Source organism: Pigmentiphaga litoralis (assembly GCF_014651835.1).
Lineage (GTDB): Bacteria > Pseudomonadota > Gammaproteobacteria > Burkholderiales > Burkholderiaceae_B > Pigmentiphaga > Pigmentiphaga litoralis.
In genome coordinates, this window is sequence record NZ_BMXQ01000002.1 from 855,761 (window position 1) to 968,807 (window position 113,047).

The following is a 113,047-nucleotide window of genomic DNA, read 5'->3' on the forward strand; positions in this document are numbered from 1 at the left end:
AACTCGACGAGGTCCGTGAAGCGCTTGCCCAGGTGGGCGTCAATGGCCTGACGGTGACCGAAGTCAAAGGCTTCGGTCGCCAGAAAGGGCACACCGAGCTGTATCGCGGCGCCGAATACGTCGTCGACTTCCTGCCCAAGATCCGCGTCGAACTCGTCATTGCCGACGAACTCGTCGACCAGGCCGTCGATGCCATCATCCGCATCGCGCGCACCGGCAAGATCGGCGACGGCAAGATCTTCGTCAGCCCGGTCGAGCAGGTCATCCGCATCCGCACCGGCGAAACGGGCGAAGCGGCAGTCTGATCGCCGTGACCTGTCGTTCCTTGCGGTGAGCAGCAAGCGGTAGGCGGCAGGCCGGCCATGCCGGCCATGCTGGCTTGCCTGCGGGCGCACGCCGCACGCCCTCTTTCGACATGGACACCGCATGAAGATCCTGGATAGCGCGGCCACGATTGGCCGCCTGCCATTCCCCGCACTCATTGCCGCGCTGGACGACATGTTCCGCGCGGACGTCACCGTTCCGCGCCGCCATTTCCACATCCTGTCCGACACGCCGCCCGATGCGGGCAGCCTGCTGATCATGCCCGCCTGGCAGCCGGGCAGGTACCTGGGCATCAAGCATGTCACGATCTTTCCGGGCAATGGCGAACGGGGGCTGCAGGGCCTGCATTCCACGTACACCCTGTTTGATGCGCGCACGGGCGTGCCGGTCGCGTTGATTGATGGTGACGCGATCACGGTGCGGCGCACGGCCGCGGCGTCGGCGCTGGCCGCGCGGTCGCTGGCGCGGGCGGATGCGCGCAGGCTGCTGATCGTGGGCGCCGGGAAGGTGGCCGCGGCGCTCGCGCCGGCCTATGCGGCGGTCCGGGACATTGCAGAGATTGACGTCTGGAATGTCCGGGCGGACAAGGCCGAGGCGCTGGCGGCGCGTTTGCGCGCTGACGGGTTCAGGGCGACGGCCATCGATGATCTGGAAGCTGGCGTGCGGCGCGCCGACATCGTCACCTGCGCGACCTTGTCGCAAGCGCCGCTGGTGCGTGGCGCCTGGCTGAATCCGGGCGTGCATGTCGACCTGATCGGCGGCTTCACGCCGCAGATGCGCGAGAGCGATGACGCGACCTTTGCCGATACGTCGGTGTTCGTGGACACGCGCGAAGCGCTGGACAAGGCAGGCGACGTGCTATCGCCGATCGCGGCGGGCGTGTTCGCGCCCGAAGGCGTGCGTGCAACGCTGGAGGACCTGTGCCGCGGGAAGCATCCTGGCCGCGAGCGCGATGATGAGATCACGGTGTACAAGGCGGTCGGCACGGCGCTGGAGGATCTGGCGGCGGCGATCCTGGTGTTTGAAGCGGGCACCGCTTTGTCGTAATCCGTGGTCGACCCATGCGGATGGCGAGCCGCCTTGCCGCTGTGGCCGGGCCTGGCTGCCGCGTCATCGAATCGGATGGCCTTTAACGCGAAGCCGCCAAGACGTCAGAGTTGCAGCCGCGCTGGCGCCAGATCCAGATGGGTGGAGTTCTTGACCTCTTCCATGACCGCGTAGCTGCGGGTTTCACGCACGCCGGGCAGTTGCCACAGGACGCGGCCCGCAAAGTCCCGATAGCCGTCCATGTCGGCATGCCGGGTCTTGAGCAGGTAGTCGAACCCGCCGGCCACCATGTGGCATTCCATGATTTCGGTGCGCACCTGCACGGCGGCCTTGAATTCGTCGAACACGTTGGGCGTCGTGCGATCCAGCAGCACTTCCACGAACACCAGCAGGCCGGCGCGCAACTTGCGGGGATTGAGCCGCGCTTCGTATCCCAGGATCAGGTTGTCCTTGGTCAGCCGCTGCACCCGCGCCAGCACGGCGGTAGGGGACAGGTGCACCGCTTCGGCCAGCCGGGTGTTGGCAATGCGGCCGTCCTGCTGCAGCAGGGCCAGGATCTGCAGGTCGGTTTTGTCGAGGTCTTGGCTGTCGGGCGGCATGATTTTTTCGCTAGTTTGACGTCAAAATATAGCAAATAACTCAGCAGCACAGCCGGCATCATTGTCGAAAGTCCACGACCCACCTTGATCGGAACATCCGATGTCCGCCACCCCGCTTGCCCCAGTCACCGCCACTACCCACCCAGGCATCGATGCCGCCGATGCTGCGCATGCCAGCGAGTCCAACGCCGCCCCTGACATGGCTGCACCTGCCATCGCCGCCCTCGCTGCGGACAGCGACCCGCTCGATACCGCCGACAGCAACGCGATCACGCCCTTGCCGCGCCGATCTGCGCTGCGCCAGGCCATCACCCGTGCGTGGCGCCTGAGCGAACCCGAGGCCGTGCCGCCGTTGCTGGCGGCTGCCCGCGTCAGCCCGGCGTCTGCCGAACGCATCTCGACCCTGGCGCGCCGCATTGCCCAAGGTCTGCGGGATCAGCCCGCCGCGCCGGGCAAATCGGGGCTGGTGCAGGGGCTGCTGCAGGAATTTTCCCTGTCATCGCAGGAAGGCGTGGCCCTGATGTGCCTGGCCGAGGCGCTGCTGCGCATTCCCGACAGCGCCACGCGCGATGCGTTGATCCGCGACAAGATTCGCGGCGGCAACTGGAAAGACCATGTCGGGCAGAGCCCGTCGGTGTTCGTGAACGCTGCCGCCTGGGGCCTGATGCTGACCGGCAAATTGGTGGCCACCCACAGCGAAGCCGGGATGGGATCCACGCTGACCAACGTCATGCGCAAGGGCGGCGAGCCCTTGATCCGCAAGGGCGTGGACGTGGCCATGCGCCTGATGGGCGAGCAGTTCGTCACTGGCGAGACCATTGCCGAGGCATTGCGCAACGCCCGCCACCGCGAAGCCGCCGGCTACCGGTATTCGTACGACATGCTGGGCGAGGCGGCCCTGACGGCGTCCGACGCGGCCCGGTACTTTGCGGACTATGCGCAGGCCATCCACGCCATCGGCAAGGCATCGGCCGGGCGCGGCATTCAGGACGGCCCGGGCATCTCGATCAAGCTGTCGGCCCTGCATCCGCGCTACAGCCGCGCGCAGATCGACCGCGTGCACCACGAACTCTATCCTTCGGTGCTGCAACTGGCCGAGCTGGCCTGCCAGTACGGCATCGGCCTGAATATCGATGCCGAAGAGTCCGACCGGCTGGAACTGTCGCTGGACCTGCTGGAACGGCTGTGCGCCGAGCCGTCCTTGCGCGGCTGGGACGGCATCGGCTTCGTGATCCAGGCCTACCAGAAGCGATGCCCGGCAGTGGTGGATTATCTGATTGACCTGGCACGGCGCAGCAGTCGACGGCTCATGGTCCGGCTGGTCAAGGGCGCGTATTGGGATAGCGAGATCAAGCGCGCGCAGATCGACGGGCTAGATGACTATCCCGTCTACACCCGCAAGCCCTACACGGACCTGTCGTACATCACCTGCGCGCGCAAGCTGCTGGCCGCGCCGGATCAGATCTATCCGCAATTCGCGACGCACAACGCACATACCCTCGCCTCCATTCATGAACTGGCAGATCCTGCAGCGTGGAAGCCCGGTCAATACGAGTTCCAGTGCCTGCACGGCATGGGCGAGTCCCTGTACGACCAGGTGGTCGGCACAGGACCGGATACCCTGGGCCGGCCTTGCCGCATCTACGCCCCGGTCGGCACGCACGAAACGCTGCTGGCCTATCTGGTGCGCCGCCTGCTCGAAAACGGCGCCAACTCCTCATTCGTGAACCAGGTGGCCGACCCGTCCATCCCGCTGGACGCGCTGGTGCAGGATCCGGTCGTGCAGGTGGACGCGATGACGGCAGCCGAGGGCTCGCCCGGCCTGCCGCATCCGGCCATTCCGCTGCCCGCGCACCTGTACGGGCATGCCCGCGCCAATTCGCGTGGCATCGATCTCGCCAGCGATGACACACTGGCGCACCTGGATGCCACGTTGCGTCGGCACGCTGCCGAGCCGCTCAGCGCCGCGCCCCTGTTGGCGTTTGAAGACAGGCAACACGGTGCAACGCCTTCGCGGCATGCCGCGAGTGAAAACCGCCCAGGTAACTTCAACGGCGCACGTGCCATACCGGTTGACGGCAAGCGCGGCGCCGAGACGGACTTGCGCGATACACCCATGGACGTCATCAACCCGGCCAACCACGCAGACATCGTCGGCCAGGTCCGCCACGCCACGCCCGCCGACGTCGAAGCCGCATTGGCTGCCGCTGCCGACTTCGCGCCGACCTGGGCCAAGGTGCCGCCCTTCGAACGCGCCTTCGCCCTGGACCGAGCCGCTGACGGCTTGCAGTCCGACACCGAGCGCCTGGTCGGCATGCTTGTCCGCGAAGCCGGAAAGACCTACGCTGCCGCCGTGGCGGAAGTGCGAGAAGCCGTCGACTTCTTGCGGTACTACGCCTGGCAGGTCAGCACCACGTTCGACAATGCCACGCATCGGCCCCTGGGGCCGGTGGTCTGCATCAGCCCCTGGAACTTCCCCCTGGCGATCTTTACAGGGCAGATCGCGGCGGCGCTGGCTGCCGGCAATACCGTGCTGGCCAAACCCGCCGAGCAGACCTCGCTGATCGCAGCCGAAGCCGTCCGCCTGCTGTGGAAAGCCGGCGTTCCCCGCGCCGCGCTGCAGATGCTGCCAGGGTCGGGCCAGGCGCTTGGCCCCTTGATGGTGGACGATTCCCGGGTGCAAGGTGTCATGTTTACCGGGTCGACCGCGGTGGCCCGGCAACTGCAGCGCAGTCTGGCGCAACGTGTCGGCGCGGGCGGCCGGCCCATCCCGCTGGTGGCGGAAACCGGTGGCCAGAATGCAATGATTGTCGATTCGTCCGCGCTGGCCGAACAGGCCGTGCAGGACATCGTGCAGTCGGCCTTCGACAGCGCCGGACAGCGCTGCTCGGCACTGCGCGTGCTGTATGTGCAGCACGACATTGCGGACCGCCTGATCGACATGCTCATGGGGGCGATGCAGGAACTGCGCCTTGGCCAACCCGCCAGCTTGCACACCGATGTCGGCCCCGTGATCGACGCCCGCGCCCGCGACACGATCCACCGGCACATCGAAGCCATGCGCGCCAAAGGATACGAGGTCGTGCAGGCGGCCTGGGGCGACCCCACCGCAAGAAAAGTCGCGATGGACCAGGGCACGTTCATTCCGCCCACGCTGATCGCGTTGCCGTCGCTGCGCGAGCTGAAGCAAGAGGTATTCGGACCTGTGCTGCACGTGATCCGCTATCGGCGCGCCGAGCTGGACGCAGTGCTGCAGGACATCGCCGCCACGGGCTACGGACTGACCATGGGCCTGCACACCCGCATCGATGAAACGATCGCGCAGGTCGCGCGGCAAGCGCATGTCGGCAACCTTTATGTCAACCGCAACATGGTCGGCGCTGTCGTGGGCGTCCAGCCGTTCGGCGGGGAAGGGCTGTCCGGCACGGGACCCAAGGCAGGCGGTCCGCTGTATCTGCTGCGCCTGCTGTCGGACCGGCCCGACAACGCGATCGACTTGGCATTGCAGGGGCTGATTCGCGAAGACTCGCCCAACGCCATACACCACGACGTCGGTGATGCCGGCCCGGCCGCCGTCCTTGCCCAATGGTGCGCCCAGCAAGGCCTTGGCACGCCCACACCAGCTGCTCTGCCCACTGGCGCGACCTTCGTGCTGGCCGGCCCGACCGGCGAACGCAATACCTATCGCCTTGTCCCGCGCGACGCCGTGCTGTGCACCGCAGCCGACCCCCGCGCGTTGCTTGCCCTGACCGCGTCCGTGCTGGCGGCCGGATCCCGGGCCGTCTGGGACGCAAGCAGCCCGAACGCAGCCAGCCTGCACCTGCGTCTGCCGCCAGCAGTACGTGCTCACATCGTTCTGGAAAGGGAGGGGGGCCACACACCGATCGCATCGGCCGTGCATCAAGGAAGCGACGCGTCGCTGCTGACCCTGATGGCCAGGGGCAGCACGCGACGGCGCCATCGTCCCGGTCTACGCGATCACGGACGACGCACCGTCGGTGCCGCTGGAATCCTTGGTCATGGAGCGCGCCGTCAGCACCAACACGGCGGCAGCGGGCGGCAATGCCAGCTTGATGACGATGACTTGAGAAACTGCGTGGGGCGAGGCCCTGCGCGCGTCATAGCTGGACGTTTGCCGAACGCTTCAGACCGGGAGTGTCACCTGAAGCCGGTCACATCCGGACCGTCGCTTTCGGATCAAAAGTGCTCAGGATGCCCTGGCAACACGCGCCAAAGGAAAAGCGCAGCCATCACACCCGCGCGCCCTTCAACAGCACCAGCACCACGCCCGCCCCACCGTCATTGGGCGGCGCTTCGACAAAGGCCAGCACCTCTTCCTTCTGCACCAGCCAGCGCCGCACTTTTTCTTTCAGCACCGGGGTCCGGTTGACGGACCCCAAACCCTTGCCGTGGATCACGCGCACGCAGCGAAATTCCATCTTCACGCAGCCGCGCAGGAATTCGGCCAGCGCTTCGCGCGCCTCGTCCACCCGGTACCCATGCAGGTCCAGTTGGGACTGGATCGTCCACTGCCCGCGGCGCAGCTTGCGCACCACGTCGTGGCCCAGCCCCTGCCGCCGATACGACAGCGTCTCGTCGGTCTCGATCAGCCAGTCCGCCCCGTACTCGTCGGAAATGGACTCTTTCAGCACCTGCTTGTCGTCTTCCCAGCGCTTGAACGGAAAGGGCGGGGGGGCCGCCACGGGCTTTTCCACCCGCGGCGCCAGCTTCAGCGGCTTGACCGCGCCAACCAGGCTGCGAAACTCGGCCGCGGCCTTGCGGGCTTCCTCGGCCGCGCGCGCCGCTTCGCGGGCGCGGGCTTCTTCCACGCGCCGCTGTTCCTCAAGTTCCTGTTTCAGGGACTTGAGGTCGGCCAGGCTTTTGCGCCCAGGTTTCGCGGTCATGGTCGACTCCGGGTTCAGGGCAGAAAAACGCGGCTTAGACGGCCTCGCCGTCCAGCCAGCGCTGTGCGTCCAGCGCGGCCATGCAGCCCGTGCCGGCACTGGTGATCGCCTGGCGGTAGATGTTGTCCTGCACATCGCCCGCGGCAAACACGCCGGGAACGGACGTCATCGTCGCCAATCCGTGCAGACCACTGCGCGTGATGATGTAACCGTCCTTCATTTCCAGCTGGCCTTCAAAGATGCTGGTGTTCGGGTGGTGGCCGATCGCGATGAAGACGCCGGTCAGCGCCAGGTCTTCGGTCGTGTCCGTCTGGTTGTTGCGGATGCGCGCGCCGGTCACGCCGCTGTCGTCGCCCAGCACTTCGTCCAGCTCGCTGTGCAGTTTGAAGATGATCTTGCCTTCGGCCGCCTTCTCGTTCAGACGGTCGATCAGGATGGGTTCAGCGCGGAACTTGTCGCGGCGATGCACCAGGGTCACGGTGCGGCAGATGTTGGCCAGATACAGCGCTTCTTCGACCGCGGTGTTGCCGCCGCCGATCACCGCCACGTCCTGCTGCTTGTAGAAGAATCCGTCGCAGGTGGCGCAACCCGACACGCCGCGCCCCTTGAAGGCCTCTTCCGAAGGCAGGCCCAGGTACTTGGCCGATGCGCCGGTCGCGATGATGAGCGCGTCGGTTGTGTAGGTGCCCGAGTCGCCCACCAGGGTGAAGGGACGGGCATCCAGCTTTACCGTATGGATGTGGTCGAACACCATTTCGGTCTTGAACCGCTCGGCATGCTCAAGGAAGCGCTGCATCAGTTCAGGACCCTGCACGCCGTTGACGTCGGCCGGCCAGTTGTCCACCTCGGTGGTGGTCATCAGTTGGCCGCCTTGCTCCATCCCGGTGACCAGCACCGGCGACAGATTGGCGCGCGCCGCGTAGACGGCCGCGGTGTAACCGGCGGGGCCCGACCCGAGGATAAGGACTTTAGCGTGTTTGGTTTCGTTCATAGTTGACGTCTTTTTCCTGTCTGTTCCGTTCAAATTGGACCACGAACCGAACATTCAAGGCATTGCAATCGAAAGATCGATTATAAGTAGCGGTTTGTTGCACTGTGCTTGAGTTTATCTATCACGACGATAGCGCCCGCGCCGCTGGGCATGCGGCGTCGCACATATAATCACCGCCATGGCTCGTACCGCAACTGCCGGGAATTCCCGCAAGACTCCTCCCCCCAGCACCAGTACCGGCGCGCTGCCGGGTCGCCTGTCTCGATTGTTTCGCGAGGCACGGTGGATCCTGTTCGCCGCGCTCGCGGTGTACCTGACGCTGGTCCTCGCTACCTATCACACAGCCGATCCTGGCTGGTCGCACGCGGTCAACACCGACCGCGTTTTCAACAGCGGCGGGCGTTTTGGCGCCTGGCTGGCTGATTTGTCTCTCTTCCTGTTAGGCGTGTCCGCCTGGTGGATGGTGGTGTTGCTGCTGCAACGCGTCTACGCCAGCTACCTGCGGCTGGCCAACCATCTGCTCAAAACGCCCAATGAAAGCGATCCCCCGGTCCGCGTGAAGTGGGAACAGGGCTTCGGCTTTGGCGCCATGCTGCTCGGCTCGGTCGGGCTGGAAGCGCTGCGCCTCAAGTCCTTTGGCGCGTCCTTGCCGCACGGCAGCGGCGGCATGATCGGCGAAGCGATTGCCCGCTACGCCGCCAACGCCTTCGGCTACACCGGCGCCACCTTGCTGCTGCTCGTGTGCTTTGCCATCGGCGCCAGCCTGTTCTTCGGCTTTTCGTGGCTGGCCCTGGCTGAACGGGTCGGTTTCCTGCTCGAATCCAGTATTCGCCGCACCAAAGTGGCCGTGCAGGCGCGCGAAGACCGCCGCGCCGGCGAAGTCGCCTTGCAGGCCCGCACCGAAGTGGTCGTGGCCAAGCAGGAAAAGCTGGTCCACGAGCAGCCTGTCCGTATCGAACCCGCCGTGACCGTGGTGCCGAAATCGCCGCGCATGGAAAAGGAAAAGCAGCAGACGCTGTTTGTCGACCATCGCAACGAGAGCGCCAGTGGCGACCTGCCGGCCCTGAGCCTGCTGGATCCGCCGCCGCCGGTGCAAGAAACGGTATCGAGCGAGACGCTGGAATTCACGTCCCGCCTGATCGAAAAGAAGCTGGCCGACTTTGGCGTGCAGGTGTCGGTGGTGGCGGCGCAGGCCGGTCCGGTCGTGACCCGCTACGAACTCGAACCGGCCGTGGGCGTCAAGGGCAGCCAGATCTTGAACCTGGCCAAAGACCTGGCGCGCTCGCTCAGCCTGGTCAGCGTCCGGGTGGTCGAGACGATCCCGGGCAAGAACCTGATGGGCCTGGAACTGCCGAACATGCGGCGCCAGACGGTCAAGCTGTCCGAAATCCTGGGTTCGCAGGCTTTTCACGACAACGCGTCCTACCTGACCATGGCGCTGGGCAAGGACATTGCCGGCAAGCCGGTGGTGGCCGACCTGGCCAAGATGCCGCACTTGCTGGTGGCTGGCACGACCGGTTCGGGCAAGTCCGTCGGTATCAACGCGATGATCCTGTCGCTGCTGTACAAGGCCGATCCGACCCAGGTCCGGATGATCCTGATCGACCCGAAGATGCTGGAAATGAGCGTCTACGAAGGCATTCCCCACCTGCTGGCCCCTGTCGTGACCGACATGCGCCAAGCGGCCAACGCGCTGAACTGGTGTGTGGGCGAGATGGACAAGCGTTATCGGCTCATGAGCAAGCTGGGCGTGCGGAACATGGCGGGCTACAACGCCAAGATCGCCGAAGGCATCCGCAAGGAAGCGCCGATTCCGAACCCGTTCTCGCTTACGCCCGACGCGCCCGAGCCGCTCAAGCCGCTGCCCATGGTGGTCGTGGTGATCGACGAGCTGGCCGACCTGATGATGGTGGTCGGCAAAAAGATCGAAGAACTGATTGCCCGCCTGGCGCAGAAGGCGCGGGCGTCGGGCATCCACCTGATCCTGGCCACCCAGCGCCCCAGCGTGGACGTGATCACGGGCCTGATCAAGGCGAACATTCCAACCCGGATCTCCTTCCAGGTGTCGTCCAAGATCGACTCGCGGACCATCCTGGACCAGATGGGCGCCGAAGCGCTGCTGGGCCAGGGTGACATGCTCTATATGCCGCCCGGTTCCGGCCTGCCGACGCGCGTTCACGGCGCCTTCGTGACCGACGAGGAAGTGCACCGGGTGGTCGAGCAGCTCAAGGCACAGGGCGAACCGAATTACGAAGACGGCATCCTGGATGGCACGGGCGAAGGCGACACCGGCGACGGCGTCAGCAGCGTGACCGGGATGGCGGATGCCGAATCCGACCCCATGTATGACCAGGCCTGCGAGGTGGTGCTCAAGCATCGCCGCGCGTCGATCTCGCTGGTGCAGCGCCATTTGCGTATCGGTTACAACCGTGCCGCCCGCCTGCTGGAACAGATGGAACAGTCGGGTATCGTGTCTTCCATGCAGTCCAACGGCAACCGCGAGATCCTCGTGCCCGCCACGCAGGGCGAATAAGCCCGGCATCGTGTCCGGCCTGTCGAGCGCCTGGTGCGCTTCGCAGGCCGCGCACGAATCCTTCGGATGTTGGACGCGGTGCTAAGGCGCCGTTTTTTTATGGAGATGTCTATGACCGCTACCGCTTCCTTCCCCTTGTCGCGGTTTCCGGCGCTGCGCAAGGCCGCGCTGCCCTTGCTGGTCAGCGTCTTGCTGCTGCCCGCCAGCGCATGGGCGGCCAGCGCCGCCGAGCAATTGCGCGCATTCGTCAGCGGCACGCAATCGGCCACCGGCAGCTTTACGCAGACCACCAAGGCCACGACGGGGCAGGGCGCGCCCAACCAGTCCGGCACGTTCTCGTTTCAGCGTCCGGGCAAGTTCAAGTGGCAGGTCGTGAAACCCTATGAGCAGTTGATCGTCTCGGATGGCAAGCAGTTGTATCAGTACGACCCTGACTTGATGCAGGTCACGGTGCGTGCGGTGGGCGAAGCCATCGGATCGTCACCGGCATCCATCCTGTTCGGATCGGGTTCGCTGGAGCAGTCCTTTAATGTGGCCACCTTGCCGGCCAAGGAGGGCGTCGAATGGCTGCGCGCCACGCCCAAATCGCCCGACGCCGGTTTCTCGCGCGTCGACATCGGTTTTCGTGACGGCCTGCCGGCCCAGCTTGAATTGCTCGACGCCTTTGGCCAGACCACGCAGGTGACCTTCGCCAACATGGTCCGCAACCCGGCCGTGTCCGCCGACAGCTTCCGCTTCGTCGCGCCCAAGGGGGTGGACGTGGTGCAGATGAATCAGCAGCCCGGGCAACCCGCGCCGCGTTGATCGTCTGACCTTTAACACTGACTCCCATGGCTGACCTGTTCGACGCCGCGCCCACCGCGCCCCTGGCCGAAGCGCTTCGGCCCGCCACCCTGGACGAGGTGATCGGGCAGTCGCACCTGATCGGCCCTGGCAAGCCCCTGCGGCTGGCCTTCGAGTCGGGCAAGCCGCATTCCATGATCCTGTGGGGCCCGCCCGGCGTCGGCAAGACCACGCTGGCGCGGCTGACCGCGACCGCCTTCGGCTACGAATTCATCGCCCTGTCGGCGGTGTTTTCTGGCGTGAAAGAAATCCGCGCGTCCATGGAACGGGCTGAGCACAACCTGGCGCTCGGCAAAAAGACCATCTTGTTCGTTGACGAAATCCACCGCTTCAACAAAAGCCAGCAGGATGGTCTGCTGCCTTTTGTCGAATCCGGCCTCGTCACCTTCATTGGCGCAACGACCGAAAATCCGTCCTTTGAAGTCAACTCCGCCTTGCTGTCGCGCGCGCAGGTGTACGTGCTGCAAGTGCTGACGGACGACGAATTGCGGCTGCTGGTCCAGCGCGCACAAGACAAGGTGCTGACGCACCTGAAGCTGGAAGAAGCCGCCATCGACACGCTGGTCGGCTATGCCGACGGCGACGCGCGGCGCCTGCTGAATCTGGTCGAACAGACCGACACCGCGGCACGCGCCGCAGGCGTGGATGTCGTCACGCCCGACTTCCTGCAGAATGCGCTGACCTTGAATGCCCGGCGCTTCGATAAGGGCGGCGACAACTTCTATGACCAGATTTCGGCCTTGCACAAGTCGGTCCGCGGCTCGCACCCCGATGCCGCGCTGTATTGGCTGACCCGCATGCTGGACGGCGGCGCCGACGCCAAATATCTGTCCCGACGCATCGTGCGGATGGCGTGGGAAGACATCGGCCTGGCCGATCCCCGCGCCATGCAGATTGCCAATGACGCGGCCTCGACCTTCGAACGCCTGGGCTCGCCGGAAGGTGAGCTTGCCCTGGCCCAGGCCGTGATTTACTTGTCGATCGCGCCCAAGAGCAACGCCGGCTACATGGCCTACAACCAGGCCCGCGCCTTTATCAAGAAAGACAAATCGCGCGACGTGCCCGTGCACTTGCGCAATGCGCCGACCAAGCTGATGAAAGAACTTGGTTATGGGCACGAGTACCGCTATGCGCATGACGAACCCGAAGCGTACGCCGCGGGGGAAACCTATCTGCCCGAGGGCATGCCCGAGCCCGGCTGGTACCAGCCGGTGCCGCGGGGGTTGGAGTTGAAGATCGCGGACAAGCTGGCGCACTTGCGGCGGCTGGATGAGGACGCTGGCGACGATTGATCATCGCCAGCAATGCTTCCCTCATCCCCCGTCAATCGGCCCTGAAGCCTGTCGCCGCCACCGCCTTGCCCCAGGTCTGCGTGTCATCGGCAATGATCCTGGCGAACGCTTCGCGGCTCGTGCCCGTCACACGAAACCCCGCATCTTCCAGTCGTGCCTTGCCGTCTGCAGACTGCACGGCCTTGACCACGTCGATATTCAGCCTGGCCAGGATATCGGCGGGCGTCCTGGCCGGCGCAACGATGCCGAACCACGAGGTGAACTCCAGGCCGGGATAGCCTTGCTCCTTCATCGTCGGCACGTCGAGCAGACCCGTGCGGCTTGCGCCGGTCGTACCCAGCGCCACCAGCTTGCCAGCCTTTACGTTGGGCGCCGCGAGGCCCACGCTGGCGAACACTGCGTGCACGTCGCCGCTGAAGATGCCGGCCAGCGCATCGCCGGTGCTCTTGTAATGCACGGGTTCGGGCTTTAGCCTGACGGCATCTCCGAACATGTACGCGCCGAAATGCCCCGGCGTGCCGGCGCCGAACGTCCCCATGAACAGGCCCTTCCGTTGCGTGGTCCACGCGACGAATTCCTGCACGTTGCGCGCGGGCGTTTTCTGCGGATTCACCAGCAGCACGAAGTCCGAACTGACCACCTGGCTCACGGGCACGAAGTCCTTGGCAGGGTCGTATGGCAAGCGGTGATAGCTGCTCGGGGCGATGCTGAGCTGGCCGGTTTCACCCAGCATCAGCGTGTAGCCATCGGGCGCGGCACGGGCGGCTTCGCTGGCGGCAATCAGCCCGCCGGCGCCCGGCTTGTTGTCCACGATCACCGCGATGCCGCCCCAGCTTTCAGAAAGCTTTTGTGCGAGCAATCGGGCCACGATATCGGGGCCGGTGCCCGCCGCAAAGCCGACCAGAATGCGCACGGTCTTGTTGGGATAACCGGCCTGGGCCGACGCGGCGGTCCACGGGGCAAACGCGGTGGCACACGCCACTACCAGGGCAGCGATACCGAAGGCGCGCTTGCCAGGGCGCGCCGGCATGTTGATGCGGGGGGTAGGCGAATCGGGCATGTGCAAGGTCTCCAGTGTTGTTGTCGTGGTGGCAGGCAAGGCACGCATCACCGGCGCGCGTCAAAGCAACTCGAAAAAGCGCATGACCACCTTGTCTGGATGCCGCGCGCCATGCCCGAAGAACATGCGCTCGCTGGTCCAGGCAAGCGCGGGCGACGCCGTCTCGAAACGCGGGCAGCACCTGAAATAGAGGTCGGCGGGGTCCACGGCTTCGCCGCGCATCAGCCGGGCGATCAATTCGGCTGGGCCGGACCGTATAGCGCGGTTGTGCACGTAGATCAGATCGCCGCCGTCCAGCTCGAGCACGTAGCGCGCGTCCAGCTCCGCCAGCCGGTCGTTCACGACCCGCTGGACGTCCGCGCCGCCGGGCAGCACCCGCGCTCGCCACCCGTCGCCCACGGCCGTGCCCCCGATGATCGGGACCAGGCGGCGCACGCCACATGTGGTCTGGCCGACGTCCTGTGGCGCGGCCACCTGGACCTGCAGGTCCGCAAAAAAACAGAATCGAGGCTCGAAAAGCCCGGTCGGATCGCTCATGCAACACGCCTCGTCAGGATGCAATGCCAGTGGGCTTAGCGTAAGTCCCGTTGCGTGCCGCCGCTGTCATCCCAGAAGATGACGGGACTCAACGGATGCGGAGGACTTGCCATGAGGTCATGGGTGCCGATGCCCGCGCATCATGCGGACGTGATCCTGCCCGCTGACGGCACAAGCCCCAGGCGCCTGGCGCCGGACGAGGCCGTGCCGGGCGTTGTGCTGGGCAACCTGATCAGCCGGCTGGGCGAGCGTGGTTTCGAGGTCGACGTGTTGCGCGAGCTCCACCCCTTGGTGCCGGCCGCGTCGTGGTCGGTCTATCGCACGGGGCAGCGTTGCCAGCCCACCCTGTTCCTGTCGGCCAGCCTTGGCATTCCGGACACCACGCGGGATTGCTGGTGGGCCTATCTGTCGGGCCCGTATCTGCGTGACGGCACCTGGGGCACGCACAACGATGCGGCGCGGGTTGGCGCGGGCACGCGCTTGTGCCACATCACTGCGCAGGAAGTTGGCGGGGAGCACCAGGCGCGGGTGTATGACGCCTACGGCGTCGTCGAGCGCATGTCGATCGTCGACCATGAAGACAATGCCACCCTGTTTGCCGTTAATGTCTACCGCCACCAGCACCAGCGGCCCTTCAGTGATGCACAGATAGGCGCCTTCGAAGCGCTTGCGCCGGCCCTGCTGGCGCTGGCGCGCAAACATATCGCGCTGACCACGCGCCAGGCGGCGCCCGCGGCAGCGATAGACAAGCAGAACGGCCGCAATGTCCGCAACGCCCCGGACGACTGCCCGCCCGGGCCGTTGCCGTATCCACCTGCCGCCTTGCGTGGACGGCTTTTGCAGATGCATGCCGGGCTTACGGCGCGCGAGCTCGATGTCTGTGTGCGGCTGTTGCAAGGGCTCACGCACGAGGGCATCGCCTGTGATCTGGACCTGAGCGTGCCCACGGTCAAGACCTATCGCAATCGCGCCTTCAGCCGCCTCGGCATCCACTTCCGCAATGAGCTCTTTGCGCTGGTATTGAAGGCGCGGTCACCGCATTGATACGTGGCGGCATACGGCCGCATCCAGCATCATCCTGACCGACCAAGAAGGTTCGCCAGTTCCTCCGGCATATGCCGGCTCGCCCGCCGCACCAGATCGCAAAAGTACTCCGCCGCCGGCGTCAGCGGCAGCGACGCGCGCCGCACCATCACGATCGCCGGTGCACCTATCGTTTCCTGGATCGGCACTTCCTGTATCCAGCCCTGCAGCGGCGCAAACGCCAGCCACTGGCGCGGCACGATGGCCAGGATATCGGCGTGCAGCACGAACACGATCTGCCCCAGAATGCTGCCGCCAAACGTCCGCGACGCGGGCACCGGCAGGCCATGACCTTGGAAGAGGGCGGCAAACTCTTCGTCGTCAAAGGCCGGGCTGCTCATGGACCAGCGGGCGTCCATCAGGTCTTTCAATGACGTGGCCTCGGCGTGGGGATGGCCCTTGCGGCACACCACGCAGCGCTCGTTGTCGAACAGCTTTTCCAGCACGAACTCGCCAGGCAGCGAATGGCCGGGACCCAGTCCAATGTAGAAGTCGATCTCGCCGTCGCGCAGGGCGTTTTCCGCGGCACTGAAGCCCAGGCCTTCCACGACCGACAGTTGCACGCGCGGATAGCGTTCCAGGAATTGCGGCAGCACCTCGGGCAGCAGGGCCATGTGCGGCACGGTCGACAGGCAGGCCACGACGCGCCCGTCGCCGCCGCCAAGGTGCTGCTGGATCTCTTCGCGGGCGCGGCTCAGTTCGCCGGTGGCGACACGGGCGCGTTGCACGAACAGGGCGCCCAGCGGGGTCAACACGGTGCCCCGCTGCTGCCGCTCGAAGATCGGCGCGCCGATCTCCTTTTCCAGATATTGAATGCTCTTGGTCATCGTCGATTGCGACAAGCCCGACTTGCGCGACGCGGCGCGCAGGCTGCCGGCTTCGGCCACGGCAATGACGTCCCGCAGGTGATGCAGTTTCAAGGTGATTCCTGGCAGCGATCGCTGAGCAAATATTGGCATCTTCTGGCGTTCGGGGCCTGCTGACAAGATAGGCATCCCCTAGTCCCCCAGCGGGCGGCCTGGAATCGGACACTTTCGATCCGACCTGCCGCTCGCCGCCATGAGATCGAGACACCATGGACCACCCCGTCATCTTCCGCGCCCGCGCTGGCGCCCTTGCCTTGTCGTGCCTGTTCGGGGCGCAAGCCCTTGCTGCGGATCCGGCTGCGGCACCCCCTGCAAGCACCTCCAGGAACCCGCCTGCCATGACGCCGACGCAGGCGCCGGCCGACCGCATTCTGGTCAACGCCGAAGTCCTGACCATGGACCCGTCCCGGCCCACCGCAGCAGCTCTGGCCATTCGCGGCACCGACATCGCCGCCGTCGGCAGCCGCGCCGACATCATGAAGCTGAAGGGACCGCGCACCGAAGTGATCGACGTGGGCGGCCGCACGGTGGTGCCGGGGCTGATTGACAGCCACATCCACGCGATCCGCGGCGGTCAGAGCTTTACCTTCGAAAGCTACTGGTATGACAAAACCACCCTGGCAGATGCGCTGGCCTCCCTGAAGCAGGAAGCCAACAAGCGGGGCGCTGGCAAGTGGGTGGCCGTGACCGGCGCCTGGCATCCTGACCAGTTCGCCGAACACCGCGCGCCTACGGTGGCGGACCTGACCGCGCAACTGCCCGACAACCCCGCCTACGTGCAATACCTGTATGACTACGCGCTGCTGAACGCCAAAGGCATCGAAGTCCTGGGCCTGGATAGCGGTGGCCAGGTCCCGCCGGGTGTGACGGTGGAACGCGATGCCCAAGGCAAGGCCACCGGCAAGCTGCTGGGCGGCATCGGCCCGTTCTCGGGACTGTTCGCACGCATCGGCGCCCGGTCGGCCACGGACTACCGCGACAGCCTGCGCGCGTTCTTCTCGGAAATGAATCACCTGGGCGTCACCGGCCTGATCGATCCGGCCGCGGGGGACCGCAACGCGTTCAACCCCTTGTACGCCTTATGGCAAGACAAGGCGCTGACGGTGCGGGTCGGCTGGCGCGCATCGTCTTTCCAGCGTGACAACGAACTGGAGTGGTTCAAGTCCACCCTGGCCTACATCCCACCGCGGTCGGGTGACGACATGCTGCGCTTCGTTGGGCTGGGCGAATCGGTCGTGGCCGGCATGAACGACGGCGTGCGCCAGGCGCCGGGCTTCTCGCCCCCGCAAGCCGCGCGCGACGAACTGTTCAAAGTCGCCACGTGGGCCGCCGAAAACCGCTATCCGCTCGAAATCCATGCCTACACCGACGACTCGGCCAACCGCATCCTGGATGAATTCGAAAAGGTCGCGCAAAAAACGCCGCTGAACGACCTGCGCTGGACCATCACCCACATCAACACCGGTACCGCCGCCACGCTGGACCGCATGCGCCGCCTGGGTATTTCATATTCCGTCCAGATGGGGCCGTACTTCGAGGCCCAGGCCATCAAGGACACCAACGGCCAGGCGGTTGCCGAGGCATCGCCCCCGACCCGCCTTGCCCTGGACAAAGGCATGATGGTCGCGGGCGGTACGGACTCGACGCGCATCGGCATGATCAACGTCTGGCGCGCGATCGAGTATCACGTCACCGGGCGATCGGTTGGCGGCATGGTGCAACGCCGGGCCGATCTGCAGCTGTCGCGCGAAGAGGCCCTGAAGCTGTACACCGCCAACGCCGCCTGGATCTCGTTCGACGAACAACGCCGCGGGTCCATCAAACCCGGCATGCTGGCCGACGTGGCCGTGCTCGATGCACCGTATCTGCGGGTGCCGGCCAGTCAGATCCATGCGATCCGGTCGGTCATGACGCTGGTGGGTGGCAAGGTGGTGTCCGGGTCGGCACCGCGGCGGGGTGTGTTGTCGTCCGGGCAGGCGGCCGGGGGGGCGGCCACAACTGCGGCCACGACTGCGGCCAGGGCGGCGTCAGGCAACAAGGAAGTGGTCTTGAAGGCGATGGCCGCGGCAGACCACGCGCACTAGGATCGGAAGGTAGAGGAGGGTGGCCCGGCCTGTCGGGGCAGGCGATTGCCCGCAGACGCCGCGGCAGGATTCTGTCTTGATGGGCAGGCAGGGGGCGCGAACGCCCATTGAACGGTAAAATCGCAGGATTGCCCGCCGGCACAGAATGACGCCAGCGGGCCACCCGCCCACCTTTCACTGCGAACCTTCTACTTCCCATGCTTGATATCGCCCTGCTGCGCAAAGACATCCAGGCGGTCGCCGCCCGTCTCAACGATCGGGGCTACACGCTCGACATCGACAGCTTCAATGCGCTGGAGTCGCGTCGCAAGGCAGTCCAGACCGAAACCGAAACCGTGCAGGCCAGCCGCAACGCGCTCGCCAAGCAGATCGGCATGGCCAAATCCAAGGGGGAAGACGCCTCGGCGCTGATGGCCGAATCGCAGGCGTTGCCAGCCCGCCTCAAGACCCTGGAAGACGAACTCGCCATCATCCAGCGCGACCTGCAAGACCTGCTGCTGGCCGTGCCCAACGTGCCGCACGCCAGCGTGCCCACCGGTGATTCCGAAGAAGGCAACGTCGAAGTGCGCCGCTGGAGCCCCACTGGCGCCGAACCCGCGCCGCTCGGCTTCGACGCCAAAGACCACGTCGCCCTGGGTGAACCCCTGGGCCTGGACTTCGAAACCGCCGTCAAACTGTCCGGCTCGCGCTTCACGCTCATGCGCGGCCCGATCGCCAAGCTGCACCGCGCGCTTGCCCAGTTCATGCTGGACCTGCAAACCGAGCAGCACGGCTACACCGAGTGCTACACCCCCTACATCGTCAACACCGCGACCCTGATCGGCACCGGCCAGCTGCCCAAATTCAAGGACGACATGTTCTGGGTGACCAAGGGCGGCGAATCGCTGGACGAACACGGCAACGCCATCCCGCGTGAAGACCTGTACTTGATCTCCACCTCGGAAATCACCCTGACCAACACCGTGCGCGGCGAAATCGTCCCGGTCGAAGACCTGCCGATCAAGCTCACCGCCCACACCCCGTGCTTCCGTTCCGAAGCCGGCAGCAGCGGCCGCGACACCAAGGGCCTGATCCGCCAGCACCAGTTCGACAAGGTCGAAATGGTCCAGATCGTCCACCCCGACACGTCGTACGACGCCCTCGAAGCCATGGCCGGCCACGCCGAAAAGGTGCTGCAACTGCTTGGACTGCCTTACCGCGTCATGCTTTTGTGCACCGGCGACATGGGTTTTGGCTCAAGCAAGACCTACGACCTGGAAGTGTGGCTTCCTGCCCAAAATACGTATCGCGAGATTTCGTCCGTCTCCAATTGTGAAGCCTTCCAGGCTCGCCGCCTGCAGGCGCGCTTCCGCGTTGGCAAGGGCAAGCCGGAACTGCTGCACACCCTGAACGGCTCAGGCCTTGCTGTAGGGCGCGCATTGGTAGCTGTGCTGGAAAACTATCAACAGGCCGACGGCTCGATCGTGATTCCGGAGGCACTTCGCCCGTACATGGGCGGCCTGGAACGCCTTCAGGCAGCAGCTGGCGCGTAACGTAGAAGTTACACACGGTTTTGGGGGGCGTGTAAGCTTTGCTGGCACCTACACACCCCGTCCATCACCCGAAGGAGCACGCCATGTTGAAGTGGGCCATCATCTTCCTAGTCATCTCGATCATCGCCGGTATCTTCGGCTTCACGGGCATCGCAGCGGGCACCGCCGCCATCGCCAAGTTCCTGTTCTTCGCCGCGCTGATCCTGTTCGTGATCTTCCTGGTGCTGGGCGTCACGATCTTCAAAAAAATAACGTAGTCGGCACCCGCGGAGAGGTACATCCGACACTTGCCACGAAATTCCTGATATACTTTTTGACTGTCGCGATTGCCCAACCACTCGGGCTGTTGCGAGCGTCGAAAGATGCACGGAGAGGTGGCAGAGTGGTCGAATGTACCTGACTCGAAATCAGGCGTACGTGCAAACGTACCGTGGGTTCGAATCCCACCCTCTCCGCCAGTTTTACTAAGTAGATCAAGCATTTAGCGCCGCTGCCCCCAGCGGCGTTTTTGTTTCCGCAGCCCCGATAACTGGCTGCTGTGACCAAAACGTGACCACGTCGGCGTGTGCGGCCAGATGGCTCCGACCCAGGTGCGCGTACTTCTGCACCATCTCGATCGTCTCCCATCCGCCCAATTCCTTGAGCACGAGCAACGGCGTACCGGCTTGAACGTGCCAGCTTACCCACGTGTGTCGCAGGTCATGGAACTTGAAGTTCTTGATGCCTGCCACGTCGCAGGCTTGGTAGAACATGCGGCGGTCCACATCCGCGACAGGCTTGCCCTTACGGGTGAAGACATGCGCCTGGTGCTGGCCGATGCGCCGGCGAATCACCGCCATTGCATCCTCCGATAGCGGCACTGACCTCGCCCGTGCCGACTTTGTTTCGTCAGCTTCGAGCCACGCCGTGCGCTGCGGCGCATTCACCTGGGACCACTGCAGGCCCAGGACCTCACTCATGCGAGCGCCTGTGGCCAGCGCGAACGCGACGACATCGCGCAGCCAGTCCTGCGTGATTGCATCGAGCAGCGTGTTTGCCTCGGCCTGCGTAATCCACCGGATCCGAACTTTCGGCTCGGGCAGATCCTTCAGCTTCGGCGCGCGGTCCAGCCACTTCCACTCCTCTGCCATGTTCAGCATCGTCCGAAGCGTCGCCATGTAGCGATTCTTCGTTGCTGCAGTCAGCGGCTTTGGAGCGCCGCGCAGCAGCTCCTGGTGTGTGGGTAACGCCGCGTCCACAGCCTCGGCCGTGATCGCGGGCAGCAGCCAACCGCCGAACTTCGTGCGCCAATAAGCGATATATCGCTGCTTGGAGTCGAAGTCGGACTGGCCGGTGTAATGCTTGAGGAACCGCACTGCAGCTTGCTCGAACGTCTTGGCCGGCACTTCGCCGAACTTGCGTTCGCGCCACAGTTGCGCCTTCAAGCGGTCCTCGTATTCCCTTGCCGACCTTTCGTCGGACGTTCCAGTAGAGTGTCTAATTCGCTCGCCGCTCGGCGCGCGGAAGTCGACCCACCACGTTTCACCGCGTAGTCTGATTGACATATCTTCTCCGTTTCAGACGGCGGTGCCAGCCGAGTGACGTTGTACTGCTGGGGCTTCAGGGCTGCAAGTGTTGAGGGCCACACCCGCCACCGGTTCGAATCGGGTATCTGCCAGGCGATCTTGAAACGCCTTGCGTAAGCGGTCCCGTAAGACACGTTCATGCGTTGGGCGGCCTGTTGGAGAGTTAGGGCGATTTCGCCGTTCTGATCAGTCATTGAATGTCTCATCGTCAACTTTCATTTCGGGAACGCTTATCTGCCTATGCCGATGACCACAAAAGTGACCTCAGGCGAATAGCTTTGTGCCAATAACCTAGACGTGTGCAGCATCTCCGCAACGCCGATCACAAGACATATGCAGCCATAGGGTTTTTTCTTTTGAGCCATTGGTTCTGCGGTGTACGCTTCGACTTGCGATGAATTTGGGTGCTGTACTGGCCCGCACCGAGCAGTCTGGTTTCCCCGCCCTCAGTGACTGCCAGATGTACGACTGAAATCGGGGAAGGCCTGTCGCTTGGACCAGACTCTTTGGGCACCAAGCACTTTTCGGAGATGCTATGCACACGAAAAACACAGGCAGCTTGGCAAGCGCGGATTTTCTCAACTACTGCAAAGGGTTTTCTGCCGTAACGACAGCTCTTTGCACTGCGGGAATTTCTGTAGTTGCCGCCGTACCCGCAGGAATATTGGTTGTGGTGTTCTTGCACATTTTGATGCGGCTTTAAGCTGAAAGACGGCGAAGACAACCCTTCGCCGCTTGCCTTATTCGCTTTCCCTCGTCCGCATCTTGCCCAGCTCAAGTAAACGACGAGGCCAACCCCGACGGTGTCAGCGTCAGGGAGATTGCGCTTTGTCATGCTTGAGCGCCGTTTGAGTAGACGGCGGCAATTTCCTGATGACCTTCGAGCCGCGCGCAAGCCGCCAGTTGACCGTCGCCAACCTTAGCAGCACGGCACAGCGGCACTGCCAAGCCAAGCGTGGTAGTGATGCAAACCAGTGCGGCAATCACAATGATGGCCATGATTACGCTCCCGCCAGCACGTGCTCGCGCGGAACTTTGAACCCGCTGGCGTGCTTGTGCCCGCCGCCGCCGTATTCACGCGCGATGACCGACACATCCAGGCCTTCGGCAGCGCTCCGCAAGCTGAAAATTCGGTGGGTTGAAGTGTCCCAGTAGCATGCGGCGAAGGGAACGCCAACGGCCATAAGGGCTCCTGCATCGCTCGACATCGTATAGGGCAGGCTTGCCACGGGGACCTCGTGCCCGCCGATGTGCATCGTGCGCTGACACACGCGCACGAGCTCGGCAATGTCTTTGTGGTGCTTGCGTTCAATCGCGGCGCCTGCCACCGTGAGTTTCATCAGTTCGACCTGGTCGGCGGCCATCAAGCGGTCCCAGTTTTGGAAGGTGTATTCGTAGCTGAAAACCGTTGCTTGGATGTCTCGCGTTTGCGGCAGCCGAAACCGCCACAGGTCCCGATCTTCAATGTGTCCAAGCAGCAGCGGGCGAGGGGTCTCCGGAAAAAGGAAGTCCCAGGTGATGCCAGCGCCGGAGCGTTCCATGTCGAAGCAAACACCGATGTCCGGCATGTTCTGCGAATAGCATTGGACGGACACCGCGTGGCGAGACATCGAGGGAAGGTGTGCCGCAGCCCAGTCTGTTCGAAACGCTGGAAGGCCTGCGAGGTCTTCGGCCGCGCTTTTGTGATGGTCGAGAATCGTGATGCTGCGTGCTTTGAAGGACATTTGCACCAGTACGTCATATGGGTAGGAAAAGTCCGCGATATAAACATCGCGGCCGGTGACATCCGGCGGGGGCGCGTTGTAGCCGGCCGGGCAGAACTCGAATCCGGCCGGATCGGCATGATGAAAGCACCAGGCAGCGCTGAACCCGTCGGCGCAGTTGCCGTGGTAGATGACCAGCGGCTTGATTGCAGCAGGTGCAGTTTGTGATTGATTCATGTCCGCAGTGCCTTTCATGGTGTCAAAGGTTTGGTCAGTGGTCGCCACCGGCTTGGTGTCGGCATATGCAAGGAGGTCGAGGCGCGCGTTCATCATTCACCCCACCACTTCGTATCGATGCAGCGATAAAGCCAGACACCGAATCCGGTACCAAGCCAGAAGGCGATGAATGCTGCAGCGCCGACAAGCAGAGCGGTGCTGGTCATCACGCCACCTGCTTATGGCGAACCGCGTCGTGATAGCGCGCAAGGGCGATATCGGCCGCGAGAATTTTCTTGTCGGTTGCGCACAGGTCCGAGACGATGCGTTCGACGGCCGGTGCCACCGCGATCAAGTCGGCCAGATGACGCGCCTCGAGCGGGATGTGGTGCATCAGGTTGATGCGAAACAGCTCCAGCGGCAGCGTTTCGAAGTGAATCTCGCGCTCGGTCATGGTCGCGTAGAGGAACAGGTACAGCCCGCGAATGGTGGGCGCCAGGCGTTCCATGCGGCAGGTGCCCGGATCGAAGTAGAGGTGCATGCCGGCGTCGTCGTATGCAAGCTCCTCGCCGTGTGCGAGTTTGTCGAAGATTGAGCACAGCGGTATCGCGGCGCTGGGGAGGGAAGTGATGGTCATGCATGCCTCTGCATCGGGGTTCGGGTAGTGATGCGGTCAGTCAGAACGGAATGTCGTCGTCCATGTCCGCGAAGTTTGGAGACGGGGCAGACCCCGCTCCTGCGGCAGCCGGTCCAGGGGTAGAAGTGCCTCCGGACGCCGGTGCGCCTTCACGGTTTCCAAGCAACTGCATCTGGTCGACAACGATCTCGGTCGTGAATTTGTCGGCACCGGTGTCCTTGTCTTGCCACTTGCGAGTCTTGAGCCGGCCCTCGATGTAAACGGGCCGGCCTTTCTGCAAGTACTCGCCGGCGATCTCGGCCAAGCGGTTGTAGAAAACGACGCGGTGCCACTCGGTCTCTTCGCGTTTTTCGCCGCATGCTTTGTCCTTCCAGCTGCTCGTGGTGGCAATCGAGACGTTGCAGATGGCCGCGCCCGACGGGCTGTAGCGGACCTCCGGGTCGCGCCCGAGGTTGCCGACCAGAATGACTTTGTTGACCGATGCCATTACGCAGCCCTCCCGCACTGGCGATCGGCCAGGAACGCGGCGTAGGTCTCGGCGACAACCTCGTGGTAGTCGACCAGTCGGGCGTCGTTGACAACGACGTAGTCGCACTGGATGTGGTCGAGCTCGGCCTCGCTGACATGGGTGATAGGCAGCGCGTCGGCGCTGCTGCGCTTTACACGCCAAAGGCTTGCACCGATGCGCTTGAGCAGCGCGGCTTCCGACAGGAAGCGGACATCGGTGATGACCAGGCGATGATGGCCGGCAGACAGCTCGCGCCCGATGGCATCTTTCATCTGGTCGGCCCAATAGTCCTCGCCATCCATCTGGCGGCGGTATTCGGTGCCGTACAGCTGCATCGTTTGCCGGGGCGATCGTGGCGAGCCACCGTTCAGCCCGAGTTCGTTCATGCGACCGATGTAGCGCCCATCCGCGCACCGGCCAATGGCCAACTCAATCGCAGGAACCTCCTTGCGCTTCCGGTCGAGCAGCAGCTGCGGATCCGTGCCGAAGGCCTCCGAGATCTCTGCGCGAACTGGATCCGCGAACGCCATCGGTTCAAAGCCAGCGATGGACAGCAGGCCATCAGCGCAGGTGTTTTTGCCGCTGCCGGCGCGGCCCACCAGGCCGATAATTTCGTAAGGGGAGTGCATAGGGAAACTCATTGAAGATCGCTGGCGGACTGTCGTTTTCTGTCCGCGGCGGCGTGGGTGGACGCATGCCGGGCGATAACCTCGGCATGCAGATTCAAAACGGCTGCGAGCAGCGGGTTCGCCATGGCGGCGGCAAGCGTGCCGGGCACTCGGCCCAAGTCCATCGCCAACGCCAGGTGATTGGGCGTCAGGAGTGGGTAGGGCATTGCGGAACCTCAGGCGCCTGCTCGGACGCAACGTCGTCGGCGGCGCGCGCCTGCTTCTTCATTTGCCGCTCGAGGCGTTTGAAGGTCTTGCGGATGTCGGTCTCGCTCGAGTGCGTGTACTTGAAGCTGGGATCGAGGCAGGCGGCGCGGGGGAGGGGGCGGGTCATGGGGTGGCGCTCAGAACGGGCCGGAGCCAACGAACAGGAATGCGAGCGGTAAGGCCAGGACGCAGCAGGAACCGACCGCGTCCCAAGTCGTGGGGGTCGTACCCGGCCGCTTTGAAACTGACTTGGCTGGGACGTTGCTCTACCGTAGTCTCCGAAACCGGATCGCTTGGCGCTTGCGTTGCGAATGGCATGACCATCTCCTTCTGCACTTGGTGTGCGTTGTCGATGGCCGAATTATCACGAACGTTTTTCAAAATGTCAAAACGTTCGTGTTATTTAGGACGAAAAAAAAGCGCCCTCAGGGGCGCTGATCCGTACAGTTATCGCCTATTTGAAGTTGCTGAGGACCTTGTAGGTCACAGAACTGTTGGTAGCGTCCATGATTTCGAGAAGAGCACCTTTATAGCCAATTGTCTTCGAGCTGCTCAGGTCGTACTCCACGTCGTTGTTGAACGCCGGTCGTGCTGCCGAACTGCTGAATTCGCGATAGCCCACATTGATTTTGTTGCCAATCCGGCCGCTGTAAATCAGCGTTTGCTGAAAACTATTGCCGCGTTCGGAAATCTGAGTTTGGCGTTCGTAATCAGCATCGTAACAAAGCCTGCTTCCCAGCGTGGTTACCACGCAGAGCTGCGCACTTGGCTGTTTGCCTACGCTGAGTGCCTGTATCGGATCGTGAAGAGCAGACTTCGTAACTCCCACTGCGCTGTAAAAATCGTCCTGTTCGTCGAACCCCAACTGCCGATACTTTCCTTCGGGAATCTGATACGCGAAGCCAACAGTACTCTTTTGGACTACGAGCACACCCTCTTCAGCGATAAAGCCCTTTTTGAGCAAGTGATCACCGACGGAGGCTGTTGTCACTGTACCTACTTCAGGATAACTCACGTCGGCGACAGCCTTCATACCGCCGTTGTACCGAACCGTCGTGCAGCCGGTGGCCGATAGGCCGACTAGCAGTGTGGCAAATATTCGAAATAACAAATTGGCCTCCCCAGGCGTCGTGTCTGTGCACAATTCTCGAACGACTTCATGTCAACGGCGTCTCTTGTAAAGCGTGCCGGCGAAATGCGCAGTAAATGACAAGCGAGTAAGTATGCCCGTTCATCCGCGCCTTACGCCAGAAAATATCACCACTCCACAAAATACGGTGTCTTCTGGCACACGAATGATGCGCTTACCGTTTAACCCAAGTAAATAGAGGCCTTCTTCATCCCGCTTAAGTCGCTTAAATGTTGCGCGCCCATCGCTGGTGCGAACTATCACGTCGTCGTTTGGAATGGGGTCTCGGCTTGGGTCGACAAATAGAATGTCTCCATCGCCATAGCTATTACGCGTGCCGTCGTCCATGCTATCCCCGGCCACACGAAGACAATAGCTGTGCGGACCATGCGGAACAGGGCAGTAGAACCAATCCTCCGCTTCTCCCGAGACAAAGTTGTCCGGTGACTCGCAAAGTTCGCCTGCTCGAACCCACGAGATCAGCGGCAGGCGTCCCCTAATTTCCGGTCCAACCGTTACGTTGCTCTTCTCACTCATCGGCCCCTTGCCATTATCTAGCCACTCTGCACGTACCCCGAGCGCACTTGCTAACGAGACAACCTGCCGGCTGCTGTTACGCGAGCCAGATTCGTAATTGCCGATGGCGCCCTGACTAACCCCGCTCGCTCTTGCAAGTTGTTCCTGGGTCATGCCGCGGGCTTCGCGGGCTTGGATGAGACGTTCGCGGAATGTTTTCACAAACGTGATTAAAAACGGTTCTTGTATCACGTTGGTTTTATAGTTAATATCACGATCGTTATTAGCGGAGAACGTCATGAGCACACTTCAAGGCGCGCCTACGTCGGCGCCAAACGCAGCGGTTGCTGCGCTCGTACGCGCCGTCGATCGCGTTGGTGGAGTTGGGGCGCTAGCGGCGCGAATTGGCGTAACGCAAGGCGCGGTGAGCAACTGGAAAACGCGCGGGCGCGTGCCTGCCGAACACTGTCCAGCGATCGAGCGCGCAACAAACCGACAGGTCACGTGCGAACAGCTTTGTCCTACGACTGACTGGGCGTTCATTCGAGCCCAAGGCGAACCCCAAACCGAATTCGAGGCTTGAATGCCAGTCGCACAGTACGCGTATCGGACTGTACGCAACGCTATTGCCTGGGCCGTGCTGCGTGCTCTGTTCGGGCGTCGTATTCGGCCAGAGCACGGCGCAGTGCTTCTACTGCTTGAGGCGACACCAGAAATGACGGTGACACCAGCCAAGGGCTATCCGGCGACTCTGCCGCCGAGCGAATGCGTACGCGCATCACTGCGGATTCGTCCTGCGGCACCGCGCCGAGATATTCAACGTCTTCGACGTGGGCTGTGAAGGTAACTGTCTTGAGGTCCATGTCCGTATTGTCGAGCAGCAGTGCATCCGAGTCATTGGCAACCACGCATGCGTTTTGCCACCCCACCAGTTCGCAAAGGAATATTCATGCCAATCGTCGTCATCAAAGGTCCGCAGGGCTGCGGCAAGACGCGCCATGCGGCGCTGCTGTCCGCGCATTTTGGTTGCACGCAGCTGATCGAAGAGGCGGTGCCAGCGGGAGCACACAGCTGGTCCGACGGCTCCCTGGTGATGATCTCAGGCGCGATGCCGCCGGACTGGCACAACCCCGGCGGAATCCATGTTCTGACGTTTGCCGAGGCTTTGCCAATGGCCGTCAGCCAACAGCAACATCCATCAGCAGCGAAAGACGCTCAAGGTATGCGCCGCGATTAGAGGCAAGGTCGCCGTCCCGGTACAGCATGATGAAGCCCTCCTCAGTCATCCCGTTTCCGCTCCAGGAAAGCTTGCGGGCGATTGCAGGCGTGATCTTCATCTCAGTGACTGTGCTGTGCGTCTCGTATACGACGTGGTCGCGGCTCTGTTCACCGATCGGTTTGTACAGCCGATTCAAGACGATGAAGCGGCCGTCGTCCAGCCTCTTGAGGCAATACGGAAAGAAAACTCGGCGGGCGAAATCAGACATGAGCGCTCCTATGCATTTTGCGGAAACGGGTCGTTAAAATGAATATCACTGACGCGTTGTATCACGCCGTCCACAGCTACCCCGGCGGTGCCGAGGCGATGGCTGTGCGCATGGGCATCAGCTCCAGTTCGCTGCAGCACAAAGTCAATCCCGCATACCCCAAAGCGCATTGCTCCCCCGAGGAGCAAGCGATGATCTGCGAGCTAGCGAACGACAGGGGCCCTTTGATCGCGTTCGCGGCGCGCCTCGACTGCATTGTGCTTCCACTTCCCGCGGTTGACGGCGCTCACGACGAAGATCTCATGCGGCGCACTTCTGCGGCCTGTGTCGAGTTCGGCGAGCTCATCACCGAGGTGGGATTCACGACCGCTGACGGGCGCGTCACAGATAACGAACTGCGCCGCGTTGAGGCGGGTATCACCGACCTCACGCGCGCTTTGCATACGCTGCTTGCTGGCCTCCAGGCCATGAACCAGCGCGACAAGTCAGTTTCGATCACGCGAGCAGCCTGACGTGCAGATCCATGATTTCAAGGCCGTGGCTGCGGCCGCGCTCGATCGTGCGGAGACGCTGGTTCCCCAATGGCTCCCGGGCGGTCGACGTCAGGGCGTTGAATGGCGTTGCGGCAGCGTGCGCGGCGATGAGGGGCAATCGCTTGCCGTCAACCTGACGACAGGCGTCTGGATGGACTTTTCGTCCGACAGCGACAAGGGGTCCGATCTCGTTTCGCTGTTTGCGGCGATCTTCCACAACAACGACCAGGGCGCCGCTGTGCGCGAGTTGTCGCGCACTTTCGGCATCGCGCAGCTGGCCGGCGCCTCACCGGCCGCGCCTAAGCCCGAGAAAAAGTCACGCACGCCATGGCAGCCCGTCTTGCCCGTGCCGGCTGGCAGCCCACCTGCACCACGCGCACATCCAGTGCGCGGCCTGCCCGAAATGTCTTGGGAGTACCGCAACGCCGCCGGTCAGCTGCTCGGCGTCGTTTACCGGTTCATCACGAGCGACGGCGGCAAGGAAGTACTCCCTGCCGTGTGGGGCCACAACACCGAGACCGGTGCATCGCAATGGCGATGGCTGTCCTTCCCCGATCCGCGGCCGCTCTACGCGCCGGACGCGCCAGGCCGTGTAAAGACAGGCCTTGTCGTCGAAGGTGAGAAATGCGTCGACGTGGCACGCCGTGAGCTTTCCCAGTGGTTCGACGTTGTGTCCTGGCCCGGTGGTGGCAAGGCTGCAAGTAAGGCTGACTGGGACTCGGTGATCGGGCGCGGATGGACCAAAGCGGTGCTTTGGCCTGATGCCGATTCCAAGCGGGTGAAGGGGACCGAGCCAGAGGATCAACGGCCGTACGTCGAAGCGGCTCTGCAGCCTGGCCTCAAGACGATGGATTGGATTGCGACGCGCCTGGCCGGACTGGGCCTAGACGTCCGTATGGTCGACATTCCGCCACCGGGCGCGTTGCCCGACGGATGGGACGTGGCCGACATGGTTGCCGCAGGTACAACCGGCGAAGCGCTTCGAGACTGGATCGTCGCTCACCTGCGGCAGCCCGCGGTAGAAGAGACCGCGACAATCGCCGCCGTGCCGGCCGTAGCCGCACCCGCTTCTACCCCTGAGCCGGCTGCCGCGAGGGGAGTGGATTGGACGGCGCGGCTGATTAAGAAAAACAACGGGCGGTACGAAGACTGCAAAGAGAACATCGCCATGTTGCTGGAGGATCACCCCGAGCTGCTGGGCTTGGTCGCGTACAACGAATTTTCCGGCATCACCGAAAAGTGTCGAGAGACCCCACGGGAAAGCCGCGACCTGGAGTGGTCAGAGGATGACGATCGCGAGTTAGGCATGATGTTGGCCCAGCGCTGCGACGTGTTGATCCGGTCCACAGGCACGATCGGGGAGGGCGTCTCCATCGTAGCGAACCGGAATCGACACCACCCGGTTCGAGACTGGCTCACCCCTCTCAAGTGGGACCACGTCGACCGGAATGGCACCTGGCTGACCAAGGCGCTCGGCGTAGCCGCTTCCCCTTACTCGCAGCTCGTCGGTTCGCTGTGGCTCAAGCAGGCCGTCAATCGAATCCTGCACCCAGGCTGCAAGGGTGACTACGCGCTGATCCTGGAAGGCAAGCAAGGCAAGGGCAAGTCCACCGCGCTCAAGACGCTGGGTGGTGAATGGTTTTCCGATGCCGCACTGGACCTCAGCAACAAGGACGCCTCCATCGCGCTGTCCGGCGTCTGGATCTATGAGATCGCCGAGCTCGATGCGTTCAACCGGGCCGAAGCCACTCGGATCAAGGCGTTCGTCAGCATGGCGGATGACCGGTATCGACCGCCGTATGGCAAACGGTACATCACGCGCCCTCGCCAGACCGTGTTCGCGGGCACGACCAACAACGACGAGTACTTCAAAGATCCGACGGGCAACCGGCGGTTCTGGCCGATCTATTGCCACAACGTCGATATCGAATGGTTGGCCGCGAACCGCGAGCAGATCTTCGCCCAGGCGCTTCACGAGGTCAGGGCGGGAGAGCGTGCATACCCGACCCGCGACGAGGAAATGCGGCTCATCGTGCCCGAGCAGGAGCAACGAGAGATCGGCGATCCATGGATCGAGCTTATCAACGCGTGGCTCAACGACACGGTGCAGTCGGCGCGCAACCAGTACAGCACGGCGGACATTCTCATCGGCGCAATCAAGATGACCCCGGATCGCATGGACGGTCAGCGCAGTGCGGCTACGCGTGTCGGCAACTGCATGAAAAAGCTTGGCTGGGGCAAACGACGCGGGTCGGACGGAGACCTGCGGCCATGGCTTTACACGCGGCCGGAAAGGCTCGCTTCCAGCGACAGCCAGGCCAAGGGGGCAGAGCATGATCCGCTGCCTATCTGAAAGCGTCCGTAGCGCTGGCACGGTCACCAGCGGCCTGATGTCTTCGTGCGTCTCGGCTATCTCTGTCCAACCGCCAAAGGTTGGGCGGAAGGTTGGACGCCTGGAAACCCGCATAAACATTGGCTCCGTCCAACCTCCTAACCTGTCCACGCGGTTTTTCCGCACATACGTATGCATACCCGCGACGAGCACATACGCACACCCTCATGCCATTTCCCAACATCAAATATGGATAGACAGGTTAGGAGGTTGGACAGAGGTAGTGTTTATGCGGGTCTTGGCCCGTCCAACCCAGTGCCTAACCGTCGCGGGGGTAGACGAGTGAGCCTTCGCAACGCAATGCCTCAGACAGCAGCCTTCATTGACGCCATGCGCGATGCCTTCGGCCGCGAGCACATCGACGGTCAGATCCGCCGTGGCATCGCTGGTGACGCCACATTCCACGCGGCAGAGGCAGGGCACGAGCTGGGCACTGACCGCCGTCCTGGCGATCGCGTCGCCACAACCGACATGGTCCTGGGCGAGCCAGGGTCCAAGGGAAAGTAAGCCATGCAATTCGACGTACGCAGCAACATCGACGCCGAGGCGCGACGCCTCAGCGACATCGAGCGCCGGCATGTGCCGTTCGCAACAGCGCGCGGCCTGACCATGACCGCGCAGGACGTCAAGGCAGCAGAGCGCCAGGAGATGGAACGCAAGCTGGACCGGCCGACGCCTTACACGTTGAATTCGCTGTACGTCCGCCCAGCAACAAAGACGGCCCTTGCCGCACGGGTCTGGATCAAGGACGAGGCAGGCAAGGGCACGCCTGCCAATCGCTTTGTCGGCCCGAACATCGAGGGTGGCGGCCGCAATGCCAAGCGCTTCGAGCGTGCCCTGCAGACCACTGGCCTGATGCCGCGTGAGTGGCGTGCTGTGCCGGCTGCAGCAGCGCAGATCGACCGCTTCGGCAACATGGCGGCATCACAGATCCGGATGCTGCTGTCGTACTTCCAGTCGGCGGAACTGCGTGCGGGATACAGCGGCAACATGACCGCTCGTCGCAAGGCCGCGATCGGCGCGGGCAGCGTGAAGAAGGGGACGCGCGGGGTCGTGTACTTCGTTTCGTACGGCAAGGGCCAGCGCCGCGGTGCCGGTAGCTGGATGAACGGCCGCGAGCAGAACCTGCCAGCTGGGATCTGGCAGCGCACGTCCTTTGGCACGCTGGGGACGTCGGTGAAGCCGGTCGTACTGTTCGTGCGCCGCGCCCAGTACCAGCAGCGCCTGGACTTCTACGGCGTTGCGCAGCGCGTGTCGGCCGAGCGGTTCGAATCCAACTTCAAGACGGCGCTGGACGCCGCCGTGGGGCGCGCATGAACCTGACTCGTTCGCGCCTTGCACCGGCCCCCCTCGTCGCTGTCCCACCCTTGAAACGTCGAGCGCCTATGCACCAAAACGGTGCGTCGATGGACCGGCAAAATTTACCTGCCTCAAAAACCATGGGTCCTTCCGGCACTTTGGGCCGCAAGGGTAATTCGCACCCCGTAAATTCTCTAGTCACGAGACTATCCTAAGGGGGTTATGTGATTGATTTAAAAGGGAAAGTTTCGCAAGCCGACTTCGGCGCCCTGGTTGGAATCAGCCAGCCGGCCGTGAGCGGTCTCATCACGAGCGGCGTGCTGGGGCGCGATGACTCGGGCGGCGAATGGTTGCTTTCCTACTGCGCCAACCTCCGCGAAAAAGCCGCCGGCCGGGCTGCCGCCGGCGATCTGGATCTGGCGGGCGAACGGGCCCGGCTCGCGAAAGAGCAGGCCGACCGGGTCGCGATGCAAAACGCTGTGACGCGAAAAGAGCTTGCGCCGGTCCACCTGATCGAGGAAGTGCTGACGCGCTGCGGCGCCCGGTGCGCGGCCATATTCGATGCCATTCCAGGCGCTGTGCGGCGCCGCGTGCCGTCGCTGTCGGCCGATGCCATCCGCCTCATCCAGACCGAGATCGCGCGCGCGCGAAACATGGCTGCCGCGGTGAGCCTGGAAGACCTGCGCGATGAAGATCCCGACGACGGCGCCGATGTCGACGAGCCGGCCAACGAGCTCGAGGTGGGCGACTGATGGACCTGTCCGAAACCTCACACTTCAGCGAGGAGGCGCTGGTCCATCACCTGGGCCGCGGCGTGAAGTCGTTCGGGGTGCCCGAGCCCCTGCGCCTGGACGAATGGGCGGAAACGCACTTCTACCTGAGCGCCGAGTCCAGCTACGTTGAGCAGCGCTGGCGGGCGTGGCCGTTACAGCGCGCGATCCTGGCGTGCATTGGCAACGACGACATCCGCTCGGTGGATGTGAAGAAATCCGCGCGGGTGGGCTACACCAAGATCCTGCTCGCAGCGATCGGCTACTTCGCCGAGCACAAGCGCCGCAATCAGGGGCTGTGGCAGCCGACCGACGATGACCGTGACGAGTTCGTGAAGACCGAGCTCGACACGATGCTGCGCGGTGTACCGGTGATGCGTGAGGTGTTCCCGCAGTACTTGGCGCGGCACAAAGACAACACGCTGCAGCAGAAGAAATTTCTCGGCTCCATCCTGCATCTGCGCGGCGGCAAGGCAGCGAAAAACTACCGGCGGTTGTCGATCGACTTTGCGGCGCTGGACGAGCTGTCGGGTTTCGACGGCAACGTCGAAAAGGAAGGCGCGCCGGACATGCTGGCCGCGAAGCGCGTTGAGGGTGCGACGTTTCCGAAGATGGTGTGCGGATCCACGCCAAAGCTCAAGGGCTTCTGCCTGATCGATGCCCGGGTTCAGCAGGCCGACGTGCGATACGTCTATCAGGTCCGGTGCCAGGGGTGCGGAGATGCACACCCACTGACATGGGGCGGCAAGGACCTGACGCACGGCATGAAGTGGTGGGACAACGATCCGGACACCGTCCGCCACCTGTGCAAGTGCGGTTACCTGTCGACCCAGGCGGAATACCTCGCCAGTTGGGAGGATGGTTTCTACCTCGGCGACGATGGCAGCACGCTCGATCATCAGGGCAATTTCCGGGACGCCAATGGCGACCCGATGGAACCGCCAAAGCACATTGCCTTCCACCGGCTGTGGACAGCGTACAGCCCGTCAGTGTCGTGGAGTGACATCGTCCGCGAGTTCCTCGAGGCATGGCAGAAACACCAGGAGGGCGACTCGGCCAAGCTGCAGACCTTTACCAACACGACGTTGGGTGAGACGTGGGAAGGGGAGATCGAGCGGACTGAGGCTGACGAGCTCAAGCAGCGTGCGGTCCCCCTGCGCCTGGGCACCGTGCCGCGCGGCTGCTTGTTGCTGCTCGCGTCAGGGGATACCCAGGACAACCGGGTGGAGGTCGATGTGTGGGGCTTTGGCCGTGGCAGTCAAATGTGGACCATCGACCACCAGGTGTTTTACGGCAGCCCGTCCGACGACGAGGTGCGCGACAAGGTGAAGGCGTATCTGACCGAGACGACGTTTCCGCACGAGTGCGGCACGCTGCTCAAGATCGAAGGCTCGGCAATCGACTCGGGCGGTCACCACACCCAGGCCGTGTACGACCTGGCGCGCACAAACAAGCATCACCGTATCTTCGCCATTCGTGGCCGGCCCAGCGGCGAAAAGCACATCAAGGACGGCGCGGCGCCCGTCGATATCAACTGGCGGGGCAAGAAAGTGAAGGGCGGCACCATCCTGTGGCACGTCGGTACCAACCTCGCCAAAGACCTGCTGTTTACTCGCCTGGGCGTTCAGAAGCCGGGCCCGGGCTACATCAATTTTTCGAACGAGCTGTCAGACGAATGGTTCAAGCAGTTCACGGGCGAGGTTCGCGCAACGCGTCGCACGCTCTCTGGCACGCAGACCCGCTGGACGGCCACGCGCAAGCGGGTCGAAGCGTTGGACATGGCGGCGTACGCAGTCTGGCTGGAGCATCACTTCGAGCTGAATCGCAAGTCGTCTGCCTGGTGGGACGCGCTCGAGGAAAAGGTACAGCCGCGGATCAACGACCTGTGGGCGCCGCCGGCACCGATAGCTGCCGCCGGCACCTCCGATCAAGCCACTATCGCCACGCCGTCTGAGGCTGTCGATCGTGGTGCCGCCCATGTCCCGACAGAGCGGGAGGCGGCCGTGGCCGAGGCTGCGGCACCGCCTGCAGTCGTTGCGAAAGCGCTCGGGCCCGGCCGGCTCAGCCTGGGTGGCTGGAAGCGGGGCGGCCGTTGATGGAAAAAGACCTGATCCGGGACATCCTGGAGCGCGTGATGGCCGAGCACGGCCTGACGGAGGCAGCGGCCTACAAGATCGAGACGGAGATCCGTGTTGCCTGGGGTGGTGAGCGAGTGTTCGTCGCAAAGGACGCCAAGCGTCAGCCGCACGTGCGCGAAAAGATCGTCGCTGACTTCGCTGCTGGCCTGGACATCGCGCAGATTGAACGTGCCCATGGCATATCGCGACGGACCATCTACCGCATGCTCAAACGCAAGTGACAGTTTTGCCTGATGTTGGCACGGGAAAACAGCTAGTTTGCGGGTCAACGACGGAGGAAGTATGGCGGGCATCACCCTGGAAATTGCAAATCAACGATTGCTGGAATACCTGGAAGCGGAAGCACGGGTGCTGTCCGGCCAGAGCTACACGATCGAGACTGCCGGGGGGAAACGCCAACTGACGCGCGCGAACCTCGCCGAGATCGCTCAGGGCATCGCGGTGTGGGATGCCCGAGTGAAGAACCTCGAGGCGAACGCCAACGGACGCACCCGCCGCGTGACCATGATCGCCAAGGGGCTGTGATGAAAACGTTGCCGCTCATGAACATGCTCGACAAAGCCATCGCTTATGTGTCGCCGGAAAAGGCTGTCCGGCGCCTCCAGTCGCGGGGAATGCTCGCGCTTGCCGGTGGGTATTCCGGTGCTCGTATGGATCGGGCAGCACTGGCCGGGTGGCGTCCTGGCACCGGCTCGCCGTCCACTGACATCGACCTAGACCTGCCGACGCTTCGAGCCAGGTCGCGTGACCTGGCGCGTAATGCGCCGGTGGCAACCGGTGCGATCAACACGTCGGTTACGCACGTCGTCGGTACAGGTTTGTCGCTCAAGCCGCGGATCGATGCTGAGTATCTCGGCCTGACGGAACCCGAGGCCGAGCAGTGGATCAAGCACACGATGCGCGAGTTCAAGAATTGGGCGGAAAGCGTCGACTGCGATGTGGCGAGGCGCCTCAATTTTTACGGAATCCAGAGCCTTGCCTTCAGGTCGGCACTCGAGTCAGGCGACGCCCATGTGCTAACCCCCATGATCAAGCGTCCCGGCCGGGCCTATGACCTCGCACTGCAGATCATTGAAGCGGACCGCATCTGCAACGAGGGCAATATGCCGGACAGCGAGACGCTTGTGGGCGGCGTAGAGATCAACCCACAAACGGGCGAGGCGATCCGGTACCACGTCGCCAAAAGCCATCCTGGTGACCTACGCCGCGTTGTTGGATGGGACAAGGTCGACGCTTACGGCGCGCAGACGGGCCGGCGGAACGTCCTGGCAGTGATGGAACAGCTGCGGCCTGGGCAGGTGCGTGGCGTGCCGATGCTTGCGCCCGTGATCGAGCCGCTGAAGCAGATCGGCACATACACCAACGCCGAGCTACAGGCTGCCGTGACGTCTGGTCTGTACTCGGTTTTCATCAAGATGGATCCGGCTGCGTTTGCCGAGATGTTCGATGACGAGGGGCAGGGCGCCTTCCTCAATCGTGCGAAGGGCTGGAGCGGTGAGCTCGAAGCCGGCCAGGCCATAAACCTGCTTCCAGGCGAATCGATCGAGTCCGCTAACCCGGGTCGGCCGAACGCGCAGTTTGATCCGTTTGTGCAAGCCATCATCGCCCAGATCGGGACAGCGCTCGAGATCCCGTACGAAGTGCTCATCATGCGTTTCCAATCCAGCTACAGCGCCGCGCGCGCCGCGATGCTGATGGCGTGGCGTCTGTGGCGCCGCCGCCGTGATTTGCTAATCACAACCCTGTGCCAGCCGGTCTATGCATTGTTCCTCGACGAGGCGGTCGGCGCTGGGCGAATTCACTGCCCAGGGTATTTCAGCGACCCGTCGGTGCGTTTGGCTTGGCAGGGAAGCGAGTGGATCGGCGATGGGCCTGGGTCGATGGATCCGCAGAAGGAAATCAAGGCCGCGAGTGACCGGGTTGCTCTCGGCATTTCAACGCTTGAGGCAGAGTCGATCTTGTACGACGGCGTCGACTGGGAAACGAAATACCGAACGCGCGTGCGCGAGCAACGGATGATGGTTGAAGGTGGTCTTGTGGAGGCTGTGAATGCGGGTGCCCCTGTCGAACCAGACGATGAGACGTCGCGAGATGAGGAAGAAGCACCCAAGCAGTAGCGAAAAGACTAGTGTCGTGGGAGTTCAGGTCGTGAACGAGCCAGTCTTGCTTTGGTCGATTACGTAGGAAAATGTCACCTCACTGCAGGGGTCCCCGTGGCTTCTCAATTTGATGGCTTCAACCTTTGTTGCAAGGTAATAGCCCTTGGGGTTTTGCCAGATGACGATCTCGCCCAGATCGATGGCGCGAGTGTTCGACGATGTGTCGAACGCTTCTGCGTCCCCGATGTCAGTGATCTCGGACATGCCTACGGCTCGCGCCAAACATCGCAGGCCTGTTGACATCAGCGCGTAGATGCTCCTCTGACTCATGCCCGACCATCTTGTCGGAAACGCATAGTCGCCAGCGCCGACGACAAAGCGCCCGTTGTTGTTTTCAAAATCGAAAGTCACGGTTCCCCTGATGCCCGGCATCACGTAGCGTTCCGGGCCAAATGAAAGAACAGGCGACAGCGGCGGTGGTGACACCCTGAATGGATTCTTGCCCAGTGGCGGACGGGGCTTGATCTTTTCCCCGTGCAACTCGTGAATCAGCTCAGCGTACCGAGCCTCATATTTGGTCTCGTCGCTGAAGTCGATGTAGAGCCGGGTCGAAAGGAAAGTTGGCAACGGCATCGGATGCGTGTTGTTTATGACAACCGGGATTATTCGATCCGCGCTGACATCTCTCATGAGCTGACCGGACAAGATCATTTTTTCGTAAGCAACTCCGCCCCGCCCGCCATTGGCCTTGGCAACATATGGGTCAGTGCAAATTGCCAGTACGCGATCAGCGCCTGTTAAACCCAATTCCATGAAGCGCGGGAGGTCGCTTCCAAGAGTCAGATCCCACTGGTCAAGAATCACGTCGACGCCATTGGCCACAAGCCTTGAGGCAAGGGTTAGAACCCAATGTTTATGTGCGTCCGTGTCGTGCGAATAGGAAACGAAAACTCGGGGTGGCTGATCGCTCATTGCGGGCTTCCTTAGCATGTGACGCACCTCTTTCGGTTGCGCCGGGGATGCGGGATTAGGTGTCGAACGCGCTGGTTCACGGCGCAACTTGATGTGCTATTTGCAACGGCGCGCATTAGACGAAGTAGTGACAGTTTTGCCTTATTTTGGCACAGCGTAGTGCGTAGTCTGGCGGCTATCCGATCACGGTGCCGCCAATGAACCTCCTCGATTTTCTCTCTTCACCTTGGGCCATCCAGCCCGACAAGCTCCTCGAGATTCAGGGCATCTACGCCGCGCATTCGCGCGGTGATCGCATCGACATCGCCGGTCTCGAAGCGCGCCTTGGCCGGCCCGTCGTCAACGAACCCTCCGCCTATTACGTCGTCAACGGCGTCGCTGTGTTGCCGCTCACCGGCGTGCTCAGCAAGCGCATGAACATGTTTTCGCAGATCTCGGGTGGCGTCTCCACGCAGCTGGCCGAACGCGACCTCAACGCAGCGTTGAGTGACCCGTCGGTCCATTCCATCATTTTGCACGTTGACTCGCCCGGCGGGCAGGTCGACGGCGTCCAAACTCTTGCGCGCGCCGTGACAGCTGGCAAGGAAATCAAGCCAATCGTCACCCTCGCTGGCGGCGTCATGGCTTCCGGTGGTTACTGGTTCGGATCTGCGGCCAATGCGGTTTACATCGAAGACGAAACGACCATGGTCGGCTCGATCGGTGTCCTGGCGAACCATGTCGACGTGTCGAAAGAAGAAGAGACCAAAGGGCGCAAAACCACCGAAGTGACTGCGGGCAAGTACAAGCGCATCGACAGCCAGTATGGCCCGCTCACAGACGAGGGGCGGCAGTCCCTGCAGGACCGGGTGGACGCGCTGTATTCCGTTTTCGTCGGAGACGTTGCGAACCACCGCGGCGTTGCCATCGAAAAAGTGCTCGCGGACATGGCCGATGGCCGTGTGTTCGTGGGCCGACAGGCTATCGACGCCGGCCTGGTCGATGGCATCACAACCCTTTCGGCGCTGATCACCCAACTCAATAGCGAGCGGACGCCCAGCGCCTCTAAGCCCGCCGCATCCAAGCCCAACCCAATCCAAGGAAATTCTATGGACCCCAAGCAAATCGCGGCGGAGTTCCCCGAAGCCGTAGCAGCCTTTCGCACCGAAGGCGCAACCGCCGAACGTGAGCGTATCCAAGCGGTGCAAGCCCAGGCGATGCCCGGTCACGACGCCCTGATCGCAAGCCTGATGTTCGACGGCAAGACGAGCGGCGCCGAAGCCGCCGTGCAGGTGCTGAACGCCGAGCGTGGCGCTCGCACGGCAGCTGCCGCGAACCTGCGCAGTGATGCGCCCAAGCCCGTGACGTTCGTGGCGCCGTCGGACGACAAGCCTGCCGCAGCCGGCCCGACTGCCGACGCTCCGATCGAAGAGCGTGCGAAGCACAACTGGGACGCCGACGCCTCGCTGCGCAACGAGTTCTCCAGCCTTGGCGCCTACCAGGCGTACATGGAAGCCACCGAAACGGGCCGCGCCCGCACCTTCAAGCGCGGCTAAGCGCTTCCCGAAACAGTCAGGAGTCACCACATGCCTACCCTCGCAGCGAACGCTGTTCGCCCTTACGAGCTCGGCTCGATCCAGGAATACCCGGTCGTCGCCAACGACATCATTTTTGAAGGCGCCGCAGTAGGCGAGAACGGCGCGGGCTTTGCCCGGCCACTCGTCGCTGGCGACGTGTTCCTCGGATTTGCCGAGTCGATGGTGGACAACTCTACCGGCACCGCCGGCGAAATCACCGTTCGCACGCGCCGTTACGGTCAGGTGCAACTGCCCGTTGCAGGTGCCGCCGCAATCACTGCCAACGACCAGCCGGTGGTCTACGCGTCCGACGACGACACGTTCACGCTGACGGCCGTAGGCAATTCGCCCATCGGCCGCCTGTCGCGCTGGGTCGCCCCGGGCGTGGCGGTTGTTGCATTCGACGTCAGCCTCGCTGCCGAAACCGCGGCGCGCGCCGCCGGCGACGTCTAAGCGACGTTCACCCTTCACACCATCAAGGACAAGCAACCATGGGTGCCAAGTCACTTTCCAGCCGAGCGATCATCGGCGAGTACTACAACACGCTGCAGCAGGACCTCGGCAGCTCCTGGATCGACTCGTTGTCGAACTACTTCGAGTCGAATCAGGAATCCGAAACCTACGCATGGCTTGGCATGTCGCCCGTCATGCGCGAGTGGGTCGGCGGTCGCCAGGCCAAGGGCCTGCGCGAGGGTGGCTTGACCATCCGCAACAAGAAGTTCGAAGCCACTCTCGAAGTGCTGGTCGACGAGATCCGCCGCGACAAGACCGGGCAAGTGATGCTACGTGTTCGTGAATTGGCGCAGCGGACCAACTCGCACTGGGCCAAGCTGCTCAGCGAGCTGATCCTGAAGGGTGAAAGCAGCGTCTGCTATGACGGCCAGTACTTCTTCGACACCGACCACCAGGAAGGCGACAGCGGTCAGCAATCGAACATCGTCTCCGTGGATGTCACAACCCCGGCCGCGCCCAGTGCGGGCGAGATGGAAACCGCGATCCTTCGCGCGATCGAGCAGATCGTCGGCCTGAAGGACGACACCGGCGAGCCGGCCAACGAGAACGCCCGCCAGTTCCAGGTCATGGTGCCGGTCAAGTTCATGTCCGTCGCAGCTGCGGCCCTGGGCTCGCAGATCATCGTCGACTCGTCGACGTCGCGTAGCAACGGGATCATCACCCTGGGCCAAATTGGCGGTTTTGCGACCAGCCTCACGGTCAACGCCCGTCTGAATTGGGCCGACAAGTTCGCTGTATTCCGCACCGACGGCGAGACGCGGGCACTCATCCGTCAGGAAGAGGAAAAAGTGACCATGGCCGCGATTGCTGAGGGCTCGGAACTCGAGTTCAAGGAAGACAAGCACGAGTACGGCGTCAAGGCGATCCGCAACGTCGGATACGGCTACTGGCAGCGCGCCGTCCTGGCGAAGCTGGTCTAAGCGCACGCATCGGCTCAGGGGAGACCACTATGAAAAAGTATCTCGTGCTGCAGGCGATGTCGTTTCACCCGGGCGTCGTGCTTGGGCTGGAGCCATCGCAAGCAGCGATCCGCGCGCACGCGCTGGAAAAGAAGGGGAAGAACACGTATGTGGTCAAAAGCCGCGTTGAGTTCAAGGCAGGCGAGATTGTCTATTCGCCGAGCGCTCTCCCCAAAGACCATGCGGAAAGCCTGGAGCCGGTCGACAGCAAGCGTGCGGTTCCTAGCGCCGAGGCGCAGGAGCAGGCGCGTATCGCTGCGGCCGCCGAAGCGCAGGAGCAGGCGCGCATTGCAGCGGCTGCCAAAGCCGCAGCCGGCAACGGCGACAGCACCGGCGGCAGCGATGACGTCGGCAACAGCACTTCGCAAGGCAACGGCGGAGCGGCTGACTGATGGCATTCGTGGAAGACATGGCGGCTTTCTTCAATGACGCCGAATTCGGTCTGGAAATGCTGGTGGACGGTGTGCCGGTGATCGGCATTTTCGACCGCCCGTACTTCGATCCAGTGTCCATGGCTTCTACGCAGCCGACGGCGACCGTCCCGACGGACCTCGCGCCGGTAACCCCAGATCTGTCAACGGTTGTGGTGATGGGCGTCCTGTACGTCGTTCGCAACGTGCAACCCGACGGTACCGGGATGACAACCCTGGTCCTCGAAAAGGTCACGGTATGACGACAACAGCGCAGTACGCCGTCCTGCTCGCTTTCCGCGATGCCCTTATCGGTATGCCGGGAGTAGGTCCGAATGTGCATATCGAGCGTGTGATCGACCTGTCGGCGAGCGTGCAGGCCGCCATCCTCATCGAGGACGACGGCAGCGAGTCGCGCGAGATCGGTTCGTTCACCAGCGAGAGCATGTCAGTCCTGGTGGTCATCAAGGCTCGGTCGGCGGATCCGCGGCTTGCCGTTGACGAGCTGCTGGCCGCTGCCCATCCGCGCATTTTCGGACTGCTGCAGGAGGCCGACGGCCAAGTGCAAACGATCGTCCGGCGGACCCAGTCCTTCGAGAAGGTGCATGCAGATGTGCCGGTCGGAGAGCTGACCGTTCGCTACCAGGTCACTTTCGAGTGCGATGCACTCACCCTCCAGTAACAGGCAAAGACACCATGGCCAGCAAAGACCACATTCAATTCCACGTCGGCGAGTTCTTCACTACTGCCACCGACGGCGTGCCTCGCCAAGTGGCGACGCTGCAAGACATCTCGTTCAACTTCAAGGCGGACGTCAAAGAGCTGTACGGCGCCGGGCAATTCTCGGTAGACGCAGCGACAGGCACGAAGTCGATCACCGGAAAATTCACATCCGGCGAGTTCGACATGCTCGCAATTAACGCGCTGCTCTTCAACGAAACCCCCACGGTGGGCGCCCTCTTGCTGGTGCGTGACGAACCTGGCCTTACCGCCGGCGACAGTTTCACCGTTGTCGGTGCAGCGGACTTCGACAAGGACCTTGGCGTGAAGACGTCTACCGGTGCCGATCTGGTGCGTGTGGCGGCGGCACCGGCCGAAGGTCAATACGCCGTCAGCAGCACGGGCGAATACACCTTCAATGCCGCCGTAGCGGACGGCACGCGGTTTTTCTTCAGCTACATCAAGCGCACGGCCACCGGCACGACCGTGTCGCTGAACAACCGCGAAGCCGGCGACACCGTCGCCTTTGAAGGCCGCTTCTGGAAGAAGTCACGCACCGGTAAGCAGTTCGGCATGATCGCGCCAGCCTGCATCATGAGCTCGCTCGACCTGTCGTTCAAGCAAAACGACTACATGATGCCCGCGTCCGAGTTCACCGTGACCACGCCCAACGTCGGCCACATCCTCCAGTTCGTGCGAGGCGCTTGATATGCCTACCCCGTTTCCCGGTAAGCCGCTGGTGATGGGGCCGCGCACGTTCAGCGTCCCCATGTCCAGCATCCGTATCAACAAGCTGTATCGCGGTCCCGCAGCCAAGCTGATGCAGGACCTGGCGGCCGGTACATCCGGTGACTTGAGCGAAGCCGGCACCAAGCTGGACGACCTGTTCACCGATGCGGCTTTCGAGGTCCTGCGGCGCAACTACCCGGATCTGGCGCGCGACGAGTTTGACGAGTTGTTCGACATGGACGGCGTCAATCGGGTCCTGGCCCTGTCCGCGACTCCGCCCTCGGCCGACGAGGGAAACGCCGCGGCGTCCCAATCCACCGGTTCGATTGGGACGCCCTCATTGCACGAATCGTCAACTTCACCGGTTGGGGATGGGCCGACGTAGAGGCGTTGGGCATGGACCAAGTCAACGCGCTGTTGCGCGAGTGGTCCATGTACCCGCCGATGCCGGTGTATGTGCGGCAGCAGCTGCAAATTACTGCAGCAGACACGGACTTCGAGCTGGCGGCACCGGGCTCTGAGGTTCAAGACGACGAAGACATAGACGACGAGTTCGACGAGCTCGAGCGACTGATTACTTAAGGGCACTGGCGCCATGGCCGACAAGGTCATCAACTACTTCCTGACGGCAAACCCCACTGCGTTTGTCTCGGCGTTCCGCAAGGCCGGTGCATCGATCACCGACGTGCGGGACCGCGGCTTGGCGCTTAAGGCAACGCTGGGTTCCCTGGCGGGCGTGATGGGCGTCGGCGCTTTCGTTGGCGCAATCAAGTCGCAGATCGAGTTCGCTGATTCGTTGGACGACACCGCGCAGAAAGCCGGTAGCACGGCCAAAGAGCTCTCGACGCTGGCGTACGCCATGAAGATTGAGGGCATGAGCGTCGAAGATATGAACGGCGCGCTGGTCAAGCTGAACAAGACGATGGTCGATGCGGCCACCGGCGGGAAAGAGTCGGCGTCGACGTTCAAGGCGCTGGGCGTCAGCATCAAGAACGAGGATGGCACATTGCGTCGGTCAGACGAGGTGCTGCTGGACGTGGCTGATCGCCTGTCCGAGATCGACGACGGTGCCGTCAAATCGGCCGTAGCGATGCGGCTATTCGGCAAGTCGGGCGCGGACATGATCCCGTTTCTGAATCGCGGCCGTGAAGGCATTGCGTCGCTCCGGCAAGAGGCGCGCGATCTCGGTCTGGAGATCGAGAACAACACCGCCGCCGCCGCCGGTGACTTCAATGACAATCTGACCAGGATGGGCGAGGCCGCGCGCGGCGTCGCACGTCAGATCGCAGCGGATCTGCTGCCCACGCTGCGCGACGTGACGGAAGAGCTCCTGGCTGGCCGGAAGCTTGCCGGATCATGGTGGGGGGCCATCACGACGTTCGGCACGATGAACCCGTTCGATTCGCCGCTGGAGTCGGTGCTGCGGTACCGCAAGCAGATCGACGGCCTTAATGCCAGCTTGAAGTTGCACCAAGATCGCGGCTTTGCTACGGGTCGCATCGAGTCGCAAATCGAAGAGGCCACGAAAAAGCTGCGCATGGCCGAAATTCGGCTGGGCAAGCAGGAAGCGCCGCAAAACCAGGAAGAGGACGACAAGGCGTCGGCCGCCTGGGGCGCCGTGGGCGCTACGCCGCGCAAGCCGACAATCAAGATCACCGACCTGGAAAACGACAAGAAAGGGCCGGAGCTCAATCGCACCTCACAGTGGGAGAACGATCTCGCGGCCATGAAGGTCTCGCAGACGGTCAGCCTGCAGCAGGAAAAGGCGTTCTGGGCGTCCAAGCTGAAACTGGCGGCCGCTGGGTCCAATGAGCGGCTTTCCGTGGAAAAGCGTGCTCTGGATATCGAGCGGGCCATCAAGGAAGACGCGTACGCCAAGGAAGTGCAGCAACTGCAGTTCGTCGCCGAGCAGAACAAGTTCAACTTCAATGAACGGGTTCGCCTAGCGACCGAAGAGCAGGCGCTGATCGTCAAGCGCTACGGCGCCGAGTCCAAGGAAGCGGCAGCCGCGGCCAACCGAATTGCCGACTTGCAGAAGCAGGGCGCCGAGCAGCAGGAGCGCATCGACGAGATCCGCGAAGCTACCCGCGACGAGCGTGCTTTGGCGGCGCTGGAAGAGCAGGAGCGCCTGGCTCAGCTGGAAGTCGACCTGGGCAACAGCACCCAGGTGCGGCTGCTCGAGCAGACAAAGAGCTTCGAGGATCGCAAGTATGAGATCCAACGGTCGGCGCTCGAGCGCCGGCTGCAGCTGCTGCAGGGCGATCCAACCTCCGATCCGGTCGCCATCGCTCAGGCACAGGCGCAAATCGAGACACTGACCATTCAGCACGAGTCTCGCAAGTCGGAAATCAATAGCCAGACCGTCATTGCGCAGCGTGGCAGCTGGACTGGGCTCTGGACCGACATGCGAACCGGCGGTGAGAACATGCTGCAGTCGCTGCTTGCCGGCCAGATGCGTTGGCAGCAGCTGGCAACGCAAGGCCTTTCGGTGGTCAGCCAGGCATTCTCTGGCTTTGTGGCGAAGCGGATCTCGGCGTGGATGGCCGGCGAGACGGCCGAGACGGCGGCCACGGCCACCGGCGCGGCAACGCGGACCGGCATCGAGGCCACTGCCGCAGTGACGTCCACGTCGATCAAGGGCACAACCGCCCTGACCAACATCGCGACCAGCGCGTATGAGGCGGCTGCCGGCGCCTACGCGGCGATTGCGGCCATCCCTTACGTCGGCCCCTTCCTGGCACCCGCTGTAGCGGCTGGCGCGCTGGCTGCGGTTATTGGCTTCGGTGCAAGCATCTTTTCGGCCGAGGGCGGCTTCGACATCCCGTCGGGCGTGAACCCAATCGTGCAGTTGCACGAGGAAGAGATGGTGCTGCCCAAGGCGCAAGCCAATGCCGTGCGGGACATGGCGGCCGGCGGTCGTACCGGTGGCGGCGCCGAGCCGGCCCAGGCGGTGGAACAGAACACGTACAACATCCATGCAGTGGACGCGGCCAGCTTCGAGCGCATGCTGCGCCGCAATCCTGCGGCCGTCGCCGGTGCATTGAAGCTGTACACGCGCGGTAACGGGAAGGTGAGCTGATGGTCGCGCCCTATCTTCCTATCCGCCGGCACATCACCGGTCCCGACGGCACAGGCAATCCTGACGTGCTGCAGGTGTTCCTCGGCCAGAGCTTCCTGGACAGCAAGCAGGCCGTCTGGAGCACCGATACCTTTCGCAGCCGCAGCGGTCGCCGCTGGACGTCGTCCAACTGGACGTTCCCTGTCTGGAAATGGTCGTTGCCCTATGAGTTCCTGCGTCGGAACGCGGGCCGGGACGAGCTCGGCCAACTGTGGGCGTTCTTCAATTCCCGCCGCGGCGCCGCCGGCCAGTTCCTGTTTTTGGATCGTGACGACAACGCTGTCGAGAACGAGGTGTTTGGCGTCGGGGATGGGCTGACAACGGTATTCCAGCTGACCCGCTCGCTGTTCGATTGGGTGGAGCCTGTGCTCGCGTTGAACGGCGCTCCGGCGATCGCGGTCGGCGGCGTGCCGACGACTGCCTTGACCGTCGACGCTTTTGCTGTCGTGACCTTCGCAGCGGCGCCGCCACCAGGCGCGCTGCTGTCCTGGACGGGCAGTTACCTCTTTCGGTGCGCGTTCACCACCGACACCCTCGCCGCAGCTCAGATGTTCCGACGTCACTGGAGCGCGCAGATTGAATTCGAGAGTCTGAAATGATCGAGATGACGCCGGAGCTACGTGCTTTCTTGGGTGCCAACCGAGCCATCACCATGGCCGATCTGTATACGTTCGTGCTGACCGACGGCACCGTCGTGCGCTGGACGGACGCGGACCGCAACATGAATACGCCGGACGGCCGACTGTTCCGTGCCGACGGGCCGTCCATCTCGCGCGGTGGGATCAAGCTGACGCGTGGCATTCAGACCGACACGCTGAGCGTCACGCTAACCCAGGACGAAACCGTGCAGATCGCCGGCCGCGCGCTCGTTCCATTCATTGTGCGCGGAGGCCTGGACGGCGCCGAGGTCATGCTCGAGCGCGCTTTCATGCCGATGGGCGGCGGTCCCATCGTAGGCACGATCGTGCGCTTCGTTGGCAATGTTGGTCAGATCGATGACGCCGATGCCAACGAGATCCCACTGAGCATCGTCGGTCGCACGCACCTGCTCAACACAGCGATGCCGGCGGACCTTTTCCAACGCACCTGCCTGAACACGGTCTACGACCACGCCTGCGGACTGAACCGGGCGGACTGGGCCGTCGCGGGGATCGTCATGGGCACGCCGACAGCGCGTGCTTTCTCGACCAATCTGGTGGCGCCTGCCGGCTACTTTGCCCTCGGCCCGATCCGGATCGGCGGCGTCACGCGCACGATCAAGACATTCGACGAGGGCGGCAATATCACGCTCGCATTGCCTCTGCCTGCTGTGCCTTCGGCGGGTACGGAGTTCGTTGCGTGGCCCGGCTGTGATCGCCTGCCAACGACGTGCGAAAACAAGTTCGACAACAACGTGGGCAGCGGCCGCAACCGGTTTCGCGGTCAGCCTTACATCCCGATCGCGGAGACGGCGGTATGAGCGCGCCTCTGTTCGACCTGGCCGCCTACGCCTCTGAAGCGGAGATCCGTGCTGCGATCGTCCTGGAGGCGCGTTCGTGGCTGCGCACCCCATACCATCACCTGGGCCGCATTCGCGGCGTAGGCGTCGATTGCGCCATGCTGCTGGCCGAGGTGTACGAGTCAGTTGGCCTTATCCCGCATCTCGATCCCGAATATGTGCCGGACTGGCATCTGCATCGGAATGCCGAGCGCTATCTGCAGCAGGTTGAGCAGTACTGCGGCCGGGTCGACGTGCCGCAGGCTGGCGATATCGCGGTATGGAAGTTTGGCCGCACCTTCTCGCATGGGGCGATCGTGGTGGCGCCGGGTCAGGTGATCCACGCTTATCGCAACAGGCCGGTCGAGTTGGCCAGCATGACCGAGCAGCATCTTGCCGCCCGGCCTTGCGTTTACTACAGCTGGTGGGCACGCAATGGGCGGTAGCTCCTCCACCTCCACCGTCCAGCCGCGCATCGGCGGCTTTGCCATCCAGAAATCGCTGCTTGGCGTTGCAATCGCGCGCTGCTGGGGTACTGCGCGGTTCGGCGGCAACCTGCTCGAGTATCGCGACTTCAAAGCCATCGAGCACACCAGCTCGGAAAGCGCCGGCGGCAAGGGCGGCGAGATGACGCAGACCAACACCACCTGGACGTATGAGGCTGCGGTGATGATCGCGCTGTGCGCTGGGCCCGTAGCGGGCGTCATCGCTGTCTATCGCGACAAGTCGGTGTTCAGCGACTCGGAAACCGATGGGACTGCGCTCGAGCAGGCCGGCCTGAGCTTCGCACCTGGCCCTTTGGGCCAGGCGCCCTGGGGCTATTTGCTGACCAACCACGAGGCCGAAGCGCTTGGCTATTCAGGCCTCGCCTACGTCTACGCCGCCGGCTACCAGCTGAACGACAGCGCCGGCTTGCAGAACCACACGTTCGAAGTGCAAAGCCTCGTCCGCGTGCCTGGCCTGCCCGACGCCAATCCGGCGGACATCGTCGACGACTTCCTGAACCATCCCGTCGCGGGCGTGCCGGGCTGGCAATCCGACTGGCTCGGCGACATGACCGACTACCGGGCGTACTGCCTCGCGCAGAATCTGCTGCTCTCGCCTGTGCTCACAGAGCAGCGGCCCGGCGCCGAGTTTCTGACTGAAATTGCGACGGCCTCCAACTCGGAGGTCGTGGTCAGCGCCGGCCGCCTGCGGTTCGTCCCCTATGCCGACCAGGATGTGATGGGCAACGGTGTGACGCACGTGCCGGATCTGACGCCGCTGTACGACCTCGGTCCGGATGAGTTTGAAGAGCGCCTGCGTCTGAGCCGCAAGGACCCGAAAGACGTCTACAACGTCGCCCAGGTCGAGTTCAACAATCGTCAGAACCAGTACAACCCGGAGACGATGCCGGCGCCTGACCAGGCTCACATCGAACAGTTCGGCAAGCGCAAGGAAGATCCGGTCAAGCTGTCCTGCATCTGTGAGCCTTCGATCGCCCGCACCTTGGCGCAGCTGCGTCTGCAGCGCGGCCTCGGCAATATCAACACCTACACCGGTCGCTTGCCTTGGTCGTTCGTCGGGCTCGAGCCCATGGATCTGGTCACGCTGACGGAGGAAGAGCTCGGCCTCGAGCGCCAGCTGGCGCGCGTCACCGATATTGACGAAGACGACGGCGGATTGTTGACCGTGACCTTTGAAGAGGTCCATGTCGGTGCGGCGGGCGCGGCCCAGTATCCCGTCCAACCGGGGCAGGGAGTCGGCGTCAACTTCAACGTGTCGCCGGGCAGCGTGTCGCCGCCGGTGATGTTCAATCCGCCCGACTCGCTGCTGGATGGCCGCCTGCAGATCTGGCTGGCAGTGGCAGGGTCGAGCCCGCATTGGGGCGGCTGCGAGGTGTGGGCAAGCCAGGATGGGGACACGTATCAGCGAATCGGCACCGTGACTGGCCGTGCCCGCTACGGCGTCACAACCACGGCCCTGCCGGCAGCAGCAGATCCCGACTTGGTAAATAGCCTGGGCGTCAATCTGACCGTCTCGGCGGGCGTGCTCCAGGGCGCAACGCCATCCGACGTCGATGCGGCAATCACGCTGTGCTGGGTCGGCGGCGAGTTGATCGCCTATCGCGACGCTACGCTGACCGGGCCAAGCCGCTACACGCTCGGTGGCGTTTTGCGTCGCGGCCTCTATGGCAGTCCGATCGCCGCGCACGCACCAGGTGCGCCCTTCGTGCGGCTCGACGCCTCCCTGTTCAAGTACGACTTCGCGCCAGGGCAGCTGGGTAGCACGATCTTCGTCAAGTTCGCGAGCTTCAACGTGTTTCGCAAGGCGATGCAGAGCCTGGATGCGTTGCCGGCCTATGAGGTCATCCTGTCGCCCGCGCGCGCCGCGCCCGAGGCGGCCGGTGCCCTCCAGCTGGTCGGACCGTTCGAAGGGACCTATTTCACCGTGAGCTGGGCCGCTGGTGCGCGAGGCGAGCGGAGCAAGGTGCGGGTGAAGGCAGGGGGCACAGTGGTTCGTTCGGTCGAAACCACGTCGACGGCCTTCAGCTACCAGCTCGAGGATGCTGAAGCCGACGGCGTCGTGCGGCGCGACTATTCGGTTGAAGTCGTGACAACCAACGTGGCCGGTGATGCCGCTCCCATAACGCTGGCCGTCCACAACACGGCACCCGCGCCGGTGGTTGGCATTTTGGTGACGCCCGCTGCAGGCGGCGCCGTCGTGGCCTGGCCGCAAAGTCCCGAGGTCGACCGCGCCGGGTACCTGCTCGTCTATTCGAACACTTCGGGCTTTGACCCGTCGGCAGGCGCCGGCGTGACCGCGTACGACGGTCCGGCCTTGACCGCAACGATTACCGGCCTTGCCGCCGGAGCGACCTATTACGGCCGTGTGGCCGCATACGACACATGGGCGAAGAATCCCAGCGAGCTGCATTTCAGCTCGCAGTTTTCCTTCGTCCCGACCTGATTGAGGAACAGGAATGCAATATCAAGAATTTTTTATCACTGATACCGGCGGTCGGGCACTCTCGGGTGCACAAGTTACGGTGTATTGGGCCGGGACAACCAACAAGGCCACCTTGTTCCAGCGAGATAAGGTCACGCCACTCAGCAATCCGTTTGTCGCGTCCACACTTGGACTTGCCGGTATGGCCTGCGCAGACGGGGAGTACGACATTGAGCTTCAGGCTGGCTCGCTGAACCTACCTCCCATCAAGCGGCTGATGTTCTTTGATGGGCTCGGGCTCCAGGACACCCTGCAAGCCAAGGTCGACGCAGCAGAGAACGTGCTCGAAGCCTTCGATGAACGCAATCGGGGCGCCTTGCCGGCAGATCCGATGACCCGTCCGTCGGGAGCGCCTAACCAGTCCGGCGACCTCTACTTCAACACCACCGAGCAAGTCCAGAAGACGTTCAACGGTGCCTCCTGGTTCGTGCCGAGCGTCGACACCGCCTTCCTGGCAAGTTCGCAAGGTGCGAGTAACGTCGGCGTTGGAAGCGAGGTTGGCGGTGTCAGGCGTACCGCGGCCGACAAATTTAGGGAGCTGCCGTCCATCCTGGATAAGGGCGGCAAGGGAGACTTTGTCTACGTTCCCGGTCAAGACCCTTCACTTTGGGTCGGCACCAACAGTGTCAACGCCATCGCCCAGTGGGCGCTCGCGCCCGAGGGGGATATGCCGGTCACCGTCAAGGTCCCGTTCATACCGGGCCAGACCAACGATTACCTGTTCAGCTTTCCCAGCGGCTTCACGATCCCGGCCGGTACCGTCATTCTGGACGTCGACGCCGGAGTGCGGCTGTTCGTCCACGGCGTGAGCCTCTCGTGCGCGTTCATTCGCCCGGTCGAGGTCATCAATCTGGGCCTGAAGATGGCGCACGACTTCACATCGCCGCAGGGGTACGACCTGACCGCCCGTGAAGTCGACAAGGAAGTATTTTTGACGGCCGCTGATTCCCTGGCCCCGAAAACTCGCATGCTCGTTCCGTCGGTCGATCTGATCGCAGAGACGTTGCCTTGGCCTAATGGCGGTTTCGACAATGGCGGCGCGGCGGGTGACGCCGGTTACGTCAACCTGGAGGCGGACAGTGTAGTCGTCAAAACCGGTAGCGGCTTACCGGGTGACGGAGCGATCCACTACGCGGGAATGCGTCTTCGGGCCGGCGAAGAATTGTGGACATCGCCGCAGGTCGCATCGGGTGAAGCCGCCGGAATTCTGATTGCACTCGTCCGTACCGCGCGTGGCATGCATGGCGTTATGTTTGGTCCGGGTACCGCGAACGAGTTCAACAACAACGATGGGTCCACGGTCACCCAGGAAGATGTCAGCCCGATTTTTGGACCGTCGCACGCCACGTATTACGCCGACCAGGGCCGCATCGCCGTTCGTCTGAAAAGCGCTTACCACTATCAGATTCTGATGGGCGGTTATGTTGTCGTCGATCGGGTGCTGGACGACCCGATCGTGCGCGCCGGCTTCGGCTGCTATATCGGTGGCGCGATGCCGATCGGAACCACGTTCGCAAATTGGGAGCTCACCCAGAACAAGACGCCGGACGCCGCCCTTTTGATGGGCGTCATTACCAACGGCGATTCGATTTCTCAATCCCTGTGGCCGCAATACGCCCGTGCCATGCTGGAAGGTACGGCCGGTGTCCGTGTTGTGAAGTGGATCAACTTGGCGGTTGCCGGCGAAGCCTCGGGCCAACAATTGGCGCGCCTGCAAGCGTTGTCCGAGGACGATTGGAAGTTGATCACTCACGCTACGGTACAACTTGGCGTCAACAACATTCAAAACAGCGGGCCAGGTTCGACGGTCGAAATGTACCTGAATGACATGACGGCAATTTTTGACATCTATAAGGCCCGAAAGGTCAAAGTGGTGGCCCTGTTGCCTACCCTGTTCTATAGCCAAGTACTGGCGGGCGGAATGGGTCAACTTACGCGCAACTATGGCGGCGGTACCCCGTATCGCGATGTCCTGACGCGTCTGTGCGCAAGCCGCAAGATCCCCCTCATGAACAGCTTGCCGGCGTATGGTCCGATCATCGCCAACTTCCTGGGCGATCCGCTGCTGAACAAACGAAACTCGATCGTCGTGGACAACATCCATAACGGGTTGTACGGAAATATTTTGATGGGCATGGCCGCCGCTCGCATGCTATTGGCGACCCACGCACACGTCAGCACGTCGGAAACGCCGTGGACGCCGTTCTATCCGAACGCCCTCTGGCCTGTTCTGAATGGCTGGACACTCGACGGCGCAGCAGCCAACGAATTCAAGATGGCGCAGGATGGATCGTTCGCGATGCGAGCAACCTACAACATTGGCACCCGTACAAACGGAACGTCAATTCAACAGTTCGGCGTGCTTGCGTGGCCGCGTCAACCCGTGACCATTCCGGTACATACGGATCTGTTCGAACCAGGAATTGGTGTTCTGACGGGTAGCGGGGTGTTGAACGTCTACGGGCTTGCTGCGTCGACCGGGACCAAGCTGATTGTTGACACCCGGACGTACTCGCTGAGCAGCTAGTCGGCTCGTATGCCGAAAAGAACGAATTGCGCCAGGCTCTCGCCGCGCCATGACATCACGCTTTATTCGATCACCAGCCCTCCGCACGCGGGCTTTTCTTGTCAGCAGGGATCAATGACGGAATTCAACATCGACGGCTTGGCGGTCAAGCTGGCGGGCGTGGCTGGCGCTCTGGTCAGCATGCGCTATCTCCAGGGCTCGCCCTTGGCCCGCATCAGCATGGCCGCCAGCGGATCACTGGTGAGCTACTACGCAGCGCCCCACGTGGCGCACCTCACTGGGATGCCGGAAGGCCTGACCGGGTTCCTGCTTGGCGTCTTCGGCATGGCCATCGTCAGCCGTGCCTGGGAAGCGCTGCAGATGGTGCCGCTGGCGGCCATCTGGCAGGCCGTCATCGACCGCATTCGCGGCCGCACGGGAGGTGCCTGAGATGGACGCGACGTTCTACATCACCGGGAAGGCGGTAATCGCCTTCCTTTGCTGGCTCACAGTGGCCGCCGGCGCAACGCTGGCCGTCTTCGCCCCGACGATCAACGACACGTTGCTGGAGCGCATCGCATTGAGCGCGATCGCCATCACCGCAGTCGGCGCGGCCGTGCGCATCCTGGCATCCGGATGGGTGACCAGCGGCGGCACGGCATTGGCCCTATCTCTCGCGATGTACGTGGTCGTCGTCGTCATCAAACACACGCGGAGGTACGAATCATGATCTTGGCCGTACAGCAGCTGGCGCGAGCCACCGATGCACCGATCGCTCGCGCGGCGCCATGGCTGACGCCACTGATGGCAGCGATGCAGGCGTTCCAGATCAACACGCCGCGCCGCGGCGCCGCTTTCTTGGCGCAGCTGGCGCACGAGTCTGGAAGGCTGGTGTATGTCCGTGAATTGTGGGGACCAACGGTAGCCCAGCGCGGCTATGAGGGACGCAGAGACTTGGGCAACACCCAACCGGGTGACGGCAGCCGATACCGTGGCCGTGGCCTGATCCAGACGACCGGCCGCGCAAATTACGCAGCGACGCGGGACGGCCTGCGGGCGGCCGGTCATTCCGCGCCCGACTTCGAAGCCGAGCCGATGCGGCTCGAAGAGCGCGAGTGGGCCGCGCTGTCGGCGGCGTGGTTCTGGACGGCATACAAGCGCCTGAACGCACTGGCGGACACCGGTACCGAACCAGACTTCATCACCATCACGCGCCGGATCAACGGCGGCATCAACGGCCTTGCTGATCGCCAGAACCTTTGGAAGGGGGCCAAAGCCGCGCTGCAGGTGTCGCCATGAGCCCGCTCAGCGCCCTGGGCATCGGTGCCGCAGTCGGCTTGCTGGCGTGCGCGTTGGCCGCCTGGACCGCACAGGGCTGGCGCGGCACGGCCGGAATTATGCGCCGGCTGAACGCTGGCGATTATGTCGGCGCGTGCAACGCCATCTTGGACTGGAAGTTCGCCGCTGGCTTTGACTGCTCGACGCCAAGCAACAAACGTTGCGCCGGCGTGTGGACGGACCGCCAGCGCGTGCATAAGCAATGCATGGAGGCGCAGCAATGAGCTTCGGATGGAAAGGCTCGGTGGCCGTCGGCCTAGTGCTGGCCGGCACCGCATGGGGCGCGTTCACGCTTGGCGCCGCCATCACGCAAGGCAAGTGGGATGCGGAAAAGCTGACCGCTGCCCAGCACACCATGGGTGTCGTCGTCGAGCAAAAAGCGGTGGAAGCTCGCGTCGTCACTCAATACGTTGACCGCGTCCGCACCATCTACAAGCAGGGCGCCACGATCACAAAGGAGGTCCCGGTCTATGTCACCAAGGAAGACGATGCTCGCTGCAGCATCAACAATGGTTTTGTCAGCGTGTGGAACGCCGCCAACGCTGGAGTGCCGCTTTCCCGAGCCGCCGCCGGCACTGCTGGTGAGGCCAGCGGGGTTGCGCTCTCTGACGTTGCAACCCAGCACGCCGCCGAGTCCCAATACACCCTTGAGCTCGAAGAGCGGTTCATAGCGCTGCAGGACTGGGCGTCCGGCGTCAGCGCCGTGAAATAGACAACGACGGGCGACGATTCTCGATGCGTCAACATCGAGCGTCGCCCCAACCTGCAGACTAGACCTGCAAGCCGGCGAGGCCCGCCACCCTGTACAGAGCGGGCGAAGCCTACCAGATTTTTCTCTAACCCGGAAAAGGCTTGCAAATTGAACGCACAACCTATCATCCCGTGGATCGGCGGCAAACGACGCTTGGCCGACCGCATCCTGCCGTTTTTCCCGCGCCACAAGTGCTATGTGGAGCCCTTCGCCGGCGGTGCCGCGCTGTTCTTCCTTCGGCCGCCGGCGGAAGTTGACGTCCTGAACGACGTCAACGGTGAGCTGGTGAACCTTTACCGGATCGTGCAGCATCACCTCGAGGAGTTCGTCCGCCAGTTCAAGTGGGCGCTCTCGTCCCGCCAGGTGTTCAAGTGGCTGCAGGCGACGCGGCCGGAAACGCTCACGGATATCCAGCGGGCGGCTCGGTTCTACTATCTCCAGCAAAACGCCTTCGGCGGCAAGGTCGATGGCCAGACGTTCGGGACCGCGACCACCGCGCCGCCAGGGCTGAACCTGCTCCGGCTGGAGGAGACGCTGTCCGCTGCGCACCTGCGCCTGTCGGGCGCTTACATAGAAAACCTGCCGTGGCAGGATTGCGTCGACCGGTACGACCGGCCACACACGCTCTTTTACATGGACCCACCTTACTGGCAGACGGTCGGCTATGGCGTGCCATTCCCATACAGCGAGTACGAAGCTATGGCCGAAAAAATGCGTTCGCTCAAGGGCAAGGCGATCGTCAGCCTCAACGATCATCCGGACATTCGCCGGGCGTTCGATGGGTTCGAAATGGAGTCGTTGGACGTGTCGTACTGCGTGGGCGGCGGGGACAATGCCGTTGCCCGGAAGGAAGTGCTGATCTTCAGTTGGGCCCGCAGTGAGGAGCCCGCAGGTCTTTTTTGAAGAATGTAGGGCAACGACAGCTGCGTTGCCCTACGTCCTCCGGTTACCTAACCGTGGGTTTGAAGGCCAAGATCAACGTGACGAGATCGTGAAAGACGGGTGCAAACGCGGTCAAGAAAAAGGCCCACAAGAGCAAGCGACTCCACTTGCTGAAGTCGAAAGCCATGAAAGCAGTCCCCAACAATTCTCCGCATTTGATTGGTACGGTCTTGACCGTACATTCGTATGCGAATATTGTTCCAACTGTGGGTGATGCATTTTTCGCAAACACTTGTGTTACCTCGCTCAGTAAAAGCAGCCTACTCGACATAGGCTGTAGATCGACCGCGGACTACTCGACATAGTCCGGGCAAGAGAGCCGGCGCGAGCCGGTTTTTTTGCGCTCCCCAGCATGGCTGCTGTGAACACATTCATATCTTAATGGCTTTTCGAGCACGGTCACCATGGCGCGAAGAACCGCAGATGCTCGTTAAACGAGGGTTGCGAGTGATTTTTCGCTGTTGCCTTTTGCTGCTGGCAGATGTTGGTGGAAAAGCACTGGTTTTGGCGTAACACCGCATGGGCATTGGGCTAGGACGGAATTGATGATCGGCCCGACACTCAAAGATGATATTTGCGCCGCGAACACAATGTACGTTTTTTCGCAACACCCCCGCGCATTATCCGAACGGCGCCCGGCTGCGTTGGTGTGCAAAATAACAACACATTTTTGCTAGTTTTTTTGTAACTGGCGCCGTCAGCTAGAAAATACGATCAGACGGAATGCTGATGGCACTGCGCCGCGATATAGATCGATGCAAAGCATCCGGAAAACCAGTGGAAATATCGGCGCGCTAGCGCGGCCCAGTGCTCTGAGTCTCATCCAAGTATTGGGGAGAACCGCTGCTGATGACCGGAACGGCGCTCTCGCCCGCACACGGCTGTTAACGAACACACCGCCTGGCTGCGCGATGACGGTCGGCTTTTCGGTGTGCGAGCTTTGATATGTTCCACGAGCAGCCTCAAGACGTGCGCAGGGTGTTGCTTGCACCTGTAGGTTCAACTCTGGCCGCTCTCGCCGGAGCCTCTCAACCGCGCCAGGAAATCTTGGCACCTGTTCAGCAGGTCACGCAGATGGTCCTGCTTGGCAGGCGCTGCCGGGCGGGGAGGCGCTTCTATAGGTTTGCCGTCGATGTACAGGGTGACGGCAGGATTATCTGGGTCCAGGAGATGAACGATACCGTCCGGCCCACTTATCGCCCATGGAAGCGCGACATTTGGCGCGGCGGGCAAGCCATCAATGGGAGGCTTCAGTCCAACCAGGACGCCCTCGAAAGTCCCCCACGGCGCGACAGCCCGAAGGTGGCGCCCCATGTACTGGGGCCAATGGTCGTAGAGCGCAGGGCGCATCGCGATTCTCCGTTCCCTGCATTCTCGATGGTCGAAGCTCGGCAATGCAATTTCTGGGTGTAACTACCGCGGCGTCATCATTTCCCGGTACCAGCCTGGAATCTCTGGGTACCAGCGGACCCACCAGCCTTGGTAGTGTCTACCACCATTGATCACCTCGAATCCGACAAGCATCACGCCGCGCTCGCTGTCGAAGGAGAGTAGCTGTGGGTCCAACAGTTCAGCCGGCCGCTCCTGGAACAGCACCTGCGTCGGATCATCGACCTGGGTGAACTCCATGTATGTCTGCTGCCGGCGAGCAATTGCGTCGTATCGTTCCTTACGCAGTAGAGTGCCGCCGAGCGGTTGCTCAAGCCGCGCCGGGTCGACCTGCTTGCCAGCTTTGTGGGTTCGTTGGATGACGGTGAACATTGCTTCGCACTGTATGGATGTACAGCATTATGGTAAGCGCAGTGTGACCGTTTTGTGCCCTAAAACTAAAGAAAACTGTATGAAAACACAGTATTATCGCCGGCGGGTGACGTTGGCTGGCACCGCAAGTCTTTGATTTTATTGAACTTTACTCAGCGGGTGTTTGTTGCAGGGCCGACTCGAAATCAGGCGTACGTGCAAACGTACCGTGGGTTCGAATCCCACCCTCTCCGCCAGTACCATCGCCAGTTTCTGGCGTTCAATGAAGCCCGCACATGCGGGCTTTTTTGTTTTGTGGGCTTCGTTGTTATGGATGCTGGCTGTCCTTCCAGCATTCACGGCGCTCGCCGTTTGAACTCGACGACCCATACCCATGGATTCGCAGACCAGCTGCCGGTGCCGTTGATCGATTCCCAGACGCTGCGGTAGGCCGAGATGGCCGGTGCTTCCTCACCATCTGCCGCTGCGCGCATCCCGATCCCCTCGGCATCCAGTCCGATCCCTTCAGCCATTGCATCCTGCTCGCTGCAGTCATTCAGCCGCTCAACGCGAACGCTGACCACGTCAAGAACGATCCGGCTCGCCGCGCGCGGCATGAAGAGCGCCGATCGCTTATGCCAGCCCGCTGCCCCGCCCTGTCGTGTAGATAGCGCCAGGTCGGCTCCATCCGCTGCATAGTGGTAAGCCCGGCCACACGCGATGGTCATGTCAACAAAGCGCCATTCGTCCCGGTGTTTCGTCTCGTTGTGACGGGTTTCCCAGCGGCCGTAGGCGAAGAACGTTTCGCGAACGCGCAGCCGATCTCCGGGTTCGCCGTAGGGGCAGGCGATTATTTGTCCGGGCGGGTCCGCGGTATCGGCGATCGGCATGCGGGGCGCGGGCAGTCCGTGCGCCGTCGTCACGTCGGGCCCGCTCACAAAGCCCGTCGGCTGCGGCTTCACCACGCGGCGTGTCTGTGTCTTGATGCCGGCCAGCAGGGCGCGGACCATGGGTCCACTGAAAAGAATCGAGCGTTCTTTCATTGTCCCTCCGTCGCTCGGCGAAACTCAGAAACGCCGCCGCACCGGCGCAGGCCGATACCACGCCGCCTTGCCCGCCGTCCGCGCAGCCCCCTGCCGCGCATGCCCCCGCAGATGCAAATCCACCGCCTCCACCCAAGGCTCCAGCAACTCCCGCGCGTCCTCCGCCATCGGAAAACTATCCGGCAACCGATACGACAGCCACAGATACGCCCACAACTGCTGCACCGCCATCTCCGCCTTGTCCAGCGCGGCGTTTTCCGGATAGCCCCTTAAAAACTCCAGCCCGACCGGCACGTCGCGATTGACCTTGCGTACCCAGTCCGTCCACGTTGCGCCCAAGACCTCATGCTGCGAACTCAAGGGCACCATCGCCAGCAGGTGCTTGGTCTGCAACGTCAGGTTCTGCATCGCATCGAGCATCGACGCGCGGTCCAGCATTTCCTGGGGGACGTGGGCGCGGAAGAAGCCGTCGCCTTGATCGGCATGCTGCTCATAGGCGGCAAGCAAAGCTTCCAGGCGTTCGGTGCTGGCCAGTTTGGACAGCCGTTCCAGATAGGCCTGGCTGGGCGCGATGAGGAAGCCGCGGGCGGGCAGGGGCGTTTGCTGGGCCTGCATCAGTTCCACGACGACGCGATGTTCGTCGGGGGTCAGGCCGACGACGATGCCATCCTTGGCCTGCTTGCCTTTCGATGATGGCTGGTGGCCGTAGCGGCCAGCCCGTCCGCCGATCTGCTGGAGCATGGGCACTTCGAGCCGCTGGACTTCTTCACCGTTGAACTTGGTGACGGCCGTGAAGACGACGCGCTGGATGGGCAGGTTCAGGCCCATGCCGATCGCGTCCGTCGCAACCAGGATATCGGCGTCGCCGTCGGCGAAGCGCTGGGCTTCCCGCTCGCGCACCTCGGGGCTCAGCATCCCGTAGACGCAGGCGACAGACATGCCGCGCGCCAGGAAGTCGTCGCGCAGCGTCAGCGCATTGCGCCGCGAGAAGACGACCCACGCATCCCCTTTGCGGGCTTGGCGCAAGGCTGCGATGGGGTCACCGGCCAACGCGTTTTGCGCGACGGTCAGCGGGTGTTTGCGTTCTTTGTAGTGGACTTCCAATTCCAGGCCGAGTCGGGCCGCCAGCGCCCGGACAGCAGTTTCCGCGGACAACGCGCCCAGCAGCCAGACCTCGCTGGCGTTGGCGCCCACGACGGCCTGGGTCCAGGCCCAACCTCGATCGGGATCAAGGAGCATCTGGATTTCGTCGATGACGGCCACGTCGACCTGTCGATCGGGGTTGAGCATCTCGATGGTCGATGCCGTCACCTTGGACCGCGCCACGTCGCGCCGGTCTTCGCCGGTCAGCAATGAGGTCGGGACCTTGAACTCATCGTTGAGGCGGTTGAACGCTTCCAGCGCCAGGAGCCGCAGCGGGCCCAGGTAGACGCCGCTTTCCGCCTTTGCCAGGCGTTTGAATGCGTCGTAAGTCTTGCCGGAATTGGTCGGGCCCAGCACGGCAATCAGCCGGCGCTTGCGCGTGTGGGCGCGAAAGGATTCGGGATAGTCCTCAAGCCGGACTGCCTGGCGGATGGCGTTACCCATGGCCTCGCGCGTTTTTTCGACGCGCAGAGACGACAGGGCGTTCTCAAGAATCCTTGGAAGGTCTACCAGGTTGACGCCGTCGGCAAGGTGCTCGGACAGATCTTCGGCAAGGTGCAGCAGACCCTCGGCGTCGGCCGCTGCCAGGAATGTCTGGATGCGCCCGGCGGCGATGTCTAGGGCACCTTGCAGGCCGGGCAGCAGTTTTTTGGCGGCGGCACGTTGATGCTGGCGGCGGTCCTTGAGCGTCATGGCCGCGAACTTGCGGCTCTCGCCCAGTTTGGACGCTTCGGTATAGCCGTAGACGACCCATGATTGGTGGTTGAACTCAACAGTCAGTCGGGCCGCCAACCAGGCTGAGCGGGTGCCGACGATGAGTTTGGTGGCTTCTAGGGCCTGAGATGGAAGCATCGAATCTTGGCAAAAAATGACCTGACGGAAGTCATTATTAGCACATAGCGTTCCACCAGGATCGGGGTGCGCGCTGTGGATGAGCGTGCACGGCGGAAAATTTCAGCGCGCAAGCTGCGTGGACCTGCTGCGCTTGACCACCCTCCGTCCTTGGGGCGCATGCCACGTGCATCCGCAGCCCGCCCACGCAGCCTAGACCGCCATCACGCCGCCATCCACGAAGAGTTCGTGCCCTGCCAGGTAACTCGCGGCGTCTGACGCCAGGAACAGCACGGCCTTGGCAACGTCTTCCGAATCCCCCATGCGGCCGAAGGGAATCATCTGTGTCATCGCGTCCTCGGCGCCTGCGTTGGCGGCAAGGTAAGTCTGCATCGCCGGCGTCTTGACCATGCCGGGCGAGACCACGTTCACGCGGATCCCGCGCGCCTTCAGGTCGGTTGTCCAGGTGCGTGCGAACGACCGGATCGCAGCCTTCGTTGCACTGTAGATGGACAGCGCGCCGAAGCCCATGCTGCCCGCGACCGACCCCGCAAGGATCACGCTGCCGCCAGAGGTCATCAGGGGCAGCGCCTTCTGCACCGTATGGACGGTGCCTTTGATGTTGGTGGTCATCACGCGGTCGAGGTGGGTATCGGCGATATCGCCCAGCGCGGCCGTTTCGGAAATGCCCGCGTTGGCAAAGACCACGTCGAGCCGTCCATGATTTTGCAGGATGCGCGCGTACAGCCGGTCGAGGTCGTCCGGGTTGCCAACGTCTCCCTGCACGCCAACCGCGCCGAATCCAATGTCCGCAACGGCCTCATCCAGCCGGTCCTGCCGCCGCCCGGTCACATACACCTGCGCGCCTTCCGCGGCAAACGCCTTGGCGGTCGCCAGGCCAATGCCATCGCTGCCGCCCGTGACCACGACAGTCTTTCCCTCGAATCGCTTCGTCATATCGTCCTTGATTTCCCTAAGTGGAGGTTTGCTCCGCTTAGTATATGGAGGTAATCTCCACTTATCAAGTATAGAGCCAGGATGATCCGTTGACTGCTGTTCCCCCCTTGCGCGCCGACGCGCAACGAAACCGAGAACGCCTGCTTGCCGCGGCCGAAGACGTCTTTCTGGAACGCGGCGCCGAGGCGTCAATGGAAAATGTCGCCAAGCGGGCTGGCGTGGGTATCGGCACGCTCTATCGGCGTTTCCCGACCCGCGATGCGCTGCTCGCGGCAGCGTACAGCGAGCGCTTTTTGTCACTCGCCGCGGCGAGCCAGGCGCGAGCAGAGAGGCTCGATCCGCTGACGGCACTGCGCATGTACCTTGAAGAGTTGGTGGCGCACACCAGCGTCTACCGCGGGCTGGCCGCGTCGCTGGGGGCCATGCTTCAGAGTGGGACGCCCGGGTGCGAAGCCACGAGCAAGGAAGGAAAGCGGCTGTTGAAGCAGGCGCAAAAAACAGGCGTTGTGCGCAAGCGGGTCACCTTCGACGATCTGGTTGCCGTCGCCATGGCCACATCGTTGGCGACGGAACAAGCAACCGAGCAGGCGGGCTCGTCAACGGCGCGGGTGGCGCATTTGATCGGCCTGTTTTTCGATGGCATCGCGTCTGGCGGCAGCAGTCGTTAGCCTCGCGCAAATATGCAAAAGCGCTACGGCGCCGGCATGCCCCGCGCCGCCACCTGCTTCCACTTTGGCAAGCTGATCCGGATCTCTTCCGCGAGCGCAGCCGGCGTGCTTCCCACCGGCTCGAACCCCATTTCGGTGATCAGCCGCACCTGCTGCGGGTCCTTCATCATCGCCGCCAGCGCCTCGGAAAGCGTGTCGATGATGTCCTGAGGCGTCCCGGCGGGCGCGAACAACCCATCTACGTGGCCGCCCAGCATGTCGGTGACGGCAGGGCCCGACCCGCTATACGGAACGGCGGTCCACTGCAGGGACGGGTTCTGCTGGAACAGCATGCCGGTGCACTGGCTGGCCGTGCCCGACCCAGTGGACGCCACATGCAGCGGCCGCGCGCGCCAGGTCAACGAACTGTTTGACCGATGTCACGCCCAGGCCAGGCCGCATGGGACTCGCCCTGGTTATCGCGCAGACCGATCTGGTGGTGACCTTGCCGCGGCGTGCGGGCAGCGCCATGAGTCAGTACGCGCCCGTGAACGCGTGGCCGGTGCCGTTCGACCTACCGGCGTACGCCGTCAAACAGCATTGGCATGAGCATCAAACGCGCGATCCGGGCAACCGATGGCTGCGGGCCTTGCATGTGGAGGTGTTCGGGAATCAGCCGCCGCCGGCGGCGTGAAGGCTGGCCTGCGCATCCTGCGCCCCCTTCGCTTCCCGCCACGCCTCGACCCGGACAAACGCCAGAAAATCCTCGATCGGCATCGCCTTCGCATACAGCCAGCCCTGCGCAAACTCCACGCCGTGTGCCTTCAGGTACTCGGCCTGCGCCTCGGTCTCGACGCCTTCCGCCACGACCTTTAGTCCGACCGTTTTCGCCATGTCGATGATGTGCGAGATGACCGAACTCGTCGCCACCGTGCGGCCGATGGCGGCGATGAAGCACTTGTCGATCTTGAGCGCGTCGGTGGGCAGGCGTTCCAGGTATTGCAGGCTGGAGTAGCCGGTGCCGAAGTCGTCGATGGCGATGCCGAATCCCAGTGCGCGCGCCTTGGCCAGGTTCGCGCTGGCGGCGTCGACATCAACGAAGCCGCGCTCGGTTGCCTCCAGCCAGATCTGCTCGTTCTGGATCCCGCTGCCTTCCAATGCTTGCTGCAAGACGCCAATGAACCTGCCGGTGGTGATGTCGTTCGCGCTGAGGTTGATGGCGACATGCATCGATCGGTCGGCAAGCAGCAGTTCGCGCAGGTCGCGGATGCAGGTTTCAACGACCTGGTCGGTGATCGGCAGGATCAGGCCGCTTTCTTCGGCCAGCGGGATAAAGAGGTCGGGCCGCACCATGGTGCCGTCTGGGCGGCGCCAGCGGACGAGGGCTTCGGCGGCGATACAGGCACCTGTTGTCAGGTGGATGATCGGCTGATAAAAAACGACGAACTCGCGTTGCTGGACGGCGATGTTCAGTTCGGCCAGCGGCGACAGGCGCTTGCGCAGCAGGCGGATGACCAGGGCCACGATCACGCAGCTGATGATGACGCCGATGGGCAGCAGCCACAGCAGTTCTTTGAGCAGGCTGGTGCGCAGGTTGCCCTGCGGCTCGAGCACGACAGCCGACCACGCGTCTTGCCTTGCGACGGCATGCAGGTAGCGGCTGTCGTTAATCGCGGTGGGTGATGATGCCACCCGCGCGACAAAGTCGGTGTCGGTGGCGCGCAGTGTACTGACGACCTTGCCGCCGTAGGCAACGCCCAGCTGCACTCGGTCATCGACGATGACGTCGGTCAGGCGGCTGGTGTTGATCAGTACGTAAATGTTGCCTCGCTGCAGGACCGTAACGGGGTCGCCACCCGTAATGGCGGGATACGTTCGCAGGGTCACGCGAAAGCCGTCAGGCAGGTCGGCATCGGGAGGCGCAACCCGGCGTGTGCCGGGGGGGCTGGTGAATACGCCCCAGGAAGAGCATCGCGGCTGCCCATTTTCCAGATAGCCGACCTGTTCGGTATAGCGGGAATTGATGGCAACGCGCCGCATCTGTTCGATGTGCTCCGCTGAGCAGGGCGTGCCGCGCCAGTTTTCCATCTCGGTCACGACCCGGCGGCCTTGATCCAGCGTCGTCGTCACATTGCGCAGCGCGCGGGTGGCGTAGCCATCGAGCAGGCTCTGTTCCTGGGACACGGCGCGGGCCCAGGATGCGTAGGCGGCGACGGCCAGCGGCAGCAGCGCGCCAAGGGCGGCCAGCAACAGCGCCGTTGCGATGATACGGGACCGGTTCACGAAAACTCCTGACGTCGCGAAGAGTGGGAATACCGCAATGCGCCCAGTACTAGTGAACATTTGCGAGACTCGGACGATACCGTAGTTGCCCTCGCTTGCGTGCATTGACAGCCACTTCATTAGCCGTCTAAGCTGAATTCATAATAAGGAACGGCGTTCCGTATATAGGAACGACGAATCAGACGGATCGGCGCACTGCGTGTCATGGCGGGTGTCAGGTCCAGGAGACGAGATGATGAAACGTAGGGCCCTTGCTTCGTTCGCGAAGCTGGCATTGGCCGTGGCCGCCTGTAGCGTGGCCGTCGTGGCAGCGGCGCAGTCGCCGTCGCCGCCGTCCCAGGCTCCCCAGTCACCGCAGGTCCAGCCGCCCTGGCCGACCAAGCCTGTTCGCATCATCGTCCCCTACGCCCCGGGCGGCGGATCGGATACGCTCGGCCGCCTCGTGTCACGGCGCCTGTCCGAGGTCTTCAAGCAGACTTTCGTGGTGGAGAACCGGTCAGGCGTTGCCGGGGTGATCGGCTCGCAGATGGTGGCCAAAGCCGACCCCGACGGCTACACGCTGGTGGTGTCGGGTATCGGATCGCACGTGGTCGCGCCGATGGTGAACGACAACACCTTCGACCCCATCAAGGACTTCACGCACATTGCGTTTCTGGGCGGGCCGCCCACGGTGCTGGTCGTGGGGCCGGACTCGCCGTACAAGGACCTGAAGGGTTTTGTCGAGTACGCCAAGGCCAATCCCGGCAAGATCAGCTGGGGATCGCCGGGGCAGGGCACGCATGGGTACATGATCGGCGACGCCTTTGCTTCAACAGCTGGCATCAAGATGGTCACCATCAACTACAAGGGCGGCAACCCCGCCATGACGGACTTGCTGGCGGGTCATGTCAACGCCGCCTTCATGTCCTTCGGCACCACCACACCCTACATCCAGTCCGGCAAGTTGCGTGCGCTGGCCATCACGTCCGACAAGCGCGCAGACGACTTTCCGCAGTTGCCCACCTTTACCGAGCAAGGCTATCCGGCGCTGACCGGCACCACCTGGTTCTCGTTGTCGGGCCCGGCCGGCATGCCGCCCGCGATCGTCGAACGGCTGAACACCGAAGTGCGGCGCGCCCTGCGCTCGCCCGAGATCGTGGCCGAAATGCGGCGGCAGAACATGGAAACGCTGGACATGGACGTGCCGACCTTCAACGCCTATGTGCGGTCCGAGATCCAGCACTGGAAGCCCTATGTGTCACCGGCGCAGGCGGACGCGAAGCCGTAACGGGCTGACGTGTCGCGGCGGGACACGCGCCGCGGCGCCACAGGACACGCACCGCCCTCCCTTTGCCCGGGCTGTCGGGCATCGCGATTCGGACCCCTTCTGGAGCATGCATGAACATTGAACGACCGGTTGGCGCGCTGGCGTCGGAAAGGCAGTGGGGCAGCGACTACCTGGCCGACCTGATCCGTCAGCTCGACCTCAAGTACCTTGCGATCAACCCGGGCGCGAGCCTGCGCGGCCTGCATGACAGCCTGGTCAACTACCTGGGCAATGACGACCCGCAGTTGCTGCTGTGCCTGCATGAAGAGCATGCCATCGCCATCGCGCACGGCTATGCCAAGGTGACGGGCACGCCCATGGCGGTGGCCGTGCATAGCAATGTCGGCCTGATGCATGCGTCGATGGCGATCTACAACGCGTGGTGCGACCGTGTACCCATGGTGATCGTCGGGGCGACCGGACCGGTGGATGCGGCGCAGCGCCGGCCATGGATCGACTGGCTGCACACGGCGCGCGACCAGGGCAAGCTGGTGCGCGACTTCATCAAGTGGGACGACCAGCCTGCGTCCTTGCAGGCGGCGGGCGAGTCCGCGCTGCGCGCGCAGCGGATCGCCACCACCGCGCCGCACGGGCCGGTCTATCTGTGCTTTGACGTGTCGCTGCAGGAGCAGGCCTGCGACCCGGCGTTGCCACTGCCCGATCCGTCCCGGTTCGCGCAACCGGTGGCGGCCTATCCCGACCCGGATGCGGTGCAACGGGTGGCCGACCTGCTGTCGCGTGCAACGCGGCCGGTGATCCTGGCAGGGCGCCTGTCCCGCAACGCCGATGCGTGGAACCGCCGCGTGGCGCTGGCCGAACGGCTGGGCGCCACCGTCATCACCGACTTGAAGCAGGCGGCCGCCTTCCCGACGCGTCACCCGCTTCATGTCCCGATGACGGTAGGCCAGGACGGCGCCCAGGCCCTGCGCGATGCCGACGTCATCCTGGCCCTGGATTGGCTTGACCCGGCGGGCACGATCAAGGTGGTGGGCGAGCGCGGGGCCGCGGTCACGGCGACGATCGTGCACTGCTCGCCCGAGCAGTACTCCCATCGCGGATGGAGCATGGACCATCAGGCCTTGCTGCGTGCCGACCTGCATTTTCTGTGCGAGCCGGAAGCGCTGGTCGATGCCTTGCTGGCCATGGATGACGCGTCGCCTCGGTTCGACAAGCGCGAGCGTCAGCCAGTCCAGCAGCGCGTCCGCAAGCTTGATCCCGCACCGGCAGACGACGCGGCGTTGAGCATCCGCGTGCTGGCCCAGGTGCTGCGCGCCAGCACTCGGGACATGCTTACCTCGCTCATCAAAGTGCCGCTGGGCTGGTCCAACGAAGTGTGGGACTACGACGCGCCCCTCGACTTCCTGGGCAAGGATGGCGGCGCCGGGATCGGGTCGGGCCCGGGCATGGCGATTGGCGCGGCGCTGGCCTTGCAGGGCACCGGCCGGCTGCCGCTGGCCGTGATCGGCGACGGCGATTTCATGTTCAGCGCCAGCGCCTTCTGGACCGCCGCGCGCTACCGCCTGCCGCTGCTGGTCGTTGTCGCCAACAACAGTACCTATTTCAACGATGAGATCCACCAGGAACGCATTGCGCGACGTCGCGGCCGCACTACCGACAACAAGGCCATCGCGCAGACGATGACCGATCCCGCCATCGACATCCCGGCGATCGCCCGCGCGCAAGGGGCGCATGCCGGCCCGACCGTGCGCACCGCGGCGCAGCTGAACGCGGCCATGCAGGACGCCATCGCTCGCGTGCGCAATGGCGCGCTGTGCGTGATCGATGCCCAGGTGTTGCCGGGCTACGAATCCTGACCCAACCACCCAAATGAGGTCTTCATGACGCGTTTTGTTTCCTGTGTTGCCGGCCTGGTGATGGCAGGCGTGCTGTCCGCGGCCGCGACGGCCACGGCCTTTGCGGCCGACGTTGTCTGGCCCCGCAAGCAGATCCGCCTCATCGTTCCGTATCCGCCCGGCGGCAGCGCCGATACCCTGGGCCGCGCCTTGGCGCAGTCCTTGACCGGGTCTCTGAACCAGACCGTGGTGGTCGAAAATCGCGCGGGCGCGGCAGGCTTCATCGGGTCGCAGGCGGTGGCGCGCGCCGAGCCCGATGGCTACACGCTGGTCGTGTCCGGCATCGGGTCGCACGTGATCGCGCCCCTGCAGAACCCGAACGCCTTCGACCCGATCAAGGACTTTACGCACATCGCGTTTCTGGGCGGCCCACCCGCGGCCCTGATCGTCAATGCCGACAGTCCGGTCAAGGACCTGGCCGGCTTCATCACCTATGCGCGCGGCCTGCCGAATGGCGTGAGCTGGGGATCGCCGGGGCAGGGCACGCATGGCTCGCTGATCGGCGACGCGTTCAAGGACACCACGAAACTGAAGATGGTGCACGTGGCCTACAAGGGCGCCAACGCGGCTGTGACCGATCTGATCGCCAACCAGATCCAGGCCGCGTTCATCACACTCAGCAGCGCCACCGCAGGCATCAAATCCGGCCGCATTCGTGCGATTGCCCTGACCGCCGACAAGCGGCTGGACGACTTTCCGGATGTCCCGACCTTTACCGAACAGGGTTACCCGAAGCTGACCGGCACGACCTGGTTCTCATTGTCCGGCCCTGCGGGGATGGATCCCGCCGTGACCACCAAGCTGAACGCCGCCGTGCGCCAAGCCATGCGCACGCCCGAGATCCAGCGCGAACTGCGCCAGCAGAACATGGTGACCGAGGACTGGGATGCCGCCACCTTTACCCGCTACGTCGGTACCGAGATCACGCACTGGTCGCCCTACCTGCAGGCGGCGGAAGTGGTGACCGGCAACAAACCCTGACGGCCGCCTGCATGGCGTCCCAACGAATCGAAGGAACAGCATGAGCGTGGAAAAACCGGTGATGGACGCGTCGGTCCGCCTGGAGTGGGGTAGCGATTACCTGGCCGACATCATCCGCCAACTGGATCTGAAGTACCTGAGCATCAACCCCGGCGCCAGCTTGCGCGGCCTGCACGACAGCCTGGTCAACTACCTGGGCAATGACGATCCGCAGATGCTGCTGTGCCTGCATGAAGACCACGCGGTCTCGATCGCGCACGGCTATGCCAAGGTGACCGGCAAGCCCATGGGCGTCGTGGTGCACAGCAACGTCGGGCTCATGCATGCGTCGATGGGCATCTTCAATGCCTGGTGCGACCGCGTGCCCATGGTCGTGATCGGCGCGACAGGCCCGGTCGATGCCGCGCAGCGCCGGCCGTGGATCGACTGGATCCACACATCGCGCGACCAGGGCGCGCTGGTACGCGACTTCATCAAATGGGACGACCAGCCCGCCTCCTTGCCGGCTGCCGCCGAATCGTTGATACGTGCAACCATGATCGCCAACACCGCGCCGCGCGGCCCGGTGTATGTGTGCTTCGATGTGTCCCTGCAAGAAGCCCGGCTCGACGAAGGCGTCAACCCGCCCGACATCTCGGGTTATGCCCAGCCGGTCACACCGTATCCCGATCCGGCCAGCGTGCGGCAGATCGCCGCGTGGCTGGCCGCGGCGCAGCATCCTGTGGTGATGGCAGGGCGGTCGTCACGGGACGACGCGGCGTGGGCAAAACGCATCGATCTGTGCGAACGCCTTGGCGCCAAGGTCATGTCCGATCTGAAGCTGCCGGCCGTCTTCCCCACCGACCATCCGCTGCACGTTGCGCCACCCGCCTTCTTCATGGGCGACGACGGCATTGCGCTGCTGCGCGGGGCCGACGTCGTGCTCAGCCTGGACTGGCTGGACCTGGGCGGTGCGTTGAAGGTGGCGTCGGCCAAGGGTTCCATTGCGGCGCGCGTGGTGCATTGTTCACCCGATCAATACTCCCACAAGGGCTGGAGCATGGATCATCAGTCCCTGCCGCCGGTGGAAACGCATTTGCTGTGCGAACCCGATGCGCTGGTCGATGCCTTGCTGCGGCTGGATGACCAGGAAGGGTGCTTCGCGTCGAAGACGCGTTCCGTCTACACGCCGGTGCCGGTGCCACGGTCAGCGGATCCGGGAGCCGTCCCCATCAGCCTGCAGATTCTTGCGTCGGTGTTGCGGGCATCGACCCTGGACCACGACGTCTCGCTGCTGCGTACGCCCCTGGGCTGGCCCGGCAATGCCTGGCACTTTCGGCATCCGCTGGACTTCCTGGGCAAGGACGGTGGCGCCGGCCTGGGCTCCGGGCCAGGCATGTCGGTGGGCTGCGCGTTGGCGCTGCAAGGCACCGGCCGCCTGCCGCTGGCCGTGATCGGGGATGGCGACTACATGATGGGCGTCAGCGCCATCTGGACCGCCGCCCGCTACAAGGTCCCCGTGCTGTTCGTTGTCGCCAACAACCTGGGATACTTCAACGACGAACTGCATCAGGAAAAGGTCGCGCGCACCCGCTCGCGCACGACCGAGAACAAGGCCGTCGCACAGCACATTGGCGAGCCGGACATCGATATTGCCGGCATCGCGCGGGCGCAGGGCGCGGTCGGCTACGGTCCCGTGCACGATGCTGCCGAACTGGCCCAGGTCATGACCCAGGCGATTGCCGACGTGCAGGCTGGCAAGGTCTGCGTGGTCGACGTGCGGGTGGTGCCGGGCTACGACTCGCTCATGACGAAGGGCCTGTTGCGCGAAGTGAAGGCGGGGTGATCAAAAAAGGCCGCAGCGTTTCCGCTGCGGCCTTCTCGTCTGCTCAACGACAACAGAGCTTTACCGGTACATCATCACGCCATTGCGGGCATCTTATCCAGCAACTTGTCCAGGGTGATCGGATATTCCCGCACCCGAATTCCCGTCGCGTTGTAGATCGCGTTGGCCACGGCCGCGCCCACGCCGCAGATGCCCAGCTCGCCGACCCCCTTGGCCTTCATGGGCGACGACTGCGGATCCGTCTCGTCCAGGAAGATCACGTCCTGATGCGGAATGTCGGCATGCACCGGCACTTCATACCCGGCAAGGTCGTGATTCACAAAGAAGCCACGGCGCGTGTCCACGGCCAGTTCTTCCATCAGCGCTGCGCCAGCGCCCATGGTCATGGCGCCGATCACCTGGCTGCGCGCCGACTTGGGGTTGATGATGCGGCCGGCCGCGCACACGGCGAGCATGCGGCGGATGCGGACCTCGGCGGTGGCCATGTCCACGCCCACTTCGACGTAGTGCGCGCCGAAGGTGGACTGCTGCATCTTCTTGCTCAGGTCGCCGAATTCGATCTTGTCTTCGGCAACGATGTCGGCGCTGCGTGCGGCCGCGGCCAGCGACTGGCTGCGGCCGCCGGCACGGACCTGCCCGTCGGTGAACTCTGCCGTGGCAGGGTCCAGGCCCAGCTTGCGGGCCACGGCTTCGCGCAGCTTGACGCACGCGGCGTAGACACCGGCGGTCGAGCTGTTGGCGCCCCATTGGCCGCCTGATCCGGCGGACACCGGGAAGCTGGAGTCGCCCAGGCGGACCATGACCTTGTCGAGCGGCAGGCCCATCATCTCGGCAGCGGTCTGCGCAATGATGGTGTAGGTGCCGGTGCCGATGTCGGTCATGTCGGTTTCGACGGTGACGATGCCGCGCTTGTCCAGCCGTACGCGCGCGCCCGACGTCATGGTCAGATTGTTGCGGAAGGCCGATGCCACGCCCATGCCGACCAGCCAGCGGCCGTCGCGCAGGGTGGCAGGCTTGGCGCCGCGCTTGCTCCAGCCGAATTGCTCGGCGCCGATGCGCAGGCACTCGTTCAACTGACGCTGCGAGAACGGCCGCTTCGGGTCTTCGGGGTCGACCTGCGTATCGTTCAGTACACGGAAGGCCACCGGGTCGATGCCGACCTTCTCGGCCATTTCGTCGATGGCGATTTCAAGCGCCATCAGTCCTGGCGCTTCACCCGGCGCGCGCATGGCATTGCCCTCGGGCAGGTCCAGCAGCGCAAGGCGCGTCTGGGTCATGCGGTCGGCGCCGGCGTACAGCAGGCGGGTCTGCTGCACGGCTTCTTCGGGCGATCCGCCTTCCAGGTTGCCCGACCAGGTTTCGTGACCGATGGCGGTAATCTTGCCGTCCGGTGTCGTGCCGATCCGGATGCGCTGGATGGTGGCCGGTCGGTGCGTGGTGTTGTTGCCCATCAAGGGGCGCGTCAACGCGACCTTGACCGGACGCTTGACCGCCCGTGCACCCAGCGCCGCCAGGATCGCGTCGGCGCGCACGAACAGCTTGCCGCCAAAGCCGCCGCCGATGTACGGCGAGATCAGGCGCACGTCTTCCTTTTTCAGGCCCAGGGTCTTGGCGACATCGCCGGCGCCCCACGCGATCATCTGGTTCGACGTGTACACGGTCAGCTTGCTGCCTTGCCACACGGCGATCGATGCATGCGGCTCCATCATCGCGTGCGAGTGATCAGGCGTGTGGTACGTGGCGTCGAGCTTCACAGGCGCCGCGTCGAATGCCGATGCAAAGTTGCCGACCGCGGTGTCGGGCTTTTCGCTCTGTTTGGGCGATGGCTTGGTGGCCGACGCACGCTCGGCTTCGAGGTCGAACTTGCCGGCAGACGCGGCGTAGTCGACCTTGATCAGGTACGCCGCCGCGCGCGCCTGCTCGAAGGTCTCGGCCACGACCAGCGCTATCGCCTGGTGGTAGTGATCGATTTCGGGACCGCCCAGCAGCTTGGCGACGTTGTAATCACCCTTTTCGAGCTTGCCGGCGGTGTCGGCCGTCACGATCGTCAGCACACCCGGCGCGGCCTTGGCGGCCGTCAGGTCCATGCGGGTGATGCGGCCCTTCGCGATGCCTGCGCCCACCACATAGCCGTAGGCCTGGTTGCGCATGGTGTCGTGCCATTCGTAGGCATAGGGCGCGCTGCCGGTGGTCTTGAAAGGACCGTCGATCCGGTCGGTCGGCTTGCCCACGACCTTCAATTGGTCGATGGGGTTGGTGGTGGCTGGAGTATCGAATTTCATGGTCAGACCCTCGCTTCCGTCAGCACGGATTGCAGCGTGCGTTCGACCAGCTTCAATTTGAAAGTGTTGTCGCCTGCTGGGCATCGGCCGGCTCGACGAGGTGCAGCGCGCATACATCGAGTCGGACGGTCAGGTCAGCGTGATCCGCATGTCGGAACGCACGGATGGGGAGACGTCAACGCTGGAAGAATGAGTGTCGGCGTCAACCCTGTGCTGGACGGCGTCAACGACCTGATGGACGGCAGCAAGGACACGGTCCTGCCTACAGGGTCACCACTTCGCCGAACACGTCGCGGGTCACTTTCAGAAAACCCTCAGCCGCGGGGGACAGCGTCCGGCCTCTCGTATTCACATACGAGATATCCATCGGCACGCGCGGCGATGACAGGCGGCATCGCCACAGGTTGTCGTGCTGCGTCTTGGCGACCAGCGACGACGCCCAGATCGTCACGCCCAGGCCGCCCGCCGTCATCCACAGCGCCGACGACAGGAAATTCACTTCGTGGCCGATGATCAGGCGCACGCCCGCACGATCGGCCGCGGCATCCAGCTTGCGGCGCATGCCGTAGCCCAGGCCCGTCCGTACCGCGATCAGGGGGTAGGGCGCCACATCGGCCCAGGTCACGTCTTCCAGCCCGGCCAAGGGGTGGTCGTCGGCGCAGACCAGACACAAGTGGTCGTGCAGCAAAGGCAGCAATTCAAGCTGAGGGTCATCGGACTCGGGCGTGCCGATGCCGAAGTCCACGTGGTCAGCCGCCACCCGTGACAGGAACTGATCGGGCGCGCAGTCATCCAGAATGATCTTGACGTCGGGATAGACCGCGCTGAAGCGGCGCACCACGGCCGGCATCAGCACCGCCGCCACCGTTGCCGTTACCACGATGTGGACCCGGCCGCGCCGCAGGTCGCTCAGCGCTTCGAAATGGGTGCCCAGCCGGGCGACGTCCTGCAGGATGCGTTCTGCCACCGCGATGGTGTCGTGCGCGGCCTGGGTGGGCGTCAGTGCGCGCGAGGTGCGGTCGAACAAGGCCAGGTTCAACGTGGCCTCGATCTGGCGCAGCATGGTGCTGACGGCCGATTCGGTCACCGACAGCCGGATGGCCGCCAGGCTCAGCTTGCCGGACCGGTACACGGCGACGAAGGCGCGAAGTTGTTTGAGGCTGAGCTGGCTTTCGATCGACATTGAAGCTTTCTTGTAGGGTGCTGCAGTTTTTTTCGATTGGAATCGATCGGGGCCGGGGGTTCAATGGGCGCATTCCCGGGTCGGCCGTCGTCAGCCTGCCGACGGTCAGCACACTCACAATCCGCCTACGCACCATCAGGAGACGCCAGATGAAAGCCGACAACCCCTTGTACATCCGCCCCGATGCTGTCGCGTCGTCCATCAGGGACGAAGAATGGCAGACCCGCGTGGACCTGGCCGCCTGTTACCGCCTGCACGCGCATTACGGGTGGACGGACCTGATCTATACCCACATCTCGGCCCGCGTGCCGGGCGCCGAAGAACACTTCCTGCTCAATCCTTTCGGGCTGATGTTCGATGAGATCACCGCGTCCAACCTCGTCAAGATCGACCTGGACGGCAACGTGGTCAGCCCCACGCCGCACCCAATCCACCGCGCCGGCTTCGTGATTCACAGCGCCATCCACGGCGGCCGGCCCGATGCCCAGTGCGTCATCCACGCCCACACGCGTGCCGGCATGGCCGTGTCGGCCATGGAATGCGGGCTGCTGCCGCTGACGCAACACGCCATGCTCTTCCATGGCAAGGTCGGCTATCACGACAGCGAAGGCCTGGCCAATCAGCTGGGCGAGCGCGAACGGTTGGTGCGCGACATCGGCGACAAGCCGGTCCTGATGCTGCGCAACCACGGCACGCTGGTGGCGGGCAAGACCATCGGCCAAGCCTTCGCGATGATGTGGCACCTCGAAATGGCGATGCAGGCCCAGGTCGATGCGCTGGCCAGCGGCCAGAAGCTGACCTATGGGTCACCGGACCTGGCCACGCGCATCGCCAGCAACAGCTTTCGCGAGCCAGGCCTGCCGCGCGCCGACGGAACCATCAGCCCGCTGGGTCACATGGAATGGCCGGCGCTGCTGCGCCGCATGGACCGGCTGGACCCGTCGTTCCGGCAGTAGCGGCAACGCAGCAGCACCGCGGCAGCAGTAGCACCAGCACCGCAGCCGCCGCAACGTCCGAGCCCGCGGCGGGACCGCCCGCCACGACGATGCATAACGAGATCGAGGCCAGACCACTGGCCTGACGAGGAGACACGCATGTTCAAGACCTTTCGGACGCTGACCCGTCTGGGCGCCAGGACCTTGGCTTCAACGACCCGGGTGTCGACGACTCTGCTTTCGACCACCTTTGCAAGCACGCTGGCTGCCACGCTGCTTGGCGCGGCCGCTCTCGCGACGTCACCCGCCGCTGCCCAGACCTGGCCCGACCGGCCCATCCGCATCATCATTCCCTTTGCGCCCGGTGGCGGCGCCGACGGGGTCGCCCGCCTGCTGGCCGTGCAACTGGAAAAGGACCTGGGGCAGGCCGTGGTGGTGGAATCCAAGGCCGGCGGCAACACCGTCATTGCGGCGCAAACCGTCGCCCGGGCCGCACCCGACGGCTACACGCTGCTGATGACGGGCGGGTCCACCATGTCGCTGCTGCCCCTGACGGCCAGCACGCCGCTGCCCTACGACCCGTTCAAGGACTTCTCGCCCATCGGCATGCTGTCCAAGGGACCGTACCTGGTCGCGGTGTCGTCGTCATTGGGCGCCGACACGCTGGCCGACGTGCTGACCCTGGCGCGCACCAAGCCGGGCGCGGTGGCCTACGCGTCGAACGGCATCGGGGCATCCGCCCACATCGGCATGGAATTGCTGGCCCAGCGCGCCGGGGTGCAGATGACCCATGTGCCGTACAAAGGCTTTGCGCCAGCGCTGGGCGACGTGGTGTCCGGACGCACCCCGCTGACCATGATCGACCTGGCCACGCTCGGCGGTTTTGCCAAGTCGGGACGCATCAAGATCCTGGCTTCCACCGCCGCGCAGCGCTCGCCCATGTTCCCTGAGGTGCCAACCGTGGCCGAGCTGGGCTATCCCGGTTACGAGGTCGAAACCTGGTTTGCGCTGTATGCGCCGGCCCGCACGCCGTCGTCCGTCGTCGGCAAGATCGGCGAGCTGTCGGCCAAGTGGCTGGCCACGCCCGAGGCCAAGGCCGCCCTGGCTGCGCTGGGGCAAGAGGCAACGGCATCGTCGCCTGATGCCGTCACCCGGCGCATCGTGGCCGAGCAGAAGGCCTATGCGCCCCTGGTCACCGCCGCCAATATCAAGACGGATTGAGGCGCGGATGACAACGTCCCACACCCTGCTGATCGTCAATGCCGACGCGGCGTATTACGCCGCGCAACTGACTGAGCAACTCACGGAGCAACTGGCGCAGCCGGCCGGTCCCTCCGTCACGGTGCTTGCCGCCACCCCCGGCCAGCCGCTGCCCGAAGGCGCCGAGTCGGCCACCGCCGTCATGGGTTTCGCCAGCGCGTTGACCCCCGCCCTGATCGCCCGGTTGCCCAACCTGAGCTGGCTGCATGCGCTGTCGTCGGGCGTCGACGGCATCGTCTCGCTGCCCAACCTGCCGCCCGGACTTGTCATGACGTCCTCGCATGGGGTGCACGGCCCGGCGGTGTCCGAGCTCACACTGATGCTGATGCTGGCCCTCGCGCGCGACATGCCATCACTGATCGACAATCAGCGCGCCCACCTGTGGAAACGTCGTCCGCAGCCGCTGCTGCATGGAAAGACCGTGGTCATCCTGGGCACCGGCCTGATCGCCTGCGCGCTGGCCACCCGCTGCCGGGCGCTGGGCATGCGCACCGTCGCCGTGACCGCCACGGTGCGCGATCTGCCGGAATTCGATGCCGTGCTGCCCAGGACGGCCTTGCTTGAAGGCGCCGCGCAGGCCGACATGCTGGTGGCCCTGGCACCGCTGGACGACACGACGCGGGGCATGGTGGACGCGTCGGTCTTTGCAGCCATGAAGCCGGGCGCCTTCTTCATCAACGTGGCGCGGGCCGGCCTGTGCGACACGGCCGCGCTGGTCGATGCGCTGACCGCAGGCCGGCTGGCCGGGGCGGCGCTGGATGTGTTCGAGCGCGAGCCCCTGCCGGCCGATGATCCCTTGTGGGACGTGCCCCGGCTGCTGATCACGCCCCACCTGGGCGGCGAATCCGACCGATATGCCGACCAGGTGCTGCCCATCATCGTTCACAACGCGCGCTGCGCGCTGCAGGGCCAGTGGGACGCCATGCGCAACCGGATCGCCCTGCCAGCCTGACCCCGACAGGGGGCGCTTACCTCGTGCGCACCCTGCGTCTACCCGGTGCGTGGCCCCCGCGTTCCGGCAAACGGCGCCAAAAGGGTAAACTCCTCGGTCTTTGACCCGGGTTTTATGGTGCAAGAACCGCCACGGCGCACGGGTTTCGGTGGCCCCAAGCTGATTCGTCTGCTGGCCCGCCTGACTGACGCCGATGTGCCCGCCAGTCCATTGTCGCCGCCCGATAAGCTGGGTGGCTGGCTTGCCTGGACGGATGCCATTGCCTTGTCGGGCGCCCTGAGCGGGGCGCCGGTCGCGGCAATGACCGCGCTTCCCGCCGCTTACAGCGCCGAGGAGCGCGAGTTCGCGCGCGTCAAAACCGCGCTCGAAAATGCCATTACCGGCAAAAACGCGGCGTCGGCCCGTGCCCAGGCCGGGCCGCGTGGCCAGCGCCGGGCGCCGGCGCAGCCTGACATCCAGGCGGCCGAACTCGTCCAGTACGCGACGCACCGCCAGCGGTATTCGACGCTCCAGCAGACGATGGAGACGAATATCGGCGGCCTGCGCCGTCGCTTGCGGAGCGTGCTGGCGGCGACGTCGCCTGCGTTGAACCGGCTGGCGGTGGTGGATGCCGCCATGGAGCAGGCGCTGACTGCACGCGAGCGGACCTTGCTCGCAGGCATTCCCGGTCTGCTCGAACCGCATTTCGACCGGGTGCGGCGGGCCGGGCAGGTTGCGGCGGATCCCGCACCGGACGGCGTACCGCCGGCAGTGGCCCCCGGGGCCAAAGGTGCCGACACCGAAGGTTCCGACCCGAAAAAGGCTGTCGACAAGCCGATGTTTACCGTCGGCCCCTGGCTGGACGTGTTCCGCCAGGATATGCAGAGCGTGTTGCTCGCCGAATTGGAAATCCGTTTAGAACCGATCGAAGCGCTGCTGGAAGCGCTTCGGGGCGGTTGACCAGGACGTCATGACCCGATTTATTCCGTATGTTGTGTTTGTGGTGGGCCTGGCGGTTGCAGGCTGGATCGGTGCCGGTTACCTGACCGCGAACCCCCTGGCGCTGGCCGTCACGCTGTTGATCGTTGCCGTCTATCTGTTGGGCGGGCTGGAGCTGCACCGCTACCAGATGGCCACGGCCACCCTGACGCGGGCCATTGCCGGCCTCAAGGAAGCGCCAGGCCGCCTTGGCGACTGGATCGAGACCGTGCATCCCACCTTACGCAACCCCGTGCGGCTGCGTGTGGAAGGCGAGCGCACCGGGCTGCCCGCGCCGACGCTCACTCCCTATCTGGTCGGTCTGCTGGTGCTGCTGGGCATGCTCGGCACCTTCCTCGGCATGGTCGCCACGCTGCGCGGCACGGGCCTCGCGCTCGAAAGCTCGACCGATCTGGAAGCCATCCGCGCCTCGCTGGCCGAACCGGTCAAGGGACTGGGCTTTGCGTTCGGGACCTCCGTGGCGGGGGTGGCCACGTCCGCCATGCTGGGCCTGATTGCGGCGCTGTGCCGCCGCGAACGCATCCAGGCCGCGCGGGCGCTGGACGGGCTGGTCGCAGGATCGCTGCGCAGTTTTTCGCTCACGCATCAACGCGAAGAAAGCTTCAAGCTGCTGCAGCGGCAGGCCGACCTCATGCCTACCGTGGTCGACCGGCTGCAGGCCATGATGGCGGCCATCGAGCAGCAGACCCAGGCGCTGAACGATCGCCTGGTCGCCCAGCAGGACGTTTTCCACGGCAAGGCCGATGCCGCCTATACCCGCCTGGCCGCGTCGGTCGAACAAAGCCTGAAAGACAGTGTGGTGGAAGGCGTCCGATCTGCTGGGGCCGCAATCCAGCCCGCGGTGGAGGCCACCATGGCCAGCGTCGCCCGCGAAACGGCGGTCTTGCACGAGACGGTGACGCAGGCGGTGCAACGCCAGCTGGATGGCCTGTCGACCCGCTTCGAGGCGTCGACGGCTACCGTGGCCGATATCTGGAAGGGCGCGGTCGCCGAACAACGGCAGGCCAGCGAGGCGCTTACTGCCGACCTGCGCCAGTCGCTCGATGGTTTTGCGGGTACGTTCGAGACCCGGTCGTCGCACCTGCTGGACCAGGTCGCCGCGCGCATGGACGGCGTGGCCGACACCGTCGCCGCCAAGTGGGAAACCGCGCTGGCGCATCAATCCGTCGCCAGCCGGAAGCTTGCGGAAGACAACCAGTTGGCCCTGACCGCGGCATCGGCCGGGTTCGCCCAGCAGGCGGCCTCGTTGGTCAGTACGCTGAGCAACTCGCACGACCAATTGCGGACCGAGCTCGCCACGCAGGATGCGCAACGCCTGTCGGCGTGGACCGGTGCGCTCGACACGCTGGCCGGGTCCTTGCGTGACGAATGGAAGGACGTGGGCGCGGCCTCGGCAGGCCATCAGCAGCAGATCTGCGATGCCCTGGCCGAGACCGCCCGCACCATCGCGGCCCAGACCCGGACCCATGCCACCGCCACCCTGGCCGAGATCGACCGCCTGGTGCAGGCCGCCGCCGATGCGCCCAAGGCCGCACTTGCCTTGCAGGCCGAACTGGCCGAACAGGACGCCCAGCGGCTGACGGCGTGGACAACGTCGCTAGCCGAGATGGCCGCGACGCTGCGCGCCGAATGGCAGCAGGCGGGGTCCGTCACTGCCACGCGTCAGCAGGACATCGTCGATGCGCTGGCTGCGGCCGCACGCGACATGAGGCAGGAAGCCCGCGCCCACAGCCAGACCACGCTTGCCGAGATTGAACGCCTGGTGCAGGTGGCCGCCGCCGCGCCGAATGCCGCCGCGGCCCTGCAAGCCGATCTGGCTGCGCAGGACCAGCAGCGCCTGGCCGCGTGGACGGCGTCGCTTGCCGCGATGGCCGCCAGCCTGCGCGAAGAATGGCAACAGGCAGGCGCATCGACCGCCAGCCGCCAGCAGGAAGTGTGCGATGTGATGGCACTGACAGCGCGCGGCATCGCCGAGCAGACCCAGGCCCACACGACCAGCACGCTGGCCGAAATCACCCGGCTGGTCGACGTTGCAGCCGCCGCGCCGAATGCCGCCGCGGCCTTGCAGGCCGAACTGGCCGCGCAGGACCAGCAGCGCCTGTCCGCCTGGACCGCATCGCTGGCCGAGATGGCCGCCACCCTGCGAGAAGAATGGCAGCAGGCTGGCGCGCACACCACGGATCGCCAGCAGGCCATGTACGACGCGATCGCCACGACGGCGCGCGGCATGGCCGAACAGACGCAGGCCCACGCCAGCAAGACGCTGGAAGAAATCCATCGTCTGGTCGACGTGGCGGCAGCCGCCCCGCAGGCCGCGGCCGCGCTGCAGTCGGAACTGGCCGCGCAGGATCAGCAACGCCTGGCCGCGTGGACGGCGTCGTTGGCCGACATGGCCGCCACGCTGCGCGAAGAATGGCAGCAGACCGGCACGCACACCACCGCGCGCCAGCAGGCCATGTACGACGCGATTGCACAGACCACCCGCGACATGACCGAGCAGGCAAAGGCGCACGCCAGCACCACGCTGGCCGAGATCGACCGGCTGGTGCAGGTCGCGGCCGAAGCCCCCAAGGCCGCCGCCGCCCTGCAGGCCGAGCTGGCTGCGCAAGACCAGCAGCGCCTGGCGGCATGGACCGGATCGCTCACCGACATGGTCACGACGCTGCGTCAGGAATGGGCACAGGCCGGCGATCAGGTCACCCGCCAGCAGCGCGAGATCTGCGATGCCCTCGCGCAGACCGCGCGCGACATCACGGCCGACACCCAGGCCCACGCCAGCCAGACGATCGCCGAAATGGCGCGACTGGTGCAGGCAGCTTCCGAGGCGCCCAAGGCCGCGGCCGAAGTCATTGGCGAGGTGCGCCAGAAGCTGTCCGACAGCATGGCGCGCGACAACGTCATGCTCGAAGAGCGCAGCCGCCTGCTCGAAACCCTGGGCACACTGCTTGACGCCGTCAACCATGCGTCCACTGAACAACGTACGGCAGTCGATGCCCTGGTGACGACTTCGTCCGACATGCTTGATCGCGTGGGCAGCCGCTTCACGCAGCAGGTCGAAAGCGAGACCGGCAAGCTGACCGATGTCGCCGCGCAGGTGACCGTCAGCGCACTCGAAGTCGCCAGCCTGGGCGAAGCCTTCGGCACGGCTGTCCAATTGTTCAGTCAATCGAACGAATCGCTGGTGGGCAACCTGCAGCGCCTTGAAGCCGCGCTGGACAAGACGACCACCCGCAGCGACGAGCAACTGGCCTACTACGTGGCCCAGGCCCGCGAGGTCATCGACCTGAGCATGCTCGCGCAGAAACAGATCGTTGACGATCTCCAGCAACTGGCTGGCCAGCGTGCCAGCGCCGGGGCGCCTGCGGCATGAACGACGACATCGACGCCGGCGTCGACAGCAGCGTTCCGGTCTGGGCCGTCTTTGGCGACCTGATGTCGGTCATGCTCGGCGCCTTCGTGCTCGTGCTGGTCGGTGTGATCGGCGTGCAACTGGAACTGTCGGCGCGCCTGGAAAAAGAGGTCAAGCAGCGCCAGGAAGAAACGCAGCGCCGCGAGGCCCTTGAAAAAGCGCTGGCCGGTCCGCTGGCGGCGGGCCGCGTGACGCTCGTGAACGGCCGCATCGGAATCAGCGGCAGCGTGCTCTTTCCGATCAACTCGGCGCAGCTGCAGGCTGAAGGCCGCGAGGTCTTGCGCACGCTGATCGCTCCGCTGTCGATCTACCTGGAAGCGCGCCAGGAAGTGCTGATGGTCAGCGGCTTTACCGACGATCAGCAGGTCAAGGAAACCAATCGCCGGTTCGCCGACAACTGGGAACTGTCGGCGCAACGCGCGCTGACCGTCACCCGCGCGCTGATCGAAGAGGGCATTGCGCCGTCCCTGGTGTTCGCGGCCGCGTTCGGATCCGAGCAGCCCGTCACGGCCAATACCGACGAAGCCAGCCGGGCCAAAAATCGCCGCGTGGAAATCGCGCCGATCCGCAAACCGGCGGCCGAAACGGCCAAGCCGCGTGAGTGAATGGGCCGGGTCATGAACGAGCGCCTGGCATGACGGTGGACTCCGTGATCGACACGTCGACAGTTGACGTCGAGTCCAGGCTGGCCCTATGGCGTGAGCAGGGCGCCGATCGTATCGACCCGGTGCGTTTTCACTTGATCGACGCAATGGCGCGCAAATCGGCAGGGCAGGGCGGTGCCACACGGCGCGTGCTGAATGCACGACTACGTGATTTGATTGCGGCGTATGAAAAGATGTTGGCGCAGGCTGGCACGGTGGCCGCTCCACCGGCACCCGCATCCCGCCCCTTGGTGGACCTTCTCAACTACATCCAGAAGCAGACCGCCGAGTCGGACGCCCACCGCACCTTGCGCAAGGTGGCGCTGCAGCGCGCGACCTATCCCGAACTGCCCGAGATCGATTACTTCCGCGATGCGCTGTCCAAGGTCAGCACCAACCGGCAGGTGCGCCAGTCACTGGAACGCGTGCCGGAAAACGCCGGCCCGCTCAACTCCAATCACCTCGTGCACCGGTCGCTGCTGATGATGCGGGAGCTGTCGCCCGGCTATCTGCGCCATTTCCTGGCCTATGTCGATGGCCTGTCGTGGATGGAACAGGTGAACGCTTTCGGGATGCCGATGGCCAAGGAAACCGCAAGGCCTGGCGCGGCCAGGAAGACAAGCCGCGCCAAGGCGAAATAAGGCTGGTGCGGCCCGCGATCACGCTCGCGGCCGTAGCCGCTGCCCGTTGCCGACACTGATCGACGCCGCCACCAGCAGCGCCGCGCTGCCCACGAACGTTGCCGTGATCGACACGCGATCCAGCAGCAGCCCACCCAGCCCGCCGCCCAGCATGATCGCCAGTTGAATCGCCGCGACCATCAGGCCGCCGCCGCTTTCCGGCGCGTCGGCCACGCCCTTCGACAGCCAGGTCGACCAGCACACCGGGATGGCTGAATTCAAGGTGCCCCACGCAACCATCAGTACACCGACAGCCCATAACCAGTGTCCGACCGCCAGCAGGGACAGCGTGACGACGGCCAGGGCCAGCGGCAGCCAGCGCATCAACGCATACAGGTGCCGGCCGATCAACATGCTGGCGCTGTAGGTCCCCAAAAAACCCGCGGCACCCAGGCATAGCAACAGCAAGGACAGCTGCGTCACGGTCACGCCGGTCGTGGTTTCCAGGAAGGGGCGAAAGTACGTGAAGCTGGCGAAGGCGCCCGCAAACGTCAGCATCACGCCCAGCATTGCAAAGGCCAGATGCGGCCGTTTGAGCAGGCCCAGCACCTTGCGCGCGGGCGTGGATGCTTGCGGGGGCATGGAGGGCAGACATGCCCATTGCCAGATCAGGTTGGCGACCACAAAAGGCGTCATCGCCCAAAACACGCCGCGCCAGCCGATCATGCCGCCCACATAGCTGCCGATCGGCGCCGCAAAGGCTGCCGCCACGGCATTGCCGGTGTACAGCAGGCCCAGCGCCTTGGGCACGGCCTCATCGGGCACCAGCCGCATGATGGTCGCGGTCGCAAGCGCCCAGAAGCCGCCCACGGTAATGCCGAGCAGGGCGCGGGCCGCCATGAAGACAGCAAAGTTGGTGGCCGACGCGATCAGCAGCAAGGACGCGAGCATGACGATCGTCAGCGCCAGCAGCACATGCCGGCGGTCGAAGCGGCTGGCAATTGTCGCGATGAACAGGCTCGTCACCACTGCGAACAGACCCGAAACCGAGATCGCCTGGCCGGCCATCCCCTGCGTGGCATGCAGATCGGTGGCGATGGGCGTCAGCAAGCTGACGGGCATGAATTCGGAAGCGATCAGCAGGGCGACGCACATGGCCATGGCGCCGACGGCAGCCCACGGCGTGCGGGTGGCAGAGGACGAAGACGCAGGGCGCGATGACGCCGTCGATGAAGCCGACGCCGCCGCGGCCGGATTGGCAGTGGAAGAGGTCATGGGAACAAGGGGGAAGAAAGGATAGATACCGCAGGCGCCACGGGTGCAAGGGAAAACCCGTAGCAAGGCGATCATGGTATGCCCGCCAGGCCCCATCCGATCCCCTGTGATTTCGTCGGGCCTATGAACCAGAATCATCAATGGCCCGGACAGTTAAGCCCGCGTTATCATGAAAATCCTATAATCCTGCAGGACGCTTCATGGCTCGCGCCAAGCTCGACGATCTCCTCGTCTTTTTCGCCGTCGCCCGGGAACGCAGCTTTACGCGGGCCGCCGCCAAGCTCGGCATGACGCAATCCGCCCTGAGTCACATCGTCCGGGGGCTCGAAGCGCGGATGGGCGTGCGCCTGTTGATCCGCACGACCCGCAGCGTGTCCCCGACCGAAGCCGGCGAACGGCTGCTGCAGAACGTCGCGCCGCGGCTCGAAGAGGTCGAGGCCGAAATTGCCGCCATCAGCGACCTGGGCGACAAGCCCGCTGGCACCATCCGCATCACCGCGATCGACCACGTGATCGACACCGTGCTCTGGCCCCGCCTGGCGCCCATCCTGCCCGCCTATCCCGATCTGCATGTCGAGATCACGTCCGATTATCGGCTGGTCGACATTGCCGCCGAGCGCTATGACATTGGCGTGCGCTTTGGCGATCAGGTTGAAAAGGACATGATCGCGGTCCGCCTGACAGCCGACGTCCGCATGATGATCGTGGGCTCGCCCGACTACTTCGGCGACCGCCGCGTGCCCGCTTCCATTGCGGACCTGCACAAGCACAACTGCATCACCCTCCGTCTGTCCAGCAGCGGCGGCGTCTATGCCTGGGAACTGCGCGACAACGGCCGCGACGTCGAAGTGCGGGTGCGCGGCCAGTGCATGTTCAACAGCGCCTACCAGATCCTGAATGCGGCCCTGAGCGGCTGCGGCCTGGCGTTCATCCCCGAAGACCTGGCCGGGCCGGCGGTGCAGGACGGCCGCCTGATCAGTGTCATGGAATCGTTCTGCCCGAGCTTTCCGGGCCTGCATGCCTACTACCCGAGCCGCAGGCACTCATCCCGCGCGCTGGCGCTGGTGATCGGCGCGATCCGGCACAAGAATTGACGTTCAAAGGGGGAGGGCAGTACAGGAGGGAAGGGCGATCGCGGCAAAGATGCGCGAGGGTGAAGCGGAAACGGGGAACGCAGGGTCAGGATAGGGACGGCACATGCACGCAAGTGATTGGCGCGTGCGCCGCCCCAAGACCTATCAGGCGCCGCGGGTGGCGGAACCGCCTTGCTTGCCGCGCTTGCCCGGGTTCTTCCGGTGGGTAGTCTTGCCACGGACGACGTCGAGCGTGGCGGCGGTAGCGTACATGAAGCCGAAGCTGGCGTGGGTCATGGTGCTCTCCTGTTGAGACGCCGACAAAACGAAGGTGTTCGCCGTGCGTACCCCTGCAGTTTACGTGCGTCCGCCGGGGCAGGGCGCGCGCAGCCCGATCCTGGCACGGGCGGAAACCCTTGTAACGCGTTTTCACAGGGCGCGGCGGTCCCGGGAGTCGCGGCAACTCGTCTTTGAGCCTGTGATGGCGTGGCAGCGGGACCCCTTATTGCACCGCGTGGCGGGGGCGTTGTTGATCCCATTCGGTGTATGGCGTGCCGGTCGCGGCGTCGCCCCCGGTATCCAGGCAATCGACCCATCCGCAAAACAAGTGAATCGATCCAAATAATCGATTGGCCGGCTCGCGCCCCGCCGCAATAGAGTCTCTGGCAGACCGTTGATAATGTCCATTATCCGGTTGATCAAAACAACTAGCTGACACATCAGCAGATCACGACAACCCACGGAGACAAATCATGCGTGCGTCCAAGCCTCGTTTCCCCGGCGGCGGCCGGTCCCGGGCACCTGCCCAGCATCGGCGTCTGCATGACGGCCTGCGTGCCGGTGTGCTGATCCTTGGCCTACCGTTGATCGTGGCCGCGTGCGGCGGCGACGATGACGACGCCAACGCAGGCAGCCCCCCTCCACCGGTGGCCATGAGCTGCACCAGCATGGTCGGCATGGCGCTGCCCGATGCGACGATCACGGCGGCCACCGAAGTCGCTGCGGGCCCTTTCGTTCCGACCGGGACCGCCAGCTACACCGTGCCGGCCTTCTGCCGCCTGCAGGGCCGGTCCACTCCCTCCAGCGACTCGCTCATCAACTTCGAAGTCTGGGTGCCCAAGGCCACTGCCTGGAACGGCAAGGTCGTCGTCACGGGCAACGGAGGCTACAGCCCGGCATTGAGCTACGGCGACATGGTCGCGGCGCTGGGCCGTGGCTACGCCACGGTGGGCGGCGACACGGGCCACCAGAGCGCCGACCCCAATGATCTGAAGTTCGGTATCGGCCATCCGGAAAAGATCCGCGACTGGGGTACCCGGTCCATTCATGCCATCACGCAAGCGGCCAAGCCGGCGATCACCGCCGTGCAGGGCAAGTCGATTGCCCGGTCCTACTACCAGGGCTGCTCCACCGGCGGTCACCAGGGCTATGCCGAAGTGCAGCGTTACCCCGGCGACTTCGACGGCGTGATTGCCGGTGCGCCGGGCAACAACCGCACGGCGCTGAACGCGGGCTTCATGTGGCAGTTCCTGGCCAACCACGCCCAGAACGACAACACCACCCCCATCCTGACCAACGCCAAGATCCAGCTTGTGACACGCCAGGCAGTGGCCGCCTGCGATGCCAGGGACGGCGTGGCCGACGGCGTCATCGGCGACCCCCGCCGATGCACCGCCGACGTCTTCAACGTGGCCAGCCTGCAATGCACGGGCGCCGACAACGCCAACTGCCTGACCGCGCCGCAAGTCGGCGCCATGCAGAAGATGTACGCGGGCGCGCGCAATCTGCGGACCGGCGAACAGGTCTATCCCGGCTGGCCAGTCGGCAGTGAATCGGGGTGGGCTTCGTACTGGGGCACCACCGAACCCACCCGTGCCGACTACTGGCGCTACTGGGTCTTCAACGATCCGAACTGGAACTGGTGGACCTTCGACTTCGACCAGGGCATGGCCACCGCACGCACCACTGTCGGTCCTTTGGTGGATCAGCTCAGCACCGACGTCTCCGCCTTCAAGGCGCGCGGCGGCAAGCTGCTGGTCTATAACGGCTGGGCCGATCCGGTCGTGAACCCGATCGATACCATCGCCTACTTCGATCGCCTCGCTCAGGCACAAGGATCGCCGGCCCAGGTGGCCAGCTTCGCGCGCCTGTTCCTGGTGCCCGGCATGGGCCATTGCGGCGGCGGCACCGGCACGTCCACGGTCGATTGGCTGACCGCGCTCGACACCTGGGTCGAAAGCGGCGTGGCGCCGGATGCCTTGCCCGCCAGCCGGGTCGCGAACCAGGTCGTCAACCGCACGCGGCCGATCTGCGCCTATCCCAAGGAAGCCAAGTACTCGGGCACGGGCAGCATCGACGACGCGGCCAACTTCACCTGCGGTTGATGTGGCGCACAGACATCCAGCCGCATGCGGCCTGGATGTCTGTGGATCACGCCGTCCCGAACACCAGCGCCCGATGCAAGGCCGTACCGGCGGTCACGCCATCCGCCGACGCCCACGTTGCGTTGTGGGGCGCCCGTGCCGCGTCGCCCGCGGCGAACACACCGGGCACCGTCGTCATCTTCATGGCGTCGGTCGTGATCATGGGCCCGAACATGCTGTCTTCCAGTTCGCATCCCAGTTGCGCCGCGATCGGGCTGTTCAGGCGGGTCACGGGCGCCAGATACAAGGCCTCGATTGCTACGGTGCGCCCGTCGGCCAGCAGCACCCCGCTCAATGCAGGCACGTCGCCTTGCAACGCACGAATCGGTGCAGGCTCCACCGTCACACCGCGCGTGGCCAGTAACGCGCGCCCGTCCGCATCCAGGGCATCATGTCCGTCCAGGAACAGGGTGGTGGGCCCCCATTCGGCAATCAGCACCGCATGCTGCGCGGCGTGGACCGACCGCCCGATCACGCCCAACGCGTTGCCGCCGTATTCGTAGCCATGGCAGTAAGGGCAGTGCAGCACGCTCTGGCCCCAACGTTCGGCCATTCCGGTGATGGGCGGCAGTTCGTCGGACACGCCGAAGGCCAGCAGCAGCTTGCTCGCGGTTCGCTGCGTACCCGATGCAAGACGCAGCGTGAAGTGCCCGTCCTCGCCCTCGGCGGCAACGACTTCATCCTCCACGAACGATACGGTCGGATAGGCCAGCACTTGCGCGCGGGCGCGGCCCAGCATCTCGGCCGGGGTCTGGCCGTCATGGCCGAAGAAACCATGCGATGCGCTTGCGAACCGGTTGCGCGGCAGGCCCGTATCGACGATGCAGACCTTGCGGCCCGCGCGTCCGAGGTGAATGGCGGCCGACAGGCCGGCGTAGCTGCCGCCCACGATGATGGCGTCATGATGCATGGTGATGGTCTCCCGGGTTTCCGTGATGGAGCGCGAGGCGGCGCCCGAAGTCGGCGGCCAGTGCCGACAGCGGCACCTGCGCGAAGCGTTCGAGCAGCAGCGCCTCGGCGTCCTTGAAGGCGTCTTCCAGCGCCGCGTTCACGGCCTGTTCGACAAGACAGCCCGGCGCTTCGGTGCGGTGACCCATGGCGAAGGGCTCGGGCATTCCCAGGGCGTCGTACACATCGCGCAGGGTCAGCGCGCTCAGGTCGCAGGCTAGCGACCAGCCGCCGCCATGTCCCTTCTCGGATCGGACGTATCCCATGTCGCGCAGGCCGGCCATGACGCGGCGCACGACCACGGCGTGCGTGCACATCATGTGCGCCATGGCTTCGGAAGTGACAGGGGTGGGGCTCTGGGCCATGTGCAGCAACACGTGCAACACGCCCGACAATCGGCTGTCTCGTTTCATGCAACAAATGATATTGCATGAGTTGCCATGGCGTCAAACCTGGGTGACGGCGGGTCCTTGCGCGCCATCATGCGCGTCAGCCATACCGGGTATGGCTGACGAAGTATCGACGGGCCTGCGCGCCGCGCCTATGTTTGTCACACGGCGATGGTCAAGGCGGCCAGTGGCGGATTCCGGCGGGCAAGGTTCCCGCCCCGGCCGCGGCAGTCACTTTGCTGCGATCACCTCGAGTTCCAGTAGCCAGGCCGGATTTACCAGACCCGCGATCTGCAGCACCATGCGCGCGGGCCAGGCGCTGTCCTGCCCGGCAAAGAATTCGGCCCAGGCGGCGTTGAAGCCGTCGAAGTCCATCTTGCCGAGTTCCGGGTCGGCGACCAGGCTCGCCCGCACATGGACCACGTCGCGCATCGACAGGTCCATGCCGGCCAGGATGCCGTCCAGGCGTTTGAGCGTGCTCAAGGTCTGCTGGTAGGTGTCGCCATAGGCGGCGCGGCGGTCGGGCGGCGCGGCAGGATCGATGACCGCGGGCATCTGTCCGCTGAGGTACCAGGTGGTCGCGCCGGGCGGCACGCCGACGGCACGGCTGATGGGCGAGCGGCTGTCGGGGACGGGAACGTGGGTGAGGGAAGGTGTGGCGGACATGAGGTGTCTCCTGACACAAAGCCGTTGTTGGCGATGCGATTGTATGATTATCATATAAAACAGTCTACGGAGCGGAACGATGCAAGAAGCGTGTGATGTCCTGGATCTGCTGCGTGCGCATCGCAGCGAACGTGATTTCACCGGTGCGCCGGTGTCCGACGACACGCTCGAAAAAGTGTTCGATGCGGCGCGTCGTTCGCCCACCTGGAACAACGCGCAGAACGTGTCGTGGGTCGTCGTTCGCGATGCCGACGCGCGAGCCAGGCTTGCCGAGTTTTGCGGCAACCAGGCCTGGATTGCCAAGACGCCAGTCTTTGTCGTGCTGCTGATGGACTTCCACAAGACCGCGCTGGCTGCCCACAAGCAGGGGCGGGAGCAGGTCGTGCACGAAAACGTCAACAGTCTGCTGATTGGCGGGGTGGACACCGGCATCGTCATGGCAACCATGATGACGGCCGCGCGGGCGCTGGGGCTCGATGTCTGTCCGATCGGCGGCGTGCGCCGCCAGATGCAGGACGTGGTGGACCTGCTCCAGCTGCCACCCCTGGTGGTTCCAATGGCCGGTATCTGCATGGGCTATGTCGAGACCCGATCTTCCCTGGCCAAACCGCGCTTCGACTTGGCTGCATCATGGCACGACGAGGTCTACCGCGACCACGCCTTGGCAGGGACCATCGACGCGCTTGATGCCCGGATGGAGGACTACTCGCAGGCGCTCGGCCGCCCGACTGCGCAGAACTGGTCCGACGCCATTTCCAGCCGCTATGCGGTACCGACCTACACCACCGTGGCCGCCACGCTGTACCGGCAGGGCTTTCGTTTTCCCATGCCCACGACGGAGGACGCCGCCTAGACCAGCTCATGCACGTGCCGCCCGACAAGACCAGGCGTGAGGAGACGCCCCCCGCAACGTTTTTTTCAAAGACTTCGAGGCACTATGGATCGTCGAACAGTATTGAAGGCAGTGGGTCTCATGGCGCCCCTGCCGTGGATGGCATCGGCATTTGCGCAGGACGTCTACCCGTCCCGCCCGATACGCATCGTCGTGCAGTACCCGCGCGGCGGCGTGACAGACGTGGCCGCGCGCCTGGTCGGCGACATCCTCAACCGGAAGTATGGGCAGCCCGTCATCATCGAAAATCGTCCGGGCGCCAGTGGCGTGATCGGCCAGCAATATGTGGCAGGCTTGCCCGCCGATGGCTACACGCTGATCACGGGGGGCCTGGGCGGCAACGTCATTCCGCCCGTCACGGTGCGCAACCTGCCCCTTGATGTGGTCAAGTCCTTCGTTCCGATCGCGCAGGTGGCTGAGTTCGTCAACGTGTTGGTGGTATCCAGCAACTATCCGGCCAACACGGTCAAGGACCTGATCGCGCGCGCCAAGGCCGCCAAGGCGCCGCTCAGCTACGGCAGCAATGGCCTGGGTTCGTCGGTGCACCTGACCAGCGAACTGTTCGGGGCGACCACCGGCGTGGCCCTGATGCATGCGCCGTACAAGGGCAGCAGCGAGGCCCTGATCGACACGGCCAACGGCAATCTGGACTTCTGTTTTTCCAACCTGCCGCCGCTCGTGCCACTGCTCAAGGCGGGCAAACTCAAGGCGCTGGCCGTGACCAGTCCGTATCGCACCAAGCAGCTGCCCGACGTCCCCACCATGGGCGAAGCTGGTGTGGCCGACTTTGCGGTCACGAGCTGGCTCGGGATCTACGGGCCTTCTAAGATGCCGCCCGCCCTGGTTGCGCAACTCGGGCGCGACATCGCCGAGGGGCTGGCGCAACCGGAAATGATGGCGCGTATCGAAGCCGCGGGGTTCGAGCCCCGGCCGCAAGATGCCGCGGCGTTCCTTGCCACCAACCAAAGCGAACTGGCGCGGTGGGACAGGATTGCTCAACAGTCAAAGGTCGCGCTGGAGTTCGGCAAGTAGTACGCAACGTCCTTTCACGCATCGATCCCTCGCAGCCTCGCGCTGCGTGGCGGGTTTCCCTGACCAACCGCGCGGGCCGGCATGCAAGCTGCTGATACCTGCGGGTCGCGTTCAACGGGAGCATCGACGTGAAGCCCACCTTGTTATCCCTCGGCAGCGTTAACGCCGATTTTCAGATGCGGACTGACGACGCCATCGGATCCCTCGAAACGGCGCTCGCCAGCGACTTCCGGCGGCTGCCCGGCGGCAAGGCCGCCAACACGGCTTACCTGGGCGCCTTGTTCGGCCATCGCAGTTGCCTGTTCGGCCGTGTTGGCGACGACGATCTCGCGAGTCAGGTGCTCGACCCCTTACGTGCTGCGGGGGTCGACACGACGGGGGTGACGGCGGCTGCCGGCGCAGGCACCGCGGTGTCCTTCATCATGGTCCCGCCCGATGCCAAGAAAACCATCGTGCTGGCCGCCAACGCCAATGATGTGTGGGACGAAGCCGCCGTGCGCGCCATGACCGACATCATTGCTCGCACGCCAGCGCCGGCCTGTCTGGTCGTGGATTACGAAGTGCCAGCCTGGGTCGTCGCGCGCGCCATTGACAGCGCATCGTCGCGTGGCATGCCGGTGGTGCTGGACCCGTCGTTTCCGGATCGCCTGGACCGCGGACTGCTTTGCAGGATCACCGCCTTGACACCCAACCTGGACGAGGCCCAGGCCGTGGTGGGGCGGACGCTCGACGGGATCGACGATGCGGCGCGGGCGGCGCGGGAACTCTGCAAGGAAGGGGTCGGCATCGTGTGCTTCAAGCTGCCCGATGGCGGGTGCGTGTGGGCGGACCGCGATCACGCCATGCACGTGCCGCCGGGGGAGGTAAAGCCAGTCGACACAACCGGCGCAGGCGACGCCTTTACCGGCGTGCTGGCTATCGCCTTGCTGGAAGGGCGGTCGCCGGCAGAGGCTGCGGCCTGGGGCGTGGCTGCCGCCAATCTGGCAGTGACCGGCTACGGCTCGCAAGCTGCCTACGCTCCGCGCGACGAGGTGCTGAAAATGGCGGGCGATCTGTTCGTCCGGGCCACACCGCTCGATGCCTGACATGGGATCAAGCGTGATTGAATTCACTCATTACGATGCGGCCGACGAGGCGCGGCGTGAAGCCTTGTTCACCTTGGGCAACGGCTGCCTGATCTGGCGCGCCAGCGCCCCCGAAGCCGCGCACCTCATCACCCAAGCCGACACCGCCCGCAGGATCCATTACGCCGGGCTGTACCACGCGGGGTGGTATGACGATGCACCGCGTCAGGTCAATGGCAAGGTGGCAAGGATGGGTGCGATCGTCAATCTGCCGGATCCGTTCGGGTTGACGCTGGCGCTGGACGACGGCGACTGGTTCGACATCCACCAGGCGCACATCCTGTCGTACCGGCAGCAGCTGGATCTGGAGGCAAGCGTGCTGGAACGACTCATCGTGGTAAAGGTGGACGGCGGTCGGCTGTGCCTGCGTGAGCAGCGCGTCGTGTCGATGGCCGATCCGTCCTGTGCGCTGCTGCGGTGGCGGGTCAGGGTTCCTGGCACGGTTCAACGAGTCAAGGTGCGCGCCCAGCTGCGCACGCACGTGAGCAATACGCTGGTCCACCGCAACGCCGCCTACGAAGGCCAACGGTTGACACCGTTGGCCACGCATCACAACGAGAAGGGCGTTGCAGCCGTGCTTGCGCACCTGGACGATGCGTCGCGCCGCGTGATGGTTGCATGTCGCAACCAGGTGGAGCCGGCGGTCGACACCTGGCGGACACGGGATGACGATGGGGCCATTGTCCTGGAAGCGGACCTTCGCCTGGACACCGCACGCACCCTGACGATCGAACAACGGGCGCATCTGAGTGTCGGCCATACGTCGAACAGCGCTTCCCGACGCGATCCGCACAGCGGCTCGACGCCCCTCGACACGGGCCTGGGCGTTGACTGCACGACCGCCATCGGCCTCATTCCCGATGCGCCGTTCGACAGGCTGCTGGACGCGCATCGCGCCGCCTGGGCGCGTCTCTGGGACAGCGCATCGATCCGGGCTGCCGATGCCGACCTAGATCGTGCATTGCGTTTTGCCGTGTGGCATATCTTCCAGGCGGTGTCGCCCTTGAGCGCGGGGCGGGACCAGGGCTTCCCGCCGCGCGGCTGGGGCGAGGGCTACTTCGGGCAGATCTTCTGGGACGACATGTTCGTCTTTCCCTTCCTGGTGACGCACTGTCCGGAACTGGCCCATTCGCTGCTGACCTACCGCCATCGGCGGCTGCCCGAGGCACGCGCACGCGCGCAGCAGGCCGGCCTGGCAGGCGCGATGTTCCCGTGGCGCAGCGCGTGGGCCGGGAGCGAGGAAACCCCTCCCTTCCAGTGCAATCCGCTGTCGGGTCATTGGATGCCGGACCCTACCCACCTGCAACGCCATGTTGGCGCCGCCATCGTGCACAACGTCTGGCAGCTGTATCTCGCCACCCACGACCGTGCGCTGCTGGAGGGGGAGGGCGGTGACCTCATGATGGAAATCGCCCGTTTCTGGTCGTCCCTGGCCAGGTTCGACGATGTCCTGGGCCGCTACGTGATACGCGGCGTGCTGGGCCCCGATGAGTATCACACCCGCTATCCCGGCTCGGCGTCGCCCGGTCTGGACAACAATGCCTATACCAATTTGATGGCGGTCTGGAGCTTGTGCAAGGCGCTCGAGGTCATCGACCTCCTGCCACCCGACAAGGCCGTGACGTTGCGCAACCGCATCGGGATCCACGACGACGAGCTCGCGCGATGGGACGATATCTCACGCAGGATGTCGCTGCCCTTCGTGGCGCCCGATGTGCTCAGCCAGTTCGATGGCTACACCGGCTTGCAACATGCACCGTCTGCCTGGCGGGTCGATGAACGTCCACGGTTGGATTGGTTGCTGGAGTCGCGCGGCGACGACACGGCGAACTATCAGTTGACCAAGCAGGCCGATGTGCTGTGCCTCTTTCATCTGCTGCCGGCACACGATCTGCGGTCAATGATCCAGCGACTGGGCTACACGGTGGGTCCGCCTTTCATGCGCAAGACGGCAGACTTTCATCTTGCGCGCATCACGCACGAATCCAGTCTGTCGAAGATGGTGTGCGCAGGCGCGCTGACCCGTCTTGACCCGGCGACCTCGTGGTCCTATTTTCAGGAATGCGTGCTTCGTGACCTTGCAATGCCTGGCGGCGGCGTGGCTGAAGGGGTGCACCTGGGCGCGATGGCCGGATCGCTCGACATCCTGCAGCGGCATTATCTGGGCATCACTCCCGCACGCGATGGCCTGCATGTCCAGCCCGCCCCGCCGCCCGGCCTCGGCGCGGTGTCGGTCAAGATCCGCTATCGCGGCGCACGACTGCGTGCGGACCTCAAGGATGGCCAGCTTGACCTTACCGTACTGCAAACGGTCAACGACACGCCCGTTGCGGTCGTCCATGGAGCAACGGTCCACCAACTGCGGCAGGGATCCACGCTGACGCTGCCGCTGGATGCGGCGAATTAGTCCTTGCGCCGCGCCGACTCCAGGTAATCGAGGTCGAACTCCATGCCCCAGCCCGGACCGTCGGGCAGGGTGTAATAGCCGTCCTCGAAGGGTCGCGCTTTCTGGTTGCCAATCAGTTGATAGAAGAAGGGGTCGCGCCACGGCAGCATGACTTCGGCAAACATGCCGTTGCCGACCCCCGCGGACATCATCAGGCCGATCTGCGGCTCCAGGTGCTGCAGCACGCTGACGCCAAAGGCGGATGCCATCGCAGCAACCCGCCGCCACTCGGTCGGGCCGCCGCCCCAGCCCGCATCGAAATTGCAGATATCGATGGCATTCGCAACCATCAGGTCACGGCAGCCGAAACGCGACAGCTCGCTCTGGCCCGCGGCGATCGGCACGCCGCTGATCGCGCGCACCATGGCCATGTCCGATCGGTCGTTTTCCCAATGGCAGGGTTCTTCGAACCACGCCAGGTTCAGGTCGCCGGTCATCGAAATGAACTGCAGCGCCTGCTGCCGGTTCCATCCCTGGTTGGCGTCGACGGCCAGCGTAAAGTCGGGGCCGCCCGCCAGGCGCACGGTACGCGCACGCTCGGCATCTTCGGCCGGGGTCTTGCCACCGAGCTTCAGCTTCAGGCCATGAATGCCGAATGCCTTCAGCTCCGCGACTTCCTCGGTCAAGCCTTCCAGGTCGCCGGTCGTGCGGTAGTAACCGCCCAGCGCGACCACCGGCACGCGCGTCTTCGCGCCACCCCACAACACATGCAGCGGCACGCCCAGCAGCTTGCCCACGGCGTCATGCAAGGCGGCATCGATGTGCGCCTGCGCGCGCAGGGCCACGCGCCGGTCGCGCAGGAACGGTTCGGTGGCCTTGCGGGTCAGCGCCCACAGGTCCTCGATCGCGGCCACGCGTTGCCCGATCAGCAGCGGTTCGAGTTCCGTATGGATCAGCTTGATGATGCCAGGTTGCAATTCCTCGTCGTTGCCGACAAAGCACTCGCCGATCACGCCAGCATCGGTATGGATGCGGGTCACGATCGTGCAGCGATGCGTCAGCTTCAAGGTCGATCCGGTCGCGGCGCGGTCAAGCTTGACCCGCAACGGGATCGTCTCGATACGGACGATGCGGGCAGTGGCAAGCGCGGAAGTATCGGTGGCGGATGCGGTCATGGACGGTCGCTCTCGGGGCGGGGATCGGAAGAAGAAGGGGAAGCCTGCGGCGAGGACGCCAGCGGCAGGCGCGCAAAGATCGTGCGCCGCGTGTTGCGGAAGTTGGGGCGCACGCGGCTGCTCCAGGGCGTGGCGGTCACGGCTGTCCACGCCGCGGTCTGGCGTGCCGACGGGTCCACCAGGTCATAACACGCGTAGTAGCGCGGCGACCCCTTGCTGGCCACCAGCCGGCGCGACAGCACATTGCCTTCCACGGCGGCCAGGCCCGGCAGGTGTTCCTGCTCGTACCAGGCATTCATGTCGGCTTCGGCGTCGGGCGCGATGTCGGTTTCGACAATGTAATGAAAGGGCGCGGGTTGACCGGCAGACCGGCCCGGCAGCACCGTCGTCTCGGTCAGCTCGACGGTCTCCGTCTGCATGCCGTCGAACAGCGCGGGGTCGATGTCGCCCCGGTCCAGGATCAGATAGGTGTCGGCGGACTGCGTCGAGGCCAGCGCGTCCTGTATGGGATTGGCGCCCAGCGCGGACACCAGCCGGTCCGACAGCTGGCGCAGCGCATCGGCATCGAGCGCGCGGCCAAGGATTTTCAACAGATGGGTGGAACGGGGCAAGGCAGTCTCCGCAACAGGGCAGGGCGCGCGCAAGGCGGCCGATGATGCGAATGCTGCGCGCTTTGACGGGGCCGAACAAGCCGACGCAGGGGGTTTCTGCTATCAGGTTTCGTTATATCCTTTGGGCCATGGACCTTCAACAGATTGCCTATTTCGTGCAGGTGGCCGACCTGTGCAGCTTTTCCCGCGCAGCGCATGTGCTGGGCGTGACCCAGCCGGCGCTCAGCCGCCAGGTAAGCCTGCTCGAAGCGGAACTGGGATGCCGCCTGCTGCATCGCCATGGCCGCGGGGTGGTGCCGACCGAGGCCGGGCAGCGCATGCTGACGCATGGTCAGGCGCTGCTGGCCCATGCGGAACAGGTCAAGCGGGACGTGCGCGCCGTGGTCGATACCGGGGCAGGGCGCGTCAGCGTAGGGCTGCCCCCGCGCGTGGCCCACTGCCTGACGCCCGTGCTGCTGCGCGCGTTTCGCGGCACCGAACCGCAAACGTCCATCAACGTGGTCGAAGCCCTGAGCGCCCAACTGCGCGAGGCCCTGCTGGCCGGCCGGCTCGACCTGGCCGTGCTCTACGATCCGCCGGCATCGTCGCAACTGGACTGCGTGCCGCTGTTTCGCGAAGAAATGGTGCTGGTCGGTCACCCGCCCGACGGCGCCGCATTGCCCGCATCGATTCCCGTAGCGACCTTGGGGCGGTATCCGATGATCCTCCCGAGCCTGCCCAACGCCATCCGGACCGTGGTCGAGGCAGCCTGCCGCACACAAGACGTCATCCTCGATATCGTTGCCGAGGTCGATGCCGTGCACACGCAGCTGCGGATGGCGGCCGAGGGGCAGGGCTATACGGTGCTGCCGCGCAGCACCCTGTCGGCGACGGCCGGCGCAGCGGGCGCGGCCGATCTGGCCTGGGCGCCCATCGGCACGCCGGCCCTGCGCAATCGCCTGGTCCTGGCCACCTCGCGCAGCAAGGCCCCCACGGCCGCAGCGCTGGCGGCCTGCGCATTGATCCAGCGGGTCGACTGGCGCGCGCTGTTTCTGGGCGAACCGGCACTGCGCTGATGCCGGGGATGCCACCGCATGCGCCACCCGTAGCAACCCGAGGTTTGCATAAAATGCAAACCTTGCTTCGATAAATTCCAATTGTAGAAAGGCTATTCCGGTAATAAAGTGGGCCGTCGAATTCAGAAGGACCCGCCCGTGAGCCGTCAATCCGCGATCCAGCACGCCCTGCAGCACCTCGATTCCGGGGAGTTTGCCAAGGTCCTTGGCCGCCGCGTCGCCTTGGCGACCGAGAGCGAAGAGGCAAGCCAGGCGCCGCTGCTGCATGCCTATCTGACCGACGACATTGCGCCGGCGCTGACCGACATGGGCTTCGTCTGCACGACCTGGCCCAATCCCACCGGTCGCGATCTGCCTTTCCTGGTCGCGGACCGCATCGAAGACAGCAAGCTGCCGACGGTACTGTTGTACGGTCATGGCGACGTGGTCCGCGGGCAGGCGGCATCCTGGCGCGAAGGACTGGACCCGTGGACGCTGGTGCACGACGCAGGCCGCTGGTTCGGCCGCGGCACCGCCGACAACAAGGGTCAGCACTCCATCGTATTTGCCGCCCTGCAAAGTGCGATCGACGCACGCAAGGGCACGCTTGGCTACAACGTGCGCATTCTGTTCGAGATGGGCGAAGAAGCCGGCTCGCCAGGGCTGCTGGAGTTCTGCCGCGCGCAGCGCGCGCGTCTGGCGGCCGACCTGCTGATCGCCAGCGACGGGCCCCGCCTGGCCGCCGAACGGCCGACCCTGTTCATGGGCTCGCGCGGCGCGGTCAACTTCGAATTGCGCGTGACCTCGCGCGAACGGGCCTATCACTCGGGCAACTGGGGCGGCCTGCTCGAAAATCCCGCCATCGTGCTCACGCATGCGCTGGCCAGCCTGGTCGACGCGCGCGGCCGCATCGTCATCGACGCGTTGCGGCCGCCCGCCATGCCCGACACCGTGGACCGCGCGGTGCGCGATCTGGCAGTGGGCACCGGCGCCGATGATCCGGTCATCGATGCGACCTGGGGCGAGCCGGGCCTGAATCCGGCCCAGCAGGTGTTCGGCTGGAACACGCTGGAAATCCTGACCCTGGATGCGGGGCAGCCCGCCAAGCCGGTGAATGCGATCCCGGCCAAGGCCAGCGCGTGGTGCCAGTTGCGCTTCGTGGTCGGCACCGACTGGCAGCATCTGGAGCAGCACGTGCGCGCGCATCTGGATGCCGCCGGGTTTCCCATGGTGCAGATCACGATCGGCGCCCGGGCAGGCGCCACGCGGCTCGATCCGCAAGACCCGTGGGTACAGTGGGCCGCGCAGTCGGTCACGGCCACGACGGGTCAGTCCCCGGTGCTGCTGCCCAATCTGGGCGGATCCCTGCCCAATGACGTGTTTGCCGACGAACTGGGACTGCCGACCCTGTGGGTGCCGCATTCCTATCCCGCCTGCGCCCAGCATGCGCCCAACGAACACCTGCTCGAAAGCGTGACCCGTGAAGGCCTGGCCATGATGGCGGGCCTGTTCTGGGACCTGGGTGATGCGGTTGAAGGTCTGCGTGACGGCGCCACCCAGCGCCGCCGCGCGGCCTGACGCAACACGCTCCGGTACCCGGACCGCACCTCCTTCTGACCTGCTCATCCGTACACTGATGGAAATCCGGCTGGGTCTGTTTGCCGGCTTTGCCCTCTTCATCCTGGAATCGCCATGCACCGCATCGTCTGTACCCTTGCCGCCGCGTTGTCCGTCCTGGTCACCGCACAGGCGCACGCCGCCTACCCTGACCATCCCATCAAGATCGTGGTCCCGTTCCCGCCGGGCGGCGGCACCGATGCGGTCGCCCGCGTGCTGGCGCAGAAGCTGGGCGACAAGCTCGGCCAGACCGTCATCGTCGAAAACCGTCCGGGCGCAGCGACCGTGATCGGCGCACAGGCCGTGGCCCGCGCGGCGCCCGATGGCTACACGCTGATGATCTCGGGTTCCAGCACGTATTCGGTTCTGCCCGCACTGAAAAAAGACCTGCCCTACAAGCCGCTCGCCAGCTTCGAGCAGATCGGCATCGTTGCGCTGGCGCCTACGGTGCTGGTCGGCAAGCCCGACCTGGCTGCGTCGTCGCTGACCGATCTGGTGGCGCTGGCCAAGGCCCAGAGCAGCAAGGGCGGCGTGACGTACGGTACGTTTGGCGCGGGGTCGGCGCCCCACCTTGCCGGCGAGATGTTCGCGCAGACCATCGGCGCAACCATGCTGGCCGTTCCCTACAAGGGCAGCGCGCAGCTCACCACCGCATTGATCGGCGGCGAACTGGACTGGGCCGTCGACACGGTGGCCTCGGCTGCGCCGCACATCAACGCCGGCCGCATGAAGGCCTTTGCCGTGTCGGGCGACCGTCGCATGCCGCAGCTGCCCAACGTCCCGACGATGAAGGAAGCCGGCCTGCCTGCCAGCGCCGGCCTGGTCGGCTGGTATGGCTTCGTCGCGCCCGCATCGACGCCCGCGCCCATCATCGACACCATCCGCAAGGCCACCGAAGACGCCATGCAGGACGCCGAGGTCCGCAAGGTCTTTACCAACAACGGCTTCGAGCCCGTCATGCTTGGCCGCGATGCCTTCCGCGACAAGGTCAATGCCGAGATCACGCAATTCACGGCCGTCGCCCAGCGCGGCGCGATCTCGATGGACTGATGCGGATAGTGCAGCCTTGCACCAACGACGGGTGTACGCTGTCCTGACGCATGGCTGGCCAGCCATTCCTCATGCCCTAATTGGTCGCTGACAATGGATTCTCGTCCCCTGCAGGAAACGGGCGTACGGTACTTTCTGGAAGTGGTGCGCTGCGGTTCGATCACCGCCGCGTCCGAACGCCTCAATGTCGGCGCGTCGGCCATCAGCCGGCAGATCGCCACACTGGAAGAACACCTGGGCGCGGCGCTGTTCGAGCGTCACGCGCGGGGCATGGTGCCCAGTTCGGCGGGCGAAGTGCTGGCAGCCTATGCCTACAAGGCAGCGCAGGATGCCGACCGGGTCGCCAAGGAAATCCAGGCCCTCAGTGGACTGAAGACCGGCCTGATCCGCTTGTGCAGCACCGAGGGCATGGCAATGGAATTCGTGCCGCGCGCCATGCTCGACTTCCAGAAGCGCTACCCCGGTGTGCAGTTCGAACTCGATGTGGGCGAAACCTTTGACGTGTCGCGGCGCCTGCGCGAAGGCGATGCCGACGTGGGGCTGACCTTCAGCCGGGTCGCCGAAAAGGACATCAAGGTCGAATATAGCCAGCGCTCCCCCATCATGGCCGTCATGCGGCCGACCCACCCGCTGTCGGGCGCCGACCGCGTCACCTTGCAGCAGCTGGCGGCGTATCCCCTGGCCTTGCCGCCAGTCAGCACCACGATCCGGCAGTTGTTCGACATTGCGTGCAGCGCGCGCAATATCGGGATCGTGCCGGCCCTGTGCAGCAATAGCGCGTCGGCGGTGTATGACTTCGTGGCGAACAGTGATGCCATCACGCTGTCCGGACGTGTGGCGGTCAGCCTGCGCATGGCTGCCGGGACGCTGGCGGCCGTGCCGGTGCGCGAACGCGGCATGGCGCAGCGAGACATCGAGATCCAGACCCTGGCCGGACGCAGCCTGCCTGGCCTGGTGCAAGAGTTCGTCAGCTTCCTGGCGACCCGGCTGGCGCCCTTGAGCTGAGCCCTTCCGGGCGGGTCTGCGGGTTATCCCCAGCACGTCGAACACCCCAAGTCGCGCGCGATTGCCAGATCTTCGTAAAATGCCACCGAATCATTTGGAGCATGACATGGGACTGTTCAAGGACCCCCGGCGCTCGCCGGACGACACCCGCGCGAGCTACGCGCGCCGCCGCGCGCCCTACCTCATTCTTATCGCGATCGGATGCACGGTCTATGCGCTGATGAAGCAGCAGCCCGGTGGCAGCAACACCATGTGGATCGGCGTATTCGTCATGTGGGTGGCGGCAGCGCTGTCCGCCTATGCGGCCGACTGGAGCGACCTGCGCAAGTAAACATCGGGCTCGTCACAGTTCGAGCCGGTATCCCACGCCGTAGATCGACCGGATTACGTCCTGGTCCGGCCGCCACACCTCCAGCTTGCGCCGCAGGTTCTTGATGTGACTGTCGACCGTGCGGTCGGTCACGACGCGGTGGTCGTCATAGAGCTGGTCCAGCAGGCGATCCCGCGAAAAGATCTTGCCCGGGCTGGACGCCAGCGCACGCAGCAGCCGGAATTCCACGGGCGTCACGTCAATGTCGTGACCGTCCAGGCTGACCGAATAGGCCGCCTCGTCGATATGCAGACCCGTGGATTCCTGCGCCGCCTGGGCCGCCGCGCCGCGCGTGCGCCGCAGGATCGCCTTGACCCGCGCCACCACCTCGCGCGGACTGAAAGGCTTGCAGATGTAGTCGTCGGCGCCCAGTTCGAGCCCCAGCAGGCGGTCGATCTCCTCGACGCGCGCCGTCAGCATGATCACGGGCACTTCCGAAAACACCCGCAGTTCGCGGCAGATCTCCAGGCCGTCCTTGCCGGGCAGCATCAGGTCCAGCAGCACCATGTCGGGCGAGTGGCGCTTGATCGCGGGCAAGGCCTCCAGGCCATCCGCAACCCAATGCGTTTCATAGCCGGCGGCCTTCAGGTAGTCGCCGAGCAGGGCGCCGAGCTTGGGTTCATCTTCAACGATGACGATGGTAGCCATGGGTCAATCCACTGAAAGGGAAGCAGGAAACGTCAGGCGCAATTGCAGGCCGCCCAGGTCCGACGGCAGCGCCTCGATCCGGCCATCATGCGCTTCGACGATGCGCTGGCAGATCGCCAGGCCCAGGCCCGAGCCGCCATGCTGCCGGTTGCGCGACGATTCCACACGAAAGAAACGTTCGAACAGCCGGGGCAGCAGGTCTTCGGGAACGCCCGGCGCCGTGTCCTGTAATACGATAATCACATCCGAACCCGCCGCATGCGCCGTGATCTGCAGCATGCCGTTCGGATCCGTGTACCGCACCGAATTTTCGATCAGGTTGGTGAACAGCTGCGTCAGCCGCTGCGTGTCGCCCTGAATCGCCGGCAGGTCCGCAGGCAGTTCGATCTGCATGCCGAGCGACTTGCGCGCCATGCGGTCCTGGAACATGCCGGCCGTCTGCCGCAGCAGGGCGCCCACGTCGACCCGTGCCATGCGATAAGTCAGGGCGCCCACATCGGCCAGCGACAGTTCGTGCAGATCATCGATGAGCTTGCTCAGCAAGGTCACCTCGGCCTGCAAGGACGCGATGGTCTGCGGCGACATCGCTCTCACGCCATCTTCGACCGCTTCGAGCTCGCCACGCAGCACGGCCAGGGGCGTGCGTAATTCGTGCGAAATGTCGGCCACCATGTTCCGCCGCAGTTCTTCGTTGCGCTCCAGCGCGCTGGCCAGGTGGTTGAAGTCCTGTGCGAGCTGGCCCAATTCGTCCGACGACCTCGTGTCGACCCGCGTGCCGTAATCGCCCGCGGCCAGCCGGTGAGTCGCGCCCGCCATGCGTCGCACGGGTGCAAGGAAGCCGCGCGCGAGCAGGATGCTGACCAGCGCGGCGACCAATAGCGAAATGCCCCCGATGATCCAGGTGGCCAGCAGTTGCTGCTCCTGGAAACGATCGTCGGCATCACTGTTGTTCCGGGCGCGCACGGGCGGCGCGGCAAGCCAGCCAACGGCCTGGCGGTCGACCACGATGGGAAATTGCGACGCGATGGGTTGGCCCGGCTGCTGTCCGACGACCACCTTGTGATCCGCATCGAGCAGCGTGAAGCGCGGCGGAGGGGGCGGCGGTGGACCGTAGTCGTCCTGCTGCGCTGCCTCGGCGCGTTCGACGTTGCGGCCGGGCGCGCTCAGGATCCTGCGCCAGCGCGGCGGGTTGTTGCGCAGGAATTCCCAGTCGCCGTGCTCGCGGTAGGCGTCGGCCAGCACCAGGCTCAGGCTGGTGGCCCGCTCGGCTTCCCGCTCGCGCAGGTAGTCGACAAAGCCGCGTTCGAAGCTCCAGCGCAAGGCGCCTGCCATCGCGAAGGCGATCAGGATGCAGGTCGCCAGGATGACGACGAACAACTTCGAGGTAATGCCGAATTTCATGGAGGACATCGATGGCGCCGGCAACGGGATCAGGCCCGAGGCGACGGAGTGTCGCGTATCCATGACGTTATACAAGGCGCCGGGGGCGCCTTGTCGGGGACTTCACATAAATTTCACATTCTTTTCACGGCACCACGCCGGGCGGCAAGGCCATGCAATGCGCCGCCACGTCGCGCGGCCGCGTCCACCAGACCGCATCGCGGCCGACGTGCTCCACGCAGTGCTTCAAGGCGCGGCGCAGCATGCGCAGCCGGAAGGGCTGCCCGAACACATACGGATGCACCGAGACATTCATGACCAGCGGATGCCTGACGGACTGTTCCAGCATTTCGTCGAACTGCTCGATGATCATCTGGCAGAAATCGCCAGCGTCCTGCTTCCGATGGATCACCACCTGCGAGTCGTTCAATTCAATCGGGTAGGGCACCGACAGCAGCGGGCCGTGCTTGGTACGCAGCCACACGGGCTGGTCGTCCATCGGCCAGTCCATCACGTACTCGTACCCGATCTCCTTGAGCAGATCCAGGGTGTTTGACGTCTCATACGCACCCGATCCCATCCAGCCCTTGGGCGCCGCGCCTTCGCGCTGGGTAATCGTCTCGGTAATCTCGCGCAGGATCCGTTCTTCATCCGGCTCCCACAGGCCGCGCAGGTTCTCGGCATTGCTGCGGCCATGGGCAACGACTTCATCGCCCCGCGCCCGCAGCGCATCCATGATCTGCGGCGCGTAGTCATACACCAGGCTGTTGCAGTTGTGCGCGGCTGGCAGGCCCAGTTCATCGAGCAGGTCGAACAGGCGCCAGATGCCGATCCGGTTTCCGTAGTCGCGCCACGAATAATTGCGGTGCGTCTGCGGCTCGCCGGTCTTGGCCGGATCGTGTCCCATGCCTGCCCCGAACGCGAACCACTCGATATTCGTGGTCAGGCAGAACGCAAGCCGCTTGCCTTCCGGCCATGCGTAATCCTTGCGCTCGGGCAGGGGAACGTAGTCGTAACGAGAATGCTGCGGTAGCAGCGGCTTGCGTGTCATCCGGTTTCCTTTTGGATTGCTGCGTGTCCCTTACTGCACACGGGCGCCCGTCGCCTTCACGATGGGACCGTACTTGACCACTTCACGATTGAGCAGGGTCCCGAATTCGTTGGGTGACATCGTCACCGCGTCGGCGCCCAGGCTCTCGTACAGCGTCTTGATCTCGGGCGTGGCCACGACCTTGGCCAGTGCGCCATTGAGCTTCTGCACCACGTCGGCCGGCATGTTGGCCGGTCCCATGATCCCGTTGTAAAGCACCACCTCAAAGTTCGGCACGCCGGCTTCCATCATGGTCGGCACGTCGGGCGCGGTGTCCACGCGCCTGGGCGTCGTCACGGCCAGGGCGCGCAGGCGGTTGCCCTTCATGGCGGCAATGGCGGGCGGCATGCTGCTGAACACGAAGGCGACTTCGCCGCCCAGAATGGCCTGGGTGGCGGGCGAGCTGCCCTTGTAGGGCACGTGCACCGTGTCGACCTTGGCGGCGTTGTTGAACATCTCGCTGGTCAGATGGACGATCGTGCCGTTGCCCGACGACCCATACGAATACCCACCGGGCTTGGCCTTCAGCATGCTGATCAATTCATTCACGTTTTTGGCGGGCGAGCTGGGATTGACCACCAGCATCAACGGCGTCGAGGCCACCATCGCCACTGGCGTGAAGCTCTTGACGGTGTCGTACGACAGCTTGGGATAGAGCGTGGCGTTGATGGCGTGCGTGGTGACGTCCTGCAGCATCAGCGTGTAGCCGTCGGGCTCGGCGCGGGCAATGAGGTCGGACGCGATCGTCGTGCCGGCGCCCGGACGATTCTCGACATACACCTGCTGGCCAAGTTCGCTCGACAGCCTGACAGCGATCGACCGAGCGATCACGTCCGAAATGCCGCCGGCGGTAAAGCCGACGACCAGGCGTATCGGTTTGGTGGGGTAGGCCGTCTGTGCCCAGGCGGACGAGACGGCGATCAGGGCGACCGCGCAGGCGGCAGTGGTTTTTGCCAGGGTGGCAGTGAAGCGACGGGCAGACATGGAACCTCCGGAGACGGATGTGGATTACGAGTCAACGTGACAGCGAAAGCAGCGAAAGCCAAAGCGATTCGATGTCCTTGCGCGCAAGCGCCCGGACAATGAAGACGAGCGTCGACCGGTCAGGGGCAGACGCGCCCTTGGCCAGCGCCACGTGTTTGTCGAACACATGGCAGACACCCTGGACCAGGACGGGGGCCGGTTCGCCCTCGAAGTGGAGGATGCCTTTGACGCGCAGCAGGTCCGCTCCCCGAAGCCGCACCAGGATGTCGAGAAAGTCCTGGAACAGCTCGCGAGGCAGGGGTTCGTTGAATGTCAGAGTGAAGCTCGTCACGTCCCTGGGGTGGGGCGTGAGTAAGGACCCGAGATACCCTCCTTGTTCTGTCTCCGTGGGTTCTTGCCAGGCGAAAGGCGATACCCCTGCGAGCAGGGCGATATCGATGTCACCGTGCGACGCGATTTCGCGCCTGGCAAATCCGTTGATCGTGTTTATCCAGTCCAGGCTTTCGTCGACCTGGTCCTGCGTTGCCAGGTCCGTTTTCGTCACGATCACCAGGTCGGCGGCAGCCACCTGGCGCGAGGCGATCACGGGCGCCGCACGGCGGCCCTCGGCATTGTTGGCATCGACCAGCGCCACGACGTGGGCCAGCCGATAGTCCCGCGCCAGCGGCGCGTCGCTATACAAAGTCTGTGCAACCGGCCCGGGGTCGGCCAGTCCGCTGGTCTCGACGATCACCCGATCGAAGCCGGGCAATTCACCGCGCCGTCGGCGCAAGGTGATGTCCACCAGCAATTCCTGCAAATCGCCGCGCAACTGGCAGCACAGGCAGCCGTTATCCAGCAGCACCGTGCGGTCATCCGACTGTTCCAGCAGGTGGTGATCGATGCCGATCTCGCCGATCTCATTGACGATCATCAGCGAGTCCGACAATTCGGGCGTCGCCAGCACTTTTTTCAGCAGCGTGGTCTTGCCGCTGCCCAGGAACCCCGTGACGACGATCACCGGCACCCGCGCATCCTTGGGCGCTGGCGCAGCGAAGGTCGTATCACCGGAAGAATGCATGGGCGGCGTCATGGCATCACACCGTCATTTCGATCACGTACAGGCCGCCGGTGTGCCGGTCGACCGTGAACACGATGCCGCGGTCATCCACGAACAGGTCATTGAGCTGGATCGCGCCCACCGGCGAATTGGCCGGGGCGGGCGGCACGAAATACGCCACTTCGCGCGGCTGGTAGGGGTCACTGATGTCGTAGGCACGCACGCCACCATTGAAGAAGGTGCCGATGATCAGCTCTTCGGATTTGAACGCGCCGGCAACTGGCGGATTCTCGTGAATGTTGTGGGCGCCGAACCGGCCGCCGCGCCGCTTGAACACGTCCACCGGAGGCGCAGGCAGCGTCGAAATGCTGACCAGGTTGGTCTCGTCGCTGCCATCGAGCAGCCAGACCAGCTTGGGCCAGTCGCCGCCGTTGTCCTGCACGCACTCGTCGGTCAGCACCATCAGGTTGCGGCCGAACAGCGGCATCAGGGTGTGCGTGAACCCCTTGAACGGCGGCGAGTTGCGAAAGCTCGATATCGGCTTGGGCTGGCTCTTGTCGGAGATGTCCATCACGAACGCGCCGCCATCGATATAGCCCAGGTAGCAGCGATCCGGACGGTCGGGGTACACGTTGGTGTTGTGCGCGCGAAAGCCCGAATCCAGTTCCGGCGCCAGCCGTTTGGGCGGCGGTGCGTCGTCGCCTTCCATCGTTCCGGGCAGCCACCAGCGGCCAATGGCCTCGGGCCGGGTCGGGTTGCGAACGTCAACGATCCGGTAGATCTGGTCGTCTTTCGGATTGCGCGGCGTCAGCGACGGATCGCTGCAGGTCATGTGCACCGTCTCGCCGTCGACGAACCACACGGCATGCGCGCCGCGCGAGGTCGGGCCGGACGCATCGAAGTGGCCAATCGACCGGGGGTTCTCCGGCACGCTGATATCGAACATCTCGAAGCCGGCAGGCGCCAGGCCCGGCTTGCTGACCTGGTAGGCCACCGCCATCAGGTTGCCCGAGATCTCCAGGGAATTGGACCGCATCGATGCATGCGGCAGATCGGTCTGCGCGATCACCTTGGGCGCGCGCGGCTCGGTCACGTCCACCGCCGTGAAGTTCTTGGGCGCGCTTTCATGCGCCATCCACAACACACGACGACCGCCAGGCAACACCTGCATCGCCACGCCTTCGCCCACGCCACCGTATCCGCCCAGGTCGTTCTGCGCCAGCAGGCGCATGTTCAGGAACTGGGCGCCGCCCGCGGTCTTGCTATTCATGCCTGCTCCTGCGAGTTGAACCAGTCCAGGATCTGCGCCCCGGTCATGAAGGCCACGTTGGAATGGCTCTGGAGGTAGTCGAGCGCCTGTTCGAAATACTTGATCCGATGCGGCACGCCACTGAGGAAGGGATGCACGGCAATCCCCATCACCCGCACATGGTCCCCGCCTTCCTGATACAGGCGGTCAAAGGAATCCTTGATGCGTTCGAGCAGGACATCGGACCGGTGATGCTGCACGGCCATCATCGGAATGTCGTTGAGTTCGACGGAGTAGGGCATCGCGACCATCTCGCCCGAGCCGGCCTTCAGGCGGCAGGGCTGATCGTCCAGGCACCAGTCGCCGATGTAGCGGATGCCGGCGTCGTGCAGCAGGTCCACCGAGTCATAGGTCTGCGTCAGTCCGGGTCCGAGCCAACCCACCGGCTTCCTGCCGGTAAAGCCCTCGATCGTTTCCACGGTCTGGCGGATCATGGCCGCCTGGTCCTCGACCTGATGGGTGGGCATCTGCGTGAAGGCGTGGCCCATGAATTCCCAGCCGGCGTCGTGCGCTTCCTGCGCCACCCGCGGATAACGGTTGCAGACATTGCCGTTGATCGACAGCGTCGGCACGATGCCGCGCTGGTCCAGCGCCGCCTTCAGACGCCAGAAGCCGACCCGCATGCCGTACTCGTGCCAGGCCCAGTTGGGGATGTCCGGGAGCGTGGTCACGCCGGTCGGGGGCGGCAACACCTGGCGCGGCATGGCTCGCTCGATCTGCCAGTCTTCCACGTTCACGATGGGCCACACGATGACGCGAGCGCCATCAGGGGGACTCAGTCGCGGGCGGTCGATGATGGGCGAGTAAGGCAGACGGTCGCGTGGCTGCATCGAATGTCCAGTATGTGGATAATAAGGCTGACGGATTCTGTAAATCCATACTCTGCCCACGCGTGGGACGTGTCAACGCTGGCTGTCAAAATGTCCACTATCTGGAATTACTGGTTTTGAACGCGCTTCTTCCCTTGGATAAACCGGCCGCCCGTGCGGCGTCGGACGGGACCCAGGGCATCCGCCGGGTCGTCCGTGTACTGAAAGTCCTGGCGGTGCACCGTGATGTCGGCCTGCGATTTGTCGAGGTGGCCGACCTGTGCGAACTCGAACGCCCCACGGCCCACCGCATGCTCAAGACCCTGGTCGAAGAAGGCCTGCTGGTGCGCGACCCGCGCAGCAAGCGCTATCGGCTGGGGGCGCTCACGTTTGAACTGGGACTGGCGGCCGCGCACCACTTCAACCTGGTCGATCTGTGCGCGCCGTCCTTGCAACGGCTCGCACGCGCCACGGGCGATACCTCTTTCCTGTTCATCCGCCGCGGGAACGATGCGATCTGCGTGAGCAGTGTGCCGGGCCACTATCCGATACAGACCCCGGTGGTGCCTGTGGGAAGCCGACAGCCCCTTGGCGTGAACGCGGGCGGCCTGGCGCTGCTGTTGAGCATGACCCCGGCGGAAGTCGAAGAAATCATTCTTGCGGTTCGCCCACGGCTGGGCGCCTATGGGGACTTCGATGCCGACGACCTGCGGCAGTCCGTCGCCGCGGGGCGCGTGCAGCGATATTCCTTGATCGGGGAAAAGGCGGTACCGGGCGTGACGGCGATCGGGCTGCCCATCGTCAACCAGCTTGGCGTGCCCGTGGCGGCGCTGACCGTTGCAGCCATCTCGAGCCGCATGACGCCCGCACGTCAGCAGGACATCGTCCCGCTGCTTCAGCAGGAAGTCGACGAGGTGCGGCGGCTGTTGTACCGCTAGAGTCAGGTCAGAGAGCTGGCGTGCGCGTCACGCCCTGCGTCAGGCGGGAACAGGTTCCGTGACCTGCCCGGACGCTTGACCGGAGAATCCTTGTGTCGCAACCCTTATGTCGAAACCCTTGTCCCGAAACCCTTACTCAGGCCTTTCGCTTGGGCGGGCTTTTTCTGGGCTTGGCAGTCGTTGTGGTGTCGATGACGTTGCCGCGGCGTGCAGGTGCCACCGTGCGTTTGGCCCCGCGCGGCAAGACCGGCGCAGGGGGGCGCGCATTGCGCTGATTCAGTGGGGGGAGGGGCGTTGCCGTCGATGCGGTGGCAGGATGGCTGGCAGTCTTCTCGGTCATGGCGGTCTCCGTGGGGCGACGGTGCCATTCGCGAAGCTCGCAAGGTACGTCGCTGTCGTCGTCATCAGCCGGGGGGCCGGCTGGTCATGCGTACTCTGAACGTCGGTGTGCAAAGGCCAGTCGTTGCTTGGTGCAACGACTGGCCCAGGGATGTTCCCGCTGCGCCTGTATCGGCGTCTTGTTCAGGTTTCCCTGTCCTGCTTCAACCTGCGCATTCCGGACGGTGTTCGCGTAACGCGGACCCGGACCGGCGCAGCGTCTTTCTTACTTAGGGGCGAACCACCGTCGGGCCACCGGCGACGACGTCATCGCGGTAGGCCAGCGGGCGGCGCTTGAAACCGGCGGCGCCTGCGGCACCGGCGATCAGCATGCCGATGATCAGGGTAGCCAGCGTCCACCATGCGCCTTGCGACACAGCACGAGCCGTTGCATCTGCCGCTTCACGCGCCTTTTGCTCGGCTTGCTTCTTGGCCTCTTCAATCTTGGCCATGGTCTGGTTATACGTCCGCTCGTAGTTGTCGGCAATACGCTGCGACTCTTCACGCGACTTGCCGGTACGCGCCTGGATGATGTTGACCAGGGCTTCCTTGTCGGCGGCGTTCAGGGCCGGTGCAGCCTGGCTCTTCACACGGTTCCACCAGGCAGCCATGTCGTTGTCGGCATTCTGGGGTTGCTGGGCTGCGCCCTGCGCGGTGTTCTGGCCGTCTTGCGCCGCTTGCTGCGCATTGTCTTGCAGACGTTCAGGGTTCAGTTCGGCCTTGCCGCTCTGACGCAGCAGCGTGTCGAGTTCCGACTGGATGCTGCCCATGTCGATGTCGACACCGCTCTTGCGCATCTGGTCCTTGACCGTGTCGGCTACAGCCGGTGCGGCGCGCATGGCGCCTTCGCCCGCAATCGACAGGCCCTTGCCCAGGATGCTGCCTGCCGCGCCGAAGATGCCACCGGCAATCGAGGTCAACAGATAGATGGTCAGCATCGTCGTGATGGCCCACGACAGCACGCCGTGCAGGCTGCCTTGTGTGCGCGACGAGCGGCCGGCAAAGTAGGCGCCGATGGCGATCGAGATGACCGTCGTCAGCAACAGCCAGATGCCGGTGCCCATGCCCATGCCGCGCACGGGGTTGCCTTCTTCCAGTGGATCAATGGCGCCGGCGCCGATCGCCGTTCCAAGCACGCTCAGGATCAGATAGGAGACGAGCGACAGGCTGACGCCTGCGAAGATGGCGCCCCAGGAGATCCTGGGGCCGCGGTCGTTGTTGACGATGGTTGTCATAAGAGTGTCCATATTGTTGTGTGTTGCTGGAGCCATCGGGGCGGCGACTCCGTAACCCTGCAGAGCAACGACCGTGCCACGCCGGATGGCGCAGTCAGTGGCAACCCGTGCGGATGAGCGGAGGATGAGTCTCCACCCTGGGAAACTGTGGCAAATTCTCGGGAACTTTATGCAATGGCATCGGCGCAGGGCCAGGCAACGGTCCTCTTGAAACGGCAGAAGGAATTACAAAGTGGCGTAAATACAGGCTTCCCGGAGATTCTGCGAGATTTGGCGAGCCGTGCTCAGCAGTTCGCCAGCGGGGGAATGGAAGCGTTTACAAAAGGGAAACCGGGGAGCGCATCGTCAGATGTCCCGCTGCTCTTCTAGATATAAGAGCCTAATACCGGCCGCAGCACGGGCGCATACGCTTCATGTCGAGCCAAGGCCCTGGCTCTGTTAGTTCTAAAGCTCCTTCTCTAATAGACCTAGGGCATCTCTCTCATAAGATGATCCATGTGCAGGACGGTGGCTCACCCCGCCCCACTTCAAATTTTTGGTGGCCCGCTTGCAAACCGAAATTTATCCGTGCTATATTCATTGGCTCGACGGAACAAAAGCAAAACGCAACGCGATCTGCCTAGGCAGCAACGGTGCAGCGGGTTCTGAAGAGCAGTGGTGATGGGGCGAAAGTTCCAAGTGGAATGAAATTTCCAGGTCGTGAAGATGTCTAGCAGTTGGATGTTTCGACAGTTTGACAAGCGTAAAAAACTTC

109 protein-coding genes, 1 tRNA gene and 1 pseudogene (1 of these 111 only partly in view) are annotated in these 113,047 nt (G+C 64.3%); 68 read left to right on the plus strand and 43 right to left on the minus strand.

Annotation, left to right across the window (positions count from 1 at the left end):
- Together IE116_RS22465 and lhpI are read left to right on the plus strand one after the other, a co-directional pair.
- Nucleotides 1–305, plus strand: the 3' portion of a protein-coding gene (locus IE116_RS22465; protein WP_179589587.1) for a P-II family nitrogen regulator. 34 nt of this gene lie to the left of the window's left edge; the window shows 305 of its 339 coding nt (coding positions 35–339); its start codon lies beyond the left edge, outside the window; the stop codon is at nt 303–305.
- A 121-nt stretch (nt 306–426) separates the two neighbouring features.
- A complete protein-coding gene (lhpI, locus tag IE116_RS22470) occupies nt 427–1,371 on the plus strand; it encodes a bifunctional Delta(1)-pyrroline-2-carboxylate/Delta(1)-piperideine-2-carboxylate reductase (protein ID WP_189615561.1) in 945 nt (314 codons plus the stop codon).
- A 104-nt stretch (nt 1,372–1,475) separates the two neighbouring features.
- On the opposite strand, the gene IE116_RS22475 is transcribed toward lhpI, so the two are convergent.
- Complete coding sequence (locus IE116_RS22475; protein WP_189615563.1) at nt 1,476–1,970, minus strand: Lrp/AsnC ligand binding domain-containing protein; 495 nt, start codon at nt 1,968–1,970, stop codon at nt 1,476–1,478.
- A 100-nt stretch (nt 1,971–2,070) separates the two neighbouring features.
- Here IE116_RS22475 and putA point away from each other — a divergent pair, with 100 nt between their 5' ends.
- Nucleotides 2,071–6,360: a trifunctional transcriptional regulator/proline dehydrogenase/L-glutamate gamma-semialdehyde dehydrogenase gene (putA, locus tag IE116_RS22480; RefSeq protein WP_373303083.1), complete on the plus strand. Its 4,290-nt coding sequence runs from the start codon at nt 2,071–2,073 to the stop codon at nt 6,358–6,360.
- On the opposite strand, the pseudogene IE116_RS22485 reads toward putA, so the two are convergent.
- Together IE116_RS22485 and trxB are read right to left on the minus strand one after the other, a co-directional pair.
- Nucleotides 6,296–7,009 (minus strand): annotated as a pseudogene (locus IE116_RS22485) (Smr/MutS family protein); the annotation flags it as partial. The gene putA and the pseudogene IE116_RS22485 sit on opposite strands and share 65 nt — an antisense overlap.
- Nucleotides 6,909–7,865, minus strand: a complete 957-nt coding sequence (gene trxB, locus IE116_RS22490) for a thioredoxin-disulfide reductase (RefSeq protein WP_189615567.1) — start codon at nt 7,863–7,865, stop codon at nt 6,909–6,911. The pseudogene IE116_RS22485 and the gene trxB, both read right to left, overlap by 101 nt.
- Nucleotides 7,866–8,043: 178 nt before the next feature.
- On the opposite strand from trxB, the gene IE116_RS22495 reads away from it, so the two are divergent.
- The 3 genes from IE116_RS22495 (at nt 8,044) to IE116_RS22505 (ending at nt 12,533) form a co-directional block, all read left to right on the plus strand.
- Complete coding sequence (locus tag IE116_RS22495) at nt 8,044–10,398, plus strand: DNA translocase FtsK (protein WP_189615569.1); 2,355 nt, start codon at nt 8,044–8,046, stop codon at nt 10,396–10,398.
- Nucleotides 10,399–10,509: 111 nt separating this feature from the next.
- Nucleotides 10,510–11,202, plus strand: coding sequence for an outer membrane lipoprotein chaperone LolA (gene lolA, locus IE116_RS22500; protein ID WP_189615571.1), 693 nt, complete (start codon nt 10,510–10,512; stop codon nt 11,200–11,202).
- Between the two features lie 26 nt (nt 11,203–11,228).
- Nucleotides 11,229–12,533 carry a replication-associated recombination protein A gene (locus tag IE116_RS22505; protein WP_189615573.1) on the plus strand — a complete coding sequence of 435 codons (1,305 nt, stop codon included), beginning with the start codon at nt 11,229–11,231 and terminating at the stop codon, nt 12,531–12,533.
- 31 nt (nt 12,534–12,564) lie between these two features.
- Here IE116_RS22505 and IE116_RS22510 read toward each other — a convergent pair whose 3' ends face one another.
- Both IE116_RS22510 and IE116_RS22515 read right to left on the minus strand, forming a co-directional pair.
- Nucleotides 12,565–13,563 carry a Bug family tripartite tricarboxylate transporter substrate binding protein gene (locus IE116_RS22510; RefSeq protein ID WP_189615892.1) on the minus strand — a complete coding sequence of 333 codons (999 nt, stop codon included), beginning with the start codon at nt 13,561–13,563 and terminating at the stop codon, nt 12,565–12,567.
- 90 nt (nt 13,564–13,653) lie between these two features.
- Nucleotides 13,654–14,130, minus strand: a complete 477-nt coding sequence (locus IE116_RS22515; RefSeq protein WP_189615575.1) for a DUF3237 domain-containing protein — start codon at nt 14,128–14,130, stop codon at nt 13,654–13,656.
- 111 nt (nt 14,131–14,241) lie between these two features.
- Here IE116_RS22515 and IE116_RS22520 point away from each other — a divergent pair, with 111 nt between their 5' ends.
- Nucleotides 14,242–15,174 carry a helix-turn-helix transcriptional regulator gene (locus IE116_RS22520; RefSeq protein WP_229828722.1) on the plus strand — a complete coding sequence of 311 codons (933 nt, stop codon included), beginning with the start codon at nt 14,242–14,244 and terminating at the stop codon, nt 15,172–15,174.
- Nucleotides 15,175–15,203: 29 nt separating this feature from the next.
- Here the strand turns inward: IE116_RS22520 and IE116_RS22525 are convergent, their stop codons facing one another.
- Nucleotides 15,204–16,133, minus strand: a complete 930-nt coding sequence (locus tag IE116_RS22525; protein WP_189615577.1) for a LysR substrate-binding domain-containing protein — start codon at nt 16,131–16,133, stop codon at nt 15,204–15,206.
- A 155-nt stretch (nt 16,134–16,288) separates the two neighbouring features.
- Between IE116_RS22525 and IE116_RS22530 the strand changes: the two genes are divergently transcribed.
- The 4 genes from IE116_RS22530 (at nt 16,289) to IE116_RS22545 (ending at nt 20,153) form a co-directional block, all read left to right on the plus strand.
- Nucleotides 16,289–18,163 carry an amidohydrolase gene (locus tag IE116_RS22530; RefSeq protein ID WP_189615579.1) on the plus strand — a complete coding sequence of 625 codons (1,875 nt, stop codon included), beginning with the start codon at nt 16,289–16,291 and terminating at the stop codon, nt 18,161–18,163.
- Between the two features lie 197 nt (nt 18,164–18,360).
- Nucleotides 18,361–19,695, plus strand: coding sequence for a serine--tRNA ligase (gene serS / locus IE116_RS22535; protein WP_189615581.1), 1,335 nt, complete (start codon nt 18,361–18,363; stop codon nt 19,693–19,695).
- A gap of 83 nt (nt 19,696–19,778) precedes the next feature.
- A complete protein-coding gene (locus IE116_RS22540) occupies nt 19,779–19,952 on the plus strand; it encodes a DUF1328 domain-containing protein (protein WP_189615583.1) in 174 nt (57 codons plus the stop codon).
- Between the two features lie 111 nt (nt 19,953–20,063).
- Nucleotides 20,064–20,153, plus strand: a tRNA-Ser gene (locus IE116_RS22545).
- 15 nt (nt 20,154–20,168) lie between these two features.
- On the opposite strand, the gene IE116_RS22550 is transcribed toward IE116_RS22545, so the two are convergent.
- The 10 genes from IE116_RS22550 to IE116_RS22595 all read right to left on the minus strand — a co-directional run bounded on the left by IE116_RS22550 (nt 20,169) and on the right by IE116_RS22595 (nt 27,144).
- The gene (locus IE116_RS22550) at nt 20,169–21,239 is read right to left on the minus strand and encodes a tyrosine-type recombinase/integrase (RefSeq protein WP_189615585.1); all 1,071 of its coding nucleotides are present in this window, start codon (nt 21,237–21,239) and stop codon (nt 20,169–20,171) included.
- 852 nt (nt 21,240–22,091) lie between these two features.
- Nucleotides 22,092–22,259, minus strand: coding sequence for a hypothetical protein (locus tag IE116_RS22555; protein WP_189615587.1), 168 nt, complete (start codon nt 22,257–22,259; stop codon nt 22,092–22,094).
- Nucleotides 22,260–22,261: 2 nt separating this feature from the next.
- Nucleotides 22,262–23,296: a hypothetical protein gene (locus tag IE116_RS22560; protein WP_229828728.1), complete on the minus strand. Its 1,035-nt coding sequence runs from the start codon at nt 23,294–23,296 to the stop codon at nt 22,262–22,264.
- Between the two features lie 109 nt (nt 23,297–23,405).
- Complete coding sequence (locus tag IE116_RS22565) at nt 23,406–23,816, minus strand: hypothetical protein (RefSeq protein WP_189615589.1); 411 nt, start codon at nt 23,814–23,816, stop codon at nt 23,406–23,408.
- Nucleotides 23,817–23,856: 40 nt separating this feature from the next.
- The gene (ssb, locus tag IE116_RS22570) at nt 23,857–24,303 is read right to left on the minus strand and encodes a single-stranded DNA-binding protein (RefSeq protein WP_189615591.1); all 447 of its coding nucleotides are present in this window, start codon (nt 24,301–24,303) and stop codon (nt 23,857–23,859) included.
- Nucleotides 24,303–24,953, minus strand: coding sequence for a deoxynucleotide monophosphate kinase family protein (locus IE116_RS22575; RefSeq protein WP_189615593.1), 651 nt, complete (start codon nt 24,951–24,953; stop codon nt 24,303–24,305). The genes ssb and IE116_RS22575 overlap by 1 nt, the downstream gene beginning before the upstream one ends.
- An 8-nt stretch (nt 24,954–24,961) precedes the next feature.
- Entirely contained in the window at nt 24,962–25,159 is a 198-nt protein-coding gene (locus IE116_RS22580) for a hypothetical protein (RefSeq protein WP_189615595.1), read from the minus strand.
- Entirely contained in the window at nt 25,141–25,326 is a 186-nt protein-coding gene (locus IE116_RS22585) for a hypothetical protein (RefSeq protein WP_189615597.1), read from the minus strand. The genes IE116_RS22580 and IE116_RS22585 overlap by 19 nt, the downstream gene beginning before the upstream one ends.
- A gap of 327 nt (nt 25,327–25,653) precedes the next feature.
- Nucleotides 25,654–26,232, minus strand: coding sequence for a hypothetical protein (locus IE116_RS22590; protein WP_229828731.1), 579 nt, complete (start codon nt 26,230–26,232; stop codon nt 25,654–25,656).
- Between the two features lie 198 nt (nt 26,233–26,430).
- On the minus strand, nt 26,431–27,144 hold the full coding sequence (locus tag IE116_RS22595) for a LexA family protein (RefSeq protein ID WP_189615599.1): 714 nt from the start codon (nt 27,142–27,144) through the stop codon (nt 26,431–26,433).
- Here IE116_RS22595 and IE116_RS26210 point away from each other — a divergent pair.
- Nucleotides 27,143–27,427 (plus strand): helix-turn-helix domain-containing protein, encoded by a 285-nt coding sequence (locus IE116_RS26210; RefSeq protein ID WP_189615601.1) that lies wholly within the window; start codon nt 27,143–27,145, stop codon nt 27,425–27,427. The two genes, IE116_RS22595 and IE116_RS26210, sit on opposite strands and share 2 nt — an antisense overlap.
- Before the next feature lie 40 nt (nt 27,428–27,467).
- Here the strand turns inward: IE116_RS26210 and IE116_RS22605 are convergent, their stop codons facing one another.
- Nucleotides 27,468–27,752 carry a hypothetical protein gene (locus IE116_RS22605; protein ID WP_189615603.1) on the minus strand — a complete coding sequence of 95 codons (285 nt, stop codon included), beginning with the start codon at nt 27,750–27,752 and terminating at the stop codon, nt 27,468–27,470.
- 41 nt (nt 27,753–27,793) lie between these two features.
- On the opposite strand from IE116_RS22605, the gene IE116_RS22610 reads away from it, so the two are divergent.
- On the plus strand, nt 27,794–28,081 hold the full coding sequence (locus IE116_RS22610; RefSeq protein WP_189615605.1) for a hypothetical protein: 288 nt from the start codon (nt 27,794–27,796) through the stop codon (nt 28,079–28,081).
- Here IE116_RS22610 and IE116_RS22615 read toward each other — a convergent pair.
- Complete coding sequence (locus tag IE116_RS22615) at nt 28,023–28,331, minus strand: hypothetical protein (RefSeq protein WP_189615607.1); 309 nt, start codon at nt 28,329–28,331, stop codon at nt 28,023–28,025. The genes IE116_RS22610 and IE116_RS22615 overlap by 59 nt on opposite strands.
- 38 nt (nt 28,332–28,369) lie before the next feature.
- Here IE116_RS22615 and IE116_RS22620 point away from each other — a divergent pair, with 38 nt between their 5' ends.
- The 9 genes from IE116_RS22620 to IE116_RS22660 all read left to right on the plus strand — a co-directional run bounded on the left by IE116_RS22620 (nt 28,370) and on the right by IE116_RS22660 (nt 37,580).
- A complete protein-coding gene (locus IE116_RS22620) occupies nt 28,370–28,843 on the plus strand; it encodes a phage regulatory CII family protein (RefSeq protein WP_189615609.1) in 474 nt (157 codons plus the stop codon).
- A gap of 1 nt (nt 28,844) precedes the next feature.
- Complete coding sequence (locus IE116_RS22625) at nt 28,845–31,217, plus strand: virulence-associated E family protein (protein WP_189615611.1); 2,373 nt, start codon at nt 28,845–28,847, stop codon at nt 31,215–31,217.
- A 339-nt stretch (nt 31,218–31,556) separates the two neighbouring features.
- Nucleotides 31,557–31,763, plus strand: coding sequence for a hypothetical protein (locus IE116_RS22630; protein WP_189615612.1), 207 nt, complete (start codon nt 31,557–31,559; stop codon nt 31,761–31,763).
- A 3-nt stretch (nt 31,764–31,766) separates the two neighbouring features.
- The gene (locus IE116_RS22635) at nt 31,767–32,573 is read left to right on the plus strand and encodes a hypothetical protein (protein WP_189615614.1); all 807 of its coding nucleotides are present in this window, start codon (nt 31,767–31,769) and stop codon (nt 32,571–32,573) included.
- 206 nt (nt 32,574–32,779) lie between these two features.
- Nucleotides 32,780–33,307 carry a terminase small subunit gene (locus tag IE116_RS22640; RefSeq protein WP_189615616.1) on the plus strand — a complete coding sequence of 176 codons (528 nt, stop codon included), beginning with the start codon at nt 32,780–32,782 and terminating at the stop codon, nt 33,305–33,307.
- Nucleotides 33,307–35,421: a phage terminase large subunit family protein gene (locus IE116_RS22645; RefSeq protein ID WP_229828733.1), complete on the plus strand. Its 2,115-nt coding sequence runs from the start codon at nt 33,307–33,309 to the stop codon at nt 35,419–35,421. The genes IE116_RS22640 and IE116_RS22645 overlap by 1 nt, the downstream gene beginning before the upstream one ends.
- On the plus strand, nt 35,421–35,684 hold the full coding sequence (locus IE116_RS22650; protein ID WP_189615617.1) for a Mor transcription activator family protein: 264 nt from the start codon (nt 35,421–35,423) through the stop codon (nt 35,682–35,684). The genes IE116_RS22645 and IE116_RS22650 overlap by 1 nt, the downstream gene beginning before the upstream one ends.
- 61 nt (nt 35,685–35,745) lie before the next feature.
- Nucleotides 35,746–35,988, plus strand: coding sequence for a DUF6148 family protein (locus IE116_RS22655; protein WP_189615619.1), 243 nt, complete (start codon nt 35,746–35,748; stop codon nt 35,986–35,988).
- Between the two features lie 17 nt (nt 35,989–36,005).
- The gene (locus IE116_RS22660) at nt 36,006–37,580 is read left to right on the plus strand and encodes a phage portal protein (protein ID WP_189615621.1); all 1,575 of its coding nucleotides are present in this window, start codon (nt 36,006–36,008) and stop codon (nt 37,578–37,580) included.
- A 24-nt stretch (nt 37,581–37,604) separates the two neighbouring features.
- On the opposite strand, the gene IE116_RS22665 is transcribed toward IE116_RS22660, so the two are convergent.
- A complete protein-coding gene (locus tag IE116_RS22665; RefSeq protein ID WP_189615623.1) occupies nt 37,605–38,534 on the minus strand; it encodes a toll/interleukin-1 receptor domain-containing protein in 930 nt (309 codons plus the stop codon).
- Nucleotides 38,535–38,731: 197 nt separating this feature from the next.
- Between IE116_RS22665 and sppA the strand changes: the two genes are divergently transcribed.
- The 21 genes from sppA (at nt 38,732) to IE116_RS22770 (ending at nt 56,502) form a co-directional block, all read left to right on the plus strand.
- On the plus strand, nt 38,732–40,069 hold the full coding sequence (sppA, locus tag IE116_RS22670) for a signal peptide peptidase SppA (RefSeq protein ID WP_189615625.1): 1,338 nt from the start codon (nt 38,732–38,734) through the stop codon (nt 40,067–40,069).
- A gap of 30 nt (nt 40,070–40,099) precedes the next feature.
- Nucleotides 40,100–40,543, plus strand: coding sequence for a cytoplasmic protein (locus IE116_RS22675; RefSeq protein WP_189615627.1), 444 nt, complete (start codon nt 40,100–40,102; stop codon nt 40,541–40,543).
- Between the two features lie 38 nt (nt 40,544–40,581).
- Nucleotides 40,582–41,523, plus strand: a complete 942-nt coding sequence (locus tag IE116_RS22680) for a Mu-like prophage major head subunit gpT family protein (protein WP_189615629.1) — start codon at nt 40,582–40,584, stop codon at nt 41,521–41,523.
- Between the two features lie 29 nt (nt 41,524–41,552).
- Complete coding sequence (locus IE116_RS22685) at nt 41,553–41,954, plus strand: hypothetical protein (RefSeq protein WP_189615631.1); 402 nt, start codon at nt 41,553–41,555, stop codon at nt 41,952–41,954.
- Nucleotides 41,954–42,235, plus strand: a complete 282-nt coding sequence (locus tag IE116_RS22690) for a head-tail joining protein (RefSeq protein WP_189615633.1) — start codon at nt 41,954–41,956, stop codon at nt 42,233–42,235. Before IE116_RS22685 ends, IE116_RS22690 begins: the two co-directional genes overlap by 1 nt.
- Complete coding sequence (locus IE116_RS22695) at nt 42,232–42,654, plus strand: hypothetical protein (protein ID WP_189615635.1); 423 nt, start codon at nt 42,232–42,234, stop codon at nt 42,652–42,654. Before IE116_RS22690 ends, IE116_RS22695 begins: the two co-directional genes overlap by 4 nt.
- A 14-nt stretch (nt 42,655–42,668) precedes the next feature.
- Nucleotides 42,669–43,400, plus strand: coding sequence for a hypothetical protein (locus tag IE116_RS22700; RefSeq protein WP_189615637.1), 732 nt, complete (start codon nt 42,669–42,671; stop codon nt 43,398–43,400).
- Nucleotide 43,401: 1 nt separating this feature from the next.
- A complete protein-coding gene (locus IE116_RS22705; RefSeq protein ID WP_189615639.1) occupies nt 43,402–43,806 on the plus strand; it encodes a hypothetical protein in 405 nt (134 codons plus the stop codon).
- Between the two features lie 11 nt (nt 43,807–43,817).
- Nucleotides 43,818–44,003, plus strand: a complete 186-nt coding sequence (locus IE116_RS22710; protein ID WP_189615641.1) for a hypothetical protein — start codon at nt 43,818–43,820, stop codon at nt 44,001–44,003.
- A 13-nt stretch (nt 44,004–44,016) separates the two neighbouring features.
- Entirely contained in the window at nt 44,017–46,500 is a 2,484-nt protein-coding gene (locus tag IE116_RS22715) for a phage tail tape measure protein (protein ID WP_189615643.1), read from the plus strand.
- Complete coding sequence (locus IE116_RS22720) at nt 46,500–47,138, plus strand: DUF2460 domain-containing protein (RefSeq protein WP_189615644.1); 639 nt, start codon at nt 46,500–46,502, stop codon at nt 47,136–47,138. Before IE116_RS22715 ends, IE116_RS22720 begins: the two co-directional genes overlap by 1 nt.
- On the plus strand, nt 47,135–47,998 hold the full coding sequence (locus IE116_RS22725; RefSeq protein ID WP_189615645.1) for a DUF2163 domain-containing protein: 864 nt from the start codon (nt 47,135–47,137) through the stop codon (nt 47,996–47,998). The genes IE116_RS22720 and IE116_RS22725 overlap by 4 nt, the downstream gene beginning before the upstream one ends.
- Entirely contained in the window at nt 47,995–48,462 is a 468-nt protein-coding gene (locus IE116_RS22730) for an NlpC/P60 family protein (RefSeq protein WP_189615647.1), read from the plus strand. Before IE116_RS22725 ends, IE116_RS22730 begins: the two co-directional genes overlap by 4 nt.
- Complete coding sequence (locus IE116_RS22735; protein ID WP_189615649.1) at nt 48,452–50,965, plus strand: phage tail protein; 2,514 nt, start codon at nt 48,452–48,454, stop codon at nt 50,963–50,965. The genes IE116_RS22730 and IE116_RS22735 overlap by 11 nt, the downstream gene beginning before the upstream one ends.
- A gap of 13 nt (nt 50,966–50,978) precedes the next feature.
- Nucleotides 50,979–53,531, plus strand: coding sequence for an SGNH/GDSL hydrolase family protein (locus tag IE116_RS22740; protein ID WP_189615651.1), 2,553 nt, complete (start codon nt 50,979–50,981; stop codon nt 53,529–53,531).
- A gap of 114 nt (nt 53,532–53,645) precedes the next feature.
- Nucleotides 53,646–53,960, plus strand: a complete 315-nt coding sequence (locus IE116_RS22745) for a hypothetical protein (RefSeq protein ID WP_189615653.1) — start codon at nt 53,646–53,648, stop codon at nt 53,958–53,960.
- 1 nt (nt 53,961) lies between these two features.
- Nucleotides 53,962–54,240 carry a hypothetical protein gene (locus IE116_RS22750; protein WP_189615654.1) on the plus strand — a complete coding sequence of 93 codons (279 nt, stop codon included), beginning with the start codon at nt 53,962–53,964 and terminating at the stop codon, nt 54,238–54,240.
- Entirely contained in the window at nt 54,237–54,809 is a 573-nt protein-coding gene (locus IE116_RS22755; protein ID WP_189615657.1) for a glycoside hydrolase family 19 protein, read from the plus strand. The genes IE116_RS22750 and IE116_RS22755 overlap by 4 nt, the downstream gene beginning before the upstream one ends.
- Complete coding sequence (locus IE116_RS22760; protein ID WP_189615659.1) at nt 54,806–55,072, plus strand: lysozyme family protein; 267 nt, start codon at nt 54,806–54,808, stop codon at nt 55,070–55,072. Before IE116_RS22755 ends, IE116_RS22760 begins: the two co-directional genes overlap by 4 nt.
- On the plus strand, nt 55,069–55,560 hold the full coding sequence (locus tag IE116_RS22765; RefSeq protein WP_189615661.1) for a hypothetical protein: 492 nt from the start codon (nt 55,069–55,071) through the stop codon (nt 55,558–55,560). Before IE116_RS22760 ends, IE116_RS22765 begins: the two co-directional genes overlap by 4 nt.
- 147 nt (nt 55,561–55,707) lie before the next feature.
- Nucleotides 55,708–56,502 (plus strand): DNA adenine methylase, encoded by a 795-nt coding sequence (locus IE116_RS22770; RefSeq protein ID WP_189615663.1) that lies wholly within the window; start codon nt 55,708–55,710, stop codon nt 56,500–56,502.
- A gap of 1,452 nt (nt 56,503–57,954) precedes the next feature.
- On the opposite strand, the gene IE116_RS26015 is transcribed toward IE116_RS22770, so the two are convergent.
- The 4 genes from IE116_RS26015 to IE116_RS22790 all read right to left on the minus strand — a co-directional run bounded on the left by IE116_RS26015 (nt 57,955) and on the right by IE116_RS22790 (nt 62,255).
- The gene (locus tag IE116_RS26015; protein ID WP_229828736.1) at nt 57,955–58,302 is read right to left on the minus strand and encodes a hypothetical protein; all 348 of its coding nucleotides are present in this window, start codon (nt 58,300–58,302) and stop codon (nt 57,955–57,957) included.
- Nucleotides 58,303–58,637: 335 nt separating this feature from the next.
- Entirely contained in the window at nt 58,638–59,324 is a 687-nt protein-coding gene (locus tag IE116_RS22780) for an ASCH domain-containing protein (RefSeq protein WP_189615665.1), read from the minus strand.
- Nucleotides 59,325–59,348: 24 nt separating this feature from the next.
- The gene (locus IE116_RS22785) at nt 59,349–61,319 is read right to left on the minus strand and encodes a helicase-related protein (protein WP_189615667.1); all 1,971 of its coding nucleotides are present in this window, start codon (nt 61,317–61,319) and stop codon (nt 59,349–59,351) included.
- A 192-nt stretch (nt 61,320–61,511) separates the two neighbouring features.
- Nucleotides 61,512–62,255 (minus strand): SDR family NAD(P)-dependent oxidoreductase, encoded by a 744-nt coding sequence (locus tag IE116_RS22790; protein ID WP_189615668.1) that lies wholly within the window; start codon nt 62,253–62,255, stop codon nt 61,512–61,514.
- Nucleotides 62,256–62,362: 107 nt separating this feature from the next.
- Here IE116_RS22790 and IE116_RS22795 point away from each other — a divergent pair, with 107 nt between their 5' ends.
- Nucleotides 62,363–62,923, plus strand: a complete 561-nt coding sequence (locus IE116_RS22795) for a TetR/AcrR family transcriptional regulator (protein WP_229828738.1) — start codon at nt 62,363–62,365, stop codon at nt 62,921–62,923.
- Between the two features lie 23 nt (nt 62,924–62,946).
- On the opposite strand, the gene IE116_RS22800 is transcribed toward IE116_RS22795, so the two are convergent.
- Entirely contained in the window at nt 62,947–63,324 is a 378-nt protein-coding gene (locus IE116_RS22800) for a type 2 periplasmic-binding domain-containing protein (protein ID WP_189615672.1), read from the minus strand.
- Nucleotides 63,325–63,362: 38 nt separating this feature from the next.
- Between IE116_RS22800 and IE116_RS22805 the strand changes: the two genes are divergently transcribed.
- Complete coding sequence (locus IE116_RS22805; RefSeq protein ID WP_189615674.1) at nt 63,363–63,596, plus strand: type 2 periplasmic-binding domain-containing protein; 234 nt, start codon at nt 63,363–63,365, stop codon at nt 63,594–63,596.
- On the opposite strand, the gene IE116_RS22810 is transcribed toward IE116_RS22805, so the two are convergent.
- Entirely contained in the window at nt 63,575–65,185 is a 1,611-nt protein-coding gene (locus tag IE116_RS22810; protein ID WP_229828741.1) for an EAL domain-containing protein, read from the minus strand. The genes IE116_RS22805 and IE116_RS22810 overlap by 22 nt on opposite strands.
- Before the next feature lie 232 nt (nt 65,186–65,417).
- Here IE116_RS22810 and IE116_RS22815 point away from each other — a divergent pair, with 232 nt between their 5' ends.
- The 4 genes from IE116_RS22815 (at nt 65,418) to IE116_RS22830 (ending at nt 71,150) form a co-directional block, all read left to right on the plus strand.
- A complete protein-coding gene (locus tag IE116_RS22815; protein ID WP_189615678.1) occupies nt 65,418–66,452 on the plus strand; it encodes a tripartite tricarboxylate transporter substrate binding protein in 1,035 nt (344 codons plus the stop codon).
- 110 nt (nt 66,453–66,562) lie between these two features.
- Nucleotides 66,563–68,305, plus strand: coding sequence for a thiamine pyrophosphate-binding protein (locus IE116_RS22820; RefSeq protein ID WP_189615680.1), 1,743 nt, complete (start codon nt 66,563–66,565; stop codon nt 68,303–68,305).
- Nucleotides 68,306–68,329: 24 nt separating this feature from the next.
- Nucleotides 68,330–69,325 carry a tripartite tricarboxylate transporter substrate binding protein gene (locus tag IE116_RS22825; protein ID WP_189615683.1) on the plus strand — a complete coding sequence of 332 codons (996 nt, stop codon included), beginning with the start codon at nt 68,330–68,332 and terminating at the stop codon, nt 69,323–69,325.
- A 40-nt stretch (nt 69,326–69,365) separates the two neighbouring features.
- Nucleotides 69,366–71,150 (plus strand): thiamine pyrophosphate-binding protein, encoded by a 1,785-nt coding sequence (locus IE116_RS22830; protein WP_189615685.1) that lies wholly within the window; start codon nt 69,366–69,368, stop codon nt 71,148–71,150.
- A gap of 74 nt (nt 71,151–71,224) precedes the next feature.
- On the opposite strand, the gene paoC is transcribed toward IE116_RS22830, so the two are convergent.
- Together paoC and IE116_RS22840 are read right to left on the minus strand one after the other, a co-directional pair.
- On the minus strand, nt 71,225–73,432 hold the full coding sequence (gene paoC / locus IE116_RS22835; protein WP_189615687.1) for an aldehyde oxidoreductase molybdenum-binding subunit PaoC: 2,208 nt from the start codon (nt 73,430–73,432) through the stop codon (nt 71,225–71,227).
- 262 nt (nt 73,433–73,694) lie between these two features.
- Nucleotides 73,695–74,615, minus strand: coding sequence for a LysR family transcriptional regulator (locus IE116_RS22840; RefSeq protein WP_189615689.1), 921 nt, complete (start codon nt 74,613–74,615; stop codon nt 73,695–73,697).
- 149 nt (nt 74,616–74,764) lie between these two features.
- On the opposite strand from IE116_RS22840, the gene IE116_RS22845 reads away from it, so the two are divergent.
- From IE116_RS22845 to IE116_RS22875, 7 genes are all read left to right on the plus strand, one after another.
- Nucleotides 74,765–75,571, plus strand: coding sequence for a class II aldolase/adducin family protein (locus IE116_RS22845; RefSeq protein WP_189615690.1), 807 nt, complete (start codon nt 74,765–74,767; stop codon nt 75,569–75,571).
- A gap of 138 nt (nt 75,572–75,709) precedes the next feature.
- Nucleotides 75,710–76,771, plus strand: coding sequence for a Bug family tripartite tricarboxylate transporter substrate binding protein (locus IE116_RS22850; protein WP_189615692.1), 1,062 nt, complete (start codon nt 75,710–75,712; stop codon nt 76,769–76,771).
- A gap of 7 nt (nt 76,772–76,778) precedes the next feature.
- Nucleotides 76,779–77,762: a D-2-hydroxyacid dehydrogenase gene (locus IE116_RS22855; RefSeq protein WP_189615694.1), complete on the plus strand. Its 984-nt coding sequence runs from the start codon at nt 76,779–76,781 to the stop codon at nt 77,760–77,762.
- A 114-nt stretch (nt 77,763–77,876) separates the two neighbouring features.
- The gene (locus IE116_RS22860; protein WP_189615696.1) at nt 77,877–78,701 is read left to right on the plus strand and encodes a DUF3348 domain-containing protein; all 825 of its coding nucleotides are present in this window, start codon (nt 77,877–77,879) and stop codon (nt 78,699–78,701) included.
- Between the two features lie 10 nt (nt 78,702–78,711).
- Nucleotides 78,712–82,110, plus strand: coding sequence for a DUF802 domain-containing protein (locus IE116_RS22865; RefSeq protein ID WP_189615698.1), 3,399 nt, complete (start codon nt 78,712–78,714; stop codon nt 82,108–82,110).
- The gene (locus IE116_RS22870; RefSeq protein ID WP_189615700.1) at nt 82,107–82,754 is read left to right on the plus strand and encodes an OmpA family protein; all 648 of its coding nucleotides are present in this window, start codon (nt 82,107–82,109) and stop codon (nt 82,752–82,754) included. Before IE116_RS22865 ends, IE116_RS22870 begins: the two co-directional genes overlap by 4 nt.
- A 29-nt stretch (nt 82,755–82,783) precedes the next feature.
- On the plus strand, nt 82,784–83,434 hold the full coding sequence (locus IE116_RS22875; RefSeq protein WP_189615702.1) for a DUF2894 domain-containing protein: 651 nt from the start codon (nt 82,784–82,786) through the stop codon (nt 83,432–83,434).
- Between the two features lie 18 nt (nt 83,435–83,452).
- Here IE116_RS22875 and IE116_RS22880 read toward each other — a convergent pair whose 3' ends face one another.
- On the minus strand, nt 83,453–84,688 hold the full coding sequence (locus tag IE116_RS22880) for an MFS transporter (RefSeq protein WP_189615708.1): 1,236 nt from the start codon (nt 84,686–84,688) through the stop codon (nt 83,453–83,455).
- A 200-nt stretch (nt 84,689–84,888) separates the two neighbouring features.
- Between IE116_RS22880 and IE116_RS22885 the strand changes: the two genes are divergently transcribed.
- The gene (locus IE116_RS22885; RefSeq protein ID WP_189615709.1) at nt 84,889–85,782 is read left to right on the plus strand and encodes a LysR family transcriptional regulator; all 894 of its coding nucleotides are present in this window, start codon (nt 84,889–84,891) and stop codon (nt 85,780–85,782) included.
- Nucleotides 85,783–85,926: 144 nt separating this feature from the next.
- On the opposite strand, the gene IE116_RS26090 is transcribed toward IE116_RS22885, so the two are convergent.
- Nucleotides 85,927–86,058, minus strand: coding sequence for a hypothetical protein (locus IE116_RS26090; protein WP_268249245.1), 132 nt, complete (start codon nt 86,056–86,058; stop codon nt 85,927–85,929).
- Between the two features lie 455 nt (nt 86,059–86,513).
- On the opposite strand from IE116_RS26090, the gene IE116_RS22890 reads away from it, so the two are divergent.
- Entirely contained in the window at nt 86,514–88,145 is a 1,632-nt protein-coding gene (locus IE116_RS22890; RefSeq protein WP_189615711.1) for a tannase/feruloyl esterase family alpha/beta hydrolase, read from the plus strand.
- A 46-nt stretch (nt 88,146–88,191) separates the two neighbouring features.
- Here the strand turns inward: IE116_RS22890 and IE116_RS22895 are convergent, their stop codons facing one another.
- From IE116_RS22895 to IE116_RS22905, 3 genes are all read right to left on the minus strand, one after another.
- Nucleotides 88,192–89,094: an NAD(P)/FAD-dependent oxidoreductase gene (locus IE116_RS22895; protein ID WP_189615713.1), complete on the minus strand. Its 903-nt coding sequence runs from the start codon at nt 89,092–89,094 to the stop codon at nt 88,192–88,194.
- Nucleotides 89,084–89,545 (minus strand): Rrf2 family transcriptional regulator, encoded by a 462-nt coding sequence (locus IE116_RS22900; RefSeq protein WP_189615715.1) that lies wholly within the window; start codon nt 89,543–89,545, stop codon nt 89,084–89,086. The genes IE116_RS22895 and IE116_RS22900 overlap by 11 nt, the downstream gene beginning before the upstream one ends.
- A 207-nt stretch (nt 89,546–89,752) precedes the next feature.
- Entirely contained in the window at nt 89,753–90,187 is a 435-nt protein-coding gene (locus IE116_RS22905; protein WP_189615716.1) for a RidA family protein, read from the minus strand.
- A 79-nt stretch (nt 90,188–90,266) separates the two neighbouring features.
- Between IE116_RS22905 and IE116_RS22910 the strand changes: the two genes are divergently transcribed.
- The 4 genes from IE116_RS22910 (at nt 90,267) to IE116_RS22925 (ending at nt 95,642) form a co-directional block, all read left to right on the plus strand.
- Nucleotides 90,267–91,040, plus strand: a complete 774-nt coding sequence (locus IE116_RS22910) for a nitroreductase family protein (RefSeq protein WP_189615718.1) — start codon at nt 90,267–90,269, stop codon at nt 91,038–91,040.
- An 84-nt stretch (nt 91,041–91,124) separates the two neighbouring features.
- Nucleotides 91,125–92,111, plus strand: coding sequence for a Bug family tripartite tricarboxylate transporter substrate binding protein (locus IE116_RS22915; protein ID WP_189615720.1), 987 nt, complete (start codon nt 91,125–91,127; stop codon nt 92,109–92,111).
- Nucleotides 92,112–92,239: 128 nt separating this feature from the next.
- Nucleotides 92,240–93,196 carry a PfkB family carbohydrate kinase gene (locus tag IE116_RS22920; protein WP_268249246.1) on the plus strand — a complete coding sequence of 319 codons (957 nt, stop codon included), beginning with the start codon at nt 92,240–92,242 and terminating at the stop codon, nt 93,194–93,196.
- Nucleotides 93,197–93,209: 13 nt separating this feature from the next.
- Entirely contained in the window at nt 93,210–95,642 is a 2,433-nt protein-coding gene (locus tag IE116_RS22925; RefSeq protein ID WP_189615724.1) for a glycosyl hydrolase family 65 domain-containing protein, read from the plus strand.
- Here IE116_RS22925 and IE116_RS22930 read toward each other — a convergent pair.
- Nucleotides 95,639–96,796, minus strand: a complete 1,158-nt coding sequence (locus IE116_RS22930; RefSeq protein WP_189615726.1) for a mandelate racemase/muconate lactonizing enzyme family protein — start codon at nt 96,794–96,796, stop codon at nt 95,639–95,641. The genes IE116_RS22925 and IE116_RS22930 overlap by 4 nt on opposite strands.
- Nucleotides 96,793–97,407: a DUF4286 family protein gene (locus IE116_RS22935; RefSeq protein ID WP_189615729.1), complete on the minus strand. Its 615-nt coding sequence runs from the start codon at nt 97,405–97,407 to the stop codon at nt 96,793–96,795. Before IE116_RS22935 ends, IE116_RS22930 begins: the two co-directional genes overlap by 4 nt.
- Before the next feature lie 128 nt (nt 97,408–97,535).
- Between IE116_RS22935 and IE116_RS22940 the strand changes: the two genes are divergently transcribed.
- From IE116_RS22940 to IE116_RS22960, 5 genes are all read left to right on the plus strand, one after another.
- Nucleotides 97,536–98,462, plus strand: coding sequence for a LysR family transcriptional regulator (locus tag IE116_RS22940; RefSeq protein ID WP_189615730.1), 927 nt, complete (start codon nt 97,536–97,538; stop codon nt 98,460–98,462).
- Nucleotides 98,463–98,600: 138 nt separating this feature from the next.
- Nucleotides 98,601–100,019, plus strand: coding sequence for a M20 family metallopeptidase (locus IE116_RS22945; protein ID WP_189615732.1), 1,419 nt, complete (start codon nt 98,601–98,603; stop codon nt 100,017–100,019).
- Nucleotides 100,020–100,133: 114 nt separating this feature from the next.
- A complete protein-coding gene (locus IE116_RS22950) occupies nt 100,134–101,108 on the plus strand; it encodes a Bug family tripartite tricarboxylate transporter substrate binding protein (protein ID WP_189615734.1) in 975 nt (324 codons plus the stop codon).
- A 93-nt stretch (nt 101,109–101,201) separates the two neighbouring features.
- A complete protein-coding gene (locus IE116_RS22955) occupies nt 101,202–102,113 on the plus strand; it encodes a LysR family transcriptional regulator (protein WP_189615736.1) in 912 nt (303 codons plus the stop codon).
- 106 nt (nt 102,114–102,219) lie between these two features.
- A complete protein-coding gene (locus IE116_RS22960) occupies nt 102,220–102,444 on the plus strand; it encodes a hypothetical protein (RefSeq protein ID WP_189615738.1) in 225 nt (74 codons plus the stop codon).
- Between the two features lie 12 nt (nt 102,445–102,456).
- Here IE116_RS22960 and IE116_RS22965 read toward each other — a convergent pair whose 3' ends face one another.
- From IE116_RS22965 to IE116_RS22995, 7 genes are all read right to left on the minus strand, one after another.
- Entirely contained in the window at nt 102,457–103,131 is a 675-nt protein-coding gene (locus IE116_RS22965; RefSeq protein WP_189615739.1) for a response regulator, read from the minus strand.
- A gap of 3 nt (nt 103,132–103,134) precedes the next feature.
- The gene (baeS, locus tag IE116_RS22970) at nt 103,135–104,541 is read right to left on the minus strand and encodes a sensor histidine kinase efflux regulator BaeS (protein WP_229828744.1); all 1,407 of its coding nucleotides are present in this window, start codon (nt 104,539–104,541) and stop codon (nt 103,135–103,137) included.
- Between the two features lie 115 nt (nt 104,542–104,656).
- Complete coding sequence (locus IE116_RS22975; protein WP_189615741.1) at nt 104,657–105,562, minus strand: polysaccharide deacetylase family protein; 906 nt, start codon at nt 105,560–105,562, stop codon at nt 104,657–104,659.
- Between the two features lie 30 nt (nt 105,563–105,592).
- A complete protein-coding gene (locus tag IE116_RS22980; protein ID WP_189615743.1) occupies nt 105,593–106,585 on the minus strand; it encodes a Bug family tripartite tricarboxylate transporter substrate binding protein in 993 nt (330 codons plus the stop codon).
- A gap of 31 nt (nt 106,586–106,616) precedes the next feature.
- Nucleotides 106,617–107,645 carry a CobW family GTP-binding protein gene (locus IE116_RS22985; protein ID WP_189615746.1) on the minus strand — a complete coding sequence of 343 codons (1,029 nt, stop codon included), beginning with the start codon at nt 107,643–107,645 and terminating at the stop codon, nt 106,617–106,619.
- Between the two features lie 16 nt (nt 107,646–107,661).
- Nucleotides 107,662–108,894, minus strand: coding sequence for an LVIVD repeat-containing protein (locus tag IE116_RS22990; protein WP_229828747.1), 1,233 nt, complete (start codon nt 108,892–108,894; stop codon nt 107,662–107,664).
- The gene (locus IE116_RS22995) at nt 108,891–109,763 is read right to left on the minus strand and encodes a polysaccharide deacetylase family protein (RefSeq protein WP_189615748.1); all 873 of its coding nucleotides are present in this window, start codon (nt 109,761–109,763) and stop codon (nt 108,891–108,893) included. Before IE116_RS22995 ends, IE116_RS22990 begins: the two co-directional genes overlap by 4 nt.
- A 116-nt stretch (nt 109,764–109,879) precedes the next feature.
- Here IE116_RS22995 and IE116_RS23000 point away from each other — a divergent pair, with 116 nt between their 5' ends.
- Nucleotides 109,880–110,680, plus strand: coding sequence for an IclR family transcriptional regulator (locus IE116_RS23000; protein ID WP_229828751.1), 801 nt, complete (start codon nt 109,880–109,882; stop codon nt 110,678–110,680).
- A gap of 136 nt (nt 110,681–110,816) precedes the next feature.
- On the opposite strand, the gene IE116_RS23005 is transcribed toward IE116_RS23000, so the two are convergent.
- On the minus strand, nt 110,817–111,020 hold the full coding sequence (locus IE116_RS23005; protein WP_189615750.1) for a hypothetical protein: 204 nt from the start codon (nt 111,018–111,020) through the stop codon (nt 110,817–110,819).
- Nucleotides 111,021–111,288: 268 nt separating this feature from the next.
- Nucleotides 111,289–112,293: a hypothetical protein gene (locus tag IE116_RS23010; RefSeq protein ID WP_189615751.1), complete on the minus strand. Its 1,005-nt coding sequence runs from the start codon at nt 112,291–112,293 to the stop codon at nt 111,289–111,291.
- Nucleotides 112,294–113,047: the final 754 nt, after the last annotated feature.

Coding starts and splice junctions, on each gene's coding strand:
- lhpI (WP_189615561.1), top strand. CDS start 427: ATGAAGATCCTGGATAGCGCGGCCACGATTGGCCGCCTGCCATTCCCC.
- IE116_RS22475 (WP_189615563.1), bottom strand. CDS start 1,970: ATGCCGCCCGACAGCCAAGACCTCGACAAAACCGACCTGCAGATCCTG.
- putA (WP_373303083.1), top strand. CDS start 2,071: ATGTCCGCCACCCCGCTTGCCCCAGTCACCGCCACTACCCACCCAGGC.
- trxB (WP_189615567.1), bottom strand. CDS start 7,865: ATGAACGAAACCAAACACGCTAAAGTCCTTATCCTCGGGTCGGGCCCC.
- IE116_RS22495 (WP_189615569.1), top strand. CDS start 8,044: ATGGCTCGTACCGCAACTGCCGGGAATTCCCGCAAGACTCCTCCCCCC.
- lolA (WP_189615571.1), top strand. CDS start 10,510: ATGACCGCTACCGCTTCCTTCCCCTTGTCGCGGTTTCCGGCGCTGCGC.
- IE116_RS22505 (WP_189615573.1), top strand. CDS start 11,229: ATGGCTGACCTGTTCGACGCCGCGCCCACCGCGCCCCTGGCCGAAGCG.
- IE116_RS22510 (WP_189615892.1), bottom strand. CDS start 13,563: ATGCCGGCGCGCCCTGGCAAGCGCGCCTTCGGTATCGCTGCCCTGGTA.
- IE116_RS22515 (WP_189615575.1), bottom strand. CDS start 14,130: ATGAGCGATCCGACCGGGCTTTTCGAGCCTCGATTCTGTTTTTTTGCG.
- IE116_RS22520 (WP_229828722.1), top strand. CDS start 14,242: ATGAGGTCATGGGTGCCGATGCCCGCGCATCATGCGGACGTGATCCTG.
- IE116_RS22530 (WP_189615579.1), top strand. CDS start 16,289: ATGGACCACCCCGTCATCTTCCGCGCCCGCGCTGGCGCCCTTGCCTTG.
- serS (WP_189615581.1), top strand. CDS start 18,361: ATGCTTGATATCGCCCTGCTGCGCAAAGACATCCAGGCGGTCGCCGCC.
- IE116_RS22540 (WP_189615583.1), top strand. CDS start 19,779: ATGTTGAAGTGGGCCATCATCTTCCTAGTCATCTCGATCATCGCCGGT.
- IE116_RS22550 (WP_189615585.1), bottom strand. CDS start 21,239: ATGTCAATCAGACTACGCGGTGAAACGTGGTGGGTCGACTTCCGCGCG.
- IE116_RS22555 (WP_189615587.1), bottom strand. CDS start 22,259: ATGGCCATCATTGTGATTGCCGCACTGGTTTGCATCACTACCACGCTT.
- IE116_RS22560 (WP_229828728.1), bottom strand. CDS start 23,296: ATGATGAACGCGCGCCTCGACCTCCTTGCATATGCCGACACCAAGCCG.
- IE116_RS22565 (WP_189615589.1), bottom strand. CDS start 23,816: ATGACCATCACTTCCCTCCCCAGCGCCGCGATACCGCTGTGCTCAATC.
- ssb (WP_189615591.1), bottom strand. CDS start 24,303: ATGGCATCGGTCAACAAAGTCATTCTGGTCGGCAACCTCGGGCGCGAC.
- IE116_RS22575 (WP_189615593.1), bottom strand. CDS start 24,953: ATGCACTCCCCTTACGAAATTATCGGCCTGGTGGGCCGCGCCGGCAGC.
- IE116_RS22580 (WP_189615595.1), bottom strand. CDS start 25,159: ATGCCCTACCCACTCCTGACGCCCAATCACCTGGCGTTGGCGATGGAC.
- IE116_RS22585 (WP_189615597.1), bottom strand. CDS start 25,326: ATGACCCGCCCCCTCCCCCGCGCCGCCTGCCTCGATCCCAGCTTCAAG.
- IE116_RS22590 (WP_229828731.1), bottom strand. CDS start 26,232: ATGAAGGCTGTCGCCGACGTGAGTTATCCTGAAGTAGGTACAGTGACA.
- IE116_RS26210 (WP_189615601.1), top strand. CDS start 27,143: ATGAGCACACTTCAAGGCGCGCCTACGTCGGCGCCAAACGCAGCGGTT.
- IE116_RS22595 (WP_189615599.1), bottom strand. CDS start 27,144: ATGACGTTCTCCGCTAATAACGATCGTGATATTAACTATAAAACCAAC.
- IE116_RS22610 (WP_189615605.1), top strand. CDS start 27,794: ATGCCAATCGTCGTCATCAAAGGTCCGCAGGGCTGCGGCAAGACGCGC.
- IE116_RS22615 (WP_189615607.1), bottom strand. CDS start 28,331: ATGTCTGATTTCGCCCGCCGAGTTTTCTTTCCGTATTGCCTCAAGAGG.
- IE116_RS22620 (WP_189615609.1), top strand. CDS start 28,370: ATGAATATCACTGACGCGTTGTATCACGCCGTCCACAGCTACCCCGGC.
- IE116_RS22630 (WP_189615612.1), top strand. CDS start 31,557: ATGCCTCAGACAGCAGCCTTCATTGACGCCATGCGCGATGCCTTCGGC.
- IE116_RS22635 (WP_189615614.1), top strand. CDS start 31,767: ATGCAATTCGACGTACGCAGCAACATCGACGCCGAGGCGCGACGCCTC.
- IE116_RS22645 (WP_229828733.1), top strand. CDS start 33,307: ATGGACCTGTCCGAAACCTCACACTTCAGCGAGGAGGCGCTGGTCCAT.
- IE116_RS22650 (WP_189615617.1), top strand. CDS start 35,421: ATGGAAAAAGACCTGATCCGGGACATCCTGGAGCGCGTGATGGCCGAG.
- IE116_RS22655 (WP_189615619.1), top strand. CDS start 35,746: ATGGCGGGCATCACCCTGGAAATTGCAAATCAACGATTGCTGGAATAC.
- IE116_RS22660 (WP_189615621.1), top strand. CDS start 36,006: ATGAACATGCTCGACAAAGCCATCGCTTATGTGTCGCCGGAAAAGGCT.
- IE116_RS22665 (WP_189615623.1), bottom strand. CDS start 38,534: ATGAGCGATCAGCCACCCCGAGTTTTCGTTTCCTATTCGCACGACACG.
- sppA (WP_189615625.1), top strand. CDS start 38,732: ATGAACCTCCTCGATTTTCTCTCTTCACCTTGGGCCATCCAGCCCGAC.
- IE116_RS22675 (WP_189615627.1), top strand. CDS start 40,100: ATGCCTACCCTCGCAGCGAACGCTGTTCGCCCTTACGAGCTCGGCTCG.
- IE116_RS22680 (WP_189615629.1), top strand. CDS start 40,582: ATGGGTGCCAAGTCACTTTCCAGCCGAGCGATCATCGGCGAGTACTAC.
- IE116_RS22685 (WP_189615631.1), top strand. CDS start 41,553: ATGAAAAAGTATCTCGTGCTGCAGGCGATGTCGTTTCACCCGGGCGTC.
- IE116_RS22690 (WP_189615633.1), top strand. CDS start 41,954: ATGGCATTCGTGGAAGACATGGCGGCTTTCTTCAATGACGCCGAATTC.
- IE116_RS22695 (WP_189615635.1), top strand. CDS start 42,232: ATGACGACAACAGCGCAGTACGCCGTCCTGCTCGCTTTCCGCGATGCC.
- IE116_RS22700 (WP_189615637.1), top strand. CDS start 42,669: ATGGCCAGCAAAGACCACATTCAATTCCACGTCGGCGAGTTCTTCACT.
- IE116_RS22705 (WP_189615639.1), top strand. CDS start 43,402: ATGCCTACCCCGTTTCCCGGTAAGCCGCTGGTGATGGGGCCGCGCACG.
- IE116_RS22710 (WP_189615641.1), top strand. CDS start 43,818: ATGGACCAAGTCAACGCGCTGTTGCGCGAGTGGTCCATGTACCCGCCG.
- IE116_RS22715 (WP_189615643.1), top strand. CDS start 44,017: ATGGCCGACAAGGTCATCAACTACTTCCTGACGGCAAACCCCACTGCG.
- IE116_RS22720 (WP_189615644.1), top strand. CDS start 46,500: ATGGTCGCGCCCTATCTTCCTATCCGCCGGCACATCACCGGTCCCGAC.
- IE116_RS22725 (WP_189615645.1), top strand. CDS start 47,135: ATGATCGAGATGACGCCGGAGCTACGTGCTTTCTTGGGTGCCAACCGA.
- IE116_RS22730 (WP_189615647.1), top strand. CDS start 47,995: ATGAGCGCGCCTCTGTTCGACCTGGCCGCCTACGCCTCTGAAGCGGAG.
- IE116_RS22735 (WP_189615649.1), top strand. CDS start 48,452: ATGGGCGGTAGCTCCTCCACCTCCACCGTCCAGCCGCGCATCGGCGGC.
- IE116_RS22740 (WP_189615651.1), top strand. CDS start 50,979: ATGCAATATCAAGAATTTTTTATCACTGATACCGGCGGTCGGGCACTC.
- IE116_RS22745 (WP_189615653.1), top strand. CDS start 53,646: ATGACGGAATTCAACATCGACGGCTTGGCGGTCAAGCTGGCGGGCGTG.
- IE116_RS22750 (WP_189615654.1), top strand. CDS start 53,962: ATGGACGCGACGTTCTACATCACCGGGAAGGCGGTAATCGCCTTCCTT.
- IE116_RS22755 (WP_189615657.1), top strand. CDS start 54,237: ATGATCTTGGCCGTACAGCAGCTGGCGCGAGCCACCGATGCACCGATC.
- IE116_RS22760 (WP_189615659.1), top strand. CDS start 54,806: ATGAGCCCGCTCAGCGCCCTGGGCATCGGTGCCGCAGTCGGCTTGCTG.
- IE116_RS22765 (WP_189615661.1), top strand. CDS start 55,069: ATGAGCTTCGGATGGAAAGGCTCGGTGGCCGTCGGCCTAGTGCTGGCC.
- IE116_RS26015 (WP_229828736.1), bottom strand. CDS start 58,302: ATGTTCACCGTCATCCAACGAACCCACAAAGCTGGCAAGCAGGTCGAC.
- IE116_RS22780 (WP_189615665.1), bottom strand. CDS start 59,324: ATGAAAGAACGCTCGATTCTTTTCAGTGGACCCATGGTCCGCGCCCTG.
- IE116_RS22785 (WP_189615667.1), bottom strand. CDS start 61,319: ATGCTTCCATCTCAGGCCCTAGAAGCCACCAAACTCATCGTCGGCACC.
- IE116_RS22790 (WP_189615668.1), bottom strand. CDS start 62,255: ATGACGAAGCGATTCGAGGGAAAGACTGTCGTGGTCACGGGCGGCAGC.
- IE116_RS22805 (WP_189615674.1), top strand. CDS start 63,363: ATGGGACTCGCCCTGGTTATCGCGCAGACCGATCTGGTGGTGACCTTG.
- IE116_RS22815 (WP_189615678.1), top strand. CDS start 65,418: ATGATGAAACGTAGGGCCCTTGCTTCGTTCGCGAAGCTGGCATTGGCC.
- IE116_RS22820 (WP_189615680.1), top strand. CDS start 66,563: ATGAACATTGAACGACCGGTTGGCGCGCTGGCGTCGGAAAGGCAGTGG.
- IE116_RS22825 (WP_189615683.1), top strand. CDS start 68,330: ATGACGCGTTTTGTTTCCTGTGTTGCCGGCCTGGTGATGGCAGGCGTG.
- IE116_RS22830 (WP_189615685.1), top strand. CDS start 69,366: ATGAGCGTGGAAAAACCGGTGATGGACGCGTCGGTCCGCCTGGAGTGG.
- paoC (WP_189615687.1), bottom strand. CDS start 73,432: ATGAAATTCGATACTCCAGCCACCACCAACCCCATCGACCAATTGAAG.
- IE116_RS22840 (WP_189615689.1), bottom strand. CDS start 74,615: ATGTCGATCGAAAGCCAGCTCAGCCTCAAACAACTTCGCGCCTTCGTC.
- IE116_RS22845 (WP_189615690.1), top strand. CDS start 74,765: ATGAAAGCCGACAACCCCTTGTACATCCGCCCCGATGCTGTCGCGTCG.
- IE116_RS22850 (WP_189615692.1), top strand. CDS start 75,710: ATGTTCAAGACCTTTCGGACGCTGACCCGTCTGGGCGCCAGGACCTTG.
- IE116_RS22855 (WP_189615694.1), top strand. CDS start 76,779: ATGACAACGTCCCACACCCTGCTGATCGTCAATGCCGACGCGGCGTAT.
- IE116_RS22860 (WP_189615696.1), top strand. CDS start 77,877: ATGGTGCAAGAACCGCCACGGCGCACGGGTTTCGGTGGCCCCAAGCTG.
- IE116_RS22865 (WP_189615698.1), top strand. CDS start 78,712: ATGACCCGATTTATTCCGTATGTTGTGTTTGTGGTGGGCCTGGCGGTT.
- IE116_RS22870 (WP_189615700.1), top strand. CDS start 82,107: ATGAACGACGACATCGACGCCGGCGTCGACAGCAGCGTTCCGGTCTGG.
- IE116_RS22875 (WP_189615702.1), top strand. CDS start 82,784: ATGACGGTGGACTCCGTGATCGACACGTCGACAGTTGACGTCGAGTCC.
- IE116_RS22880 (WP_189615708.1), bottom strand. CDS start 84,688: ATGACCTCTTCCACTGCCAATCCGGCCGCGGCGGCGTCGGCTTCATCG.
- IE116_RS22885 (WP_189615709.1), top strand. CDS start 84,889: ATGGCTCGCGCCAAGCTCGACGATCTCCTCGTCTTTTTCGCCGTCGCC.
- IE116_RS26090 (WP_268249245.1), bottom strand. CDS start 86,058: ATGACCCACGCCAGCTTCGGCTTCATGTACGCTACCGCCGCCACGCTC.
- IE116_RS22890 (WP_189615711.1), top strand. CDS start 86,514: ATGCGTGCGTCCAAGCCTCGTTTCCCCGGCGGCGGCCGGTCCCGGGCA.
- IE116_RS22895 (WP_189615713.1), bottom strand. CDS start 89,094: ATGCATCATGACGCCATCATCGTGGGCGGCAGCTACGCCGGCCTGTCG.
- IE116_RS22900 (WP_189615715.1), bottom strand. CDS start 89,545: ATGAAACGAGACAGCCGATTGTCGGGCGTGTTGCACGTGTTGCTGCAC.
- IE116_RS22905 (WP_189615716.1), bottom strand. CDS start 90,187: ATGTCCGCCACACCTTCCCTCACCCACGTTCCCGTCCCCGACAGCCGC.
- IE116_RS22910 (WP_189615718.1), top strand. CDS start 90,267: ATGCAAGAAGCGTGTGATGTCCTGGATCTGCTGCGTGCGCATCGCAGC.
- IE116_RS22915 (WP_189615720.1), top strand. CDS start 91,125: ATGGATCGTCGAACAGTATTGAAGGCAGTGGGTCTCATGGCGCCCCTG.
- IE116_RS22930 (WP_189615726.1), bottom strand. CDS start 96,796: ATGACCGCATCCGCCACCGATACTTCCGCGCTTGCCACTGCCCGCATC.
- IE116_RS22940 (WP_189615730.1), top strand. CDS start 97,536: ATGGACCTTCAACAGATTGCCTATTTCGTGCAGGTGGCCGACCTGTGC.
- IE116_RS22950 (WP_189615734.1), top strand. CDS start 100,134: ATGCACCGCATCGTCTGTACCCTTGCCGCCGCGTTGTCCGTCCTGGTC.
- IE116_RS22955 (WP_189615736.1), top strand. CDS start 101,202: ATGGATTCTCGTCCCCTGCAGGAAACGGGCGTACGGTACTTTCTGGAA.
- IE116_RS22960 (WP_189615738.1), top strand. CDS start 102,220: ATGGGACTGTTCAAGGACCCCCGGCGCTCGCCGGACGACACCCGCGCG.
- IE116_RS22965 (WP_189615739.1), bottom strand. CDS start 103,131: ATGGCTACCATCGTCATCGTTGAAGATGAACCCAAGCTCGGCGCCCTG.
- baeS (WP_229828744.1), bottom strand. CDS start 104,541: ATGTCCTCCATGAAATTCGGCATTACCTCGAAGTTGTTCGTCGTCATC.
- IE116_RS22975 (WP_189615741.1), bottom strand. CDS start 105,562: ATGACACGCAAGCCGCTGCTACCGCAGCATTCTCGTTACGACTACGTT.
- IE116_RS22980 (WP_189615743.1), bottom strand. CDS start 106,585: ATGTCTGCCCGTCGCTTCACTGCCACCCTGGCAAAAACCACTGCCGCC.
- IE116_RS22985 (WP_189615746.1), bottom strand. CDS start 107,645: ATGCATTCTTCCGGTGATACGACCTTCGCTGCGCCAGCGCCCAAGGAT.
- IE116_RS22990 (WP_229828747.1), bottom strand. CDS start 108,894: ATGAATAGCAAGACCGCGGGCGGCGCCCAGTTCCTGAACATGCGCCTG.
- IE116_RS22995 (WP_189615748.1), bottom strand. CDS start 109,763: ATGCAGCCACGCGACCGTCTGCCTTACTCGCCCATCATCGACCGCCCG.
- IE116_RS23005 (WP_189615750.1), bottom strand. CDS start 111,020: ATGACCGAGAAGACTGCCAGCCATCCTGCCACCGCATCGACGGCAACG.
- IE116_RS23010 (WP_189615751.1), bottom strand. CDS start 112,293: ATGACAACCATCGTCAACAACGACCGCGGCCCCAGGATCTCCTGGGGC.